The sequence below is a fragment of the Sphingobium sp. JAI105 genome (assembly GCF_015752145.1).
Lineage (GTDB): Bacteria > Pseudomonadota > Alphaproteobacteria > Sphingomonadales > Sphingomonadaceae > Sphingobium > Sphingobium xenophagum.
Map to the genome: position 1 here is coordinate 3431972 of NZ_JADOUC010000001.1, position 111041 is coordinate 3543012.

Genomic DNA, 111041 nt, shown 5'->3' on the forward strand with positions numbered 1-111041 from the left:
GGTGACGCAGGCGGTGGGCGAATATAAGGCGAGCCATGCGCTGCCCCCGGCCGATCCGGGGCGGGAGGAACGGCAGGTCGCCCGGTTGCGGCAGCTGGCGCTGGACGCGAAGCTGGACCCTGACTTCACCGAAAAATTCCTGCGCTTCATCATCGACGAAGTGATCCGCCACCATGAAAGGTTGCGCGAAGGCTGATCAGGCCGGTTCGGTCAGGTCCGTTTGTCTGGCGGGCGCCGATCGACCGAGCAGCACCCCGCCCAGCGCCAGCGCAAAGCCGACAAGCTGGATCGGGCCAAGCCGTTCGCCAAAGAGCAGCCAAGCCTCGATCGCGGCCAGCGGCGGGACGAGCAGCAACAGCATCGACATGGCGGTCGACCCCTGATGGCGGACCAGCCAGACGAGCAGGCTGAGACCAGCCGCCGACAGGACAAGCACCGACCAGCCGAGCGCGGCCCAGAGCATGGGATCATTGTCCCAACGCCATTCGCCCACGATCAGCGTGGCGGCGATTGCGACCAGTGCGCCGCCGATATTCTGCACCCCGCCCGATACCAAAATCGGATCACCCGCCAGTCCGCCGCGCTGGATCAACGTGCCGCCGGTCATGGCGATGACCGCGACAAGGCCGGCGATCGCCAACCCGATGGAGATGGAGCCGGTGCCGCTGCGCATGATGGCGGGCAGCAGGACGCAGGTGACGCCCAGGATCGCGATGGCAAGCCCCACCCAGGTGCGGCGCGGTAGACGGTCGCCCAGCAGGACGACGCTGGCGACCGCGACCATCAGCGGCTGGAGCGCCCCCAGCAGCGACATGATCCCGGCGGGCATGCCACGGCTGATCGCCCACCAGCCGACCGTAAGATAGACGCCGTGCAACATGGCGCCGGCAAGCAGGTGGAGGGCCAGCCTGCGCCCGCGTGGAAAATCCTGCCGCGCGAACAGGGCGGCGCCGCACAATAGAATCGCAACCAGCGTCAGGCGGATCGCCAGCACCAGTTCGGGCGCGCCATGCGGCACCGTCGCGCGGGCGACGATGAATCCGGTGGACCAGATCAGGACGAACAGGATCGAGGCGGCAAGGGCAAGCATGGGGCGGCTGTGGCGCAGGCGAAGGGCGATGTCGAGAGGCGGAAGGAACAGGGCCGTGTCGGGCTTGTTCGCCTTCTACAGCCTCGCCATCAGCAGATGCCGAACTATTCCCGCCCCGCCCGTATCGCTGCGCCACCGGCAAATGGCGTGATCGCGACCAGCAGCAGCGAGGCGGCGGCGAGGAATTTGAGTGCTGCCCCACTGCCATCGCCCAGCGTGCCCGCGCCAAAGATCAGCAGCGGCACCGCCAGCGGCAGAGCGAGCAATCCCGCCAGCGCACCGCTGGATCGCAGGCCCGCCGTCAGCGTCGCGACCAGCAGGCCGAGCGCCGCCAGCGCGGGCGTGCCGATCAGCAGGCCAGCCTCCAGCATCCAGATCGTCCCGCCATCCAGCTTCAGCAAGGCGGCGGCGGGCAGGGTGGCGATCATCAGCGGCGGGCCGAAGCCCAGCCAGTGAGCGATCAACCGGGCCAGCACGACCATTTCATCGCCAATGCCGCGCAGCGCCATCTGGTCCAGCACCCCCGCGTCGCGATCCGGCGCGATCAGCCGGTCGACCGGCAGCAGGCTGGCCAGCAGCGCGGCGATCCACACCATCCCGCCCCCGGTGCGGCGCAGCAGGCCAAGGTCCGGGCCGACCGCAAAGGGATAGAGGCTGGCGACCAGCAGCAGGAAGGCAACCGGCAGCCACAGGCCCGACGAGCGCCAGGCGGTGCCCAGATCGCGCGAGGCGAGCAACCAGAGCATCCTCATGCGTCCCACTCCGCCGGATCGGGCAGATGGTCGGCCAGTGACAGCACAACCGGCGCGCCCAGCGGCAGCGGCTGGTGCGATGCTGTGACGACGATGCCGCCGGCCGCCAGATGCGCGGACACGGCCGATCCCAACAGGTCCAGCGAGGCGCTGTCCAGACCATTGCCCGGCTCGTCCAGCAGCCAGATCGGCGCGCCGCTGGCGATGACCCGCGCCAGCATCGCCCGCTTGCGCTGGCCGGTCGACAACATCCGAACCGGCACGTCGGAAAGCCGCGTAAGCGCCATCGCGTCAAGTGCCGCGGCGACGGCATTCGCGGCGCTGCCGTCCAGCCGCGCCCAGAAATGGAGTGCGCGCGCCAGCGGCAATTCACTGTCGAGCGCCAGCCGTTCATCGGCCAGCGCGACCGCGCCGTGGCGTTCCATCGTACCGGAAAAGGCGGGGAGAAGGCCCGCGCATAGCCGCAACAGGCTGGATTTGCCGACGCCATTGGGGCCGGTCAGCAACGCGCTGGCGCCTGCATCGAGCGTCAAGTTGACGCCGCGAAACAATATCCGTCCGCCGCGCAGGCAGGCGACGTCCGACAGGGCCAGCGCCGCACGGCTCATGGCGCGACCATATCCTCCAGCACATGCATGTCGATGTCCGACAGGCCGAAATGATGGCCGATTTCATGGACGACGACATGGGTGATCAGCGCGTCCAGCGGCACCCCGGTTTCAATCCATTCGTCCAGCAGGGGGCGGCGGAACAGATGGACGGTGGGCGGCGCATCCCCGGTCTGCGCCTCCTGCCCGACGGGGCGGCCGGTATAGAGGCCGGTCAGGCCGAACGGATCGTCAATGTCCATGTCCTTGAGCGTCTGCGCATCGGCAAATTCCTCAACGAACAGGACGACATTGTGCAGATGGTCGGTAAAGGGGGCGGGCAGGCGCGCGAGCGCTTCAAGCGCCAGCGCCTCAATATCCTGCGCAGTGGGAGCGAAGCGGTGCGGTTGACCTTCGTGCGACATGGCTGCCACATAGGCGAAACTATTTTCAGAGGATAGGGACATGATCGAGAAGCTGAGCGATGAGGCGCGCGCGCTGGCGCTGGCCGACTTGCCAGAATGGTCGGTGGTCGCGGAGCCGGACGGCATTTCGCGCCGTTTCACCTTTCCGGATTTCGTCGCCGCCTTCGGTTTCATGACGCAGGTGGCGATCTTGGCCGAGAAGGCGGATCATCATCCCGAATGGAGCAATGTCTATAACCGGGTGGACATGGTTTTGACCACGCATGACGCAGGCGGCCTGTCGCAGCGGGACATTGACCTGGCGCATCAGGTCGACGGGCTGTTGTAATATTGAACGGGTGAGGGAGCGCCTATTCTTCGTCGCGCCCCTCGATCCGGTCCTCATAGCCATGCAGTGCGGCGGTGACGGACGGATCGGCGGCGTAGCGGCGGCGGAGCGTCGCCAGCGTCGCGTCGGACCCGTGGCACAGTTCCGCGACATTTTCCTCGATATAGGCGCGCCGTTCCGCATCATAGGCTTCTTCGCCCCGGAAATGGTCGCAACTGTCGCGCTCCACCATGAACTGGGTCACTTCGCGCGGGAATGGGGCCGCGCTGGCGGCGACGTCCGACGGCGGCAGGTCGAGCGAATGCCATGGCGCGGGCTGGGCGCGAACGGTAACGACCGGCCCGGCTTTGGGCCGCGGCGGTGGGCTGACGACCGCTTTGGGCGGGGGTGGCGCGGCAGGCGCGGGAACGACCGGCGGGCTGGGGCTGGGATCGGCCTGCGCAACCTGCGGTGACGAATCTCCGCAGCCGGCGACGAGCGCCAGCGTCATGCCTATCGGAACCAGCCTTAAACGCCTGCTCACCCGATTTCCTCCCGCAAGCTGGCGATCAGGTCCGCGGCATGCGGTAGCCGCGACTCTTCTTCGTCCAGGATCGCCAGAAAAGCCGCCCGCCTATAGTCGCGCAGCGCGTCGGGGGAAAGGCGGCTTGCGGTGGGCATGGCTGAAATCACGATGTCCAGCAGCCGCTCAACCCCATGCAGGCGGCCCCAAAGATAGTCATTTTCCCGATAGACCCGGCTGAAGAAAGCGCCGAAATTATTGAATTCAATGCCTTTAAGTGTGGCGGCAGCGCCGCCGGGCCGGATCGCCGAGCAATCTTCGGGCGAAATCCGGTCGACCTTCACCGGATCATATTCGTCCATAGTGTCACCCTGAAGCAACGGTAGGGTGGCGATGTCGTAGAAGGGGAAGCCGAGATAGGCGAGCAGCATGGATCTGCGACCGGCCTTGGGCAGGGCGGCGAAGGCTTCGGCCAGGATCATGTCCGCACCCTCGTCCCGCGTCCGCAGGCCGCGTTCCTGCGCGACCGCTTCCAGTGCGGCGGCGGCATCGCCCGGCACGTCGCGCGCGGCGGCCAGCACGGCGGCCCCGTGAAAATCGCTCTCCTCGCATTCGGCATAGAGCGCCAGCGCGCGGTAGATGGCGTCATGCATTGCCAGCACCGCTTCATCCTCCGCCGCGCCCTCGCTTTCCAGCGTGTCGGCCAGATGCCGCGCCAGAAAGCGCAGGCGGCGAATGCGGAACGCCAGATCATGGGTGCGGAAGAAGGTGACCGGCCCGGAAGCCGACCCGCCGCTCCCGTCCAGTTGATCCGCGCCATCCTTGCGCACCTGTGCCCATATCGCCGCGCGATAGGTTTCGCGCAGCATCCGGCTGTCTTCCCCCGACAGGCGGAACAGCAAGGTCGCGAGCGATTCGACGATGCCTGACAATTTGAGGTGGCCATAGGCGGGAAAGGCGAAACCGGCGGAACTGGCCGCCCGCTGCTGCGCCTTGGCGCGCCAGGCCGACAGGCGCGACGGGGTTGGCCGGTCGAGGAACAGCATCCCGCCGATCGCCCCTTCCACCTCCGCCTCGATACCGGGGCGCAGCGCGTTCAATATGCGGCGCATCCGGCGAATGCGCGAGGAATGGCGGTCGATCGCCTCCAGATTGTCGCGAATCGGCTGTTCGCGCGGAATGTCGCTCAGCGCGCCGAAGATGGTGCGGAAAAAGCCGGGCAGCGGCGCATCCTCGCCCGTGGGCACCGCGACCTGATCGCCATGGCGGTTGAGCTGGATGGTGCGATGGCCGGGCTTTGGATCGATATAGACGAAGCGCCGGTCGACCTCCCGCCGCGACGGCCGATTGCGCAGCGCGCCGATGGCCTGCGCGAAGGGCGCATTGGCCAGCACCGATCCGTCGATCAGCACTGCATCCTCGGCCGTGCCGCGCGCCCAGTGGCGCGGCAGCGCGCGGGCCAGGAAGGCGTCGCGCGTCGGCCAATTGCGATGGCGGCGCTTGAGCACCCGGTCCAGTTCGCGCACGGTGAAGGGGGGGAAGGCGCCCGGAAAGCTGGCGGTGGCGCGCGCTGCGAACACCAGTTCGGCGGTATCGGCAAATTCGCGCGCTCCCCGACCCCGCGCCCGGAAGCCGATCGACAGGCGATGTTCGGTCTCGATCACCTGGGGCGGGCTGTTGAGGGTCAGGCTTTGCGGGTGCCCTTCAAAATCGGTGACGGTGACGAACAGGTCGAGCGGATGGCCGTCAGGCAACAGCACCGGCCCGCGCTCGCTGGCTGCCATCGCGTCGAAGGCGTCGAGGATCAGCGTCGTGAAAATCTCCCCGCCAAAGGGCGGTTCGAACCAGCGGGAGCGGATGAAGCGGGACAATTTCATCCGCACTTCCTCGCGCGTGTCCGGCGCGACCGTGCGCTCCACCGCATCGCCGGGCCGCCGCGCCGCCATCCAGACCAGCGGCGTCGCCCAGAATTTGGTGAGCGCGCGGGTCGGGCGGGCGTCGGGATCGAGCAGGCTGTCGACATCGGCATTGTCGAGCCACAGGTTGGTCAGCGGTTCCAGCGACTGGCCGGTCTCGATCGCCTGCGCCAGAAAGATGCCATTGATGCCGCCGGCGCTGGCCCCGGCGATAATGTCCGGTAGCACGCGCAGCCGCACCCCGCTGGCCTCCTCCATGTCGGCAAGCAGCTTGTGATAGATGGCCTCGCTGCCTGTCTCCGGCGGCATGCCGTCATGATAGGCGCGGCTGGCGCGCGCCAACCGCCATACCTCCTTGGTGATGCCATGCATGTAAATGGCCAGGCTGATGCCGCCATAGCAGACCAGCCCAAGCCTGAGTTCCCTCTCCTTCATGGCGTGAACGTCGCAGAGCGGAGACGGCTTGTCGAGGGGCTGTCAGGCGCGGAAATCGGCCCAGATCGGTAAATGGTCGGACGCCTTGCGCGACGAAGCGCTGTCATGGACGCCGCAGTCGGTCAGCGTCAGCCGGTTGCAATGCATGATCCGGTCGAGCCGCGCCACCGGACGGCGCGCATGGAAACTGCGTCCGCACGGCGCGAAACTATAATGATGCGCAAAGTCGGCCAGGCATCCGCGATTGGCGCTCCATTCGTTAAGATCGCCCATCAGCACGGTGGGCATGGGCGCGCCCTGTGCCGCCGCATTGATCACGGCTGCGGCCTGCCGCCGCCGCCACAGGCCCGACAGGTCCAGATGCATGCCGAACACGCGCAGCGACAGGCCGTTCAGCGTCACTTCCGCCATGGTCGCGCCGCGCGGTTCCAGATAGGGGAGATGCAGCACGTCGCTCAGGTCGATCTGCGCGGCCTTGCGCACCAGCAGGGCGTTGCCGTGCCAGCCCATCGAATCGACCTGCACGTCGAGCGGCACCGGCTTGTAATCGCTCAGGCGCTCCATCAGCATTGGCGGAATGGCCGCCGATCGCACGCCAAAGCGCCGGTCGGCTTCCTGTAGCGCGATGATGTCTGCGTCCACCTCGCCCAGCACCTCCAGCACCCGTTCGGGCATCCGCCGCCGGTCGGTGCCGATGGCCTTGCGGATATTGTAGCTGGCAACGCGGATTGTCTTCATTACCGCTTCAATGCCTGAGCCGCGATGATGTTTCCAGTCCATCACCGGATGTTCTTGCAATGTTCGCGCATGGTCGGCATATCTCCGCTATGGCCAAGGCAAAGCGGAAATTCGTCTGTCAGCAATGCGGCACAGTCTCGCCGCGGTGGCAGGGCCAGTGCGAGGATTGCGGCGAGTGGAACAGCATCGTCGAGGAAGCGCCGGAAACCGCGTTTTCGGCGCGGCACGACCTGCACGCTGGCGGACGGGCGATTACGCTGATCGGGCTGGACAGCAAGGTCGAGCTGCCGCCGCGCACCAGCACCGGCATTGCCGAGTTCGATCGGGCGTTGGGCGGCGGGATCGTGGCGGGATCGGCCACGCTGATCGGCGGCGATCCCGGCATCGGCAAATCGACCCTGTTGTTGCAGGCCGCGGCGCGGGTGGCGGCGCGCGGGCTGTCGGTCGTGTATATCAGTGGCGAGGAAGCGACCGATCAGGTGCGGCTGCGCGCGCAGCGGCTGGGCCTGGGCGGCGCGCCGGTGATGCTGGCGAGCGCCACGTCGGTGCGCGACATATTGACGACGCTGGGGGAGGGTGAGCCGCCCGCCTTGCTCATCATCGATTCGATCCAGACGATGCATAGCGACCTGATCGAGGGCGCGCCCGGCACGGTCAGCCAGGTGCGGGCATCGTCTCAGGAACTTATCCGCTTCGCCAAGCAGCGCAACAGTGCGCTCGTGCTGGTCGGCCATGTGACCAAGGATGGCAGCATCGCCGGGCCGCGCGTGCTGGAACATATGGTCGATACCGTGCTGGCGTTCGAGGGGGAGCGCAGCCACCAGTACCGCATCCTGCGCGCGATCAAGAACCGCTTTGGCGGCACGGACGAGATCGGCGTGTTCGCGATGGTGGCTGAGGGGCTGGAGGAAGTCGCCAACCCGTCCGCCTTGTTCCTGACCCATCGTGATGAAAGCGTGACCGGCGCGACCGTGTTCCCGGCGCTGGAAGGAACCCGGCCGGTGCTGGTGGAGATACAGGCGCTGGTCGTGCGCCTGTCGAGCGGGGCGACCCCGCGCCGCGCTGTGGTAGGCTGGGACAGCGGTCGGCTGGCGATGGTGCTGGCGGTGCTGGAATCACGCTGTGGCCTCAGCTTTTCGACCTGCGAAGTCTATCTGAACGTCGCGGGCGGCTATCGCCTGTCGGACCCGGCGGCGGACCTGGCCGTGGCGGCGGCGCTGGTCTCCGCCCTTTCGGAAAAGCCGGTTCCCGCCGACGTCGTGCTGTTCGGCGAAATCGCACTGTCGAGTGAAATCCGGCCCGTCGCGCATGCGCCGTTACGGCTGCGCGAATCGGCCAAGCTGGGGTTCAATCGCGCTTTCATCCCCGCTGCGGCGGCGGACGGGGTGAAGGGAATTGCGGTCAATGGCTTTCGCACCCTCGCGGGGCTGGTTGACCAGATGCTGGGCAGGGGATAGCCACGCTGGCGATGAACGCCGTTGATATTCTTGTCCTGCTCGCCATTGGCGGTTGCGCCATATTGGGCTTGCTGCGCGGTTTCGTGCTGGAAACCCTTTCGCTGATGGCGTGGGTGCTGGCGATCTTCGCCATTCGTCTGTTCCATGCCTCCGCCACCGAATTGCTCAGCGCCTTTGTCGGGACGACCAGCGGGGCCGCCGTGCTGGCGCTGGTACTGGTGTTCGGCGTCACCTTCGCAGCGGGCAAGATGGTCGCCCACGCCATTGGCCGCCGTACCCGCCAGTCCGTGCTGGGGCCGGTCGACCGGGTGCTGGGCGGCGGCTTTGGCGCGGTCAAGGGACTGATCGGTGCGACCCTGATCTTCCTGGCGTTCAGTCTGGTCTATGACACCATGTATGGCAGCGGCGCGCGCCGCCCGGACTGGCTGTCCGACGCGCGCACCTTTCCGCTGCTCAATGCCAGCGGGCAGGCGATCAGTGAATTTCTGGCGGAACAGCGAGCGAAGAAGCCCGTCGAATCATAACGGAGGAGGGTCAGGCGCGCGGACCTACACCCAGCCCTTGGCCCGATAAGCCTCCGCCGTCGCCTTCAACCCCGCCTCGGTCGGCACTTGCGGCATCCATAATTGCCGGGGAACATGCGCGCCGGTCGCGGCGACCCAGTCGGGATGGCAGAAATAATCGACCCGGTCGGGGGTCAGCTTCGCGCCCTTGCCCCGGATCATCCGGTCAGTCCGTGCCGCCACGCCCAGCAGCCATGCCGGGGTTGCCAGCGTCCGTACGGTGCGCCCCATCGCGCGGCCGATCGCTGCGCCAAAATCCTTGTGGTCCCACCCGCCGGCAGTGCCGTCGTCCGCCTCATAGATGTGCGTCAGGCTGATCTCCTGCTCGCCCGCCAGCGTCAGCAGCAGCCGGGCCAGATCGCCTACTTCGATCACCGACAGACGCCCGCCGGGCGGCAGCATCATGACGCCGCGCTTGGCCATGCGGAACAGTTCCAGCATCTCCCGATCATTGGGTCCATAAATTGCGGGCGGGCGCACGATAGTCCAGTCGAGGCCGCTGGCCTGTACGTGGCGTTCGGCCAGCGCCTTGGACCAGCCATAGTCGGACAGGTCCGGTTCGCGCGCCGCCAGTGAAGAAACGTGGATCAACCGCCGCACGCCACGTTTGCGCATCGCGTCGATCACGGCGATGGTCCCGCGTGCGTTGCCGACAGCGAAAGCCGCCCTGTCCGGCGCGTTCACCACGCCCGCGATATGCACCACGACATCGGCGTCGCGAACCAGCGTATCCAGCGCTGCCGCGTCCTCCAGCGATCCCGGTACCCATTTGAGCCGCGCGCGCGGCGGCTGTGCCTTGCGCGTCAGTGCGGTGACATGATGCCCCGCCGCCAACGCCTGATCCAACGTCTCCGTGCCGACGAAACCCGTCGCGCCGGTCATCGCAATCCGCAATGTCATGGCGTCAGACCATCGCCATATGGTCGCGATGGACCAGCACGGATCGTGGCAGATGGCCAAGCAGCACGGCAATATCCTCGCTGCGCTTGCCCGCGATCCGCGCCGCTTCCTCGCTGTCATATTCGCTCAGGCCGCGCGCGATCGTCCGGCCGTCCGGAGTCATGATATCGACCACGTCGCCGCGCGCAAACACGCCTTCGACACTGGCGACACCGGCCGGCAACAGGCTGTTGCCCTGGCCCAGCGCCCGTTCCGCGCCCGCATCCACGATGATCCGTCCGCGCACGGTCAACCGCCCGGCAAGCCAGCCCTTGCGCGCACGTTTCGCTGGCGCGGCGAGAAAGACCGACCCCTTGCCACCATTGGTCCAATGCGACAGGGGCGCATCGACCTTGCCCGAAATGATGGCCAGATGGGCGCCCGCGCCGGTCGCGATCCTGGCCGCCTCGATCTTTGAGGTCATTCCGCCCGATCCCATGCCGGACGCGGAACCGCCATCGGCCATGGCAGCGATTCGCGCATCGATGCGTTCTATTGTCTCTATCAGCATCGCGTCCGCATCGACGTGCGGGTTGGCGGTGTAAAGCCCGTCAACGTCCGACAGCAGGACAACTGCGTCAGCCCGTGCCGCCTGTCCGATACGCGCCGCCAGCCGGTCATTATCGCCAAAGCGGATTTCGGCGGTAGCGACGCTGTCATTCTCGTTCACCACCGGCACGACGCCCAGCGTCATCAGCCGTTCGAGCGTAGCGGACGCATTGAGATAGCGGCGGCGATTTTCCAGGTCGTCGAGCGTCACCAGCATCTGCGCGGCAGTGATGCCGCATTCGTCCAGCAGGCTGGCCCAGCATTGCGACAGGGCGATCTGCCCGGTTGCCGCCGCCGCCTGCGCATCCTCCAGGCTGCCGCGTCCGCCCTTGGGCAGTTTCAACCGGCGCGCGCCCAGCGCGATCGCGCCGGACGATACGATGATCACCTGCTGCCCCGCGCTTTTCCGCGCCGCGACGTCGGCGACCAGCGTACGCAACCAGTCCACCCGCACCTGACCCGCCGGATCGACCAGCAGGGCAGAGCCGATCTTGATGACCAGACGGCGAACGAGGGCGGGGGGAAAGCCGGAGAGGGGGGGCATGGACACAGCTATCATTCCGTTCGCCCTGAGCTTGTCGAAGGGCCGTTCTTTCTCGAAGAGACGTGCAGGGCTTCGACAGGCTCAGCCCGAACGGGGGTGGGTTGGTTGACGCCTAGAGCGGCGACCATGGGCCTTCGCCTTCTTCATCCGCGCTGCCTTCAGCCTTCGCATCGTCCAGCGCCTGTCCCACGATCGGCAGGATCGCGTCGAGCAACGCTTCCACGCCCTCGCCAGTGCCCGCCGAGATGATGAACACATCTTCCACGCCTTCCTCGCGCAGCTGGCCGGCAATATCCTCCATCAACTCCGGGCCAAGCAGGTCGCCCTTGTTGAGCGCGACGATCTGCGGCTTTTCGTCCAGCCCCTCGCCATAGGCGGCCAGTTCGTCCTGCACGATGTGGAAAGCCTCGATCGGATCGTCCCCGGTCGCGTCGATCAGATGGAGCAGCACGCGGCAGCGTTCGATATGGCCCAGAAAGCGGTCGCCAATCCCCACGCCCTCGGCCGCGCCCGCGATCAGGCCCGGAATATCCGCGAGCACGAATTCGCGATTCTTGTGCAGCACCACGCCCAGTTGCGGCTTGGTGGTCGTAAAGGCATAGGCGCCAACCTTCGCCTTGGTATTGGTGACCTGATTGATCAGCGTCGATTTGCCCGCATTGGGCATGCCGACAAGGCCGACATCGGCCAGCAGCTTGAGCCGCAGCCACACCCACATTTCCTGGCCCGGCCAGCCCGTGCCATGCTGGCGCGGCGCGCGGTTGGTGCTGGTCTTGTAGGACATGTTGCCCCGGCCGCCATCGCCGCCGCGCAGGAAGGTGATGCGCTGTCCCACTTCGGTGAAGTCGGCCAGCACTTCCTGATCCTCATAATCGGGAATGCCGTCCTCATCCTCGCTGCCCTCGATCGGCTTGGGATCGGACAATATCTGGGTACCGACCGGCACCTTGATCACCAGATCCTTGCCGCCCGCGCCATAGCGATTCTTGCCCATGCCGGGCGTGCCGCGCTGCGCCTTGAAATGCTGGGTGTAGCGAAAGTCTATGAGGGTGTTGAGGCCCTGCACCGCTTCAAAGATGATGTCGCCGCCCTTGCCACCATTGCCGCCGTCCGGGCCGCCATATTCTTCATATTTTTCGCGCCGGAAACTGACCGCGCCGGGGCCGCCCCAGCCGGATTTGATAAAGATTTTTGCTTGATCGAGAAAATGCATGGGGCGCCCATAGAGCATTCTGAACCCTGCTGGAACAGCCGAGCGCTCGCGGAATGCGGAAAATGAGAAATAGCGTGCAATCGCACAAGGTTAAACCTTGGCCTGCGCCGCTTCGGTCGCGGCAAAGGCGGCAGCTTCGGCCATCAGTGCAGCGACCAGGCTGCGCGTGGCGATCTCGCGCGCCTTTTCGCGCGGCAGGCCCAGCGACGCCGCCATCGGCCCGCCCATCTGCGAATCGCCCAGCGCCAGCAGAACCAGCATCAGCGTATTGTCGCGGATTACATCGCCCAGGTCCGGGGTCAGCGCGGTGGCGACCAGCTTGTCGACCAGCCGGTGGATCGCCTCCACCACAGGGTCGAGCGCATCCTCATTGCCCGACGCCAGCATCCAACTGGCCAGCGCGCCCGCGCCGCCCGCGTCGAACGCATCGAACGTCATGTCGACGATCAGGCGGGGGGCGACTTCGCCGCGCCGCATGGCGTCCACCGCTTTGCCGATCGTCGCGGTGATCGTTTCGCCCAGATGCGCCGCCAGCGCCTTTTGCAAGCCCGCGGCCGACCCGAAATGATGGAGAAGATTGGCATGGGTCCGCCCGATCCGCGCCGCCACGGCCTTGAGCGTTACGGCTTGCGGTCCGGCCTCGATCAGCAGCATGCGCGCCGCTTCCACGGCCGCGTGACGGCTTTCATCGGGGCTAAGGCGGGCACGTTTTATTGACATTAGTGTAAGCAACTCATATTTACATTCATGTAAGTAGTGAGGAGATGTCCCCATGACCCCGACTGACTTGACCATCACGCCGCGCGACCGCCGTTTCGGGCGCGGGCAAGGGTCCGCCCGACATTGGCTGAATGGCGATCCGATCGCCACGGCTTTCTTCAACGCCCTGTCGATCACCTTTCCGCGCGGCGAAGCCTATTTCATCGACAGTGTGCGGGCTTTTCGCGAAGGCGTGCCTGATCGGCTGGCGCAGGAGATCGCGGCCTTCACCAGGCAGGAAGTGGTCCATAGCCGCGAGCATTTGGCCTTCAACCGGCAAGTGACGGACAATGGCTATGACGTGTCGCTGCTCGACGCCGACGTGGTTCGGTTGCTGGACCTTGCCCGGCAGCGCCCGCCGATCATCAGCCTGGCCGCGACCATGGCGCTGGAACATTTTACCGCTATCCTGGTCCATGAACTGCTGCGCGATCCGCGCTACCTGGTCGGGGCAGAGCCGGAAGCGGCGGCGATGTGGCGCTGGCACGCGATCGAGGAGATAGAGCATAAGGGGGTGGCGCATGACACATGGATGCATGCAACCCGCAACTGGAGCAGGGCGAAACGCTGGCGCGTCAAGACGCTGATGATGCTGATCGTGACCAAGCATTTCCTGCACCATCGTGCGCGCGGGATGATGGAGTTGTTGCGGCAGGACGGGATTACACATGTGCGCGCATGGGGCGGGTTGCTGCACTATGCTCTGGTGCGGCCCGGCATATTGCGGCGCGTGGCCCGACCCTGGATGAGCTACTTCCTGCCGGGCTTTCATCCGTGGCGCGTGGACGACCGGGCATTGATCGCGCTGGCCGACAGCGCCTATGCCGATGCGCGGATGGCGGCGCCCGCCACGGCTTGACCGGCGGGGCGGGGTGCGGTCTTATCGCGGCCATGCTCCATCCCCCGACGCTCCAAACCGACCGGCTGATCCTGCGTCCGCACGGCGTTGCGGACTATCCCGCCTGTTGCGCGCTGTGGGCCGACGCCGATGTCGTGCGCCATATCGGCGGATCGCCGCAGGATGCGCAGGCGGTGTGGTTCCGCCTGCTGCGCTATGCGGGCATGTGGTCGCTGCTGGGCTATGGCATGTGGGTGATGGAGGACCGGGCGACCGGCACGCTTATCGGGGAGGCGGGATTGCTGAGCGCCGCGCGCGGTTTGCCCGAACTGGAGGGCGTACCCGAAGCCGGCTGGGTGCTGGGACCGCAGGCCTGGGGGCGGGGATTGGCGACCGAGGCGATGGCGGCAGTGCTGGGCTGGGCCGACGCTCATCTGGACGCGGGCACGATCCGCTGCATCATCGAACCCGATAATGGCGCGTCAATCAAGGTCGCGGGAAAGCTGGGCTTTGCCGAATTTGGCGATGCGATGCTGGCGGGCAAGGCGATCAGGCTGTTCGATCGTTCGCCATCTTCCCAGGCACGGGAAGGGGGACCGGCGTAGCGGGTGGAGGGGATTTAGCTGCCTGACACAAATTTCATGTCCGGGCACTGACCCCCTCCGTCACGTCATCGCTCCGTTAACGGGAAAGGATCAAGCCGCCATAGCAGGCATGGCGTCAGCGTACAGATCCATCGCCGGGTCATCGCCCCGTCGGGCCACGCCGCCTTCTTCCAGGATCAGGCAGGGCGCTGTGTCGCCGCGTGCCGGGCTGAAACGGGGCTCGACGCGGCCAGTCTGGCGAAAGCCCAGCTTGCGCAGGACATTGCCCGACGCGCCATTGTCGGCGAAATGGATGGCACGGATGCCACTGACGCCATTGGCGCGCGCCATGCGCAGCACGGCCTGTGCGGCTTCCGTCGCGAAACCCAGTCCCCAATAGGGACGGGCGATCCAGTAACCCAGCTCATGGCCGCCATCTTCGGCGCGGGTGATGCCGCAGCCGCCGACCAGGCGCGGCGCGCCGTGGGTGCGGGTAAAGGCAAGCAGGCTGGGCAGATGCACGTCCTGCGGCCTTTCCAGAAAAGCCAGCGCGTCTTCCAGGCCATAGGGGCTGGGCGCGCGTGTCAGGTTGCGCAGGACGGCAGGGTCGCCAATGGCCTGGGCCAGGGCGGGGGCATCTTCCATCCAGCCCGGACGCAGGAGCAGGCGGGGGGTACGGGCGAACATTCTCGTCTCTCCTCTTTGTCGGCGCCGATAGCCGCCAATGATGACGGCTTGACGACGGCGTGGGTTCATGGACTGGCCCCGCCCGCATGACGCGCGAGAAGGGCTTAAGTTCCAAGGACTTGAGGGAAAGTGGAGGGGAGGCCCGCAACAATGAAAAAGGGGCGCTCCTTGTGGAAGGAGCGCCCCTTTTTCCCTCGAAAACCGACAGTGCCTATTGGCCCTGTCGGGAGGATCGCCCCTTTGCGGAGGGACGATCCGTCATCGATCGTCCGTTATTCAGCGGCCTGTGCGACGGCGTCTACCGACACATATTTGCGGCCCTGCTTGCCAGCGTGGAATACCACGCGGCCTTCGCCCAGTGCGAACAGCGTGTGGTCCTTACCCATGCCGACGTTGCGGCCGGGATAGACGCGGGTGCCGCGCTGGCGAATGATGATGTTGCCGCCGATCACTTCCTGACCGCCGAACTTCTTGACGCCAAGGCGCTTCGATTCCGAATCACGACCGTTGCGCGACGAACCGCCAGCTTTCTTATGTGCCATTGTCTAAACTCCTAATTCTAGTCGCGAAGCGATCAGGCTTCGGCAGCGGCAGGGGCCGCGTCTTCGGTCTTGGCAGCGGCCTTCTTGGCCTTCTTCGCTTCGCTGCCGATCGAAACGATCCGCAGGATCGTGTGACGCTGACGGTGGCCGTTCTTGCGGCGATAATTGTGGCGGCGGCGCTTCTTGAAGACGATGACCTTCTCGCCCTTCGCCTGCGCGATGATCTCGGCTGCGACGGTCAGACCGGCCACATCCTTCAGATCGCCGCCTTCACCGGCCAGCAGGACGTCGTCCAGCGTGATCTTGTCGCCGGCCTCACCGGCCATCTTTTCGACGACGATCTTGTCTCCGGCGGCGACGCGATATTGCTTGCCGCCCGTGCGCACGATAGCGAACATGGCTTGTCTCTTCTCGTTCAAATCTGCTTTACGCAGATCACCAAAGACATGAAGCCTTAGCCGACCCGCGCGGGAATGTGGCCCGGTAGTGGAATGACTCGGACCTGTCAACCACGATAGGCTGGTTCGAGGGGTGGTTTTCGACCTGCCTTGCCCTATCTATAGCAGGATAAAGGGATAGTGACACACATGAAGCGCATCGCAACAGACAGTCGAGCATCGGCGGGCCAGCGCCTGTCGGTCATCGCTGCTGTGTGGACGCTGATTGTAGTGATCCTGCTCTCCGCGCTTGCGCCGCTTGGGCCTCCGCTCAGCCGGGTAGCGGGTTCCGCCTTCAATCCCGCGACGATCGATGTCGTGATCAAGGCGCGCGCGCCGCTGGCCCCGCAGGCGGTGCAGGCTACGCAACCGGACGGCGAAGGTCCGTCGGTCCCGCTGCTGTTGCTGGCGGCGTTTGCCGCCGCTTTGGTGATCCTGTGGCGGCAATCTGCTGCCTCCGCCTTCGCCCCTGTCGGGGAAAGAGCGCGATCGGGCTTCCACTCCAACGATAGACGCGCCCGCGCTCCGCCCGCCAGTTCCTGACGAATCGAGTCCCGGCCCGCCTGTGCGGGCCTTCGTTCGGAACAAGGAGCTTCGCTCATGCCCCGCAAACGCCCGCCCTGGTGGTTCATGCCGGCCGTCATGGTCGCGCTGGCCATTGCCGCTGCCGCGCTGTCGCTCGCCATGCTGCCCATCGCCCAGGGATAGGTCGCCCGGCTGGCCGCGCCTGTCATGCGCGTGGCCGCCGTGCAGAATAGAAAGCCTGCTATGCCCCATCACACGCCCCTGATCGGCACGATTGTCGCCGGTCTCGTTGTTGCCTTCATCATGGGGGCGATCGCGCATCGCCTCAAACTCTCGCCGCTCGTCGGTTATCTTGTCGCCGGGATCATGGTTGGTCCCTTCACCCCCGGTTTCGTCGCCGACACTGCGCTGGCCAACGAACTGGCCGAAATCGGGGTCATCCTGCTGATGTTCGGGGTGGGGCTGCATTTTTCGCTGAAAGACCTGCTGTCGGTCAAGAATATCGCCATCCCCGGCGCACTGGTGCAGATTGCGGTCGCGACCGGCCTTGGCATGGCGTTGGCGCATGTCATGGGCTGGCCGCTGATGGGGGGCATCGTCTTTGGCCTTGCCTTGTCGGTCGCCAGCACCGTCGTGCTGCTGCGGGCGTTACAGGGCGCCGATCTGGTCGAGACGCGGCGGGGCCGCATCGCGATCGGCTGGCTGATCGTCGAGGATCTGGTGATGGTCCTGGCGCTGGTCCTGCTGCCCGCACTCGCCACCGTCATCAACGACGCCAATGCAGGGGCGGGGGCAAGCGCCCTGATCGCGCCGCTGGTCGGTACCCTGCTCAAGGTTGCGGGCTTCGTCGCCCTGATGCTGGTGGTGGGGCGACGGGTGATCCCCTGGGCGCTGCACTGGGTGGTGCATACCGGATCGCGCGAACTGTTCCGGCTTGCGGTCCTGGCCATCGCGCTGGGCGTGGCGTTCGGCGCGGCCTATGCGTTCGACGTCTCCTTCGCGCTCGGCGCATTCTTCGCGGGCATGATTTTGGGCGAAACGCCGCTCAGCCGCCGCGCGACCGAGGAGACGCTGCCCCTGCGCGACGCATTTGCGGTGCTGTTCTTCGTGTCGGTCGGCATGTTGTTCAATCCGGCGGTGCTGGTGGAACAGCCGCTGCCGCTGCTGGCCACCGTGGCGATCATCATCGTGGGCAAATCGATCGCCGCCTATGCCATTGTCCGGCTCTTCGGCAAGCCAGCCGACACCGCCATGACCATCGCGATCAGCCTGGCGCAGATCGGCGAATTTTCCTTCATCCTCGCCACGCTGGGGACGGGACTTGGCGTCCTGCCTGCCGATGCGCGCGATTTGATCCTGGCGGGCGCCATCGTCTCGATCTTCCTCAACCCCATCCTCTTCTCGCTGGCCGTGCGTGGCCGCAAGCAGGACGAGGTGGATGCAGAAGCCGCCCGCGTCGCGGCGGAGCGCCCGCCGGTGGGGCATGTCGTGCTGGTAGGCTATGGCCGCGTCGGCAAGCTGATCGCCACCCGCCTGACCGAGCGATCGGTGCCGTTCGTCGTGATCGAGGGCGATGGCGCGAAAGCCGAAGATGCCCAATCCGCCGGCCTGTCCGTGGTACGCGGCAGCGCGCTGGAGGACCGGCACCTTACAAAGGCGGGGGTTAAAAAGGCGCATCATCTGCTGATTGCCGTGCCGGAAGGTTTCGAGGGCGGGGCGATTTTTGAACATGCGATCCGCTTGAACCCCAACCTGGCCGTCGTCGCCCGCGCGCACAGCGACGCGGAGGTCGACTATCTGGAGAAGCTGGGCGTGCCGCAAATCGTGATGGGGGAACGGGAACTGGCGGGCCGCATGCTCAGCCTGTGCGGAGCCAACTAATCGAGAGACGTCAGAAACCGCGCGGCCTGATCCCGGATCGCCGCGCGGTCGGGCTGCGCCATCTTCGCCCAGTTGCGATAGGGCATGGCCAGCCGCATATTGCCCCCCAGCAGCTTTTCATTGCGGGCCAGGAAATCCCAATAAAGGGCGTTGAACGGACACGCATCCTCGCCCACCCGCTGCTTCACGTCATAGCGGCAGGATTTGCAGTAATCCGACATGCGGTTGATATAGGCGCCGCTCGCGGCATAGGGCTTTGACCCCAGCAGCCCGCCATCGGCAAACTGGCTCATCCCCAGCGTGTTGGGCAGTTCGACCCATTCATAGGCGTCCGCATAGACTTCCAGATACCAGACATGAACCTGGTGCGGATCGATCCCGGCCAGCAGCGCGAAATTGCCGGTGATCATCAGTCGCTGGATATGGTGGGCATAGGCATGGTCGATGGTCTGGCCGATGGCCTGCGCCATACAATGCATGTCGGTTTCGCCGGTCCAGTAGAAACCGGGCAGGGGCCGCGTCGCGCCCAGCGCGTTGCGCTGCGCATAGTCCGGCCCTTCATGCCAGTAGATACCGCGCACATATTCGCGCCAGCCGATGATCTGGCGGATGAAGCCCTCCGCTGCGTTCAACGGCACCTTGCCCACCCGATAGCGCGCCTCGACCGCCTGGCAGAGTGCCAGCGGATCGAGCAGCCCGGCGTTGATATAGGGCGAGAGGATCGAGTGCCACAGGAACGGCTCGTCCGTCAGCATCGCGTCCTGATAGTCGCCAAAGCGCGGCAATGCCTCGTCCAGAAAGCGGCGCTGCTGGCGCATCGCTTCCTCATGCGTCACAGCGAAATGGAAATGGTCAAGGCTGCCGATATGGTCGGCAAAGCGATCCGCAACCAGCGCCAGCACATCTTGCGTCATCGCGTCAGGCCGGAACCGGACGGGCTGCGGCATCAACAGGTCGCGCCCCGGCGGTGGCTTGCGATTTTCCGCATCATAATTCCATTCGCCACCCTCCGGATTGCCCGCGCTCGTCATCAACAGTCCGGTTTTGCGCCGCATGTCGCGATAGAAAAACTCCATCCGCAACTGCTTGCGCGCCGCCGCCCAGCTGTCGAATTCCGCATGGGAACAGAGGAAGCGGTCATCCTCATGGATCGTGACCGGCAGACCGAAAACCAGTTCCCAATCTTCCAGCATCGCGCGCACCCGCCATTCACCTGCCTCCGTCACGTAAATGGCGGCGGGATGATGCCGCGCGATGGCGCGCGCGACCTCGGCAGTGAAGCTGCCGCTATTGGCCGGATCGTCCAGTTTCACATAATCGACCGTCCACCCCAGCGCGCGCAGCCGATCGGCATGGTGGCGCATGGCGGACAGGATGAAGGCGATCTTCGCCTTGTGATGGCGGACATAGCGGGTCTCATCCGCCACCTCCATCATCAGCACGACGCTGCGTGCCTTGTCAGCGTGCCGCAGTGCGGCGACGTCGGGCGTCAACTGGTCGCCCAGCACCGGAATGAGAAAGGGGCCGTCGGTCATGCTTCATAGCAATGACCGACGGCCCCTTTGGCTCCTAGCTGTTCTAAAGGGTGTTATCCCCGGCTGCGCGGCGGACCCTTGCGCGGGCCGCCCGCGCCAGCGCCCTTGAACGGGCGTGGGCTATGCGGCGCTGCGCCGCCACGCGAAAAATTGCCGGGACCGCCGCGGGGCGGACCGCTGCGGTTGGGACGGTCGCCATTGGCAGGGCGCAACTGCTTGCGCTTTTCGCGCGCTTCCTCGCGCGGCGCACCATCGACCGGATCGAACAGCACGTCCGCGCCCTCGTCACCCGCTTCGCCGGTGCGACGAACGGCGGCCAGGAATTTGGACGCGATCGCCTTGGGAATTTCGAACATGGTGTCGTTGGTGGTGATGCGGATTGCGCCGATGTCACCGCGCGACACATGGCCGCGACGGCAGATCAGCGGCAGGATCCAGCGCGGATCGGCATTCTGGCGGCGACCGATATTGATGCGGAACCACTGCGTATCCTCGAAACCGGGGCGTTGCCCGTCGCGGCGGGCGGGCGCTTCGCTGCCGTCCAGCAACTCTTCGGGCGCAGGCAGGGCGGCGCGGGCAGACCGCACCAGCATGGCCGCGATTTCCTTGGCGCTCTTGGCTTCCAGCAGTTCGCTGCCCAGCGCCCAGTCGGACTCTTCCAGTTCCATCGGCTCCAGCAGGCGGGCGCGCAGCCGTTCGGCATCCTGCGCGGCGATCGCTTCCTTGGTGGGGGCGGACGTCCATTCGACGGGAATTTTCGCGCCCTTCAGCATCCCTTCCACCCGGCGACGGCGCGGATAGGGGACGATCAGGACGGCGGTGCCCTTCTTGCCCGCGCGGCCGGTACGACCGGAGCGATGCTGCATGGTTTCGACGTCACGCGGGATTTCGACATGCACCACCAGCGTCAGCGTGGGCAGATCGATGCCGCGCGCGGCCACGTCGGTCGCCACGCACACGCGCGCCCGCTTGTCGCGCAGCGCTTGCAGCGCATGGTTGCGCTCATTCTGGCTATGTTCGCCCGACAGCGCGACGGCGGCAAAGCCACGCTCGGTCAGGCTGGCGTGGAGATGACGGACATTGTCGCGCGTGGCGCAGAACAGGATCGCCGTCTCCGCTTCATGGAAGCGCAGCAGGTTGACCACGGCATTTTCAATGTCGGCTGGCGCGACGGTCATCGCCTGATAGCTGATGTCGCCATGGCCACGATCATTGCCGGCGGACTGGATCTGGAACGCATCCTTCTGATAGCGGCGGGCCAGCGCCACGATCGGCTTGGGCATGGTCGCCGAAAACAAAAGGGTGCGGCGGCCATCAGGGGTGGCGTCGAGAATGCCCTCCAGATCTTCGCGAAAGCCCATGTCGAGCATTTCGTCGGCTTCGTCCAGCACGGCGGTTTTCAGCGCCGACAGGTCTAGCGCGCCGCGTTCCAGATGGTCGCGCAGGCGGCCCGGCGTGCCGACGACAATATGCGCGCCCTGCGCCAGCGCCTTGCGCTCGCGAGCAGCGTCCATGCCGCCAACGCAGGTGGCGATGCGCGCCCGCGCTCCGGCGTAGAGCCATTCCAGTTCGCGGCTGACCTGCAATGCCAGTTCGCGCGTCGGCGCGATGACCAGCGCCAGCGGCCAGGCGGGCGGGGGCAGGCGGCCTTCCTCGTTCAGCAATTCGCCCGCCATGGCCAGGCCAAAGGCGACGGTCTTGCCCGACCCGGTCTTGGCCGACACGATCATGTCGCGGCCAATCGCTTCGGGTTCGATGACCGACGCCTGCACTTCGGTCAGGTTTTCATACCCCTTGGTCGTGAGCGCCTGCGCCAGGATGGGGGGGAGAGTTTCAAATGCCATATTGTTGTATTCCATCGGATAATAGCGACCCGCCATATACCGACGGATACCAAAAGACCTGTTCCTTCCGCCCGTTCAATCGGACGCCCGAAGCGCAAGGTCGCACGCTTCGGTTTCATACCATCCTCCCCTGCAAGGGGAGGTGGCAGGGCGAAGCCCTGACGGAGGGGTGTCCCCCCTCTCGATAGGGTGATACCCCTCCACCACCGCTATGCGGCGGTCCCCCTCCCCTTGCAGGGGAGGATGAACTTAAAAACAGGAAAGCCTCCTTCCCCATTTCGCGAGGAAGGAGGCTTGCCTGATTGTCTATAACGCAAAAATCAGACTGCGGCGACTTCCGCCACATCGACCTTCACGCCCGGACCCATCGAGGAGGACAGGGCGATCTTGCGCACATATTTGCCCTTCGAACCGGTCGGCTTCGCCTTGACGATCGCATCGACGAACGCGTCGAAATTCTTGCGCAGGTCTTCAGCGGTGAAGCTCGACTTGCCCAGGCCCGCATGGATGATACCGGCCTTTTCGACGCGGAATTCGATCTGACCACCCTTGGCGGCCTTCACGGCTTCGGCGACGTTCGGGGTCACGGTGCCGAGCTTAGGGTTGGGCATCAGGCCCTTGGGGCCCAGAACCTTACCCAGGCGACCGACCAGGCCCATCATGTCCGGCGTCGCGATGACGCGCTGGAAGTCGATGTTGCCGGCCTGGATCGATTCCAGCAGGTCTTCTGCACCCACGATGTCGGCGCCGGCGTCGAGCGCCTGCTGAGCCTTGTCGTTACGGGCGAACACGGCGACGCGAACGTCCTTGCCGGTGCCGGCGGGCAGGGTGACGACGCCACGGACCATCTGGTCGGCATGACGGGGATCGACGCCCAGATTGATCGCGATTTCGACGCTTTCGTCGAACTTGGCGGTCGCGTGGGTCTTGATCAGGCCCAGCGCTTCGTCAACGCCGTGCAGCTTGTTCTTGTCGATCGCGGCGGCGAGAGCCTTCGCCTTCTTGGTCTGCTTTGCCATGGTCTTAGCCCTCCACCACGTCGAGGCCCATCGCGCGCGCGGAGCCTTCGATAATCTTCGTTGCTGCGTCGATGTCGTTCGCGTTCAGGTCAACCATCTTGGCCTGGGCGATTTCGGCGAGCTGGGCGCGGGTGATCTTGCCAGCGACGACCTTGCCCGGTTCCTTGGAACCCGACTTCAGGTTGATCGCCTTCTTGATCAGGAAGGTCGCAGGCGGCTGCTTCGTGGTGAAGGTGAAGCTGCGGTCGGCATAGACGGTGATGATCGTCGGCAGGGGCGTGCCCTTGTCGACATTGGCCGTCTGCGCGTTGAACGCCTTGCAGAATTCCATGATGTTCACGCCGCGTTGACCCAGGGCCGGGCCGATCGGCGGTGCAGGCTTGGCGTCTCCAGCGGGCACCTGGAGCTTGATATAGCCCGTAATTTTCTTGGCCATTATGACTCACTCTGTTGCTGGGCGGACCCGAAAGCCACGCCCGGTTCAAGTTTAGCGGTACTAACGAAGGCGAAGCCTCCTCCCGCGCTTATTCCCGGTCGCCCGGAAATTCTGTTTGCCCCGTCATGCCGGACTTGATCCGGCACCCAGGGCGAAATCATGCGACGTCACGCCCAGACGCCCTGGATCCCGGCCTTCGCCGGGACACGAGCTTTCCTTATTTGGAAAGCTCTACCTGCTCGAAATCCAGTTCCACAGGCGTGGCGCGACCAAAGATCGACACCGACACCTTGACCCGGTTCTTTTCGAAATCCAGTTCCTCGACCGTGCCGTTGAAGCTGGCGAAGGGACCATCCAATACCTTGACCGCATCGCCGATTTCGTAATCGACGCTGACCTTGTGCTTGGGCGCGGCCTCAGCTTCCTTGCGGGCGCCGAAATAGCGTGCGGCTTCCGATTCGCTGATCGGCTGCGGCTTGCCCATCGAACCCAGGAAGCCCGTCACCTTCGGCGTGTTCTTGATCAGGTGATAGATGTCGTCGTTCATCGCCAGCTTGGCCAGAACATAGCCGGGCATGAACTTGCGCTCGACCTGCACCTTCTTGCCGCGCTTCACTTCGGTCACGGTTTCGACAGGCACTTCGACCTGTTCGACCAGCTGGGAAAGGCCCATGCGCTCGGCTTCGGACAGGATCGATTCCTTGACCTTGTTCTCGAAGCCCGAATAGGCGTGGATGATGTACCAGCGCGCCATGTTACCGTTTCAAACTCCCAAAAACCAAGGCGGTCATGCTCAGGCCCGACCCGCCGCGAGGCTCAGCAGCCACTGGACGATCGCGCCGAAAAAAGTGTCGATGCCAAAGAAGAACAGGCCCAGCATCGTCGTCATGATGACGACCATCACGCCGGTCATGATCGTTTCGCGACCCGTGGGCCACACGATCTTCGACGCTTCGGTCCGCACCTGATTGACGAATTCGCCGGGGGAAACCTTCGCCATCGCCTGCCTCAAACCCTTTGCACAAACACCAAAACGCGAAGCAATAGTCCGCCCTCCCGATCCCGCCCATATCGGCGTCCGGGGGATGCGGCCGCATAGCTTCGCGACACAATTTCGACGGCGCGTCTAGCGGCAAACCTCATGCAAGACAAGGATGCTGCTGGAACGCCTGGCAGGAGTGGAGGGACTCGAACCCCCGGCATTCGGTTTTGGAGACCGACGCTCTACCAACTGAGCTACACTCCTGTGCCGGCGAAGGAGGGCGCTTTAGCGTGGCATGACGGGCAGGGCAAGCGCGATTATGCAGCTTTTTCCTGGCGGTCCGCGATGCTCGTTTCGGCACTGGTCTGCCGCTCTGCCTCCGCATTGATCTGCGCGCCCAGCAGCACGACATAGGCCGACACGAAAAGCCATAATTGCAACACGACGACCGCGCCCAGCGACCCGTATGTCTCGTTATAATTGCCAAATGTCGCGACATAGAAGGACACGCCCAGCGTGACCACCAGCCAGAACAGGGTGGCTGTGACCGACCCGACCGTCAGCCATTGCCACTGCGCCTGTCGCCGGTGCGGCCCGAAACGGTAGATCAGCCCGAATATCAGGCTGGCAAACAAGCCGGCGCAAATCCATGTCACGGCCTTGATCGCGAACAGTACGCCCGGTCCCCAGTTGACCAGCAGCTTTTGCAGCAGGCCGATGACCGTGGCCGTAAAAACGCCTGCCACCATCACCAGCACGGCGGAACAGGTAATGCCCATCGACACGCGGGTGAACGCGATGATGCCGCGCCCTTCCTTCTGCCCATAGACGATGTTCAGCGCCTCCATGATGGCCGATGCCGCGCGCGTCGCGCCATAGATCGCAATGCCGAGCGCGGCGGCCAGGCCAAAGCCGATCGCCGGTTTGGCGGTACTGACGACGCCCAGCAACTGGTCGTTGATCAGCTTGGCCGCATCGGCCGGCACGACCGCGATGATCGCCTGCATATGTCGTCCGACCATCGCCGGATCGCCAAACAGGCCATAGGTCAGCACGACGGCCGCCATCATCGGCGCGATCGAGAGAAACGCATAATAAGCGACGCCTGCCGCGAGCAAACCGACATGGTTGGCCGACAGCGCGCCATAAACCCGCTTCAAAATCTCCCACCAGGCCCGCGGCGGAATTTTCCACGGCGCATCGACATGCACCTGCTGCGCGACTGGCTGCTTCATCGGTTTCCCCTGTTGCTACACCAGGCAAGCGCATGAAAGGGGAGGGCGGTTCCCGCCCTTGGGTATTACAAAAACACGCCGCCCTTCATGATCCGCCGCGCGCGGCCCTGTACCGGCACCCGGTCGAACGGTGTGTTGCCTGCCGCCGCCGCCATTTTTCCGCTGTCGACGATCCACGGCGCATCGGGGTCGACAAAGATCAGGTCCGCCGCGCTGCCGCTTGCAAAGCTGCCCGCATTGACGCCCAAAATCCTGGCCGGATTGGCGCTCAGCAGGGTCATCAGCCGGTTGAGCGACACATGCCCCTCCCGCACCAGATTGAGCGAGAGCGCCAGCAGCGTCTCCGCCCCGGCCATGCCGGGCGATGCATCGGCGAAGGGCAGGCGCTTGTCCTCCGCCCCGCGCGGATCATGGCTGGACGTGATGACGTCGACCGTGCCATCCGCGACTGCCGCGATGCTCGCCTTGCGATCATCCTCCGACCGGAGCGGGGGCGACAGACGGGCGAAGGTGCGGAAATCGGTCACCGCATTGTCGGCCAGGAACAGATAGGCGGGGCTGATGCCGCAACTGACCCGCAGCCCTTCCGCCTTGGCCGCGCGAATGAGGTCGAAGCCAGCCCTCGTCGTCACCAGCCGGAAATGGATCGCCGCGCCTGCCTGCCGCGCCAGCATGATGTCCCGCGCGATCGCCATGGCTTCGGCGCAGGCGGGCGCGTGCGGCAGGCCCAGCCGCGTCGCCGTCTCACCGCTCGTCGCCACCGCCTTGCCCGCCAGCCCGCCATCCTCGGCATGGGCGATCACCGTCAACCCCAGCCCGGCCGCATAGGATAATACCCGCAGCATCACGCCCGAATCCGCGATCCACTGCCGCCCGGTGCCGACCGCCTTCGCGCCGGCCGCCTGCATCATGCCGATCTCGGCCAGTTCCGTCCCCTTGAGGCCGCGCGTCGCCGCCGCGATCGGGTGGACCCAGAAATCGGGCTTCCCCGCCCGCGTCGCCTGCCGGATCAGCGCCGCATCGTCCAGCAGCGACGACTGGTCGGGCATCAGCGCCGCGCGCGTGATCCCGCCAAAATGAAAGGCGGGCTTGTCCGTCGCAAAGACGCCCAGGTCGACAAGGCCCGGCGCGACCACCTGTCCCTGCGCATCGATCCGCTCCGCGTCCGCAGGCACGGCGATGTCCCCGGCCGCGACGATCCGATCGCCTTCGATCAGGATGGAGCCGGAGAGCAGCGCATCCCCCGCCGGATCGGCCAGGCGACCGTTGATGATGGCGAGTTTAGTCACCGAGAAACACCCCTAAACCGTTCGCCCTGAGCCTGTCGAAGGGCCGTTCTTTCTTTTGCGTCAAGGAAAAGGTCAGGGCTTCGACAGGCTCAGCCCGAACGGAGGTTGTGGAATTCATCACGCCCATCCCTCCACACCCCGCGCGCCGCGCGTCAGTACGTCCAGGCACGCCATGCGGATCGCCACGCCCATTTCCACCTGTTCGGTGATCGCGGAGCGCGTGGGATCATCCGCCACCACGCTGGCAATCTCCACGCCCCGGTTCATCGGGCCGGGATGCATCACCAGCGCGTCCGGCTTGGCCAGCGCCAGCCGCTCAGGCGTCAGGCCGTAGAGCATGTGATATTCGCGCGCCGACGGGATGAACGCCCCGTCCATCCGCTCATTCTGAAGCCGCAGCATCATCACCACGTCCGCGCCGTCCAGCCCCTGCGCCATGTTGGTGAAGGGCGTCGCGCCCAGCATCTCCACTTCCGGTGGCATCAGCGTGGGGGGCGCGACCGCCCGGACCTGCGCGCCCAGAGCGGCCAAACACAGCATGTTGGAGCGCGCGACCCGGCTGTGCAGCACATCGCCGCAGATCGCGACGACCAGCCCTTCGAAACCGCCCTTGCGCCGCCGGATGGTCAGCGCGTCGAGCAGCGCTTGCGTGGGATGCTGGTGCCAGCCATCGCCCGCGTTCAGCACCGGGCAGTCCACCTTGTCCGCGATCAGCGCGACTGCGCCGGAACTGGCATGGCGGATCACGATGACGTCGGCGGCCATGGCGTTCAATGTCATCGCCGTGTCGATCAGCGTCTCGCCCTTCTTCACGCTCGACTGGCCCGCATGCATATTGACCACGTCGGCGCCCAGCCGCTTGCCCGCAATCTCGAACGACAGCAATGTCCGCGTGCTATTTTCGAAAAAGGCGTTGATCTGCGTCATCCCGGCCAGCCGGTCATCATGCTTGCGCGCGCCGCTGCGGTTCGCCCGCGCCCAATGCTCCGCCTCATCCAGCAAAAAACGGATTTCCCAGGGCATCAGGTCCGCAATGGACAGCAAATGCCTGTGCGGAAACAGCGCCCGACCGGTCAGGTCGGACGAAGCGGGCGCGGCGGTCGTTTCGGGCATGGGATGCGCTTTAGGCGAGGGGAGGAGAGAGGGCAAGGGAGCGGTGATGAAGTTGAACGCAAACCCGACATCAGTCCGCGCAGAGCTTGTCGAAGCCTTGTTCTTTCCGTGGGATCGCAGTCACCTTCGGCCCAGAAGCCGCCCCAGCAGCGCCCCGTCCCGCAACACCTCCCGCGCGGCGTTATGTCCCGGTGCGCCGGTCACGCCGCCGCCGGGATGCGTGCCCGCGCCGCACATATACAGGCCCTTCACCGGCCCGCGATAGGCGCCATGGCCCAGCACCGGGCGTGCGGCCCACATCTGGTCCAGCGACAGATGGCCGTGCATGATGTCGCCGCCGACCAGCCCGAATTTGCGCTCCAGGTCCAGCGGCGAGTGGATCTGCCGCGCGATCACGCTTTGCGCAAAGCCGGGCGCAGCCGCCTCCACCGTCGCGATGATGCAGTCCGCCGCCGCATCCCGCTCATCGTCCCAGCTACGGCCATCCGGCAGGTCCGGCGCGAATTGCTGGCAGAAGAGGCTGGCGACATGGCATCCTTCCGGCGCCAGAGAGGCGTCGATGGTGGACGGGATCAGCATCTCGACGATCGGCGCTTTCGACCAGCCATCGCGCTTGGCGTCCATGAACGCCCGATCCATATAATCCAGCGTCGGAGCGAGGATGATGCCCGACTGGTGATGCTCCCCCACGCCGGGCAGGCAGGGGAAATCGGGCAGGGCGCTCAGCGCCACATTCATGCGGAACGTGCCGGACCCGGCCTTGAACGCCTTGATCCGCCTGGCGAAATCGGCGGGCAGATCGGCCGGGGCCATCATCCGCTCATACAATAGTTTCGGCCCGACATTGGCGATTACCGCCTTGCCCATCACCTCTTCGCCACTCTCCAGCCGCACGCCCACGGCCTGCGCGCCGTCCACCAGCACGCGCTCGACCGGCGCTTCTAGGCTGATCTCCACCCCCATGGCGGTCACGACCCGTGCCATGATCTGGGTGATCATCCCCATGCCGCCGACGCTATGGCCCCAGGCGCCCTTCTTCCCGTTCACTTCGCCAAAGACATGGTGCAGCAGCACATAGGCACTGCCCGGCGTGTCGGGCGACGCATAATTGCCCACCACGGCGTCGAACCCGAACGCGGCCTTCACCGCGTCACTCTCGAACCAGCCGTCCAGGAAACTGCGCGCCGATTTGGTGAACAGGTCGAGCGTGTCGCGCTGCTGTTCGATGGTCAGTCCCGCAATGCGCCGCCCCTGTTTCAGCGCGTCGATGATCATCGACAGGCCGTCGCCGACATTGGGCGGACTTTTCAGCACCAGGTCGCGCAATATGTCGGCCACCACCTCCAGCGCATCATAATAAGCGGGCAGGGCAGCGGCGTCCCTGGCGCTGAACCGGGCGAATTCCGCCTGCGTCCGTTCCAGTCCGCCGCCCAGTTTCAGATAGCCGCCATCGGGCTGGGGCAGGAAATTGCTGATGGGCCGTTCGATGACGCGATAGCCGTGATCGGCCAGCCTCATATCGGCAATGACCTTGGGATTGAGCAGGCTGACCGTGTAGCTGGCGGTCGAGTTGCGGAAACCGGGGTGAAATTCCTCCGTCACCGCCGCACCACCAACGACGTCGCGGCGCTCCAGGATACGCACCTTGTAGCCAGCCCGCGCCAGATAGAAGGCGCAGACCAGCCCGTTATGCCCCCCGCCGATGATGACGGCGTCGTAGCTTTTGGTCATGCGTTCGCGCTCCATCCCGCCGCGGGGGCGCGGTGCTGCCGCGCCTGTGGAATAATCGTCCGCATCCGCGCGCAAAAATGGCGCAGCGCCACTTCATCCTGATGCAGCGGTCCGACAGTGAAACTGTGCGACGCCATGCCCGCCTGCACCCGCGCCACCAGCGTCGTATCCTCTGCATTGACCTGCCGGTTGATCCGCCAGTTGAGATAGCGCGCCGCCTTCATCTCCCTGCGGTCATCCGGCACCGCATAGCTGATCTCGCGGATCAGCGTCTGCGTCGGCGACACGGGCAGCCATGCCATGAAATCGACCTGATCGGGATAGATGTCGAACGCGAAATTGGGCCACAGCTTGAAATAGGTCCATAGCCGCTGCCGCTCCGGCGGCAGATGCGGCACGGCGGGCAGGAAGTGCTGATAGGCGCGCTCCGACCAGTTGGCTGATGGCCGTTCGACGATCGGCCCCCACATCTTGTCGACATGGGCGCTGGCCTCCACGCCATAGCCGTCGCCCATCAGCCGTTTAAGCCCCGGATGCGCGACGCCGATGTGCAGCCCGTCGGAATAATTGTCGCCGATATTCTTCCAGTTCACGCTGCGTGGCCGCAACGTCACCCGCCCCAGCGCGCGCAGGTCGGCAAAGCGATAGGGCGCGATTTCCTCGACATAGGGGGCCATCATCTGCGCGACCGAAGGGCCACCATCATCGGTCAGGCGGACGAACAGGAATCCGTGAAAATCCTCGACCTGCACGGGCGTCAGGCCATGGTCGGCCAGGTCCATGGCATAGCCCGCCTTCATCGGCACGCCGGTCAGCCGTCCGTCGCTCTCATAGGTCCAGCCATGATAGGGGCAGACCAGCTTTCTGGCGCAGCCCGACACCCCGTCGACGATCCGCGCGCCGCGATGGCGGCAGACATTGGTAAAGGCGCGCACCGCGCCATCCTCGCCCCGGATGACGATGACGCTTTCACCGATATAGTCGAGCGTCTGGAAATCGCCCGGCTGGGCTATGTCGCTGATGTGGCAGACGATCTGCCAACCGGGGCGAAAGATGCGTTCGACTTCGGCGGCGAAAAATTCCGGGTCGCTATAGGTCCAGGCCGGCAGGCTCCAGCCCGCATCCGGGTCTGCCCCGCTTCCTGCCTGCTCCACCATTTCCGCGCATCCCCCGACGCTGCCGATCAATTTTACGAACGTATAATATAACCCGCGTTCATGCCAGCTATATGTCCAGCTCAGTGTCGGCTTTGTCGACCTGCGCGCCATAACGCCGCGCCAGCACGGCGCAGGCCATCAACTGGATCTGGTGGAACAGCATCACCGGCAGCAGGATAGCGCCGACGCTACTCGCCGGGAATAGCAGCCCCGCCATCGGCACCCCGGTCGCCAGGCTCTTCTTCGACCCGCAAAAAACCAGCACGATCCGCTCCGCCCGCGCCAGGCCCATCATCCGGCCAAGCCCCCAGGTGAAGCACAGGACCACCGCCAGCAGGGCAACGCAAAGACCCGCCAGCAGCGCCATTTCCCCCGCAGACACCGTCTGCCACAGCCCCTCGACCACTGCCGCGCTGAAGGCGGCATAGACGACCAGCAATATCGATCCGCGATCGACCCGTCCGATCATCGCCTTGTGCCGCGCCACGAACCCGCCAATCCAAGGTCGCGCCAGATGCCCGATCAGGAAGGGGAGCAGCAATTGCAGCACGATCCCCTCGACCGAGGCCAGCGAGATCAGACTGCCGCTGCCCGTCCTCTGCATCAGCAGCGCGACCAGCAAAGGCGTCAGGACAATGCCCAGCAGATTGGAGAAGGAGGCGCTGACGACCGCAGCGGCGACATTCCCCCGCGCGATAGCGGTAAAGGCGATGGACGATTGCACGGTCGATGGCAGCAGCGTCAGGAACAGCAGGCCGGCCCGCATCCCGTCGGGCACCGCGCCGATCTGCTGGCTTGCCAGCCCCAGCAGCGGAAAGACGGCGAAGGTCGTCGCCAGTACCGCCAGATGCAGCCGCCAGGCCTTGGCCCCGTCCCAGATCGCGGCGCGCGACAATTTTGCGCCATGCAGAAAAAACAGCAGGACGATGCCCGCATCCGCCACGGCATCCGCGATCCGTGCTCCGTCACCATGCGCGGGCAGCAATGACGCTAGCGCAACCGTGCCCAGCAGCAGCAACAGGAATGGATCGATCAGTTCACGAAGGCGGGTCATGGGTCAGCCTTGGGCAGGGAAGGGCGCAAAATCGGGGATAGACGCCGCCTCTTCATTGAGCCAACAGATTCGCACAAGCAGGCAAGGAGCGGATGATGAGCGAACATATTGCGGTGATCGAGCAGGCTGGCGTGCTGGAAATCCACATCGACCGACCCGACAAGAAAAATGCGCTGACCGCCGCCATGTATCGCGCCATGACCGCCGCGCTCGCCGATGCGTCTGCCCGTGCGGACATTGGCGCCGTGCTGTTCGCGGGGCGTGGCGACGCCTTTTGCGCGGGCAATGACCTGAAGGATTTTCTGGCCGGGCCGGAAGGGGGCGCTGCCGCCTTCGCTTTCATCCGCGCGATCGCCGCGTTCGACAAACCGCTGGTCGCGGCGGTGCAGGGGCTAGCCGTTGGCGTCGGCACGACCATGTTGTTCCATTGCGACCTGATCTACGCCGCGCCCGATGCGCGCTTCGTCATGCCGTTCGTCAATCTGGGGATCGTGCCGGAAGCCGGGTCCAGCCTGCTCGCGCCAGCGTTGATGGGTCATGCGAAGGCCGCTGCGATGCTGATGCTGGGCGAACCTATGGATGCAGAAGGGGCCGACCGCTTCGGCCTCGTCACCGCCATCGTTCCGGCCGACCAGTTGCTCGACCATACCCGCGCCAAGGCCGCCGCACTGATGGCGAAGCCGCCCCAGGCTCTCGCCGTCACCCGCCGCTTGATGAAGGGCGATCCCGCCACGCTCACTGCCCGGATCGACGAGGAGGCGCGGCTGTTCCGCGAATCGCTGACATCACCCGAAGCACAGGAAGCCTTCACCGCCTTCTTCGAAAAGCGCGCGCCCGTATTCAGGCGGGGCTAGGGCCATCGGCTTGCTTGCCCAGCCGTAATTCGCTCACGATCACCGCTGCGACGATCATCGCCCCGCCCAGCAGCGCCATGGGCGGCAGCCGGTCGCCAGCGATCCGCCCGATGATCCCGGCCCAGACCGGCTCGCCTGCATAGATCAGGGTCGCCCGCGTCGGCGACACGGTGCGCTGCGCCCAGTTCATGACCAATTGGATGATCGCCGTCATCGCGCCCAGGCCGCAGGCGGCGATCACCACCGCCCAGGAAAAGGGCGGGATCGCCTCGCCAGCGGGCACCATGCAGGCGAAGGCCAGCAGCGACGTTACCGCAAGCTGCACCACCGTCACCCGCAATATGTTGACGCTGCCTGCAAACAGGCTGATGAAAATAATCTCCAGCGCGATCGGCACTGTGCTGACCAGCGTGATCAACTCGCCCTTGCCCATCTTCACCCCGTCTTGCGGCGCGGCGACGAGCAGCAGGCCGATAAAGGCCAGAACCACCCCGATCCAGCTCGCAAGACGCGGGCGGCGGCGCAGGATGATCCATTGCAACACCGGCACCAGCGGGACGTAGGCCGCCGTGATGAAGGCCGAAGAACTGCTCGAAATCGTCTGAAGGCCCCAGGTCTGGAGCGTATAGCCCGCGAATATGCCCAGCCCGATCACCAGCCCGGCCCACAATTCGCGCAACGTCATGCCCCGCAGCAGCGGAGCCGCCAGCGGCAGGGTGAGCAAGGCCGCCGTACCGAAGCGCAGCCCGACGAAATATAGCGGGCCAGAATGCGTAACCGCGCCATGCACGATCAGAAATGTGCCGCCCCACAGGATCGTTATGCCGATCAGGGCAAGCTCCGCGCGGCCGATCAGCCAGCGGCTTGGGACGGGCTTACGGTCTAGGACGGCGGCATGGGTCATGACCGACCGCTATGGACCGCGCAGGGCGCGGTCAAGCCAGGGGTGCGCGGGATGCGCCCGCGCACCCGGACGGATTATTCGTTCTTCAAATCCTTGCCCGCTTCTTCCAGCGACGCGCCAACATCGCGCTTGGCAGCGTCCGCCTTGCGTTCCGCGTCTGCGGCGGCATCGCTCGTCGCGGCGCCGATCTTGTCCGTGCCCTCGTCGATCGTCCGTCCGGCCTCATCCAGGCCATTGTCGATCTTGTCGCCAGCCCGATCAACCGACTGGCTGATGTCATTGCCGATCGAAGCGCCAGCATTTTCGACGCTATCCTGGGTCTTTTCCGAGCAAGCCGACAGGCTGGCGATAGACAGGACCGCAAGGGCGGCCAGAACTGAAGTGCGCATGATGTCTCCTTTTCCCCATGGCATGGAAGGAGATAAGCGCAGCAGGCGCGATAAGGTTGCGTAGATGCGCCTATCCGCCGCGAAGGCCGAACACCATCGACCGGTCCTGATCGGGGATCAGCCCTTCCAGCACCCGCCAGAAGCCGGTGACCGATCCTTGCCCCGCCTGCGCATAGGCAGCCGCCATCTTCTCTCGCAGGGCGCGGAACAGTTCCGCCTCCAGCGCTGCGCCCGCTTCGCTCAGCCGCAGCAATTTCTGGCGGCGATCGCTGGCGCCGGGCCGCGTTTCGATATAGCCGCGCTCGATCAGGTCATTAAGAACCCGACCCAGTGACTGTTTGGTAATGGCCAGCAGCCGCAGCAGATCCTTGACGGTCAGGTCGGGCTGGCGCGAAATGAAATAAAGCGCGCGATGATGCGCCCGGCCCAGCCCGATCGCGGCCAACCCCTCGTCGATGGACCGGGTCAGCGCCGAATAGCCGAAATAGAGCATTTCGATCCCGCGCCGTATCTCATCCTCACGCAGGAACAGCGGGGAAGCGGGGGACATCTGGGCCGAGGAAGGCGATGAACTGGTAACGGTCATGGCTGTGATGATCCAGCGCGGGAGGAAAATATCTTATTGCCGTCCCAAAAGGATGATGACTAGTGGTCCGATTCTGACATTTGCTACCTTATGGGGTAAGGCCTGTTCAAATGTCAGAATCTTTTCGGACCACTAGCCCGCTTTTATCCTGGTGGATTTTGCGATTTTGACATTTGCAGGCCCATCCCAGCCGCCAGGGGGATGCAAATGTCAAAATCAATCCACCGGGCTTTCCTTTCGCCAATCACACGCTATATGCCTGACCGCGTCGACGATAGTCGGCCCTGCTGGGGCGTCGCCAAGCGGTAAGGCAGCGGCTTTTGATGCCGCCATGCGCAGGTTCGAATCCTGCCGCCCCAGCCAGTTTTCCTGAACATCATCGAATCATGTGAGAAGCGGAGACGGCGATGGCCGCCTCCTTCGTCCCTCAGCGGTGCTGGTTACCGGCCCAGCAGTCCGCGCGCTTGACCGGCAATTTCGGCCAGCATCGCCACATTGGGCGTCGCCGCGGCCTTGGCGCGTTGTACCAGGGTGCGGAACTGGCGGATGCGGGGGCCGCGCTGGATCAGCCATTGCTCGACATGGTCCGATATGTCCTTGCCTTTGCCATGGGCCAGGAAATCAAGCCGGACCTGCTGCATGTCGCGGGCGACGCCCGAAATCAGCAGCCGCTCCCACGGGTCGCTCGGCTCCATGCGCGCGGCGGCGGACTGGACCCAGTCGATTCCGACTGCTTCGCCCAGATGGGTGAAGGCGCGGGTCAGCGCGACTTCATCCACGCCCATCTTTCCGGCCAGGGCCGCGATTCCGACTGCGCCGTCCAGCTTGAACAGACCCGCCGCACGCCGCGCCAGAGCCTCCGGCGCGCCGAGGGCCAGCAGCCTGTCCGTCACCGCATTGGTGCGGCGCTGCGCTTCGCTCGTCAGCAGATCGTCGACCTGCGCCGCCAATGTGCCGACTCCCTGCTTAAGGGCAGCCAGTCCGGCGCTGGGCAATGTTCCGGCCGGTTGGCTGCGCAAGATATCGGCAATCTGCGCCCGCATCCCGCTCGCAATGTCGCCGAACAGGGCAAGGCGCGCGCTTTCCGCCATCTCGGCGGCGTCAATATCCGCCCATAGCGCGTCGATGTCATAGAGGCGCTCGGCAATCAGGAAGGCGCTGGCCATGTCGCCCAGCGAACAGCCTTCCTCCTCCACCATTTCGAACGGATGGATCAGGCCCAGCCGGTTCACGATGCGATTGGCGACCTTGGTGGCGATGATTTCCCTGCGCAGCGCATGGGCGGCGATCGCATCGGCCTCCTTTTCCTGCATCGCAGGGGGGAAGGCGGCCATCAATTCGCCAGTCATGCTGTCGTCGCTGGCGATGTCGCTTTGTTCGATCGCATCCTGCAAGGACAGCTTGGCGGTCGAAAGCAGCACAGCCAGTTCTGGTCGGGTCAGCCCCTGGCCGTCCTGCCCACGCCGCAGCAACTGGTCATTGGCGGCCAGTCCTTCAACCTGCCGGTCAAGTCGCCCGCTTTCCTCGAATGTCTCGATCAGGCGGACATAGCTTGCCAGATCCGCCGCGCCGCCATTTTCAGCGATCGACAGTCCCAGCGCCTGAAGGCGATTATCCTCCAGCACGATCGCGCCGACGGCATCGGTCATGCTTTCCAGCAGCGCATTGCGCTCCTCGAACGGCAGGCGACCCTCGGCCATCTCCTTGTTGAGCGCGATCTTGATATTGACCTCATTATCCGAACAATCGACGCCCGCGCTATTGTCGATGAAATCGGTGTTGATCCGTCCGCCATGCAGCGAAAAGGCGATGCGCCCAGCCTGCGTCGTGCCCAGATTGGCACCTTCGCCGATCACCTTGACGCGCAGTTGCTCTGCATTCACGCGCAACCGGTCATTGGCGGGATCGCCGACATCGCTGTGGCTTTGTGCGGCCGCCTTTACATAGGTGCCGATGCCGCCGAACCAGAGCAGGTCGGCCGGGGCCTTGAGGATCGCGGAAATCAGCGCGGTCGGCTCCATCTCGGTATCGGTGACGCCCAGTATCGCCTGGATTTCCGGTGTCAGCGTTATGCTCTTGAGCGCGCGGGAAAATACGCCGCCACCCTTCGAAATCAGCGCCTTGTCATATTCGTCCCAGCTTGAGCGGGGCAGCTGGAACATGCGGTTGCGCTCCTCCCAGCTTCTGGCGGGATCGGGCGCAGGATCGAAGAAGATGTGACGATGATCGAAGGCGGCGACCAGCTTGATCGCTTTGCTGAGCAACATGCCGTTGCCGAACACATCGCCCGACATATCGCCGCAGCCCACGACGCTGATCGGTTCGCTCTGCACGTCGACGCCCATTTCGGCAAAGTGGCGCTGGACGGAGATCCATGCTCCGCGCGCGGTGATACCCATCGCCTTATGGTCGTAACCGTTAGACCCGCCGCTGGCAAAGGCATCGCCGAGCCAGAATTTGCGGTCGAGCGCAATGGCATTGGCCACGTCGCTGAAGGTCGCCGTCCCCTTGTCGGCGGCGACCACGAAATAGGGGTCGTCGCCATCGCGCACAACGACCTGGGCGGGGTGCTTCACATGATCGTTGACGATATTGTCGGTGACCGACAGCAGCGCGCGGATAAAGATGCGGTAGCTTTCCGTACCCTCTGCCAACCAGGCATCGCGATCGGCCTGTGGATTGGGCAATTGCTTGGGATAGAAGCCGCCCTTGGCCCCGGTCGGCACGATCACGGCGTTCTTCACCCGCTGCGCCTTCATCAGGCCCAATATCTCGGTGCGGAAATCGTCGCGCCGGTCGGACCAGCGCAACCCGCCACGTGCCACTGGCCCGGCACGCAAATGGATGCCCTCTACCCTGGGGGAATAGACCCAGATTTCGCGCCATGGCAGCGGCGCGGGCAGGCCGGGAACCTGCGCGCTGTCCAGCTTGAACGCCAGCGCCTCGACTGCGGCCTTGCTGAAGAAATTGGTGCGCAGCGTCGCGGTGATGACCGCGCGCAACAGGCGCAGCACCCGATCCTCGTCAATCGCGGTCACGGCTTCCAGCCCGGCGTCGATCGCCGCCTGCGCCTGCGTCACGCGCGCGTCCGCGCCATCGCGCGTGGCGGGATCATGCAGCGCCTCGAACAGGGCGACCAGATTGACCGCAACCCCCTGCGCACGGCGCAGCGTTTCGGCAAAGGTCGCCATGCCATAGGCCATGCCGGTCTGGCGCAGATAGCGGAACAGCGCCCGGAACAGCACGACCGATCGCGGCGTCAGCCCGGCGGTGACGATCAGTTCGTTGAAGCGGTCATTTTCCGCCCGGCCTTCCAGCACCTGGGCGATCGCTTCGGTGACGATGTCGGCGCGGTCGACCACGCCCTGCGCATCGCCGCCAGCGGGCAGTTCCAGCACGAAACGCTGGACATGGCCCAGCGCACCCTTCTGACCATTGGCGTCGATGGCCGTCGTCATCTCCTCGATCACGCGAAAACCGAAATTCTCGAACGCCGGGACGACTTCGGACAAGGCGATCGTCATATGGCTGTAGAGTTTGAGCCGCAGCCGTTCCGCGCTATCCTCAGGGTTGCGATAGATGCGGATCGATTTGTCGTCCGCTCCGGACAGACCATGGATCAGGCGGATGTCGATAGCCGCTTCGGCTGGCCCGGCGCCGTTGCGATAGACCGCAGGGAAACCCCCGGCGTAGCGTTGCGCCAGCGCGGCGGCGCGGCCCGGCTCCTCGGTCTGGGCCAGCGCTTCCTCGACGGCGGGCAGCCAGCCGCGCACCATCTGCTTGAGTTGATGGTCCAGTTCCGCGTCATCCGGCACCACGCCGCCTTCGCGCAGGTCGAGCGTGATGCGCAGCAGCGCCAGTCCGCCTTCCTCCAGCGCGATCGACCAGCTGAGAACCGGCCCGTTCGACGCCTGCGCCAGCATGTCCTGCACCGCCATCCGGCGCGCGGTCGACAATTCGTCGCGCGGCAGCCAGACAAAGGCATAAAGATGGCGCGCCAGTGCGCTGGTCGCGAGCGCCAGCTTCGGCCGCGGCCGGTCCGTCAGCGACATGAAAGTCAGTGCTAGTCGCTCCAGCGTCTCGCGATCAAAGCCGATCGTGATGTCATGGGGCAGGGCGGTGAGCGCGTGGGCCAGCGTCTTGCCCGCATGGCCCGCCGGATCGAAGCCGAACTTGTCCATCAGGTTCGACAGCGTCGATCGCAGCAAAGGCACCTTGTCCGGGGTCGCCGACAGGCCCGAACTGGTCCACATGCCCGCATGGATCGACAGCGCCTTGACCTCGCGCCCTTCGCGCACGGGGATGATGATCAGGTCGAGCAGCACATGGCGATGAATGCGCGAAAGGCGGCTGGACTTGATGATCAGCGGCGTGCGCTTGCCTTCCTCGAACCACACGAAGGCGGCTTCCAGCGAAGCCGGGGCGATCAGCGTCTTGTCGCGCAGGGTGCAGATGCCGAGCTGCGACTGGGTAGTGCCGTCGCGGTTGCACAGTTCGTGCCCGGTCTGGGTGAAATGGCGCGCCAGGAACCAGCGCAGCAGCGCCGCGCCTTCCTCATCCGGCACAGCATCGGCGTCCGCCGACATCGCAGCCTGCATCGGCGCCCAGTCCGCCACCGCCGCCCGCACGTCGGCCAGCGTATCGCGCATCGCCTTTTCCAGCGCCCGTCGCGCCTTGGCGTCTGCCCGGTCCGCTTCCATGTAAATCATCGATTCGCGCCGCGCGCCCGGCGCGTCATCGTCCAGAATCGCGGCGATCGATCCGTCGGCATGCCGGGTTACCGACAGGACAGGGTGCAGCAGGCGGTGGATGGTGATGTCGGCAGCCGCGAGCGCGTTGGCGATACTGTCGACCAGAAACGGCATGTCGTCGTTGACGATCGCGATCCGCATGTAGCGGCCATTGGCGCCTTCGCCCAATGTTTCGACCATGATGGCGGCTTCGCCCGGCTTGCGGCCGTTGGCGGTGCGGCCCAGAAAGGCGGCGGCGGCGGCAATGCCATGCTCGTCCAGCCCTTCGCGTTCGCCGGGCAGCGCACCACGCTCCAGCGCTGCCTCCAGCGCCTCCCGAATGAACTTGTCGACTTCCTTGATGTTCGCGTCCGCCAGCGCCGTCATTCGCCTAACCTCTCATGCGGGTTCGTCCCGCTTGGAATTGAACGGAGGAGGCACTGGATCGCCGCCATGCGTCTCCTCGGCTTTCGAGCGTCTATATGCCTCCGCCCATCGGGAGGCTCAAGTCTGATTGCGAAATAAAGTGTCTTAACATTGAAATAATATGATGCACCGCAACATGCCCCGAACAGGCTGGCGGGGCAGGTCGTGACGTGACTATCGGCCAGCCCGCGCCGCATGTCGAGCGGGGATCAAGGCGCTTTCGGCGCATTTTGCCGCGATCCGCCCAAGTCAGGCGGCGCGTCGTGCCGCACCATGCTGATGCAGGCAAGATTATGCAGCTTTGGAGATCGCTCCGTTCATGAGCGTCACTGTCACTCCGCCGCCACACTCTCCAGCCCCAGCAACGGCGCGAGATAATGCCCCGTAAATGACCGCGGCTCCTTCGCGACCTTTTCCGGCGTGCCTTCCGCGACGACTTCGCCGCCCTTGACGCCGCCTTCCGGTCCCATGTCGATGATCCAGTCGGCGGTCTTGATGACGTCCAGATTATGTTCGATCACGACGACGCTGTTGCCCTGGTCGACCAGCGCGTGGAGGACTTCCAAGAGTTTGCGGACATCCTCGAAATGCAGGCCCGTGGTCGGTTCATCCAGAATGTAGAGGGTGTTGCCGGTGGCGCGGCGGGAAAGTTCCTTGGCGAGCTTGACCCGCTGGGCTTCGCCGCCGGACAAGGTCGTGGCCTGCTGGCCGACCTTGATATAGCCAAGGCCCACTTCGGCGAGCATCGCCATCTTGTCGCGGATAGGGGGGACGGCCTTGAAGAATTCGACCGCGTCCTCGACCGTCATGTCCAGCACGTCAGCGATCGACTTGCCCTTGAACTTCACCTCCAGCGTTTCGCGATTGTAGCGCGCGCCGTGGCATACGTCGCATGTCACATAGACGTCGGGCAGGAAGTGCATCTCGATCTTGAGCACGCCGTCGCCCTGGCACGCTTCACAGCGGCCGCCCTTGACGTTGAAGCTGAAACGGCCGGGCTTGTAGCCGCGCGCCTGGGCTTCGGGGAGGCCCGCGAACCAGTCGCGGATGTTGGTGAAGGCGCCGGTATAGGTGGCGGGGTTGGAACGTGGGGTGCGGCCGATCGGTGACTGGTCGATGTCGATCACCTTGTCGCAATGTTCCAGGCCCGTCACCTTGTCATGCGCGCCGGCCAGAATGCGGGCGCCGTTCAGGGCGCGGGCGGAGGCGGCGTAGAGCGTGTCGATGGTGAAGCTGGACTTGCCGGAGCCGGAGACGCCGGTGATGCAGGTGAAGGTGCCAAGCGGGATCGATGCAGTGACGCCGCGCAGATTGTTGGCGCGGGCATTGTGGACGGTGATCTTCTTGCCCGATCCCTTGCGGCGCTTCTTGGGCACGTCGATGCGGCGGGTGCCGTTTAGATAATCGGCGGTCAGCGACCCTTTGGCGGCGAGGATGTCGGACAGCGTGCCCTGGGTCACGATCTGTCCGCCATGGATGCCCGCGCCCGGCCCCATGTCGACGATATAGTCGGCGTGGCGGATCGCATCCTCGTCATGCTCGACGACGATCACGCTGTTGCCCAGGTCGCGCAGGCGCTTCAAGGTCACGAGCAACCGGTCATTGTCGCGCTGGTGCAGGCCGATCGAGGGTTCATCGAGGACGTAGAGTACGCCGGACAGCCCGCTACCGATCTGGGACGCCAAGCGGATGCGCTGGGATTCGCCGCCGGACAGCGTGCCGCTGGTGCGGTCGAGGTTCAGATAATCGAGGCCGACATTGTTGAGGAAGCCGAGGCGCTCGACAATTTCCTTGAGAATGGCCTTGGCGATCTGGTTCTGCTGATCGTTTAGCTTGTCCGGCATCGCGGTGAAGAAATTGAGCGCGTCCACGACCGAGCGGCGGGTGGAGAGGGAAATATCCTCGCCCGCAATCTTGACGGCCAGCGCTTCGGGTTTGAGGCGCGCACCGTGGCAGGTTTCGCAGGGCTGGGCGCGCTGATATTTGCTCAGTTCCTCACGCATCCAGGCGGATTCGGTTTGCAACAGACGGCGGTTGAGGTTGCCGATGACGCCTTCAAACGCCTTCTTCACCTCATAGCTTTTGCGGCCATCCATGAATTTCAGGGTGACCGGCTTGCCGCCGGTGCCGTGCAGGATGATGAGCTTCACTTCGCCCGGCAGGTCCGACCAGGGCGTGTCGAGGCTGAAGCCGAATTCCTTGGCCAATGAGCCGAGCACTTGCATATAATAGGGACTGGGCGGGTTGGATTTTGCCCAGGGGACGACCGCGCCCTTTTTGAGGCTCAGGGCTTCGTTGGGGACGACCAGTTCGGGGTCGAACTCCAGCCGTTCGCCAAGACCGTCGCACGCCGGGCAGGCGCCCATGGGCGCGTTAAAGGAAAAGAGGCGCGGCTCGATCTCCGCGATGGTGAAACCGCTGACGGGACAAGCGAATTTTTCACTGAACACGATGCGGTTGGCGGGGATGCCGGACCCCTTCATCTTCTTGTCGGCGGCGGGGGCTTCATCCTCGCGGCCCGGCACGACGCCATCGGCCAGATCGACATAGGCCAGGCCGTCGGCAAGTTTGAGCGCCTGCTCGAAACTGTCGGCGAGGCGGGTGCCCATGTCGTTTTCCACGGCCAGGCGGTCGACCACGACTTCGATGTCATGCTTATATTTCTTGTCGAGCGCGGGAGCGTCCTCGATCAGCATCATTTCGCCGTCGATGCGGACGCGGGTATAGCCCGCCTTCTGCCATTCGGCCAATTCCTTGCGATATTCGCCCTTCCGCCCGCGCACAACGGGCGCAAGGAGGTAAAAGCGCGTGCCCTGCGGCAGCAGCATCACGCGATCGACCATCTGGCTGACGGTCTGGGCGCTGATCGGCAGGCCGGTGGCGGGGCTGTAGGGGATGCCGACCCGCGCCCATAGCAGGCGCATATAATCGTAGATTTCGGTAACGGTCGCGACGGTCGAGCGCGGATTCTTGGATGTGGTCTTCTGCTCGATGCTGATTGCGGGGCTCAAACCCTCGATATGCTCCACATCGGGCTTCTGCATCATCTCCAGAAACTGGCGCGCATAGGCGGAAAGCGATTCCACATAGCGCCGCTGTCCTTCGGCATAGATGGTGTCGAAGGCGAGCGAGCTTTTGCCCGATCCCGACAGGCCAGTAATGACGATGAGGGAATCGCGGGGCAGATCGACATCGACGCCCTTGAGGTTATGCTCGCGCGCGCCGCGCACACTTATGTGGGTCAGACTCATGGGGCGTGTTGTTCCAGATTTGTTCTGTTCGGGCAAGTCCATCTGCCGATCGTCCCGACAGATGGGGCGAGGGCAGGGATTTGAGAAGGGAAAATCCGCACCGTGGAGCGCAAAGCTAGCCGCCCTGTACCAAAGACATGGAGGTTGATTTGCGCATCATTGCCGATTTTGTCGGCCATGACGTAGCGTCCTGTCGACCGATTCAGCCTGTCCCGGCCAACGCAGGAACGCTGCCAACGGCGCGTCCCATGTCGTTGGTGGATGTCGGTCGGCGGTTTGTCGCCGGAGAATGCCGCCGGGCGTATTGCCGGGGCAGGTTGTCGAACGGGGCATTCGCGCAGCGGCATTGCAGCTATGATGAGCGCCATGCAGAAAACGGCTGTGCCCATGTCGCGCCGTCTTTTCCGCAACAGTTCATCCTGATCCCGGTGCCCGACAGCATCCTGGATACGCCCCCGGCCATCCCTTGCGCCGGGGGCGTTTTCGCGTTTGGCTGGCGCGGACCGATGCGCTGACCCGGCCATTGCAGGCGCGCGAATTCCGCATCCGCCATTCGTTGCGATTCCCACTTTCCGTTACGGCAAATGTCGTTTGGCGGCCCGTTCATGTCGTTCGTCGCGCTGTTTGTCCGAGCCGTGCGGCGCTTTGTCGATGGGAGCGTCGTTGGCCGATGCGGAGTGCCGCCGGTCGAACCAGGCAGGCGTCATCATCGGCCCGCGCCTAAACAGGGTGGGCGAACGGGAGACGGCGCCGACCCCAAATGACCCCCAGGCCCGCCCCGTTCGCACCCGGACCGTCGCCCGCCCCTAACAGGCGGTGGTCGATAAGTGGCGATTGAGCCACAGCAGATTTGAGGAGATAAGCCCATGTTCCGTTCGACCCTTTTCGCCGCGCTCGGTTCCTTCGCGCTGATCGCCACCGCCGGTTCGGCTTCGGCTGGTGAATTTATATCCAATGGCCGCACGAGCGAAGTGCGCCATGGCGACCTGAACCTGTCCAAGGCGTCCGACCAGCGGGAATTGCGTCAGCGCATTTCCCGCGCGGCAAACCAGGTTTGCAAGTCGACCGACCATGCCACCAAGCAGGCGTGCAAGACGCAGGCGATCGCGCATGTCGAAGCGCCGGTGAACGCCGCCATCGCTCGCGCCGAAACCAGTGAACGCTATGCCGATGCAGGCGCGAAGGGCATGCAGAACTGATTGCCGGCGTATCCGCAAAATCGTGAAGAAGCCCGGCCAATGCCGGGCTTTTTTGCGTGAGGGCAGGGCGTCGCGCCGCTGTTTCGCCTCAGCGTCCCGTCATGGCGCGGGCATTGGCCAGGAAGGTGCGGCCAATGCGGATTTCGTTACCGTCGACGAGCGCGGCGAACCAGACGCCGCTGCCGTCATGACGCAGGCGGGCGATATGGTCGCGCCGGACGATGTGGGAGCGATGGAGGCGGACGAACTGCTGCGGATCGAGCCGCTCCTCCAGGCTGCTGATCGTCTGGTGCAGCAGATAGCTGTGGCTGCCGACATGCAGGCGCATATAGTCGCGTTCGGCTTCGATCCGGTCGATCTGGTCAGTGGCGATGCGGATCAGTTCGGAACGATGGGGCACCCAGAATTCTTCGGCCCAGTCGGGTTGTGGTTCGGCGGGTGCAGGGATGCCTTCGGGCGCGCGATTGCGCAACACTGCCTCGACCCGGTCGATGGCGCGGGTCAGGCGATCGTGCGCCACGGGCTTGAGCATATAATCGATGGCGGCCAGATCGAAGGCTTCGACCGCGAACCCTTCAAAGGCGGTGACGAAGATGACGGCCGGGCGGATGCCCATGCGTCCGACCGCGCGGGCAACGCCGATGCCGTCGAGCAACGGCATGGCGATGTCGAGCATGACAAGGTCGGGCTTCAATCCTTCGATCAGGCGTAGCGCAGCTTCGCCATCGGTGGCGGTGCCCACAAGCGCGATGCGCTGTTCACGCGCGCACAGCATCTGGAGCCGCTCGACGGCAAGCGGTTCATCGTCAACGATCATGGTGCGGATGGACATGGGCGTCAGCAACCCCGGCGGATGATGGGTAGGGTGAGGAGGACGGAAAATCCCTTCTCCTCGCGCGGACCATAGGCGATCTGGCCCTGATCGCCAAAGCGCGCCGACAGCCTGTCCCGCACATTGGCAAGGCCAATGCCGCTGCCGCTGTCCGACAGGCTGGGCGGATTGTCGCCATCGTCGGTGACGGCGATGTGCATCAATCCGCCATCTTCCCTCGCGGTGATACGGATCTCGACCGGGCTGGAGGTACGCGAGACGCCATATTTGATGGCATTTTCGACGAGCGGCTGGAGGATCAGGCCGGGGACGCAAGCGCTCATCAGGCCGGGAGGAATATCGATCACCGTATTCAGCCGGTCGGGAAAGCGAACCCCTTCAATATCGAGATAGAGTTTCTGGAGATGGACTTCCTCCTCCAACGGCACGTCGTCCAGCGGATCGCCGGTCAGGCTGGTGCGGTAGAAGTTGGAGAGTGACATGATCATCTGCTCCGCCTCGTCCCGCCGGTCCTTCATGACGAGGGAGGAGAGGGAGTTGAGCGTGTTGAACAGGAAATGCGGGTTCACCTGATAGCGCAGCGATCGCAGTTCGGCTTGCTGGGCTGCGCGCTCCAGCCGGGCAGCGCGGCGTTCCGTACGATGGGCTTCGCTGGCGTAGGACAAGGCGAGATAGAGGCCAGCCCAGGCGGCGAGGAAGAAATAGCGGCTGATCGCATCTTCAACGATCTGGATCAGGGCAAAAGCCTCTTCGCTGGCATATTTGCCCCGATCGCCGTCGGTGAAGATATTCACCGGGTCATAGACGTTGAACATGTAGAAATTGGCAGACGCCATGGCGAGCGCGAAGGGGGCGGCGAGCGAGAAGGCGGCGACGATGCGGACGCTTAAAGGTTTGGCGTCAAAGCGGCGCAGCACTAGGTAGAGAACCCATGTGACGACTATGCCGATCACCGTGACAACGGCGCGGCGAATACCCAGTTCGCCCTGCGATTCAAAGCCCATCACGGCTGCGCGCAGGGTTACGAGTATGGCGTAGAAGAGCCAGAAACCAAGAATGGAATAAAGCGCGACCGCGGGGGATACGCCGCGTTCGCCGTCGTCGGGAAGGCTTGTCATCTTCACCTTTTACGCGCTGGCGGGGGAAATGTCGCCCCATGGCACGGTAGCTGGTCGAACTGCCCCGCCCGTTGGTCGAACATGGGAACCGCCGCCCGTCGCCGCCCGTTGAAACAGGCAAGAAGGAGAGTGTGATGAACGATCAGGATGATGTCCGCCCCAACAGTCGCGAGGAAGTGGGCGATGCGCGCGAATCTGACGCACAGGATCATGTGCTGAGCGAGGAAGAGAAGCTGGACGAAGGGTTGAAGGATTCGATGGATGCGTCCGATCCGCCAGCCGCCACCCGTCCGGGCGACAAGGGCGATCCAGTGCCTTCGTCGGGCTTCAAGGAAGGGCAGGATTGATGGTTCTTTGCCGCAAATCATGCTAGTTTTGCTTCGCGGGACTGCGAATACGCACCTGCGTTTTTGAGAGGAGCGATCATCCATGCCGACATCTGCCACCCCCGCGATCGAACGCATAGCCCGCGTTCTTGCCGGCCGTCAGCTTAGCCTGAATGGCGGCGGCAGCGATCCCCATGCGGCAGGCGCGGTGGATGCGGCGTGGCCCAGTCACGTCGATGATGCCTATGCAATATTGCACACCCTCCGCGAACCGGACGCGCAGATGGCGCAGGCGGGCGACGTGGCGGTTTGGCGCAGCATGATCGGCGCAGTGCTGGAGCGACAGACGGGCGCGTGAAAGATTGCACAAGCGAGGCCAAATTTTCATGTTGCGCCGCACAACAAAATCTGGTCCGTTGTGAATGGCCGTGGAACAGGCGCTTAAGCCTTTAGCAACCATAAGAGGCGCATGTTCCTACGATCGACTTGGAGTCGGAGGGCATGACAATGGGTACGAGTGCAAGACCTGCGGACGGGGCCGTAACCTTGGCGGAGTTGCGTGAATTCGCCAGCTTCCCGTCTGCCACGCAACGCTATATTCGTCGGTCGCTGGATATTGGGCTGCATCGTCGCGATGCGATGAAGCTGTGGTCGCGCGACATGGTTGAGGAAGCCTCCATCCGCGCGCAGGCCCGGATCTATGGCCGGATCGAGGAGATCAAGGCGCGCGTGCCCGATGACAGCGGGCTGGACCAGGTCGAGCCATTCATGGCGCCGCTGGTGACCATCTCCGCCTTCGATCTGGGGCAGGACCGGCTGGCAAGTTTTTCGGCCTATCGTTTTCTCTATGAGCGGCTGCTGGGTGCGGGGGCACGGCCCTGGCTTCCAGGCGCCTTCTGCGCGGCGGCCAGTCTGCCGCATCTGCATCCCGAAAAGCGTCGTACGCTGCTTCAGTCGATCAGCGAAGCGGCGGCGACGGCGGCTGGCTGGTCCAACCGCGAGCCCACCTTCTACCCCGAATGGGTTGAGAAGGTGGATATGAGCAAAGCCAACTAAGGCTGGCAGGACGCCGCTTCCGGGGGAGGCGGCGTTTTGTCGTTAATCCTCGCCTGCCACGGGAAGCCTTTTCAGGCGCTGATCCAGACCTCCACCGGCGTCTGTGCCTGAAGCAGGGCAAGGCGGACAGGCAGTTTTTCGACCGGGCCATCCTCCAGCGCTTGGGCATAGACCGCCTTTTTGGCGTCGCCGCTGATTTGCAGAAAGATGTGGCGCGCGGCCAATATGGCGCTGGCCGTCAGTGAGAGGCGCTGGTGCGGCGCTGCGGGGGGCGTGACCGCGATGGTGCGGGCGGTGCTCGATAGGCCATCGGCCAGTTCCGCCGCAGCGGGAAAAAGCGAGGCGGTGTGGCCATCCTCGCCCATGCCCAGCAGCACTATGTCGAGCGGCCAGGGAATGGCGGCAAAGGCTGCTTCAACGGCGGGCTGGCCTGCATAAGCATCTGCCGCGTCATTTTTCATCGGCACGAATTGCGCGGCGGCGGCCGGGCCGGTCAGCAGGGTATCGCGCAGCAGCCGTTCATTGCTGTCGGGCGCATCGGGCGCCACCCATCGTTCGTCGACCAAAGTCACGACAATCTTGCTCCAGTCGAGCGGGGTGCGGGCGAGTGCCTCCAGCACGGGCTTTGGCGACCGGCCACCGGACAAAGCGAGGCTGGCTGTGCCGCGCGCTGCGATCGCTTCGCTCAGCAGGCTCGCGATGCGGGTGGCGAGGTCGGCGGCGGCTGCACCACCGTCGGTGAAATGATACTCTGTCGGCATGTGATTATTCCACGGTTTCAGGCAGGGTGCAGATGTCGATCCATGTAGCGTCAGTCAGTAGCGCGAGGCGGGCGGGCGTGAGTTCGACCGAACTGGTGCGTGAACCGGCGGCTGGAAAGACGGTGGCGAAGGCTTTGAGCGAGACGTCGCAATAGACCGGAAGCGGCGCAGCGAGGCCGAAAGGGCAGACTCCGCCGACCGGGTGGCCGGTGACGGCCTCGACTTCGTCAGCTCCAAGCATGCGGGGTTTGGCGCCGAGCGCGGCTTTCGCCTTGGCGTTATGCAGGCGGGCATCGCCACGGGTGCAGACCAGGGCGACGGTGTCGCCGACGCGCAGCGACAGCGTCTTGGCGATGCGGGCAGGCTCGACGCCCAGCGCCTGCGCCGCCTCCAGCACGGTAGCTGTGCTGACGCCCTGGTCGATGATCGCGATGTCCGGCGCATTTGCAGCGAACCAGGCGCGTACGGAGGCTTCGCTCATCAGGCGCGTTCGCTCAGGCTGCGCTCCCATGCCAGGGCGTGCCGGACGATCAGGTCGAGATCGGCGTAGCGCGGTTCCCATGGGAAGGTGGACAGAATGGCGCGATTGTCGGAGATCAGCGCATCGGGATCGCCCGCGCGGCGCGGTCCCAAGGTGCGGTTGATGGTCATGTTGGTGACACGATCCACCGCGTCGAGCACTTCAAGGACGGAGAAGCCCCGGCCATAGCCGCAATTGAGCAGATGGCTGCGTGCGGGATCGGCCATCAGCGCTTCGAGGGCGAGGACATGGGCGGCGGCAAGGTCCGTCACATGGATATAGTCGCGCACCCCGGTGCCGTCAGGGGTGTCGAAGTCCGTGCCGAAAACCGAAACGCCCGCGCGCTTGCCGAGTGCCGCTTCAACCGCGACCTTGATGAGGTGGGTGGCGCCTGCGGTCGACTGGCCGCTGCGTCCCTGCGGATCTGCCCCCGCGACGTTGAAATAGCGCAGGGCGCAAAAGTTCATCGGATGGGCCGCCGCGACGTCGCGCAGCATATATTCGGTCATGAGCTTCGACATGCCGTACGGGTTGATCGGCCGTTGCGGCGTCGTTTCCTTGACCGGGCTTTCTTCGGGAATGCCATAGGTGGCGGCCGTCGAAGAGAAGATGAAATGGTTGACGCCGACGCGAACCGCGCTCTCTATCAGGTCGCGGGTCTTGGCGCTGTTATTGTGGTAATATTTGAGCGGGTTTTCGACGGATTCTGGCACGACGACCGATCCTGCAAAATGCATGATCGCGCGGATTTCATGCTTGCGCAGCGTGGCTTCGACCAAATGCTGATCGGCAATGTCACCACGCACCAGCGGCACCCCATCGGGCACCGCCCAGTCGAACCCGGTGACAAGATTGTCGATGACGACGACGCCATAGCCGGCGTCCTTGAGAGCCAATACGGCGTGGCTGCCGATATAGCCTGCGCCGCCTGTTACCAGGATCGTCGGTTTGTCGCTCATAAAGAATAGGTCTCCCCAGATGTCATGGGGAGACCTAAACGAGCGACGCTACGATTTACAGTCTTTTCATGCCGCAGCGCGGGATGGCGCGGGGCGGTAGAATGTGCTGCCGGTGGACGCCATCTCGCGCAGTTGCGCGGTGGGCGCGAAGCGATTCCCATGGGTCGCGGCCAGCCGGTCCAGCACCGCAACGACATGGGCGATGCCGACCGTGTCCATATGAGCGAAGGGACCGCCGGTGTAAGGGGCAAAGCCCCAGCCGAAGATCGCGCCAATGTCGCCATCTTCAGGCGTTTCCAGCACGCCTTCCTCGAAACAGCGGGCGCATTCGACCAGTTGGCGATAGAGAAGGCGCTCCTTGACCGCCTCGACATCCGGCTGATCGTCGGCACGGGGGAACAGGTCGGCGATACCGGGCCAGAGTGCTTTCTTGCCATTTTCGGGATAGTCATACCATCCCTTGGCATTTTTGCGGCCCAGGCGATCCAGTTCCACCATCTGCGTCATGACATCGTCGGAACGTTGCGCGACATAGGCGTCGCCCAGTTCCTTCTTGGCCGCCGTCATCACCTTATAACCCAGTTCGATCGACACTTCGTCGCTGACCGCGAGCGGGCCAACGGGCATGCCCAATTGCTTGCCCGCATTTTCGATCAGCGCGGGATTGATCCCTTCGGCCACCAGTTCCGCACCTTCCTGCACATAGGTGCCGAAGCAGCGCGAGGTATAGAAACCGCGCGAGTCATTGACGACGATCGGCGTTTTCTTGATCTGGGCGACGAAATCGAGCGCCTTGGCAATGGCGGCGGGGCCAGTCTGCTTGCCCAGGATGATTTCGACCAGCGGCATTTTTTCGACCGGCGAGAAGAAATGGACGCCGATGAAATTTTCCGGCTTGGACCATGCGCCCGCCAGCTTGGTGATCGGCAGGGTGGAGGTGTTGGACCCGAAGATGACGTCTGGGCCAAGCACAGCCTCAACCTGCTTCGTGACTTCAGCCTTGATCGCAACATCCTCGAACACCGCCTCGATCACAAAGTCCGCGCCTGCCAGGTCGGCATAGGTTGCGGTCGGCGTGACGCGGGCCAGAGTGGCGGCCAGCTTTTCCGGCGTCATCCCCTTGCCAAGCCGTTTGGACAGGACGGATTCGACATGCGCCTTGCCCTTTTGCGCATAGGCGATGTCGCGGTCGAACAGGATGACCTCCATCCCTGCCTGCGCGGCGACGGTGGCAATCCCTGCACCCATCATGCCCGCGCCCAGCATGGCGAGCTTCATTGTCGGGGCCTTGGGCTGGTCCTTGGGGCGGCGCGCGCCGCGTTCGGCGGCCTGCTTGTTGACGAACAGGCTGCGGATCATGTTGCCGGCCTGCGGATCGGCTGCGACCCTGGCGAAATATTTGCTTTCGACGCGGATCGCGCGGTCGAAGGGCAGGATCGCCCCTTCATAGACCGCCGACAGCAAGGCGATGGGCGCATTCATGTTACGCTGGGTCTGCTTGAGCGTCATCGGCAGCGCGCCCACCATGGTCTGCACGAAGGCGGGGTTGAACCCGCCCGCACCGCCGGGAAATTTGAAACCCTTGACGTCCCATGGCTGGCTCGCGGCGTTGGGGTTGGCCTTGACCCATTCGCGCGCGGTTTCCAGCGCCGTGCCCTGCGGCACGACCTGATCTACGGCTTTCAGCATCGCCGCTTCGGCGGGGCGGAACAGCTTGCCTTGCAGCATGTACATGAGCGCAGCCTGCACGCCGATGAGGCGTGGCAAACGCTGCGACCCGCCGCCGCCGGGGAACAGGCCGATCAGGATTTCAGGCAGGCCAAGCTGGGTCTTGGGACTGTCGCCGACGATCCGGCGGTGGCAGGCGAGGGCGAGTTCAAAGCCGCCGCCCACGCAGGTGCCTTCAATCGCGCAGGCAATGGGCTTGCCACAGGTTTCGAGGCGGCGGAACAACTGGTTGAGAACGAACACCTGATCGAAGATCGCAGCGGGCTGCGGGCGGCTGCCATCGCTGGTGGCAAGCATCGAGCCGAAATATTTAAGGTCCATGCCGGCCATGAAGCCGCTATCCTTGCCCGACGCGATCACGGCGCCCTTGATCGCGTCGTCCGACGCGATGCGGGTGATCGCGGCGTCCAGATCGGCGATGAAATCCGGGCCGATGACGTTCATCGACTGGTCGGGCACGTCGATCATCAAGGTGGCGATGCCGTCGGCGTCGGTGCTGATAGTGATGCTGTTCATTTTGATCTCCTCTCCCCCGTTCGCCCTGAGCCGGTCTAAGGGCTCGCCTGAGCGGAGCGAAGGCATCTCACTGCGTTCGATGGTGGGCTTCGACGTCGCTCAGCCCGAACGGAAATAGCTAGATACGTTCGATGATGATGCCGGTGCCCATGCCTGCGCCAACGCACAGGTTGATGAGCGCGGTGCCCTTGCCCGACCGTTCCAGTTCGTCGAGCGCGGTCCCCAGTACCATGGCGCCAGTCGCACCGAGCGGATGACCCATGGCGATCGCGCCGCCATTGACGTTGATCTGGTCATGGTCGAGCTTCATCGCCTGCATGTAGCGCAGCACGACGCTGGCAAAGGCTTCGTTGAGTTCCCACAGGTCGATGTCGGCGGCAGTCATGCCCGCGCGCGACAGCAGCTTGCCTGCGACAAATTCCGGCCCTGTCAGCATGATGAGCGGTTCCGAACCGATCGAGGCCATGGCGCGGATGCGGGCGCGGGGCTTCAGGCCATATTTGTCGCCAATATCCTTGCCACCGACCAGGACGGCGGCGGCGCCATCGACGATGCCGCTGCTGTTGCCGGCATGGTGAATATGGTTGACCCGTTCCAGTTCGGGATAGCGCAGCAGGGCGACGGTGTCGAAGCCGGGCATCTCCTCCCCAAGCGCCGTGAAGCTGGGTTTCAGCGCGCCCAGGGACTGCATCGTGGCGTCGGGGCGCATATGTTCGTCATGGTCGAGCACGATCTGGCCGATCACGTCGCGTACGGGGACGATCGATTTGGCAAAGCGGCCTTCGTCCCACGCCATCTTGGCGCGCTTCTGGCTTTCCACGGCATAGGCGTCGGCATCGTCGCGGCTGATGCCGAACTTGGTGGCTATGACGTCCGCGCCGATGCCTTGGGGCGCGAAATAGGTCTTGTAGGCGACTGCGGGGTCCATCGCGATTGCGCCGCCGTCAGATGCCATCGGCACGCGGCTCATCGATTCGACGCCACCGCCGATGGCGAAGAGCGCTTCGCCCGACATGACCTTGGCCGCCGCGATGTTCACGGCCTCAAGGCCCGACGCGCAGAATCGGTTGACCTGCACGCCCGGCGTTGTCTGCGCATAGTCGGCGTTCAGCACGGCGGTGCGCGCAATGTCCGCGCCCTGTTCGCCCACTGGCGTCACGCAGCCCAGAATCACATCGTCGACATCGGCGGTATCGATGGAGTTGCGGTCACGGATCGCTTCCAGCGTCTGCGTCGCCAACTGGATCGGGGTGATTTCGTGCAGCGACCCGTCGGGCTTGCCTCGACCACGGGGCGTCCTGACGGCGTCATAAATATAGGCTTCCATAAGATTTTCCCTCTCCGTGGGTCACCCTTGCCGGGGGCATCGGATACGCACCTGAATGTATTTACGTTTACGTAAAGTGCAAGCAAGAAATGCAGTTTTTGCGTGGCGTGGCTCTGACGTAGGGGCAGGGGCCAAAGACTGACGGGTTTGACCGCTGGACGATATTCCGCTTCATGGGCATGTGCCCGATGTTGATTCCCCCAAAGCCCCGTCGCCGCTTTCCATTCCCATTTTTCGTGCGATCTGGACGGCCAGTCTGGTGTCGAATTTTGGCGGGTTGATCCAGTCTGTCGGCGCGGCATGGATGATGACGTCGCTTTCGGCTTCCCCGTTGCTGATCGCGCTGGTTCCGGCGGCGACGACACTGCCGATCATGCTGCTGTCGCTATGGGCGGGGGCGGTTGCGGACAATCTGGACCGGCGCATGGTGATGATCGGTTGCCAATTGGCGATGCTGATCGTGTCGGCTGCGCTGGCAATCACGGCCTGGGCGGGGATGATTACGCCATGGCTGCTGCTGGCCTTCACCTTTGCGCTGGGCTGCGCCACAGCGATCAACGGCCCGGCCTGGCAGGCATCGGTGGGCGATATGGTCCCGCGCGCAATCCTGCCGAGCGCGGTGGCGATGAACAGCATGGGGTTCAACCTGGCGCGCAGCGTCGGCCCGGCGCTGGGCGGGGTCATCGTCGCGACCGCAGGCGCCGCAGCCGCATTCCTGACCAATGCGCTGACCTATATCGCGCTGCTGGCGGTGCTGTTCCGCTGGCGGCCGGACCTGCCAGCCAAGCTGTTGCCGCGCGAGCGGCTGGGCGTCGCGATGCGCGCAGGCGTGCGCTATGTGGCGATGTCGCCCAAAATCCAGCTGGTGCTGCTGCGCGCGGGCGTGTTCGGCATCGGCGCGAGTGCGGTGTCGGCGCTGATGCCGCTGGTCGCGCGCAACATATTGGGCGGCGGGGCGCTGACATTCGGCGTGACGAGCGGCGCTTTCGGCATCGGCGCCGTGATTGGCGCGCTGTCGACGCGCCGACTGCGGACGCGCTATTCCGTCGAAACCATCGTGCGAACAGCGGCGCTGACGCTGGCGCTTGGAACCGCGATCACCGGCGCGAGCGGCTGGCTGGCGCTGGCCTTGCTGGGCTATCTCCTCGCCGGGTTCGGCTGGGTGACGGCGCTGGCGACGTTCAACGTGTCGGTGCAGATGTCCGCGCCGCGCTGGGTGGTGGCGCGCGCGGTGTCGCTCTATCAGATGACCGCCTTTGGCGGCATGGCGATCGGCGCCTGGCTGTTTGGCTGGCTCGCCGAGTCTCATGGCGTGGTCGAAGCGCTCTATGCGTCGGCGGCGGCCCAGTTTGTCGCGGCGATGCTGGGCCTTGTCTGGCGCTTGCCACAGACGGGCGATGACAATCTGGACCTGCAAAACAGCTGGCGTGAACCCGATACCGCCGTGCCGGTCGAACCGCGTAGCGGGCCAGTGGTCGTGACGATCGAATATCGCATTCCGGCGGGGTCGATCGTCCCCTTTCTGGCGGCGATGAGCGAGCGGCGACGGATCAGGCGGCGTGACGGCGCGCATGGCTGGTCGCTGATGCGCGATCTTGGCGATCCGGAACTATGGCTGGAACGCTATCATGTGTCGACCTGGCTGGACTATGTGCGCCATAACCAGCGGCGCACCGTGGCCGATATTGCCAATAGCGACGCGATCTGGGCGCTGCACACCGGCCCGATCCCGCCAGTGGTTCACCGGATGCTGGAACGGCAGACCGGATCGCTGCCGATCAGCCGCGCGCCCGATCCGCGCGAAATGGGCGATGCGATGACGGACCCGACGCGATCGAGCTGATCAATCGGAGGGTGCCGGTCGCCAGCCGGGCAAGTCGTCCGGCGTGTCGATGTCATGCAGCACATTGCCGGTGGTTTCGATCTGAAGCCCGTGGCTGAGCAGCGCCCGCGCCCCTTGATCGCCCTTGAGCGCCAGCAATTCGGGGAAATGCTTGCGGCCTATGAAAGCGGGCGGGGAGGAGGAGAAGCCGTCGGTGCTGGCGACGACCGATCTTATGTCCTCCGCTGCCAGGCAGATGCGGTTATAGTGGGTCTGGGGCACTTCGGGCATATCGGCCAGGCAGATAAGGATGCCGCGAATGCGGTTCACCGGCATGACATGCTCGACCGCGCGCACGATGCTGCCCGAAATGCCGTCTTCGGGACGATCGTTGACGATGATGGTGTAGCCGCGCCGGTCAAGCTTGCGATGCAGGACGGGGGCGACCTCTATCGGACGGACGACGGCGATCAGTTCGGCAAACGCCATCGAAGCTACGGTTTCAAGCGTGTGGGCGGCGAGCGGCTTGCCGCGCAGCTCCGCCATCAGCTTGTCCTCCTCACCAAAACGCGATGATGTGCCGGCCGCCAACAGGACAGCTGCGATCCGTTCAGTACGCATGAGACGAAACAATGATTGGCATATTATGTGTGGCGACCTTCTGTTTTTGTCCGATTTGCCACCGCCGCGATCTTGTGTCCACCACCGTCAAAGGGTCTGGTCATCGGCGGGGCTAGTCGCCATATGCGGGGCCGATACGATAAGGAGTGGCCCTGTTCATGGCATGTGATCCCGATGCGGAGATGGTTGGCGAAGGCAAGGAGCCGGTTCCGGCAGAGGTTTCGGAAGCGATCCGCACGCTGATCCGCTGGTCGGGCGATGCGCCCGAACGCGAAGGGTTGATCGAGACGCCTGAACGTGTGGCGCGGGCCTGGCGCGAATATTGCCGGGGCTATCATGACGATCCCGCCTATCATCTCTCGCGCATTTTCCATGAGGTGGGCGGATATGACGATGTCGTGTTGTTGAAGGACATTCCGTTTCAGTCGCATTGCGAACATCATATGGCGCCGATCGTGGGGAAGGCGCATATCGCCTATCTGCCGGGCGACTATGTGGTCGGCATTTCCAAGCTGGCCCGCGTGCTGCATGCCTTTGCCAATCGCTTGCAGGTGCAGGAGCGGCTGACGTCCGAAGTGGCCAATTGCATCTGGGAGCATCTGAAGCCCCAGGGCGTGGCCGTCGTGATCGAGGCGACCCATGGTTGCATGACCGGTCGCGGGGTCAGGACGCCCAATGTCATCATGAAAACCAGTCGGATGCTGGGCATATTCCGCGATGATGAAAAGTCGCGCGAGGAAGTGCTGAAACTCATCTCGTCATGATCGAGGAGGACGTCCCCTATCGCCCATTGGGCAGCGCGCGCGGTCAGGGCGAGGCGGGTGCCCTGCCGATCGCGAACAAAAGGCTGGCGCTGGTGACCGGCGGCCATCGGCGTCTGGGCGGGATCATTGCCGGGGCGCTGGCCAGGGCGGGCCATTCGCTGGCGATCCATGGCAGCCATGATACGCGGCTCGATTCGCATCTGGCGCTGACGCTGGAGGAGGAGGGGACGCAGTGGGAAGGCTTTGTCGTCGATTTCGCCGACCCTGAAAATGCCGAGGAACTGATCGCACAGGTCGCGGCGCGCTTTGGCCGCCCGCCCGACATCCTCGTCAATAGCGCTGCGCTGTTCGGGCAGGACCGGCTGGACGATGTGACGGCCGAGGATCTGATGCGCCATTATGCGGTCAATTGCGCCGCGCCGGCCATGCTGACAAAGGCATTCGCAACCGTCCCGGCCGGATCGGGCGACAGGTGCATCATCAATATATTGGATCAGCGGATCGACCATCCCCATGGCGACCAGCTGGCCTATACATTGTCCAAACTGGCGCTGGCGGGTCTGACCCGGACGACCGCTAGCAGTCTGGCCCCGCAGGTGCGGGTCAATGCGGTGGCGCCGGGGCTGACGATCGCGACGCCCGACTATGATGCGGATCAGATGGCGCGGCTGGAGCATATGATGCCGCTGGGTCGCCTGCCGCAGGCGGAGCAGATCGCGCAGGCGGTCCTCTATCTGGTCGACGCCAGTGCGGTGACGGGGCAGACGCTATATGTCGATGGCGGCGCGCATATGCGCAGCTACGACCGGGACTTCATGCATCTGTGCCGATAGGTGCGGCGCAAATGCGGCGGAGTAGGGGCTGGCGGTCGACGCGCGTCGACCATAGAGCCTGTCCAAAGGCATAAGGGAGACGGCGATGACCTATGAGACGATTTTGGTGGAACAGCGCGACGCGGTAACGCTGATCACGCTCAACCGCCCGCAGGCACTGAATGCGCTGAACGGACAGGTGTTGACGGACCTGAGCGCCGCCTTTGCCGCCTATGACGCTGACCCGACCCAGCATTGTGCGGTCCTGACCGGCAGCGAAAAGGCGTTTGCGGCGGGCGCGGACATCAAGGAAATGGTCGAAAAGGAGGCGGCCGATTTCTTCCTGCAGGATTTCTTTTCCGGCTGGCAGACCGGCGTGGTTGCGACGCGCAAGCCGTGGATCGCGGCTGTGGCCGGTTTCGCGCTGGGTGGCGGATGCGAACTGGCGATGATGGCGGACTTCATCATTGCGGCGGACACGGCGAAATTCGGCCAGCCCGAAATCAAGCTGGGCGTCGCGCCGGGCATGGGCGGGTCGCAGCGCCTGACCCGCGCGGTTGGCAAGGCCAAGGCGATGGAAATGTGCCTGACCGGGCGCATGATGGGCGCGGAAGAAGCCGAGCGGTCCGGGCTTGTCAGCCGTGTTGTGGCCGCCGCTGATCTGCTGGACGATGCGCTCAAGACGGCCGCTGCGATTGCCGCGATGCCGCCGATGGCCGCGATGGTGAACAAGGAAATGGTCAATATCGCGTTCGAAACCGGCCTTGCCCAGGGGCTGCTGACCGAACGGCGCATGTTCCAGATATTGACGGCGACGCAGGACAAGAAGGAAGGCATGACCGCCTTTGTCGAAAAGCGGCCGGGCGTCTGGAAAGGGCGCTAAGCGTTCCGGGTACGGCGGTCTCCTGCGAAGGCGGGAGACCAGTCGGCCCGCTCAACTGGGTTCCGCCTGCAGGGGACCATGGCGGTTCATAGTCTGCTGACAAATTCGCATCGGCCCATGGAGGGGTTTTCCGGCATTCTCGTTTCACTTGGAAACGGAACAACAGACATGGAGAGGTGTGGCGCGGCGCGCCGCCCTGAAAGGCTCATAATATGCAGGGAGCCTCTTCATGTCCGACCTATTTTCCGCCCGCCTGTCCATTCGCGCGCTGCTGCTCGCCTGCGCGGCGGGCACACTGACGCCGGTGGCCTTCGCGCAGGAACCGGCCGCCGACGACGAAATGAACATCACCGTCACTGGCCGCCGCATTTCGCAATCGTCCGAAGCGATTGGCGAAGATAAGGTCAGCAATGTCGTGGCGGTGACGCGGGAGGCGCTGCTGTCGGCCCCTTCGGGCATTTCGGGCCTCAAAATGCTGGAGCAGTTGCCCGGTTTCAACGTCCAGACCGACGGCGCTCTGGGCCTGTATGAATTTGGTAACAGCGTGCAGACCCGCGCCTTCAACCTCGACCAGATCGGCTTTGTGGTCGATGGCATTCCGACCGGGCGCAGCGACGCCTTTGGCGGCAGCCCGGTATTCCGGTACGTCGACAATGAAAATCTGGGCGTGGTGGAAGCCGCGATCGGCGCGGGCGATGTCAGCCTGCCCAGCTATTCGACGCTGGGCCCGGTCATCCAGTATAACAGCATCGCGCCACAGGAAGAGATGGGCCTGTTCGTGTCGCAAAGCTTTGGCGATCAGGATCTGCGCCGCACCTTCATTCGCGCGAGCACAGGGCGGGTCGGGCCGTTTACGGCCTATGTCAGCCGCACCAAGCTGGACACGGAATTGTGGCGCGGTCCCGGCACGGTCGATCGCGAGCATTGGGAAGGGCAGATTCACGCGGACCTGGGGGGCGACAGCTGGGCGCGGTTCAAATTCGTGTCGAACGACTTTTTCGATTATGACTCGCCCACGATCAGCCGGGCGCAATATAATTGCACGGTCCGGAATGCGCTGGGCCAGTGCGGCCGGAATTTTGCGCTGATCGAAAATGTGCCCAACACAACGCCCGGCTTTGCGCCATTGGCGACCGCGCCCGGCGTCTATTATTCGAACGCCGCCTATACCGCTGTCTATAATCTGGCGATCAACGTACGGAAGGACAAGCTGTATGGCGCGACCTTCCATGCCGGGATTGCCGAGGGCGTCTGGGCGGAATCCACCCTCTATTGGGAGGATAAGGACGGCTATGGCGTGTCGCCCGACGGCTATGCCAACTCGCTGGGCCGCTACACGCCGCAGGCGCAGGCGGGGCTGCCCGTGGTCGCGCCCAAGGGCGTGCAATATGGCCTGTCGGGCGTGGGCGGCGACCGGTACGGCATTACCAGCAAGCTGCATTGGGAGATGGGCGCCAACACGGTCGAGGCGGGCGTGTGGGCCGAAGTCGATAAATATCACCGGACGCAGGCACGGTATAACACGGTTGGCGGCGCGCCCGATGGCGCACCCAATCTGGATGAACTGGTCTATCTGCGCCGCGATTATCGGACCAAGCGCGATACGCTTCAGATCTTCCTGAAGGATACGCTCAAGCTGGCGGATGATCGTTTCATCATCGATGTCGGCTTCAAGGGGCTGAACCTGGACTATGTCCATAACGGCTATCGCGAATTTGACGATTTTTATCGCGTCGTCGGCGGGGTTGGCGTGCCGGGCTATGGTCCGCAGATCAACACGGCGCACTATAGCGATTTCTTCCTGCCGATGGCGGGGCTGCTCTACAAATTTGACGAGCGCACGCAGCTCTTTGCCTCCTACGCTGAAAATATGGCGCTGCCCAAGGGGCTGGACGACATCTATTCGGTCATCCGCCCCGGCGGCGGGCTGGTGCCGCAGCCTGCGCCCGAACGATCCAAGAATATGGAACTGGGCATCCGCACCAACCAGGGACAGCTTTATGCGTCGCTGGCGGCATTCTACACCAAATTTGACAATCGCATCCAGTCGATCACCAGCCTGATACCGGGCGGTGGGCTGGCGACCGAAACCTTCTTCCAGAATGTCGGCCGGGTCCGTTCCTATGGCGTGGAATTTGCCGGAACCTACAAGCCGTCCTTCCTGAACGGACTGGCCTATGGCAATCTGAACGTCACCTATAACAATGCCAAGTTCAAGGATGACGTGCCCGCGGCGACGCCGATCCTGATCGCCGACAAATATATCCCCGACAGCGCCAAATGGATCGTCAGCGGCGGCGTGACAGTGGAGCCGGCGAGCTGGCTGGTGGCCAATATTTCGGGAAAATATACGTCCAGGCGCTGGTCGACCTTCACCAACTCGCCCGGTTCCAGCGTGCCGGGGTTCACCGTGTTCAGCGCTTATGTCGATATTGGCGACGGCATCAGCTTCGGTCCGGTCAAGGGGATAAAGGTGCGCGCCAATGTCGACAATCTGTTCGACAAGGATACGCTGTCCTATATTTCGCCGGTGGTGACGGGCGACGGCTTCTTCCGACCGCTGTCGCCGCGCACGTTCCAGCTGACCATTTCGGGTGAAATCTGATGCGGAGGACTTTGGTGATGGGGGCAGCGCTGGCGGCGCTGCTTGCAGGTCCGGCGTCGGCGCAGGCGGTGCCCAAGAAGGTCCAGCAATTGCACCAGAAATTACTGACGCTCGACAGTCATATGGACACGCCTGCCTCTCTGGACCTGCCGGGTTGGTCGATCGAAGAGGAGCATGATGTTCATCTGGATTATACCCAGGTCGATCTGCCGCGCATGAAGAAGGGCGGGCTGGATGGCGGTTTCTGGGCGATCTATACGAGCCAGGGACCGCTGACGGTCGAGGGCTTCCACAAGGCCCGCGATTTTGCGATCCTGCGGGGCATGTCGATCCGCCAGATGGTGGCGGCGGACCCGGCCAATTTTGCGCTGGCGCTGGAAGCCAAGGACGCAGCGCCGATCGCGGCTGCGGGCAAGCGGGTCGTCTATATGTCGATCGAAAACGCCTATCCGCTGGGCGAGGATGTGTCGCTGCTTCAGACATTTTACGACATGGGCGTGCGGGTGGTGGGCTTTGCCCATTTCGCGCACAACCAGTTTGCCGACAGTTCGACCGACCCGTCGAAAAAGCCGCGTTATGGCGGGCTTAGTCCGCTGGGCAAGGAATTGCTCAAGGAGATGAACCGGCTGGGCGTGGTGCCCGATGCGTCGCATAGCTCAGACCAGGTATTGGACGATCTGCTGGCGCTATCGACCACGCCGGTGCTGCTCACCCATTCGGGGTGCAAGGCGATTTATGACCATCCGCGCAATATTGACGATGATCATCTCAAGGCGCTGGCGGCGAAGGGCGGCGTCATTCAGATGAACGCCTATGGAAGCTATCTGAAAGCATCCAAACCCGACCCGGAGCGGCAGAAGGCGATGGGCGCGCTATTCGCGTCGCTGCGCGAGGGTGGGACGATAACGGCCGAGAAGCGCGCCGAACTGCTGGCCAGGCGGCAGGAGATCGACCGGCTCTACCCGGAGACCGACCGGGCGACCTTCGACGATTTCATGACGCATATGCTGCACGCGCTGAAGGTCGTGGGGCCGGACCATGTCGGGATCGGCGCGGACTGGGACGGCGGTGGCGGCGTGGTCGGGATGGAGGATGTGGTCGACCTGCCCAAGATCACTGACGCGCTGCTGAAGGCGGGCTATAGCGAGGCGGACGTCCAGAAAATCTGGTCGGGCAATGTGCTTCGCGTGCTGGCGGCGGCGGAGGCCGGGAAGGAGAAGTAGATACTGCCCCGTCATCCTGACGAAAGTCAGGATCCAGGGCGCAAGACTCAGCGCGTGCCGCCCTGGATCCCGGCATTCGCCGGGATGACGGGGAGAGTTATTTCCCCTCCAGCATCTCGATCATCAGTGAGAAGTCGCGGCCCGCTTCGCCCCGATTGGCGAGCAACTGATAGAGGGCTTCGGCGGCATTGCCCATCGGTACCGACGCGCCGACCAGCGCGGCGGCTTCGGTGGCGAGTTTCAAATCCTTGAGCATCAGGCCGACGGCGAAGCCGCCCTGATAGCCATTGTCGGACGGGCTTTGCGGGCCGACGCCGGGGACGGGGCAATAGCTGGTCATCGACCAGCTCTGGCCCGACGAGACGCTGCTGATGTCGTAGAAGGTCTGGGGATCGAGGCCCAGTTTCTTTGCCATGGCGAAGGTTTCGCAGGTCGCGACCATGGTGGCGCCCAGCAGCATGTTGTTGCAGATTTTCGCCGCCTGGCCATTGCCTGCGCCGCCCGCATGGATCACTGCCTTGCCCATGGCGGATAGGATGGGCTTGGCCTTGGCAAAGGCGGCATCGGTGCCGCCGACCATGAAGGTTAGCGTGCCGCCATTGGCCGCCGCGATGCCGCCGGAAACAGGGGCGTCGACCATGTCGAAGCCGCGATCCGTCGCTGCATCAATGACGCGGCGGGCGGTCGCGACGTCGATGGTCGAACAGTCGAGGAACAGGGCGCCCGGATTGGCCGCGCCATAGACTTCACCGGCATAGACGCTTTCGACATGCTTGCCGGCAGGCAGCATGGTGACGACGGCGTCAGCGCCGGTGGCGGCGTCGGCGGCGCTGCTGGCGCGGATCGCGCCATGGGCCTGCGCCTTGGCCAGTGCATCTTCTGACAGGTCGAAGGCGCGGACGGCATAGCCGTTCTTGATCAGATTGGCGGCCATGCCGCCGCCCATATTGCCAAGGCCGATGAAGGCGATCGTCTGGGTCATGATGGCATTTCTCCTGCTTAACTTCGCATATTTCCCGGTAAATCGGACATATTCTTGCGTGGCCCTGATCCTATCGGAAAGCGGCCGGTACTGGGCAGGCAAGGCGCGCCGGGATCATAACGGGCGTCTGCCATGTAGGACAGCTTACCCCCCTTTAGGTCGCGACGTCGGGCAGCGGCGTCCATTGCCGGTCGGCGGGCAGGGGCGTGAAAATCGCGTCGATCATCGCGTCGCTCACCTGCTCCAGCGTTGCCGGGTTCCATTGCGGCTTGTTGTCCTTGTCAAAGATCAGCGCGCGCACGCCTTCGACAAAATCGGGGCGGCGGATGATCGCACAGGCCAGGCCATATTCCATCGCCATATTGGCGGCGAAATCGGGCTGGGCCGCGCCCTCGATCAACTGGCGCAGCGCGACCTTGATCGTCTGGGGGGATTTGGTGGCGAGGGTGGCGCGCTGCTTGGCGGCCCATTCGCCACCATCGGCGTCGAGCGCAGCGACGATCTCCTCCGCCTTGTTCGAGGCGAAGAGTCGGTCGATGTCGGGACGGGCAGCGTCGAGCTTGGATGGCGGCGGTGTCTGCGCGGCAGCGTCCAGAATGGCGGTCAGGCTGGCGGGATCGGCCAGGATGCGCGCCTTCACATCGTCCAGCGTGTCGGACGGCATATAATGGGTGGCGATGCCGATGGCGGCGCAATCCGCCCCGTCGATCCGCGCGCCGGTGGCAGCCAGCCATGCGCCGACCCGGCCGGGCAGGCGGGGCAGATACCAGCCGCCGCCGACGTCGGGGAACAGGCCGATGCCGGTTTCGGGCATGGCGAAGGTCGTCCGTTCGGTCGCGACCCGGTAGCGGGCGGGGAGGGAGATGCCCACGCCGCCACCCATGACGATGCCGTCGATGAAGGCGACGATCGGCTTTTCATAGACGAACAGCAAATGGTTCATGCGATATTCGAGATGGAAGAAGCGTTCGGCCTCGACGCAATCGGCCTTCGCGCTGTTGGCGATAAGGGCGATGTCGCCGCCCGCGCAGAAACCCCGCCCTTCGGTATGATCGATCATCACCGCGGTGACGCTGTCATCGGTGCGCCAGGCCAGCAAGGCGGTGTTGATCGCGTCGCACATATCGGGCGTCAGCGCGTGGATCGCCTTCGGGCGGTTGAGGCGGATGCGGCCGATATTGTTTTCGATGAAGGTCAGGACTTGGTCGGTCATGTCTCTCTCCTGCCTCTCCCCGGCGGGGAGAGGAGACGAAGCCTTGGCGCGGCACGCGCCCAGGCAAAGTTGGAGAGGGGGTGCGCCGCGTTGGCCCTGTCCCCCTCTCCCAGCTACGGCTAGGCAGCACGCTGCCAAGCCTTCGCAACCCTCTCCCCCACGGGGAGAGGGGGTTAATCCCGCAACATATCCCGCGCGACGATCATCCGCATGACCTGGTTGGTGCCTTCCAGGATGGAATGGACGCGCAGGTCGCGCCAGAAGCGTTCGATGGGATAATCCATCAGATAGCCGTAGCCGCCATGCAGTTGCAGCGCGCGGTCGACAACCGACGATCCGGTGTCGGTGGCGAAGCGCTTGGCCATGGCGGCAAAGCGCGTCTTGTCGGGCGCGTTTTCGCTCACCTTGACAGCAGCGGCGTAGAGCAGGGTGCGGGCGGCCTCCAGCTCGGTCTGCATGTCGGCCAGGGTGAATTGCGTGTTCTGGAAATCCGCGATGGATTGGCCGAACTGCTTGCGGTCCTTGGTATATTGGACAGCCTCGTCGATGCAGCGCTGCGCGCCGCCCAGCGAACAGGCGCCGATGTTGAGGCGGCCGCCGTCCAGTCCCGCCATGGCGATGGCAAAGCCCTGACCCTCGCTGCCGACAAGGTTGGCGACGGGGACGCGGACGCCATCGAAATTCACCTGCGCTGTGGGTTGGCTGTGCCAGCCAAGCTTGCGTTCCTGCGCGCCGAAGCTGACGCCGGGCATATCCTTGTCGATGACAAGGCAGCTGATGCCTTTCGGCCCATCCTGACCTGTACGGACCATGACGACATAGACTTCATTTTCGCCGCCGCCGGAGATGAATTGCTTGGAGCCGGTGACGACATAATGGTCGCCATCGCGCACCGCCTTGGTCTTGAGGCTGGCGGCGTCGGACCCCGCGCCTGCCTCTGTCAGGCAGTAGCTTGCCATGCGGTTCATGGGGATGAGATCGGGAAGATAGGCGTCCTTGACCGCCTGCCCGCCAAATGTGTCGATCATCCAGGCGGCCATATTATGGATCGAGATGAACGCGCTGGTGGACGGGCAGCCATAGGCCATGGCTTCCATGATCAGCGCGGATTCGAGCCGGCCAAGGCCAATGCCGCCGGACGCTTCGGAGACATAGATGCCGCCAAAGCCCAGTTCCGCCGCCGCGCGGATCGTGTCGCGGGGGAAAATATGCTTCTCGTCCCACTCCGCCGCATGAGGCGTGATCGCGTCGGCGGTGAAGCGGCGGGCGAGATCCTGGATTTCGCGCTGGTCGTCGGTCAGGTCGAACTGATTGGTCATTGCCTTACCCTAAATTGCCGTCATGCCGGACTTGATCCGGCATCCAGAGCGTCATGGGTCGCGCCTGGAACCCTGGATCCTGACTTTCGTCAGGATGACGATGATTGGCTTGATTCGTCATCCGGAGCATCGCAGCATTGCCCTATGGATCGTCAACCTGCCGCTTATATCATGGCCAGTGATCGCAACGGGACGCTTTATATCGGCGTCACGTCCAACCTGATGGCGCGCATCCATCAGCATCGCACGAAAGCCATGGACGGATTCACCGCGCGATATGATGTGAACCGGTTGGTCTGGTTCGAGATGTGCGACACCATGGAAGTGGCCATTGTCCGAGAGAAACAGTTGAAGAACTGGAAGCGGAAATGGAAGCTCGATCTGATCGAGGCCGGCAATCCCCGCTGGCGCGATCTTGCCGAGGATCTGGGGTTCGATCCACTTTCACCGTCATCCTGACTTTCGTCAGGATGACGGTGAAATAGGGCTTACCCCATCGTCGGGATGACGAAGGCGCTGTCGGCCGATGCGCCGCCGTCGGGCCAGCGCTGGGTGACGGTTTTCACCTTGGTCCAGAACTTCACGCCTTCCATGCCGTGCTGGTTGGTGTCGCCAAAGGCCGAGCGTTTCCAGCCGCCGAAGGTGTGATAGGCGACCGGGACCGGGATCGGCACGTTGATGCCGACCATGCCGACATCGACGCGGGCGGCGAATTCGCGGGCGGCGTGGCCGTTGCGGGTGAAGAGGGCGACGCCGTTGCCATATTGATGCTTGCTGGGGAGCGAGACTGCTTCCTCGAAGCTTTCGGCGCGCACCATTTGCAGCACGGGGCCGAAAATCTCTTCCTTGTACGCGCTCATGTCCGTGGTGACATGGTCGAACAGGGTGGGGCCGACGAAGAAGCCGTCCTCATGCCCCTGAAGCTTGAAGCCGCGCCCGTCGATCACCAGTTCCGCGCCTTCATCGACGCCGGTCTGAATCCAGTTTTCGATCTTCTGCTTGTGCGCGGCGGTGACGACCGGGCCATAATGGGCTTCGGCATCGGTAGAGACGCCGACGCGCAGCGCCTCGATCGCCGGGATCAGCTTTTCGCGGAGCGCAATCGCGGTCTTTTCACCCACCGGGACGACCACGGGGAGCGCCATGCAGCGTTCGCCAGCCGAGCCGAAGGCAGCACCCGACAGGTCGTTGACGACCTGGTCGAGATCCGCGTCGGGCATGACGATGCCGTGATTCTTCGCGCCGCCCATCGCCTGGACGCGCTTTCCGGCGGCGACACCGCGATTATAGACATAATGGGCGATGTCGGACGAGCCGACGAAGCTGACGCCCTTGATGTCCGGATGGTCGAGGATGGCGTCGACCATTTCCTTGTCGCCCTGAACAACCTGCAAAATGCCTTCGGGCAGGCCCGCTTCCAGGAAGAGTTCGGCCAGGCGGACGGGCACCGACGGATCGCGTTCGGAGGGTTTCAGGATGAAAGCATTGCCGGTCGCGATCGCGACGCCCGACATCCATAGCGGGATCATGCCGGGGAAGTTGAACGGGGTGATGCCAGCGCCGATGCCGATCGGCTGGCGGAAGCTGTAGACGTCGATGCCCGGCCCGGCGCCCTGGGTATATTCGCCCTTCAGAACATGGGGGATGCCGCAGCAGAATTCGATGACTTCCAGACCGCGCTGAATGTCGCCCTTCGAATCCGCGATCACCTTGCCATGTTCGGAGCTGAGCAGGTGCGCCAGTTCGTCCATATTGGCTTCGACCAGCGCCTTGAAATTGAACATGACGCGGGCGCGGCGCTGCGGGTTGACGGCGGCCCAGGCGGGCTGCGCCTTCTTGGCGGCCGCGACGGCAAGGTCGAGCAGTGCAGCGTCGCCCAGCGTGACACGGGCCTGAACCCCGCCATTATTGGGATCGAACACGTCGCTGTAGCGCGTGGGCTGTGTGTCGTGGGCGAAGGCGAGCTTGTGCGAAATCTCACGCATGGGGAGGCATCCTCTCGGTTAATGGCGGCCTTCTAGTCTGGTTGCGTTATTGCAAGCAATGGGGAAGTCTTGCATAGCCGCGCTGCAAATATGCAGGTGGTGGCGGCAATGTTCGATTGGGATGATCTGCGCGTATTTCTGGCGGTGGCGCGGGCGCGCAAGGTCGCCCCGGCGGCGCGTTCGCTGGGGATCGACGCGACGACCATCGCCCGGCGGCTGGCGCGGCTGGAAAAGGCGCTGGGGGCCGAACTGTTCGAGCTTGGCGTTGGCGAACGGACGCTGACGGCGCGGGGGCAGGAATTGCTGGGCCATGCCGAAGCGGCGGAAAGCGCGGCGCTGGCGGCGATGGAGGATGCGCAGGGGCAGGAGCATCGGCTGGCGGGGCAGGTGCGTTTGTCGGTGGCGGAAGGGTTCGGCACCTGGGTGCTGGCGCCGGGCATGGGCGATTTCAACCGGCGGCATCCGGGCATAAGGCTGGACCTGATCACCGCGTCGGGCTTTCTCAATCCGTCCAAGCGAGAGGCGGACATGGCGGTGATGCTGGCGCGGCCGCAGCGCGGGCGGTTGCTGGTACGGCGGCTGGGGGATTATCGGCTGCACCTCTATGCATCGCCCGATTATCTGGCGCGGGCGGGGCGTCCGGGCCGGGCGGCGCAGCTGCGGGACCATACGCTGATCGGCTATGTGCCCGAATTCATCTTCTCGCCCGAACTGGATTATCTGGACGAGGTGGAGGCGGGGCTGGAGGCGACATTGCGATCGACCAGCATCATCATGCAGCAGCGGATGATCGCGGAAGGGGCGGGGATCGGCGTTTTGCCCGACTTTATCGGACGGCGCGACCCTGCGCTGGTGCAGTTGATGCCCGATCAGGTGGAGATCGTCCGCAGTTTCTGGCTGGTCATGCATGGCGACCTGCGCAAGCTGGCGCGGATCGCGGCGGTGGCGCAATGGCTGCAGGAGCGCATCGACACATTGTCCGGCCATCGCGCTGGACATTCGCTGGCCTGAAGGCTCCCGCCCGTCGGGTGACACCACCGGACGGAAATCGCTCATAAAGCCAATCGACGGGGCGGCTCTGGCTCGTTAAGGGAGTCGGGATGGATAGAGAGCGGTCGCATTTCGCCCATGCAGCATAAGCCCAAGCGGAGCCGGGCAATCGCTTTGCCGCGCGCGGAGTTTCGCGCCCGCGCCACCGAATATCTCGATTTTCTGGCGGCCTGGGTGCAAAAGCCGCGCCAGACCGCTTCGGTCGTGCCGAGCAGCCGCTATCTGGCGCGCTTGATGGTGGCGCAGATCGACCCGACCGATGGCCGGGTGCTGGAGCTGGGCGGGGGCACGGGCGTGTTCACGCGCGCGATATTGGGGACCGGCCTGCCGCCCGAAAAGCTGGAGGTGGTCGAGATCAACCCGGCCTTCGCGCGCGGGTTGCGGCGGCATTTTCCCAATGTTTCGGTGCTGGAAACCCCCGCGCAGATCGTGTCGACGGCGGCAGCGGGAGAGCCGGGCACCTATCAGACGGTGGTGAGCGGCCTGCCGCTGCTGGCGATGGACCGGCACGTGCATTATGATATTTTGTCCGAATCCTTCCGCATGTTGCAGCCGGGCGGCAGTTTCGTGCAATTTACCTATTCGATGCGCCCGCCGGTGAGCCGCGACGTGATCGACGCGCTGGACCTGGATGTCGAGCGCGCCGGACAGACGGTACGCAACTTTCCGCCCGCAACGGTATTCCGGTTCACGCGCCGCGACGCATAGAGGGTGGTAGATAGGTTGCGTTTGGCAATCGGCTTCCTATCTTTGCCGCAACGCAAAAGGGGCAAAGCCACCCATGGCATCCATCATTGAAATTGAAGGCCTGACCAAATCCTATGCGTCGGGCTTCAAGGCGCTCAATGGCGTCGACCTGACCATCGAGGAAGGCGAGATTTTCGCGCTGCTGGGGCCGAACGGCGCGGGCAAGACGACGATGATCTCCATCATCTGCGGCATTGCGCGGGCGAGCAGCGGCAGCGTGAAGGTGGCCGGGCATGACATCGTGCGCGACTATCGCGGCGCGCGCGCGGCCATCGGGCTGGTGCCGCAGGAATTGTCCACCGACCAGTTCGAACGGGTGATCGACACGGTGACGTTCAGCCGGGGCTTGTTCGGCAAGCCGCGCAATCCGGCCCATGTCGAGAAAATATTGCGCGACCTGTCGCTGTGGGACAAGCGCAACGCCAAGATATTGGAACTGTCGGGCGGCATGAAGCGCCGGGTGATGATCGCCAAGGCGCTGAGCCATGAGCCGCGCGTGCTGTTTCTGGACGAGCCGACCGCTGGCGTGGACGTGGAGTTGCGCCGCGACATGTGGAAGCTGATCGGCCAGTTGCGCGAAACCGGCGTCACCATCATCCTGACCACCCACTATATCGAGGAGGCCGAGGAAATGGCCGACCGGGTGGGGGTGATCAACCGGGGCGAGTTGATGCTGGTCGAGGACAAGACCGCGCTGATGAAGAAGCTGGGCAAGAAAACGTTGACCGTCGTGCTGGCCGAGCGGCTGGATGCGGTGCCGGCCGAACTGGCGGAGTGGGACGTGACGTTGAAAGGCGACGGCCAGGAGATCGAATATATTTTCGATACGCAGGCGGAGCGGACCGGCGTGTCGTCGCTGCTGCGGCGGCTGGGCGACCTTGGCATCGGGTACAAGGATCTGAACACGGCGCAGAGCAGCCTGGAGGATATATTCGTGGCGTTGGTGCATCAGGAGAAAGCGGCATGAGCCTGTCCAACCTGCGTGCCATTGCCGCCATCTACAAATTCGAACTGCACCGTTTCCGCCGGACGCTGCTGACCGGGTTGCTGGTGCCGGTGATCACGACGACGCTCTATTTCGTGGTGTTCGGCGGGGCGATTGGGTCGCGGATGACGGAGGTGGACGGTATCCCCTATGCCGCCTTCATCGTGCCCGGCCTGATCATGATGGCGATGTTCACCGAAAGCATCTTCAACGCCAGTTTCGGCATCTACATGCCCAAATTCACCGGCACCATCTATGAATTGCTGTCCGCACCCGTGTCCGCGACTGAGACGATCATCGCCTATGTGGGGGCCGCGGCGACCAAGTCGCTGATCATCGGCACCATCATCTTCCTGACGGCCCATCTGTTCGTCGACGTGCCGGTGGCGCACCCGTTGGCGATGGTGGGTTTCATGATCCTGATCGCCGTCAGCTTCTGCCTGTTCGGCTTCATATTGGGCATATGGGCGCAGAGTTTCGAGCAGTTGCAGGTGATCCCGATGCTGCTGATCATGCCGATGACGTTTCTGGGCGGCGCCTTTTATTCCGTGCAGATGCTGGCCGAGCCGTGGCGCACCATCACCCTGTTCAACCCGATCGTCTATCTGATCTCAGGTTTCCGCTGGACCTTTTTTGGCAAGGGCGATGTGGGCATCGAGTTCAGCCTGATCTTCGTCGCGGGGATGCTGGCCATCTGCCTGGGGATCATCGGCTGGATGTTCAGGACGGGCTATCGGTTGAAGAAGTGAGGCGTTGTCACGTCTTATTCCGTTCGGGCTGAGCGAAGTCGAAGCCTTGTGCTGAGCGGAGCGAAGCAGCTTCGCCTGCGGCTCAGCAGAGCCCTTCGACTTCGCTCAGGGCGAACGGGTAATGTGTGATGGGCAACCGCCCGCCAATCAGGCGGCGGCGCTCTCCGGCGCGACGGCGAACAGGGTGACGCCCCGATATTTGTCGTCATTCTGGTCGTAGAGGCCGTGCATCGCCTCAAACGGTTCGTCCAGCACCTTGATGTCGGACAGACCCACCAGCTTGAAGGTGCCGAGTTTGAGTTCGCGCGGTGGCCTGCCGTCGCGGTCCACGGTCACGGCGTCGATGAACATTTCATCATGGCGCGTATAGAGGATGTGCGGGGCCAGGGTGACGACCATCTTGTTGTAGGTCACCAGCAGGCACTTCTGGAGCGCGATCGCTTCGAAAATCTCGGTCGGGGCTTGCATAATGACGCATATCTGACCGATTTGTCCGATTCGATCAATTGCTTTGTGCGCTGCACCATTGTCCTGCAACGCAATCCTGTCGGCGTTACACCAGCCCCAGCCGCTCGCGCAGGCTCCAGCGTGTGACCAGCAGGATGGCGACGGACCCCAGGCCGGCGGCCAGGCCCAGCCAGATGCCCAGCCCAGCCATCCGCAGCGGAAAGGCAAGGATAGCGCCAACGCCAATGCCGACGAGCCAATAGCCGATCATCGCGAAGATCATCGGCACTCTGGTGTCCTGCACCCCGCGCAACACGCCAGCGCCCACCGCCTGCGCCGCGTCGACCAGTTGGAATAATGCGGCGACTGCGAGGAAGCTGACAGCGAGCTGGACAGTGCGGGCATTGGCGGGATCGTGCAGGTCGAGAAAGGCCGAGACGAGCGTGCGCGGCATGAGGATGAGGGCAAGCGCGGCGCAGCAGGCAAAGCCGGTGCCAAGGAAGAGGGCGAGCCAGCCCGCACGGCCGACGCCCGCGCGATCGTGGCGGCCATAGGCAAGGCCGACGCGGATCGTCGCTGCCTGGCCGATGCCCATGGGGACCATGAACACCAGCGCCGCGATCTGGATCGCGACGGCATGGGCGGCGAGCGAATCGCGGTCGATCAGGCCCATGAGCAGGGCCGATGCATTGAACACGGTGGTTTCAAAGCCCAGGGTAATGGCAATGGGCAGGCCCAGCGCCCAGACCTGCCGGTGGCGTTCGCGGTCGCGCGTCCAGAAGCGGCCGACCAGCCAGTAGCGGCGAAAGCGGCGGTCGATCAGGATGACCGCGAGCAAGCCGAAGAAGAGAAAGCAGGAGGAGGCAGTGCTGGCCAGCCCGGCGCCGAACAGGCCGAGCGGGGGAAAGCCCAGATGACCGAAGATGAGCGCCCAGCCCGCCAGGATATTGAACGGGACGGCGGCCAGCATGATCAGCAGACCCCAGACCGGGCGCTCCAGCGCGGCGATGAAGGTGCGCAGCGTGGTAAAGCCCAGGAAAGGCAGCAGCGCCCATTGCAGGCCGCGCATCAGCCGGCCCGCGCCATGGGCAAGATCCGCGTCCTGCCCCATGGCGAGCAGGATCGCCTCGCTCTGCCACAATATCGCCCAGGCGGGGATGACGAACAGCGTGGCGGCGCGCAGCGTTTGATGAACGGTGCGGCGCACGTCGCGCACCGAATGGCGGCGGCGGCCCCGTTCGCTGGCGATCAATGGCGATGCGGCAGTGACCAGCCCCATGCCGAACAGCAGCAGCGCATGAAACAGGTTGATGGCGAGCGCGCCCGCCGCGACAGCCTCCGCCCCCAGGCGGCCCAGCAGCAACAGATCCGTCGCGGCAATCGCCGACCAGGCGATATTGCCCGCGATCATCGGCAGCGCGAGGGCGACAAGCGCGGCGGCTTCGATACGCCAGGGGGAGGGGTGGATAAGTGCCATGTTTTTGCGCCGGGAGGATATGGGCTCCGTTCGCCCTGAGCCTGTCGAAGGGGCGTCCTCCTTCTCAGGAAAGACAGGGCTTCGACAGGCTCAGCGCGAACGGAATTGTCAAAGGGCCGATCGCGTGAGACCCTTGCGAAACGTCAATGCTTCTTGAACAGGTGCAGCGCGGCGACGATGATGCCGCCGACGATCAGCCCGACAATCGCGCCGCCAATCGCGTTCACGGTCCAGTCGACCAGCGGGCCGACAGTGGGCAGGGCGCTGGCGGCGGCCTGCGCTGCGTGGTGGATCGTGCCGGGGATCGCATCCCAGTGGAATTCGTGCAGGCCATGGACGATCAGGCCGCCGCCGACCCACAGCATCGCGGCGGTGCCCACGACCGCCAATATGCGCATCAGCACCGGCATCGCCTTGACCAGGCCGCGCCCGATCGCACGGGACATGGCTGAGGCGCGGGTGGCCAGATGGAGGCCGATATCGTCCATCTTCACGATGAAGCCGACAACGCCATAGACGCCCGCGGTAATCAGGATGGCGACGACGACGAGGATGAGCGCCTGTTCCCAGATCGGTTCGGATGCGACGGTGCCGAGCGAAATGGCCATGATCTCGCCCGACAGGATGAAGTCGGTGCGGATCGCGCTCGACACTTTCTGGTTTTCAAGTTCGGTCGAGTTGAGGGTTTCCAGCGCTTCCTTGGCGACATCATGGCCGCCCTGCACAGCCTCCAGCAGCTTTTCTGCCGCTTCATAACACAAGAATGCGCCGCCCAGCATGAGGAGAGGGGGCAGCAGCCAGGGCGCGACCGCACTGATCAGCAGCGCGGCGGGCAGCAGGAAGAGCAGCTTGTTGCGCAGCGATCCCTTGGCGATTTTCCAGATGATCGGCAGTTCGCGATCCGGGGTCAGGCCCATGACATAGCGCGGGGCGACGGCGGTATCGTCGATCACCACGCCCGCGGCCTTGGTGCCCGCCTTGCCAGCGGCGGCGGCGACATCGTCCAGCGAGGTCGCGGTCAGCTTAACAATGCCCGCCACATCATCGAGCAGCGCGATCAGACCCGAAGGCATAGACAGTGATTCCCCTGTTTGGGCCGGTGCATCGACCGCCCGTCATGCCGCCTCAATAGGGGGCAGGCGGGGCAGGGGCAAGCAAGGGCGAGCGGCAGTATTTCAGCTTTTTCAATAGTTGCCCGGAGGGTCGCTGGCGGGGAAGGATTCGTCGGACTGTTCGTCGACCATGTCCCAGTCGCGCGCTGCCGTTTCCCCCTGCGGCCCGGCGTCGCGGACGACGCCCGACGAACCCACCGGCCCGCGATCGTCAAGCGGCTGCGCGGTGCCCATCCAGTCGCGCCATCCCTTTACCGCAAATGCGCCAAGCCCGGTGACGATGGCGAGTTTGAGCAGACCCTTCATGGCGCTCTCTCCTTTGGTTCTTGCAGATGGACCCAGTCGGCCCGGTTGCCGCCGACCGCATCGGGGGGCAGGCGGAACTCGCCTTCCTCGTCAGCGCCGGCGGGGGGGTGATCGTCGGCGGCTGGCTGGGTGACCGTCCAGCGTTCGCGCAGCGCCGCATCGATCATGCTTTCCCACATGCCAGCGTCCCCGGCCGCGCGCATGGCGTCGTCGGGCTGTTTCAGGATCGCCAATAGGCTGGCGGCATCCTCGACATGGGAGGGCCAGTCGTCAGGCGTGGCGGCGAGATGGCGGGCCAGGCGTTCGATGAGGGGACGGTGTTCCATGACGGGGCAACGCGCCTTGTCAGGCTGCGTTCCGCGCCGTCATGACGCCAGCGCAATTATTCGCCCAGTCCGTCGAGCGCGGTGAAGCGTTGCGACCAGAGCGCGCCATAGACGGCCATCCATTGCACCACCGGGGCCAGCCCCTTTGCCCTGGCGCTATACCAGGTTTCGCGGCCCGTGCGGCGGGCGGTCACGAGCGCGGCGCCCTTGAGCTTGGCCATGTGGCGCGACACCATCGGCTGGGATACGCCGGAAATGGCGGTCAGGGCGTGGACACTCTGTTCGCCTTCGCGCACCAGATATTCCAGCAGGGCGCGGCGGGTACCGTCCGACAGAGCCTTGAACTGGGCGTCGATGGTGGCGGGGGTATTGGCGCTGTTTGTCATCATCGTAGCATAACCATAAGGTTATGAATTGGTCAAGCGGGAGGGCATTTTTGCCCATGCCGCACGCGTTAACCAAAAAAAGTCTGGCGGGCGATCGGCTGAGTCTTTTGAGTCACACTGGCCGATATTGAGTCCGATTCGTCCGCCGCGACTCAACATATAGTGGCTACCCGCTTCGTTCCGACCCATGTTAACCATTTTTAGAAAGGTTAACGCTAAGTCGCTGATCTTGACGGGAGTCTGCCGAGGACTCATCGCTGGGCCTCAGTACGAACGGGGGTTGCATTATGGGTGTCATGGAACGGGTCGCGCCGCGACGGAAAAAGGCGGTTGCGCTCGCACCAGTCACGATCGAGGCGGATCGCCTGCTGCGCGGCGACTGCATCGCCGAAATGGCCAAGCTGCCCGATGGCTGCATCGACATGATCTTTGCCGATCCGCCCTATAACCTCCAACTGGGTGGCGATCTGTTCCGGCCCGAAGGCGGGCGGGTGGACGCGGTCGATAATGACTGGGACAAGTTTGACACGCTGGGTGCCTATGACCGTTTCACCAAGGCATGGCTGGCCCAGGCACGGCGCATATTGAAGCCCAACGGCACGATCTGGGTGATCGGCAGCTATCATAATATCTTCCGCGTCGGCACGGCGTTGCAGGATGAGGGCTTCTGGATCCTGAACGACATCATCTGGCGCAAGGCCAACCCGATGCCCAATTTCAAGGGCACGCGCTTTACCAATGCGCATGAGACGCTGATCTGGGCCAGTCAGGGCGAGGACGCCAAATATACGTTCAATTACAAAGCGATGAAAACGCTGAACGATGAATTGCAGATGCGGTCCGACTGGGTATTGCCGATCTGTGGCGGACAGGAGCGACTGAAGCGCAACGGGACCAAGGCGCACCCGACGCAGAAGCCGGAATCGCTGCTCTACCGGGTGATGCTGTCCTGCACGAAGCCGGGCGATGTGGTGCTCGATCCCTTTTTCGGCACGGGCACCACGGGCGCCGTGGCCAAGCGGCTGGGGCGCAAATGGATCGGCATCGAGCGTGAGGAGAGCTATATCGAAGTCGCGCTGGAGCGGATCGAGGCGGCGCTGCCGCTCGATGAATCATCGCTCACCATCATGCAGACCGCGCGGCAGCAGCCCAAGGTGGCGTTCGGTACGCTGGTCGAGACCGGCTATCTGAGCCCCGGCACGACGCTGAGCGACGTCAAGCGTCGCTGGACCGCCGTGGTCAGGGCCGACGGGTCGTTGAGCGTGGGCAGCGACACAGGATCGATCCACAAGATGGGCGCGACCTTGCAGGGGGCGCCAAGCTGCAATGGCTGGACCTTCTGGCATGTGGAGGTTGAGGGCAAGTTGCAGCCGATCGACACGCTGCGGCAGACCTATTTGCTGGCGAACGAGCCTTAAGATGACGGGGTGCTCCCGCGAAGGCGGGAGCCCAGTCCTGCCGACAGTTCTACCCTGAAGGGTCGGAACTGGGCTCCTGCCTTCGCAGGAGCACGGGATTGCGTTAAGGGCAGGCCGCCGGACCTGTCAGAAGGATAGTTGATGCTGCCCACCATTCCCGCCGACGCCCGGCTGTACCTGCGCCCGGTCTGGTTCGTGCCGTCGCCCTTTGGCCTGCCCGATGGCGCGGCGGCGCGGATGGGCAATGGGTTGCTGTGGTTCCAGGGTTATGAACTGACCGCCCTGCGTGGTCGGGAGCGGGTGGCGCGGGTCACTGTTCCGGTCGCGGGGTTTGACGATGCCATCGCGGCCCTGCCCGAACCGCTGGCGCAGCGGGCGCGGATGCTGGCCGTCAATATCTCGGCGCAGCGCGCCCCGCTGGTGCTGGGGGAGCGGACGATCCGTTTCGACGGGCCGCAGGTGATGGCGATATTGAACATCACGCCCGACAGTTTTTCCGATGGCGGCAAGCATGTCGGCGACCCGCAGGCAGCGGCGGACGCGGGCTTTGCCATGGCGGCGGCGGGGGCGGCGCTGGTCGATGTGGGCGGAGAATCCACCCGGCCGCGCGCGGAAAAATTATGGGAGGGCGACGAGATCGCCCGTGTCGTGCCGGTCATCGAGCGGCTGGCCGCGTCTGGCGTGCCGGTGTCGATCGACACGCGCAAGGCGGCCGTGATGGAGGCGGCGCTGGGCGCAGGCGCGAAGATCGTCAATGATGTGAGCGCCCTGCAACATGATCCGCGCGCGATGGAGGTGGTCGTGGCGGCGGGCTGTCCCGTCATCCTGATGCACGCGCCATCGGCAGGCGATGATCCGCACGACAATCCTGATGGCTATGGCGATGTGGTGGCGGATGTGTTCGACCATCTGGAGGCGCGCGTTGCCGCCGCACTAGCCGCCGGGATTGCCCGCGACAGGATCATGGTTGATCCGGGGCTGGGCTTTGGCAAGGGGCTGGCGGACAATCTGGCGCTGGTCAACCGCCTTGCGACCTTTCAGGGGCTGGGCGTGCCGCTGCTGTTCGCGGGCAGTCGCAAGCGGCTGATCGGCGCGCTGTCGAACGAAGCGCCGGCGTCCGATCGGCTGGGCGGTTCGATCGCGCTGGCGTTCCGCGCGGCGGAGCAGGGCGCGCAGATGGTGCGGGTGCATGATGTGCGCGAAAGCGTGCAGGCGCTGCACCTGTGGCGCGGGCTGGCTGACGCGGGGTTGAGCGCGATTTAAGTCACAGGTGGGATTTAAGGCGCGGTCGGCTTGGCGGCTGCGCTGTTGGCCGCTTCCGCTGGAGCCGCTGCCGCTTCGTCCTTGGGCGGGAAGATGCGCATGCTGTCCAGCGTCTTGTCGACGATCGGCAGATATTGTTCGCTCAGCATTTCGGGATAGACGAAGGTGGCGGTCACGATCGAACCGTTGGGCTGCTTGAGCAGGCGGACGGCAACATTATTGCCTTCGCCGTCATTGGCGGTCCCGCGATATTCATTTTCGCCGATATAATCGCCATCGACGCCTTCGGCCCCGCTGCTGACCGCTTCGACGATCTGCTTGAGCGTTTCGTCATTGTCATTCTTTTGCCAGAATACGCGCACGTCCGCGCCCGCACCCTTATCTTCATAGATTGCGCCGTCGGCGGTGCTGCCCTCCGCATTTTTCGTCCAGCCTTCAGGGAAGCTGATCGAAAAACCGCGTTCCAGATTGACGTAATTGCGCGGCTCCGCCTCGTCAGCGGCCTGTTGGCTGGCCAGCGCGCTGGCAGCGGCGGCATTGGCGGCGGCGGCCAGTTCCTCCTGGCTTGGCATGTCGGCCACCGGTTCGGTGCGGCCGCAGGCGGCGAGGAGCAGGATGGGCAGGCAGGCGGTGAGGGCGGCGTGTTTCATGCGCCGATCCAAAGCATAGGCAGCATGAGAATACAACGGTCGAGCGATGGGGAGCAGGCGATGGCGCGTCGGTTTACGCCGCGCTGTCGATGCCCAGTTCGGCAAGCTTGCGGTAGAGGGTCGATCGCCCGATGCCGAGGCGACGGGCCACTTCGGTCATGCGGCCGCGATAATGACCGATGGCGAGGCGAATGACGTCGGCTTCGATCTCGGCGAGCTGGCGCACATGGCCGTCGCCTTCGAACAGGGTGATGCCTGCGCCGTCGCGGTGCGGCTGGCTGGCGGCGCGCGGGCGGATGGTGAGGCGGTCGATCGGCTCGCCGGTCCTGATCTGGGCCGCGATCTGCGGAAAATCCTGCGGCGTCAGCGCGTCGCCATCGCACAGGACGGCGGCGCGGAAGAGCGCGTTCTGCAACTGGCGGACATTGCCCGGCCAGCCATGCTGCATCAGCAGCGCCAGCGCATCGTCGGTCAGGCCCAGGCTGCGCAGACCCGGCTGGGTCGCGATTCGCGCCAGCAGATGGCGGCAGAGCGCGGGAATATCCCCCATCCGTTCGCGCAGCGGCGGGATGGTCAGCTGGACGACGTTCAGGCGGTAATAGAGATCCTCGCGGAAGCGACCGGCCTCTATTTCCTCGATCAGGCGCTTGTTGGTGGCGGCGATGACGCGGACGTCGACATGGATCGGGCGGCGCGCGCCGATCGGCTGCATTTCGCCATCCTGTAGCACCCGCAACAGCTTGACCTGTGCGTCGAGCGGCATTTCGCTGACTTCATCCAGGAAGATGGCGCCGGTGTCGGCGCTGGCGAATTTGCCGACATGGCGGTCGAACGCGCCTGTGAAGGCGCCGCGTTCATGGCCGAACAGTTCGGATTCGACCAGATTGGCGGGGATCGCGCCGCAATTGACCGTGACCATCGCCTGTTTGTGGCGGGGGGATGCCGCATGGATGGCGCGCGCGATCACATCCTTGCCGACGCCGCTTTCGCCCTCGATCAGGACCGGCACGCGGGCGCGCGCCGCCTTGGCCGCGATGGCGAGCGCGGCGCGGAATTGCGGGGCGGAGCCGACCACATCCTCGAAAGAGAGGGGAGCGGTGATCTTTTCGGTGAGCGGGCGCAACTCGCCATGGGACGCCCCTTCGCTGATCGTCGCGTTGAGCGCCGCGAGCAGTCGTTCGGGCGCGATCGGCTTCGACAGATAATCGGTCGCGCCCGCGCGCATCGCCTCTACGGCAACGGCGACATTATTGTGGGCGGTGAGAATCAGGATGGGCAAGGCAGGGCGACGTTCGCGAATCTCGCGGATCAGACCCGCGGGTTCATAGTCGGGGCTCCACTGGTCAAGAATGATTGCATCTAGCTGCATCCCGTCCTGGGTGCCCAATGTGGCTATCGCGGTTTCGCCGTCGCCCGCAAAGATCGTCCGCCATCCGGCACGCGCGGCCAGCGCCGAAACCAGCCGTCTTTGCGCCGGTTCGTCGTCGATCAGCATCAGCATCGGTATGCCGTCGCGCGCCATCTATACCCCTCAATAGAAACAGGTGACCTATGGTAAGGACGGGGGGTAAAGGCGGCCTTAACCGCGAAAGATTTTCTTGTGCCCGTGCGGGTTGAGGGGGTGCGCGGGACAGGATAAGAGGTTCGCCACAACCGCCACAGAAGGGGACCGGACATGGCGTCTGACGGAAATATCAAGAAAGCGACCGAAACCTATGCCGGATTTGTCGGCGTGATGAAGTGGGGCACGATCGCATCGATCGCGGTGGCCGCGCTCGTGGTGCTGCTGATCTCCAGCTAGGCCGATCACGCACGAACAGGAGGGGATGCCATAATAATGAAGATAGCGGTACTGAAGGAGCAAGCATCGGGCGAGCAGCGCGTTGCGGCGACACCGGAGACGGTGAAGAAATTTATTGGTCTTGGCGCGCAGGTCGCGGTGGAGGCAGGGGCTGGCGTGACGGCGTCTGTGGCCGATGCGGACTATGCCGCTGCCGGGGCAAGCGTTGGGGATCGGGCCGCGACGGTGGCGGGCGCGGACATTGTGCTGGGCGTGCAGGGGCCGGACGTGGCCAGCATTGCCGGCGCTGGTCCGGGTGCCTGGATCGTGGCGGGGCTCAACCCCTTTGGCGAGCGGGCGCGGGTCGATGCCTATGCGGCGGCGGGCTATGAAGCGCTGGCGATGGAATTCATGCCGCGCATCACCCGCGCGCAGTCGATGGACATATTGTCGTCCCAGTCGAACCTGTCGGGCTATAAGGCGGTGCTGGATGCCGCCAGCGAATATGGCAAGGCCTTCCCGATGATGATGACGGCGGCTGGCACGGTGTCTGCCGCACGCGCCTTCATCATGGGCGTGGGCGTGGCGGGCCTTCAGGCGATCGCCACGGCGCGCCGCCTGGGCGCGCAGGTGAGCGCGACCGACGTGCGGGCAGCCACCAAGGAGCAGATCGAATCGCTGGGTGCCAAGGCGATCTTCGTGGAGAAGGTTGCGGGCATCGAGGGCGAAGGGTCCGGCGGCTATGCGACGGAAATGTCGGATGAATATAAGGCGGCGCAGGCCGAGCTCATATCCTCGCACATCGCCAAGCAGGACATCGTCATCACCACCGCGCTGATTCCGGGCCGCCCCGCGCCGCGCCTGATCACCGACGCGCAGATCGCGTCGATGAAGCCGGGCAGCGTGATCGTCGATCTGGCGGTCGAGCAGGGCGGCAATGTCGAGGGCGCAGTGGCGGGCGAAGTGGTCGTGCGCCACGGCGTCAAGATTGTCGGCCATCGCAACGTGCCTTCGCGGCTGGCCACCGATGCCTCGGCCCTCTTCTCGCGCAACCTGTTCAACTTTCTGTCCGCCTTCTGGGACAAGGACAAGGGTGCGCCGGTGCTGGACGAGGAAATCGGCAACGCCATCCGCCTGACGCAGGGCGGCAAGGTCGTGAACGAGCGGCTGCTCGGATAGGGGAATCGCCTGTTCGCGCGGCGCGCGTCCAGGCCAGCGTCCCGCAGCCAAATCGGGACGAACGGGGAGTAGGATGATGGACTTTATTTCCATCCTGTCGGTTTTCGTGCTGGCATGTTTTGTCGGCTATTATGTGGTGTGGTCGGTGACGCCGGCGCTCCATACGCCGTTGATGGCGGTTACCAACGCCATTTCGTCGGTCATCATCGTGGGCGCGCTGGTCGCGTCGGCGGAGGCAGGGAGCGCTGCGGCCAAATATCTGGGCCTGCTGGCGGTCGTCTTTGCATCGGTCAACATCTTCGGCGGCTTTGCGGTCACCGAGCGGATGCTGGCGATGTACAAGAAGAAGGAGCGCAAGTGATGCATGAGATCGCACAGATCCCATGGGGCGTGAGCCTGGCTTATCTGGCCGCGGGCGTCCTGTTCATCCTGGCGCTGCGCGGGCTGTCCAGCCCGGCGACGAGCCGTCGTGGCAATCGCATGGGCATGATCGGCATGGCGATTGCGGTCGCCACCACGCTCTACACCCATGATGTGGTGAGCCTGCCTGAAATCATCGGTGCCATCGTCATCGGTGGCGGCATCGGCTTCATCATCGCGCGGCGGATCGCGATGACGGACATGCCGCAGTTGGTGGCGGCGTTCCATAGCCTCGTCGGCATGGCCGCCGTTCTGGTCGGCGCAGCCGCCTTCCTCAATCCCGGTGCCTTCGGGATTTTGGACGTAGTGACCGGCGAAATCCACAATGCCAGCCGCATCGAAATGGGGCTGGGCGTGGCGATCGGCGCGATCACCTTCTCCGGCTCGGTCATCGCCTTCCTCAAGCTCAACGGCAATATGTCGGGCAAGCCGATCATGCTGCCCGCCCGCCACCTCATCAACCTTGGCACGCTGGCCGCGATCCTGGGGCTGATCGGCTATTTCGTGACCGACCAGAGCCCGTGGATATTCTGGACGGTGACGGCGCTCAGCTTCATCATCGGCTTCCTGCTGATCATCCCGATCGGCGGGGCGGACATGCCGGTCGTTGTGTCGATGCTCAACAGCTATTCGGGCTGGGCCGCCGCGGCGATGGGCTTTACGCTGGGCAACAGCGCGATGATCATTACCGGCGCGCTGGTGGGCTCGTCGGGTGCTATCCTGTCCTACATCATGTGCAAGGCGATGAACCGCAGCTTCATCAGCGTCATCGCGGGCGGCTTTGGCGCCGATGCGGGACCGGCAGGCGCAGGCGGGCCAGTGATCGACCGCGCCTACAAGCGCGGATCGGCCGAGGACGCCGCGTTCCTGATGAAGCAGGCCGACAGCGTCATCATCGTGCCGGGTTACGGCATGGCGGTGAGCCAGGCGCAGCATGCGCTGCGCGAGATGGGCGACCTGCTGAAGGCCGAAGGGGTGAAGGTCAAATATGCGATCCACCCCGTCGCGGGCCGTATGCCGGGTCATATGAACGTGCTGCTGGCCGAAGCGAATGTCTCCTATGACGAGGTATTCGAACTGGAGGACATCAACAGCGAGTTCGCCCAGGCCGACGTCGCCTTCGTCATCGGCGCGAACGACGTCACCAACCCGGCGGCCAAGACCGACAAATCGTCGCCCATCTACGGCATGCCCATTCTGGACGTCGCCAACGCCAAGTCGGTGCTGTTCGTCAAGCGATCCATGGGCGGGGCTGGCTATGCCGGCGTCGACAATGAAGTCTTCTACATGGACAACACCATGATGCTGCTCGCCGACGCCAAGAAAATGGTCGAGGAAATCGTCAAGGGACTCGCGCACTGATAGCGACCTTGTTTCCCGTCATTCCAGCGAAGGCTGGAATCTCACCTTTCTTTCGCTATCAGGCAGAAGAGAATTGAGATCCCGGCTTTCGCCGGGATGACGGGATAGGGGTGACAATGCACAAACTTGGCCTGATCGGCGGTCTTAGCTGGACGTCAACCGCCCGCTATTATGAGATCATCAACCAGGCGGTGCATCGTGCGCGTGGCGGGCAGCATAGCGCGCCGCTGCTGATCGAGAGCCTGGACTTTGCGACCGTTGCGGCCTGCACCAGCGATGAGGAGTGGGACAGCGCGGCGGACGTGCTGATCGCGGCGGCGCGGCGGCTGGAGACGGCAGGCGCGGGCGCGTTGCTGATCTGCGCGAATTCGATGCACCGCGTCTATGACCGGGTGCAGGGCGCGGTGCATGTGCCCATCCTGCATATCGCCGAGCGCGTCGGCAAGAAGATGCAGGCCGACGGCGTCGAAAAAGCCGCGCTGATCGGTACGCGCAATGTGATGACCGAGAAATTCTACCGCCAGCGGCTGGTTGCGCATGGCGTGTCGCTGCTGCCCCCCGACATGGAACTGGCCGACCGGATCGACCGCATCGTCTATGACGAACTGACTGTCGGCAAGATCAGCCGCGAATCCGAACGCTATATGAAGTCGGAAATGACCGACATCGCCAAGCAGGATGTGCAGGCGGTTGTTCTGGCCTGCACCGAGCTGGAACTGATCGTCGACGTAAAGGCCAATGTGCTGCCGATCTACGACTGCACGTCGATCCATGCCATGGCCGGGGTCGAGTTCATCCTGGGCTAGAGGGACAGCCTTCAGTCAGGCTGCCATCCTCCAACAGTCAGATCATCGCGCCGTCGGGATCGGTAAAGACCTGGACATGAGGGTGTAGCAAGGCACTCCCTGTTGCCAGGGCGGCGCGCCAGCACTGCCCTAGCGAACGGCCGTCCATGTCTGCGTCTTGCAGAAGAAGGCGATGCAGCCCTGGACTTTCAGGGTGCCATCGGCGTTGCGGCTGATTTTGGACGTGTAGCTTTTGCCGCTTTCCGGGTCGTAGATCGTGCCTTTCCAATGACTGCCGGCGTCGCCAAAGCCGGTCAGCAGGGGCAGGCCCACCAGTGGGCGGGAGCGCAGCGCCGGGTCGGCATTTTCGACATCGGTATTCGGGCGGCCCGGCGTGGGTTTTAGGATTTTTTCGATTTTGCCGCAGAGACTTTTGCCGCACTGGGCGATGTTGACGATGGCTTTGGCCTCGACAGTGGCCCAGCGACCTATGACGGGCTGCGCGGCATAAGCGGGCAGGGTGATGGCCGTGGTCAGGGCGGCAACGGCGATGGTGGCAGCTTTCATGCGATCCGTTTCTCCATATCTTTTGCCCGAAGATATGCCGCAAATTGCGACGCCCGCCACCGCCTTTTTTTGGCGGAAGCGGGCGTTTTGGTTGGGAACGCTACGGCAGCGGGCCGCGGCGCGCCGGAATTTTCAGAAGGCCGTGCTGATCGAGCAGGCCGCCGGACCCAGGATGACGACGAACAGGGTCGGCAGAATGAAGAGAATCAGCGGCACGGTCATGATCGCGGGCAGGCGCGCGGCCTTTTCTTCGGCGCGCATCATGCGCTCATGACGGAATTCGGCGGACAGCACGCGCAGCGCCGAAGCGAGCGGGGTGCCGTATTTTTCTGTCTGGATCATGGTGGTCACCACGCCCTTGACCGCGTCCAGCTTGACGCGGGTGGCGAGATTTTCGAACGCCATGCGCCGTTCGGTCAGGAAGCTGAGTTCAATCGCGGTCAACTGAAACTCGTCGCCAAGCTCAGGATAGGCCTTGCCCAGTTCGCGCGCCACGCGGTTGAAGGAGGCATCGACGGTCAGACCGGCTTCGGCGCAGATGACCAGCAGGTCGAGCGCGTCGGGCAACCCCTTGCGGATCGCGGCGGAGCGCTTCTGCACCTTGTTGTCGATGAAGATGTCAGGGGCTTTGTAGGAAAGCAGCAGCGCGATCGCGAAGGCGAAGAAGCGCTTCACCGGCCCCCATTCCGGCTGGATGCCGACGCCATAGAGCAGCAAGGCCGCTGCGCCGCCGATGACGATCGGCATGATCATGCGGCCAAAGATGACGGCGACGGCCATGTCCTTTGACCGGATACCGGCCTGCGCCAGGCGAATTTGCGCGTCCTTGAGCTGGTCGTCCTGCAGAACCTTCAGGCTCGACAGGAAGGAGCGCATATGGTCCGTCGTCTGGTTGCGCTGGACAAGCTTTGCGCGACGCTTGGCGGTCGATGCGGTGATGCCCGCCTTCAACTGTTCGCGACGATCGTTAAGCGCCTTGACCCGCTTGGCCATCGGATCGCGCACGGTCATGATCGCATAAAGGGCGAACAGCATGGCAAGCGTCGCCAGCGCGGCGAGCAAGGTGCCAAAATCGGTGGCGGTCATGCCGAAAAGTGTGCCGGCAGGGGTAGGGGCGTCCATGTCTCTTATCCCTGATCAGATTTCAAAATTGACCATCTGGGCCATGATGAAGGCGCCAATCGCCATCCAGCACATGCCCCCGATGCCGATCACCTGCATCAGCGAAAGCCCGAAAATGCCCGCCGGATCGGGCGTGAAGAAGGGGCTCATATAGTTGAAGTTGATGTAGCAGATCATGAAGAATACGAGGAAGGGCAGGCAGCCGATAATGTAGGCGGACGCCTTTGATTCCGACGACATGGCGCGGATCTTGAGCTTCATCTGCGCGCGCTGGCGCAGCACAGTGGCAAGGTTCGACAGGGTTTCAGCCAGGTTGCCGCCGGTTTCCCGCTGGATCGCGAGCGTGATGACGAAGAACTGGAATTCGGGCGTGCCGAGGCGATCGGCGGTTTCCTGAAGCGCCTGCTCCATCGTCTTGCCGATCTTGATCCGTTCCGTGATGAGCTTGAATTCCTCGCCCACTGGCCCTGGAATTTCGCTCGACACGATGCCCAGCGTTTCGGCGATGGGGAGGCCGGAGCGCAGGCCGCGCGTCAGCAGTTCAAGCGCGTCGGGGAATTTGGCGTTGAAGCGGTTGATCCGCTGCTTGATCAGGCGGCTGACCCACCAGTGCGGCAGGAACAGAGCGGCGGCCATGCCGACCATGACAGCCATGAGGAACGGAAAGCCGCGCACCATAAGGAACGCCGACAGTAGCAGGAATATGCCCGCGCTGGCGGTCATATACTGGCTGAGCGTCCATTTCTTGCCGGTCATCCTGATCCGCTTGGTCAGATTTTCCGGATTGGGGATCAGCGACACCAGCATCTTGGCTTCCACGCCGGTCGACCGGTTCGTGATCGCCTTGCGCATCCGCGCTTCCAGCAGCGCTTCTGCCGAATCGCTGTGACGGCCGCGGATCATCGCGACCCGGCGCTTGCGCGCCTTTTCCGGCGACGGACCGGCGAACGCTATGATGGCCATGCCCAACATGGTTGCCACCAAAACCGTTATCAGGATGAAATTGCCGTCCATCTGTTCGCCTATTCCCCAGTCAGCGCCGCCGCCCGGTCAGGCGGCGGACGCGATCAATCTTCCAGTGCGGCCGTCTTGGCCTTGCGGCGTGAGGGCATCATGTTGCGGAAGTCGCCGATCTTGCCGAGCAGGGAGTCGCCCTTCTTGCGCGGTGCCGCAGCGCCGGTGGCGCCCTCGCCCGCATCGGCCGCGCCAAGCACCTGGTCGAGCAGGGCGGTGCAGGCTGCGCCGACCTTGCTGCCCTTGGCGGCTTCGGCCAATGTCTTGCCGAGCTTTGCCGCCTGCGCGCCAATCCGCAGGTCGAACGGGATGAGGACGTCGACCTTGCGTTCGATCGAGGTTTCGAAATCCTTGCGGCTGATTTCGGGCGAGCCGGGATGGACGCGGTTGGCGACCACCAGCACACGCGATTGCGGTGCGTTGCTCTTGAGCCAGGACAGGATGCGGATCGTGTCGCGTGCCGCCGCCAGCGTCAGTTCGGTCACGACCAGCGTGACTTGCGCGTCGGTCATGAGATGCGGATGCTGGATCAGCATGTTGCGCGGCAGATCGACGACGCTGCATTCAAACACCTGCCGGAATTCTTCCAGCAGTTGATAGAAGGCGCCGCCATCGGTCATCATCGGCTGGCTGATGGGCGCTTCGGCAGACAGGATCGCCAGCGTGTCGCTCGCCCGCACCATGGCGCGTTCGATGAACAGGCCGTCGATGCGGCTGGGATTGTCGATCGCGTCGGTCAGGCCACGCCCCGGTTCCAGGTCCATCGCCAGCGCATTGGTGCCGAAATGGACGTCGAGGTCGAGCAAGGCGGTCGGACGCTTCTTCTTGTCCGACAGCATCCATGCCAGCGAGGTGGCGATGCTGGACGCGCCCACGCCGCCGCGCGTGCCGATGACCGCAACGGTCATGTGCGGGCGTTCGGGCGCAGCGTCGCGCGGGGCCATGAACACGGCCTGCGCATTGGCCAGCGCGTCGCGCAACTGGTCGGCGCCAAATGGCTTGAGCAGATAATCCTGAATGCCGCTGGCCACCAGATCGCGATAGAGGCGCACGTCATTGACCTGGCCCGCCGCGATCACGACGGTGCCGGGTTCGCACACTTCCGCCAGACTGTTGATGTCGTTGAGCGGATCGCCGCTTTCGGACATATCGACGAACAGGATTTGCGGCGATGCAGTGATCGACAGGCTCTGGACTGCGTTGCGCATCCCGCCCTTGTTCACCTTTTCCGGTGCCCAGCCCAGTTCGGCGCACACCGAACGGATCAGATCATAGCTGTGATCGTCGCAGACGAAGGCGTGAAACGGATCACGCTGACCAGTGAAACCGGGTTTCCATGGGGCGTTCATGTTACTGGCCTCCTGCTGACATCTGCTTGAGATCGCCAGCGCCCGTTGGCGGTTTGTCGCGATAGGTGGAAATGGCGCGGTTCGACGTGGCCGTACGCAGATTGCTGTCGGTGCCCTGACCCCGGACGAGGTCTTCGGGATTGGCGACCATCGCGGCCAGATTGCTGTTGGTGCCGCAGCCGAAATTGGACGTGGTGCCCAGATTCATGTCGGTTTCCTGCTTGCTGCTCCAGTCGGGGCAGCCAGGGACGCTGGCGGTGGCGCGGCGCACGATCAGGCGGACGCTGCCCTGGGGCGCATCGCCAGCGGCGGCGGAACTATCCTCTGCGACCAGCAGGCCGTGACGGGCGACGACATCCGCGATGCCCTCGCGAATGCCGGGGCTGTAATAGCCAGCATCCGTGACGATCGCGACCTGATCGCCATAGCCAAGCCCGATCGAGGCGAACCAGTCGTTGAGACGGCCTGCTTCATAGGCGGACAGCGAGTCGCCGCTGGCCTGCACGTCGAACGTGTAGGCGGCATAGCTGACAACCGGCTGATGCACCGATTCGACGCTGCGATTGGGGCTGTCAGTGACACAGCCAGCGAGCGGCAGCGCCAATATGGCGAGGGCGGTGAGAGTCTTGGCGGACAGATAGGTCATGTCTTTGGTCCTTCCGTCAGAAGCTGAAACCGGGGGCAGCTTTGCCGGGCTTGCCCGGCTTTGCGACCGGCGCGGCGGCGGACGCCTGCGGGCCGGGGGTAACCGGCGTGGGCGATCCGGGCGCGCGGCGCGGCATTTCGCCGCGCTTGCCACTGATCCCGTCATTGCCCTGCTCAAGCAGCAACCCCTGACCGATATTGGCGTTGCGGAAGCCGTCGGTCGGCAGGCGCACGTCCGATGCGTTCATCGGCTTCACCAGATAGGGGGTGACGACGATGACCAGTTCGGTTTCGCTGCGCTGGAACTGGCGCGACTTGAACAGGCTGCCCAGGATTGGCAGGTTGCCGATGCCCGGCACCTTGTTGATGCCGTTGCTGGTTTCATTGTTGAGCAGGCCCGCAATCATGAAGGCCTGACCCGAACCCAGCTCCACCGTGGTTTCGGCGGTGCGGCTCTTCAGCGCAGGGACGTTGGCGTTCAGCGTGAAATCGAGGCTGGAAACGGTCGGACGGACGCGCAGCGAAATGCGGCCATCGGCCAGCACCGTCGGCGTGAAGGCCAGCTGCACGCCATATTGCTTGAATTCGATGCTGTTGCCCTGCGTTCCATTGCTGACCGTGTAGGGATATTCGCCGCCCGCCAGGAAGCTGGCGGTTTCACCCGACAGCGCGGTCAGGTTGGGCTGCGCCAGCGTGGTGGCAAGGCCGCTCGATTCGGCGAGGTCCAGCGCACCGGCAATGTCCATGCCCAATATGCGGGCAACGCCGCCAAGGCTGTAGCTGCCGTCCGTCACATTGTTGAATGTCCAGTAGCCAGGCGTCGTTGCGGTGCCACGAGTATAATCGGCAAAGTTTCGCGTGCCGCCACCAATGTTGCCGGCAACCTTCCCGCCGCTGCCATCGACGCTGGCGAAATTCGTGCCGATCTTATGACCGACATCCTTGGCGACTTCGGAAATCTTGACCTGGAGCATCACCTGCAACGGCGTAGCCATGCGCAGGCGGCTGACCACGGTGGTTTCCTTGCCGACGAAGGCCTGCGTCAGCCGTTCGGCTTCGGCGGCATCTTCGGGCGCCTGAATGGTGCCGGTCAGCAGGACCATGCCGTTCATCTTGTTGACCGCGATGTTCGCGCCGGGCATCGCCAGGCGGAGCATGTCATCGATGCTGGTCAGGTTGTTGCCGACACGAACCGTGCCGGAAAACAGCACCTTGCCGTTGGGGGCGGTGGCGAACACGGTGGTTTCGCCTGCCTTCTTGGCAATCAGGTAAAGCTGGTTCTGCGAGCGGACATGGACGTCGACCACTTCGGGATCGCCGATCACCACGTCGGACATCTTGGCGCCCAGGTTGACGACACGGCTGCCGCCGACCGACATGAGGATCGCATTGTCCTGTGCGCTGGACGGCGCGGCGTTGACGGCCGTTCCGGGCACGGCCGTCATGGCGACGGCAAGGCCGAGCGCGATCGCGGGTCCGGCGACCTTGCGCCCGGACATCTGGAGCATCGACTTCATCTTACTTCCCCCCGACCGGAACTTCGGTCACGTTGGTGCCGCGGGCGACGCGGATGACCGGGCCTCTGACGGCAGCCGGTGCGGTAATCTGGGCGCCGGTGCCAGCCATCGCCGCGCCGTTTTCGGCCTTGGCCGGGACCGAGCTGCGCTGGTAGCGCGACACGTCGGCGCCGGTCGAATAGGTGGAGCCGCGATCAATGGGGCGCGACGCGATCTTGGCGATGATCGCCTTTTCCGCGTTCGGGCTGGCGCCATCGGGCAGATCGACATCGGCACCGGCAATGGCAGCGTCCAGATCAGACGCGGTATCGGCGATCGAGCGCAGCGACATCGACAGGGAGCCGATGGTCTGGGCAACCGCGATCTTTTCCGCGATCTTGGGCGTCACTTCGATCGTGACGTTGGAATAGGTACGTACTTCCGGCTTGCCGTCCGCGCCCATCGCGTCCATCCGCTGGTCAGTGGCAAGGACGCGCAGGTTGCGCAGGATGGTTTCGGAGACTTTGAGCGCTTCGCCATCGCCACCGCCCGCAACGCTTTGCGTCAGGACCAGGTCGATGCGGTCGCCAGGAAACACGAAGCCCGCGACCGAGCTTTGCGCCGAGACGGGAACGGTGACCGCGCGCATCCCTGCGCCAAGCGCTGCGGCCAGGAAGCCGCGATCGCCGGGCTTGACCAGGCCACCCTGGGTCAGCGGCTGTCCGGCGGAAATGGCGGTGCGTACTACGCTGCCTGCCAGTTTCGCCGGATCGGCCTGACCCTTGAGATAATAGGCCTGTTCGATCAGATCCTTGGGCCAGGGCTGGAAGCGGAAGCTTTCAGCATCCAAGATGGTGCCAACCGGCAAAGCCTTGGTCGCGACCAGCACATGGGGCTGATCGGCCTCCACGGGCATCGACGCAGCATTGACCTGCGGTGCGCTGGAGGAGCTCAACATGCTGCGGGCAAGCAAGGCCGTAGTGACCGCTATGATAAGCGCTCCTACCAGCAGCACGATTTTCTTGGCATCCATGACGAAATTCGCCTCCCTGTAATGGGAGCACTGCCCCCAGTGCTTCACTCATCACGTAAATTGGTTAAAATATCGTTGGCCACGGCAGCAGCCACAGCGCCGCGAGGGAAATCGCCACGCCATAGGGAATTTCAGGTTGTCCCAGCCTGTGGGTCATCTTGTGGTGGATGACGGTGACCAGCGTGACCACGCCGCCCAGCAGCGCCATCAGCACGACCAGCGACAATATCGCCTGCCACGGGAACCACAGCGCCAGCGCGGTCAGCAGCTTCACGTCGCCGCCACCCATCATGCCGAGCGCGAACAGCGCGGCGAACAGGGTGAAGATGGCGGCGCCGACCAGCAGTTGCACCGCCATGTCGGGCCAGAGCGCATAGCCGTTAGCCAGCCACCAGAGCGGCGCGAGGGCCGCGACCGCCAGATTGAGCCGGTTGGAGATGATGCGCGCACGCAAATCGGTGACCGCTGCCGCGATCAGCAGTGCGCCAAGGGCGCAGAGCAATATGATTTTGAAATATTCCCCCGTCATGGGATTTGACCCTAGACCCGATGGCTTACCAAACCGTAACCATGGCCCGCATGGATTCGCCCCGCTTCACCACGCCATCCTTTGACCGCCGCGCCTGGCCGATGGGCGGGCGGCTGGACTATTGGAGCGCCCCCGACGGCTGGCCGATCCGCCGCTATCAACTGGGCGATGGAACGCGGGGCCGGATGCTGGTGCTGGGCGGGCGCGGCGACATGATCGAAAAATATCTGGAGGTGGTCCACCATTGGGCCGAACGCGGATGGGCGGTCACCACATTCGACTGGCGCGGGCAGGGTGGGTCGGGTCGGCTGACCGACGATCCGATGACTGGCCATATCGGCGATTTTGCCGACTGGATCACGGACCTGAAGGCGCTGGCGGCCGACTGGCGCGCGGAAGGAGACGGGCCATATGCGATGGTGGCGCACAGCATGGGCGGGCATTTGCTGCTGCGCGCGCTGGCCGAAGGGATGCCAGCGCCCGATGCCGCGGTGACGGTCGCGCCGATGCTGGACGTGCATAGCGCGCCCTTGCCGCGATGGCTGGCCGTGGCCGTGGCGCGGGCGATGCTGTGTCTGGGCCAAGGCGCGCGGCAGGCGTGGACGCAGAAGGAAGGGTCCGAACGGCAGCGACGCATACGGCAGAAGCGGCTGACCCATGACCCGGACCGCTATGCCGACGAACTATGGTGGCGCGACCATAGCCGCGACATTGCGCTGGGGCCACCAAGCTGGACCTGGGTCAGTCAGGCGCTGGAATCGACGCGGGCGCTGGCGGAGAGTGATGCATTGGCGCGGCTTGCCGTGCCGCTGCTGATATTGGCGACTCGCGCTGACCAACTGGTGTCCACCCCGGCGATCCGCCGCGTCGCCGCGCGGATTCCCGGTGCGCGACTGCATGTCTATGGGCGAGAGGCCGCGCATGAGATATTGCGCGAACTCGATCCTGTCCGGCTGGATGCGCTGCGGCGGATCGACGCCTTTCTGGACGAGATGGCGGCGTGAGCCATCCCGATATCGTTATTGTGGGCGGTGGCATGGCCGGGGCCAGCCTGGGCGCGGAACTGGCGGGAGAGGCGCGTGTCCTGCTGCTGGAGATGGAGGATCGGGCCGGCTATCACGCCACTGGCCGATCCGTGGCGTTCTGGGAAGAAACCTATGGCGGCGCGGCGGTACAGCCTTTGACGACCGCTTCGGGGCCGTTGCTGAGCGTTCCGGACCCTGACTTTCATGACGGCAGCTTCCTGTCGCCGCGGCGCACATTGCATGTCGGACGGACCGGTGATGAAGGGCATCGCGATGCGCTGATGGCGGAATTTGCGGGCAAGGTGGTGCTGGAGCCTGTCGATCCTGCCGCGCTGGTGCCGGGGTTACGGCCGGACTGGACCATGGGCGTCATGGAGGCGAGTTGTCAGGATATTGACGTGGCTGCGCTGCATCAGGCCTATTTGCGCCAGTTCCGGCGGCGCGGCGGCGAAGTGCGGCTGGCGACGCGGCTATGTGCGGCGCGCGCCGTGGGTGGTGGCTGGCAGGTGGAGACGCCGGACGGGGTGATCGCCTGCGCGATCCTGATCAATGCGGCGGGGGCATGGGCAGACGATGTGGCGCGCGCCAGCCGCGTCGCGCCGATCGGCTTGACCCCGTTGCGGCGGACGGTGGTGCAATTGGGCGTGCCATCCATGCCATCGCCCGACCTGCCGCTGATCATGGATCTGGCCGGGCAATTCTATTTCAAGCCGGAAGGGCAGGGGCGCGTCTGGCTGACCCCGCATGACGAAGCGCCATCGCCCCCGTGCGACGCTGCGCCTGAAGAACTGGCGGTGGCGGAAGCGATCGCGCGGTTCGAAAAGGCGGTCGACTGGCCGATCGCGCGGGTCGAGCATGTCTGGGCGGGCCTGCGCAGCTTCGCGCCCGACCGTGCCCCGGTATATGGGTTCGACCCCGATAGGCCGGGCTTTTTCTGGTTCGCCGGGCAGGGCGGTTTCGGCATCCAGACCGCGCCCGCCGCCGCGTTGCTGGCGGCCGCCCGGCTGCGCGGGGAAGCCCCGCCGGAAAGCGTTGCAGGCATTGATGCGGATGCCTATTCTCCGACCCGGTTTCGCTGACGAAACGAATCTGGAGAACGGTACATGGCGCACAAGTTCGTGATCGAGAAGAACAAGGCCGGCGAGTTTGTCGCCAAGTTCAAATATAATAGCGAAACGATCTTCTGGACCGAAGGCTATAGCAGCAAGGCCGGCGCGAAAAACGCGATCGAGTCCGTGCTGAAGAACGGGCCGGGCGCGCCGGTCGAAGAGGCGGAATAAGGCGGCTGTAAATCCGGCATCAAAAATTCTCCCCTGCAAGGGGAGGCGAATTGCACATGACCTTTCGCGGCATCTCTCCGTCATGCTGAATTTATTTCAGCATCCATTTCTCGTCTCAAGCGGCGGTTTTTGGGCACGATGGATCCTGAAATAAATTCAGGATGACGTCGGGGTATAACGAAAAGTCATATGCAGTTTCCCGCCCCTGCAAGGGGAGGATAAGATTCGGTCATCGCGCCAATATCCGGTCTGCAACTGGCACGACCGCAACAAAAAAGCCGCCCGTTACGGGGCGGCTTTTCTGTTTGATCTCTGACGAAAGCTCAGGCTTCTTCTTCGGCCGGGGCTTCTTCGGTGAGCGCGGCGAGATCGCCGGGTTCAGCGTTGGGATCATAATCTTCGGTGAAGCCGGCTTCGTCCTTTTCGAACAGGTCGGCCATGACGTCGACGCCCTGGCTTTGCAGGTCGGCCTCTTCAGGCGAACGCGCCACGTTCACCTTGATGGTGACGGCGACTTCGGGGTGCAGCGCGACCTTGACGTCGAACACGCCGAGCGTCTTGATCGGGCGTTCCAGAACGACCATCGCCTTGGTGACGTTGGTGATGCCCTGTGCCTGCAGCGCTTCAATGATGTCGCGAACCGCAACCGAACCATAGAGCGCGCCAGCGTTGGACGACTGGCGGATCAGGATGATCTGCGTGCCATCGACGTTGCCGGCGGCTGCTTCGGCGTCCGAACGGCGAGCGGCGTTGTCGGCCTCGATCTTGGCGCGGTTGGCTTCGAACAGCTTCTTGTTGGCGCTGTTGGAACGCAGCGCCTTCTTGTTGGGCAGCAGGAAGTTGCGGGCGTAGCCGTCCTTGACGGTTACGACGTCGCCGATGGCGCCGAGCTTCTCGACACGTTCGAGCAGAATGATTTCCATGGGGCTTACTCCCTTACTTCACGATGTAGGGCAGCAGGCCCAGATGACGGGCGCGCTTGATGGCCTGGGACAGTTCGCGCTGCTTCTTGGCCGAAACGGCCGTGATGCGGCTGGGGACGATCTTGCCGCGTTCGGACACGAAGCCCTGGAGCAGACGGACGTCCTTATAGTCAATCTTCGGCGCATCCTTCGCAGCGAAGGGGCAGCTCTTGCGGCGGCGGAAAAATGGGCGTGCCATGATCTAGATCTCCTTATTCGCCAGCGGCTTCTTCGCGGCGCGGGCCACGGTCGCCACGATCTTCGCGCGGACCACGATCGCCGCGGTCACCACGGGGGCCGCGATCGCCACGGTCGGGGCGGTCCTGCTTGCGCATCATGACCGACTGGCCAGCTTCCAGCTCATCGACCTTGACGGTCATGTAGCGGATGATGTCTTCGTTGATCTGCGTCTGGCGCTCCAGTTCCGCGATCACGCCGCCGGGGGCGTCGATGTTCAGCATCACATAGTGAGCCTTGCGGTTCTTGGCGATCTTGTAGGCGAGCGAACGCAGGCCCCAAGTTTCGATCTTGGTAACCTTGCCGTTATTTTCTTCCACGATCTTGGTGGCGTTTTCCGCCAGAGCGTCCACCTGCGCCTGTGCCAGATCCTGGCGCGCAAGGAACACATGCTCGTAAAGAGCCATGATGCTACCTTCTTCTGTTGGCCGATTGCTGACGCCCACCCCATGTGGAACGCCCCTCCGGCTATCGTCTTTCATGCTTCGCAAGCGGGCCGAGTCACCTCTGGTCCGATGCGAAGGCGCGCCTATGGGGCAAAGGCGGGGGAAAGGCAAGGGGGGCGTTGCGAAACCATCGTTCGGCACAGAGCGTTCGGGCGAAGCTTGTCGAAGCCCTTGCCTGCGCGTAGCGAGGGCGCTTCACTGCGTACAGCGGAGCGCTTCGACTTCACTCGGCGCGAACGGATTTGGAGGGTAGGCCGTGGCGGTCGGAATTGCAGCACTATCATTGATCCTGCTGATGATCGCCGCCTATCGGGGGATGAGCGTCATCATCATGGCGCCATTGCTGGCGATGCTGGCGGTGTTGCTGACCGATCCCGCGGCTGTCCCCGCCGCCTTTTCCGGGCTGTTCATGGAAAAGGTGGCGAGTTTCCTCAAACTCTATTTTCCCGTGTTCCTGCTGGGCGCCTTGTTCGGCAAGCTGGTCGAGATTTCCGGCTTTTCCCGCGCGATCGTGACGGCGGTGATCGGCATTGTCGGGGCAGGGCGGGCGATTCCGGCGATCATGGCGGTCACCGCGCTGCTGACCTATGGCGGGGTGTCGGTGTTCGTGGCGGTGTTCGCCGTCTATCCCTTCGCCGCCGAAATGTTCCGCCGCGCCGACATCCCCAAGCGGCTGGTCCCGGCGACGATCGGGCTGGGGGCGATCACCTTTACCATGGATGCGCTGCCCGGCACGCCGCAGATCCAGAATATCATTCCGACCAGCTTTTTTGGCACAACGTCCTGGGCCGCGCCGGTGCTGGGGCTGATCGGGTCGGCCTGTATCGCGGCGATGGGGCTGACATATCTGGGCTGGCGGCGGCGCGCGATGATGGCGGCGGGGGAGGGCTATGGCGCGCCGGAAACGCTGGTGAACGAGCCGGAGCCGGTGGACGCTTCGGTCACGGTGCATCCGCTGGTGGCGCTGCTCCCGTTGCTGATCGTGGGGGTCGGCAATCTGCTGCTGACCATGGCGATCCCGCGCTGGGTGAGCGGTGATGTCATCACCCTGTCGCTGGTCGGCATGGCCGAGCCGGTCGAGGTCAAGGTGGCGCAGGTGTCGGCGCTCTGGGCCGTCGAGGGCGCGTTGCTGATGGGCATCGCAACGATATTAGCGTTTGCCTATCGGACGGTGGCGAAGCGTTTTGCCGAAGGATCGAAGGCGGCGGTCGGCGGCGCCCTGCTGGCGGGGATGAACACGGCGGTCGAATATGGTTTTGGCGCAGTGATCGCGGCGCTGCCCGGTTTCCTGATCGTCAAGGAAGCCTTGCGCGCCATCCCCGATCCCCTGATCAACGAAGCGATTACCGTCACGTCGCTGGCGGGGATTACCGGGTCGGCATCCGGCGGGCTGTCGATCGCGCTGGCGGCGATGGCGGACCAGTTCATCGCTGCGGGCGATGCCGCGGGCATATCACGCGAAGTGCTGCACAGGGTCGCGTCGATGGCTTCGGGGGGCATGGACAGCCTGCCGCACAATGGCGCTGTCATCACCTTGCTGGCGGTGACGGGCCTGACCCATAGGCAGGCCTATAAGGATATTTTCGCGCTGACGCTGATCAAGACTGTGACGGTGTTCATCGTCATTGCGGTCTATTATCTGACCGGACTGGTCTGAAAGGACTGGTCTGGCCGGATCAGGCGGCCGGGCGATGCAGTTCGGCCGATCCCAGGAAATGGGCGCTGGTCGATGGTCCGGCGCTGATCAGCAAGGCGGCGACCATATCCTTCAGACTGTCGGACGGGCGACAAGGGTCGTCATAGGCCATGGCCCATTGCCCAAATTCGCGCGCCACGATCGCGCCCTCGCGCAGCTTGACCACGCCGCGATGACGGCTGTCGTCATAGATACGGGCAAAAATGCGCTCTACCGCGTCCTTTGGACCTTCCAGTACCTGGAGGAAGCGGCGCGAGTTGAACAATAGCAGGCCGGTCACATCGTCCCGCCGATTGCGGACGGCGGCTTCGCGCGCGATGGTGGCGCAGTCGTCGGGCGTTACCGTCCCGGTGACGGTGCTGATATACATGATCTGATATAATGACATGGCCGTTCCCGATCCGCACCCCACCCTAGGACTTGTGCCGGGCAAGCCGTTAATTTCGGGTATTTAACCTGTGTCAGGGAAAGCGGGCACGCAAAAATGCCCCAGGGGAGGAGAGATCCCTGGGGCATGAAGAGGATGGACTGGCTTAGCGGATCGCGTTGCCGATGACCGCGCCGATCAGGCCGCTGGTGATGGCGATCAGCACCGCGTCGTTACCCGACTGGACCCACTGATAGCCGCGCGGCGGGGCGTTCAGGCGATAGCCGCGATAATTGTTGATAACGCGATAGTTGGTCGCCTGGCGCCGGTCGAAACGCTGGCCCTTCGCCCAGCGATGGTGCGAGGCAGCGTAGCGGTTGTTGCGCACATCCTTGCGAACCACCGTCCGCTGCTTGACCACGGTGCGGCCATTGGGCTTTTGCTTGACGACCGTGCGGGTCTGTTCCTGACGATGCGGCTGGCCATAGGCCTGCGCCTGTGCCTGGCTGCTGATGATCGGGCTGGCGACCAGGGTGGTGGTGGCCAGCGTCATGAGGATCTTCTTGAACATGTCTTGCTCCTTTGCCGTGTTCGGGCGCCCTCTGCGGCGTCGAGAACAGAGATAGGCGGCGCTTGTCGCAGACATGTGTCGCGGAAGGGCAAAGAGTGTCGGAAATTGTAACAGATTGAGATTAAAGATGAATGTCCGTTCATCTGTGCAGCCTGCGGCGCCCCTTTTTCAGGTGGGCGCCGGTCGGGCCGCTCAGCGCTATTCGTGGCGCAGCGCGTCGATGGGGTTGAGCGCGGCGGCGCGGCGGGCAGGGAAATAGCCGAACACCACGCCAATGACGGCGGAAAAGATGAAGGCGATCAGATTGACCTTCACATCGAACATGAAGGGCACCTGCATCAGCGGCGCTATGGACCAGGAGGCGATGAGGGCGAGGAAGAGGCCGATCACCCCGCCAAGGCAGGACAGCACGATCGCTTCGACCAGAAACTGCATCAGCACTTCGCCCGCGACCGCCCCGATGGCGAGGCGGATGCCGATTTCGCGGGTGCGTTCGGTTACGGAGACCAGCATGATGTTCATGATGCCGATACCGCCGACCAGCAGGGATATGGCCGCCACAGCGCCAACAATTTGCGTCAGGATGGTGGTGGTGCCGGTCAGCGTGTCGCTGATCTGCTTGGTGTCGAATACGTTGAAATTATCCTCGCTGCCTGCCTTGATCTGGCGTCGTTCGCGCATCAGGTCTTCCAGGCTGTTCTGTACGGTGGATGTGTCATAGGCATCGTCCACCGCGATCATGATCTGGCTGATGTCGCGATTGCCGGTGAATCGGCGCTGGACGAATTTGATCGGCATGACGACGACGTCGTCCTGATCGCCAAAGCCGCCCTGGCCCCGCGTCGCGAGTGCGCCGATCACCTGGCAAGACACGCCCTTGATCCGCATCCGCTGGCCAATCGGATCGGCATTCTGGAACAGGTTGGTGCGTACCGTATTGCCAATGATGCAGACCGGGCGCCCGGCTTGTTCCTCTTCCGGCATGAACAGCCGACCGCTGGTCAGCTTCCAGCTTTGCACCTCGAAATAGGCGGCAGTGGTGCCATAGATGGTGGTGGACCAGTTATTGCCTTCATAAATGGCGGTGCCGCTCGACTGGGCCATGGGCGCAACCGCGCGAACGCCGGTCAGCTGGTTTTCGATCGCGGTCAGATCGGCGGGCTTGAAGTCAGGCGGGCGCGGCCCGCCGCCGCCGCGGCCAAAGCCCTGGCCGGGCCGCAGTTGCAGCACATTGGCGCCCAGCGAACTAATCTGTTCGCGCACGGCCGCCGTCGCGCCATTGCCCAGAGTCACCATGGTGACGACGGCGGCGACACCGATGATGATGCCCAGCGTCGTCAGGAAGCTGCGCAGCTTGTGCCGGTTGATCGCCCGGAAGGCGAGGATGACGGTGGTGCCTAGCATGATGATCCTTTCCTCTCCCCAGCGGGGAGAGGGATGCGGAGACTTGGCAGCTTGCTGCCTAGTCGTAGCTGGGAGAGGGGAAGAGCCAAAGGCTGCGTCCGGCCCCCTCTTCCAACTTCGCCTAGCCCGCTGCGCGGGCAAGGCTGTGTATCCTTCTCCCCCCGGGGAGAAGGTTTGAACTGTACGCAACTCACGCCGCCAGCCCCTTTTCGATCCGTTCGACCAGCCCGTCGCGAAAATGCACGATGGTGCGGGCAAAGGCCGCCATGTCGGGTTCGTGGGTCACCATCAGCACGGTGATGCCGCTGTTCCGGTTGAGGTCGGTCAGCAATTCCATGATTTCGACCGATCGTTCGGAATCGAGATTGCCGGTCGGTTCGTCGGCCAGCAGCACGTCGGGACTGGTGACGATGGCACGGGCGATGGCGACGCGCTGTTGCTGGCCGCCGGACAGTTCGGCGGGTGTATGATCCCACCATTGTTTGAGGCCGACCTTGTCGAGCGCGGCCATCCCCAGTTCGTAACGGGTCTTTTTGTCTTCGCCACGATAGAGCAGGGGCAGTTCGACATTTTCGAGCGCGCTGGTGCGGGACAGCAGGTTGAACCCCTGAAACACGAAGCCGAGATAGCGGCGGCGGAGCAGCGCGCGCTGGTCGCGGTCGAGCCGTTCGACATGATGGCCCTTGAACAGGAATTCGCCGCCCGATGGCACGTCGAGGCAGCCAAGAATGTTCATCGTCGTCGATTTGCCGGAACCGGACGGCCCCATGACCGCGACGAAATCGCCCTGCGCGATGTCGAGGTCTATGCCCTTCAACGCCTGAAATTCGGTCGCACCGCTACCGTAGATTTTGGTGACGCCGCGCAGGGTGATGATGGGGTCCGCAGGCATGGCGATCAGGGCTTGGCCGTCACGGGGGCGGTTTGCGGCGCGGCGTCGCCCGAATTGCCTAGCTTGCCCACGGTCGCGGGCGTGCCGTCGGTCGCCGGGTTGCGCGGCACGCTGTCCTTGCGTGGCGCGCGCTGGTCCGCGCCGGTGCGCGCCTGATCTTCGGCTGGCGGTTCCTGGCCCGCCGCCAATTGCCCGGTGATGACGCGCATGCCCGGTTTCAGGTCGCCCCCGGTGATGACAGTACGCGACCCGTCGCTGGCGCCGACGACGACCTGTATCGCCTTGGGCTTGCCGTCTTCGCCCACGACATAGACAGTCTGGCTGCTGCCCGCGCCGAAGCTGACTTCGCGGGTGGGGCGATTGCCGCGGCGGCGGGGAATGAGCGTGCTGGTGATGCCGCCACCCCGGCCGGCGCCCGCGCTTGGCTTAAAACGCAATGCGGCGTTGGGGACGAGCAGCACGTTGCGCAATTCCTGCGTCACGATGTCGGCGGTTGCCGTCATGCCGGGGCGCAGCGTTTCATCGCTGTTGTTGACGCTCAGCACGGCAGTGTAGGCGACGACGGTGCCGGACGAGCTGCTGGCCGTGCTGGTCGTGGATGACGACGCGGTGCTGGCGCTGTTCGACCCGACATTGACCCGCGTGACCTTCGCCGGGAAATTGCGGCCGGGAAAAGCGTCGACCGCGAAGGTCGCGCTCTGGCCTTCCTTCACCTGACCCACATCAGCCTCATCGACCGAAACTTCGACCTCCATCTGGGTCAGGTCTTCGGCCAGGGTGAAGAGGACCGGGGCGTTGAGCGAGGCGGCGACGGTCTGGCCCGGTTCGATGTCGCGCGACAGGACGACGCCGTTCACTGGCGACACGATCTGGGCGATGGTCAGGTTGGTCTGCGCCGACGACAGCTGCGCGCGGGAGACATCCACCTGCGCCAGCGTCGATCGCAGCGTGGCCAGCGCGCCCTCATAATTGGCGCGGGCCGAATCGATTTCGGTTTTCGCCGGTACCTTGCCGCCCGACAGCTGGAACACGTTAAGCTGACGGTCCAGCGTCGCCTTGGCCAGCGCGACCTGCGCCTGCGCCTGCGAGACCTGCGCCTGCGCCGCCGCGACTTGTGCCCGGTTCTGGTTCACTGCGTCCACCAGACGCCGCGTATCGAGTTCGGCGAGACGCTGGCCCTTCACGACCCGGTCATTCACATCGACATAGACGGCGGTGATCTTTCCCGATTGTTCCGACCCGACATCGACCTGATTGACGGGACGCAGATTGCCGGTGGCCGAAACGCTGACGGTCAGGTCGCCCTGGCGCACTTCGCGCGTCGCATAACTGGGCTGATCCTCGCCCGCGAAACAACGGCTGACAAGCAGCACGAGCAGCAGCAGGCCGCCGCCGATTGCACCGCGCACGGCCCATTTGCGCCATGGCCTGGCAGGCTTTGCCCCCAGAAATTCGTCCAGCGCCGGATCGGTGGTGGTGTCATTGCTCATCAGGGGCGGCTTTCCATGCTCTGCCAGCCGCCGCCCAGCGCATTGTAGAGCTGGGCGAGGGCAAGGATTTCGTCCGATTGCGCGCCAGCCAGGCTGTTGCGCGCATTCAAAAGGGTGGATTCGCTGTTGGACAAGGTCTGGAAGTCGGTGAGGCCCGCCTGATACTGGCTGCGCGCCAGGATCGCGGCGTTGTTCGACGCGTCATAGGCGGTGGCGAACTCCGCCTTGCGCAGCCGTGCGCTGCTGAGCGCCGCCATCGCATTTTCGACATCCTCCAGCGCGCCAAGCACGCTTTGCTTGTATGCCGCGAACGCGCCATCGGTCACCGCCTTCTGCGCTCGTACCTGGGAGGCGAGGCGGCCCCCGTCGAAAATGGTCTGCGCGACATTGGCGAACACGCCGCCCGTGATCAGGCTGAACAGATCTTTGAATGCGTTGGAGGTGGTGCCGATATTGCCGTTGATGCCAAGCGAGGGATACAGCCGCGCCTGCGCCACGCCGATCCGCGCGGTGGCGGCGGCGAGCGTGCGTTCGGCGCTGCGCACGTCGGGCCGCTGGCGCAGCGTGTCGGCGGGAATGCCGGTGGCGATGTCGATCGCGGCGGTCGGAATAGGCGCGGGCGTTTCAAGCGCACGGGTGGCGGCGCCCGGCGCCTGCCCGGTCAGCACCGCGATGCGATTGAGGCTGCCGCGCAGGCTGGCTTCGATCTGCGGGATCGACGCGCTGGTCTGCGCCAGTTGCGCGCGCGCCTGCTGCTCGTCGAGCGAGGAGACGAGGCCCGCCTGCAAGCGCCAGCGGGCAATGTCATAATTGTCCTGCTGCACCTGCCGACTGTCGCGGGCGATGCGCAGCTGTTCCTGCGCCAGCCGCGCCTGCACATAGTTCGTCACCAGTTCGGAGATGATCGTCATCCGCACCGTTGCCAGATCATAGCCCGATGCCGCCAGGTCCGCGCGCGCCGCTTGCGCGCTGCGCGGCAGTTCGCCGAACAGGTCGATCTGCCAACTGGCGTTCGCGCCTGCCGAATAGCTGCTCGACCAGTTGCTGGACCCGAGGCTGATGACATTGCCGCTGCTGTCGGTGCGGGTGCCGCCAGCCTGACTGCGGTAATTCTTGCCGCCGCTGGCCGATCCGCTGAGTTGAGGCAGGAAGGACGCATTGGCCTGGACCAGCGATTCCCGCGCCTGCCGCAACCGGGCCTGCGCCTGCACTATGTCGAGATTGGCGGTGACGGCGGTATCGATCAGCGTGGACAAGGCGGGATCGTTCAGGCGTGTCCACCATTGGGCGAGGTCCGCGTCGCTGACGGGAGCGCCGCTGCCCTGATCATAGGTGGCGGGGATGCCGAGCGCGGCAGGTTGCGGCGCGCGATAGCCCGGTCCCGCCGCGCAGGCGGAGAGGGCAAGCGCCGTTCCCGTGATCCAGACAATGCGATATCGCACCTTTTCCTAGCACTCCGTCATCGTTAAAGGGGCCGTCGTCAGTCCCCCGTGAAGGGGGCATGGTGTCGTATGCCTGCCTGCCGCAGACATGTGTATGCCTCAATGCTATTTATGTCACAAAGTGTAACACCATTGGAATTACGCGCTTTTTTACAGCGCTTGGGTCAGGGGATGATGAATGCGGGCTTTTCTATTTCCAGGGCAGGGCAGCCAGTCGGTCGGCATGGGCAAGGCGCTGGCCGATGCCAGCCCTGCCGCGCTTGAGCTGTTTCAGGAAGTCGATGACGCGCTGTCGCAGCATTTGTTCCACATCATGGTCGAAGGTCCGGAAAGCGACCTGACCCTTACCGAAAACGCCCAGCCCGCGATCATGGCCAACGCGCTTGCGACGCTGCGGGTGATGCAGCGGGAGGGCGGCTTTTCGCTGAGCGACAAGGGCGATTATGTCGCGGGGCACAGTCTGGGCGAATATAGCGCGCTGTGCGCGGCGGAGGCGTTCGACATCGGCACCACCGCGCGGCTGCTCAAGCTGCGCGGTCAGGCCATGCAGGCGGCCGTGCCGGTGGGCGAAGGCGCGATGGCCGCGCTGCTGGGGGCGGATATGGAAAAGGCGCAGGCGCTGGCCGACGCCGCGGCGCAGGATGAGGTCTGCACCGTCGCCAATGACAATGATCCCTCGCAAGTGGTCATTTCCGGTCATCGCGGCGCGATCGAGCGGGCGGTGGCGATGGTCAAGGATCATGGCATCAAGCGCGGTGTGCTGTTGCCGGTATCCGCGCCCTTCCATTGCCCGCTGATGCAGCCGGCGGCCGACGCCATGCAGGAAGCGCTGGCCGGGGCGGTGATCAACGCGCCGCTGCTGCCGGTCTATGCCAATGTGCTGGCCGCGCCGATCGCCGACCCGGACGAGATTCGCGCGCGGCTGGTCGAGCAGGTGACGGGCCGGGTGCGCTGGCGCGAATCCGTTGCCGCCATGTGGGAAGCGGGCGTCACCGAATTTGTCGAACTGGGCGGCAAGGTGCTGGGACCGATGGTCAAGCGCATCGCACCGGACGCCACCGTACGCAGCGTCGTGACGATGGATGACATAGAGGCCGCGCTGGCATCGCTATGAGCGCGGTCCTCACCCAGCGTGATGGGCCGGTGCTGACGGTCACGCTGAACCAGCCCGACCGGCGCAACCCGATTTCCGACCCGACGATGGTCGACGCGCTGTGCGATCTGTTCGAAGCGGCGGATCGCGACATTTCCATCCATGTCGCGATCCTGACCGGGGCGGGCAGTGCCTTTTCGTCGGGCGGAGACCTGAACGCGATGCGGCCTGACGCTGGCGGACTGCGTGCCGGATTGCCCGCGCAGACACGGCGCAACTATCGCGCGGGTATCCAGCGCCTGCCCCTCCTGTTTCAGGCGATCGAACTGCCGGTGATCGCGGCGGTCAACGGCCCTGCGATCGGTGCTGGACTGGACCTGGCCTGCATGTGCGACGTGCGGATTGCTGGCCAGTCGGCGCGTTTTGCCGAAAGTTTCGTCAAGCTGGGACTGGTGTCCGGCGATGGCGGCGCATGGTTGCTGCCGCGCATTGTGGGCATTTCCAAGGCATCGCAATTGTCGTTGACGGGCGAGATGATCGACGCCGCCGAAGCATTGCGCATCGGCCTGGTGAGCGAAGTCGTGCCGGACGAGGATTTGATGGCGACCGCGCGCCGACAGGCCGACGCCATCGCCGCCAACCCGCCCCATGCGACCCGCATGACCAAGCGCCTGCTGCGCGCGGCGCAGACGGCGGAGCTTTCACATATATTGGAAATGGCAGGCGCTATGCAGGCGCTGGCCCATGCGACGGCGGATCATGACGAGGCAATCGACGCCTTTTTCGACCGCCGCCCGCCGACATTCAAGGGAGACTGACATGTTCGATCTGACAGGCATGACCGCGCTGGTGACCGGCGCTTCTGGGGGGATTGGCTCTTCCATTGCCACGGCGCTCGCCGCGCAGGGGGCGACGCTCGCGCTTTCGGGCAGCAATGAGGATAAGCTCAAGGCGTTTGCGGCGGAACTGGGCGGCGATCACAAGACGATCGTCTGCAACCTCAGCGACCCGGCATCGGTCGATGCGCTGGTGCCGCAGGCAGTGGAAGCGTTGGGCGGCAAGATCGACATTCTGGTCAACAATGCCGGTGTCACCCGCGACAACCTCATCCTGCGCATGAAGGATGAGGAATGGTCGAGCGTGATCGCGATCAATCTGGAGGCCGCTTTCCGCCTCTGCCGCGCGGCGGCCAAGCCGATGATGAAGGCGCGCTTTGGCCGCATCATTTCGATCACGTCGGTCGTCGGCGTCACCGGCAATCCGGGCCAGTCCAACTATTGCGCGTCGAAGGCGGGCATTATCGGCATGTCCAAGTCGCTGGGTCAGGAACTGGCCAGCCGCGGCATCACCGTCAACTGCGTCGCGCCGGGCTTCATCCGGTCAGCGATGACCGACGCGCTCAATGATGCGCAGAAGGGCGCCATCCTCCAGAAGATACCGGCGGGCGATCTGGGCGATGGCGACGATATTGGCGCGGCGGTGGTCTATCTGGCTAGCCGTGAGGCGGGCTACGTTAATGGACAAACTCTTCACGTGAACGGCGGAATGGCCATGATCTGACGTTTGCGAGCGCGCCGTCCAGCAGGATGGCGCGCCGCGTTGCCAGAGCCAGCACGGCGATGGCGGCGATCAGGTCGACCGGGATCAGCGTCATTTCAGAGACGGCCCGGCCAAACAGCGGTGCGATCCAGGCATAGGCCAGCCATGTCGGCTCCCAGCGCAGCGGGCCGCGCTTGGCCATGTCCGCCATCATGAAGGCGATGGCCACGCCCAGCAGCACGAAATCATAATCCAGCACATAAGGCGTGCAGAGCAGAGCCGCGCTCAAGGCCGCAGCGCCGCGCACCGCCATAGAGCCGCGTCGGGCCACCAGCGCAGCCGACGCGATGGCGATGGCGGAGACGATCGCCTGCGCGCCATAGGCGGCCGGGATCGACCCGCCCCATTGGCGCACGGCGGCGAAGGGGCTCTGGATCTTTTCCCAGCCCGTAGCGCCTGCCTCTATGATGATGTGGCGCGTCAGCGGCAGGGACTCGATGAAGGCATGCCATACGGGCCATCCCCATATTGCCAGCGTCAGCAGGCACAGGGCCGTCGTGGTCAATCCCGCCGACACGAAGGCGCGCAGATTGCCGCGCGCCAGGATCAGCACGGGGATCAGCACGGCAAATTGCGGCTTGTAGACCAGCGCGCCGAGCAGCATCCCCGCGATCCATGGCCGCCGATCCAGCAGCAGCATCCCGGCGCCAAGCAGGCTGGCGGTCAGAAAAGCGTTCTGCCCATGGCCCAGGCACACCAGCACCACCGGCGCGCCCAGCGCGACCAGCACCGCGTCGCGATCATCGGGCAGGATGCGCCGCACCAGCGCCAGGCACAAGGTCAGGCTCAATCCCTGCCAGATCAGCAGCGCCGCAACATAGGGAAATTGCGCGAGCAGCGTGGCGATGATCAGGAAGGGCGGGGGATAGTGCCAGCCGTAAAAGGGGATGGCGTCATCATGATGCACCTTTTTTTGTACCGCGTGCTGGGTTGGCCAGTCCCACGCCTCTGGCGCGCGACCCTGATCGGCCATCTGCCCGGCGGTCCAGACGTTCGAAAAGTCGGTCCCCAGCGGTCGCCCCAGCGAATCCACCGTGCCATGGGCGGTCGCAAACAGGGTGCAAAGGCCGATGATCGTGGCGGCCAGAACCAGTGCCGCCGTCAGCCGGACGCGCGCGCGCGTAATGAAATGGTCGGGAGCTGACGGCATGATCATGGCCCAATCCCTCCCACAAGCCGCTGAAATTTTGGTAAATGAAGCGTTGCCAGGGCGCGATGAGCGCGAATTTATTGCGGAATCATGGCCAAGCGCGAATGTGGGGGCTTGGCGGCCTTGCCTCTTGCCTGTATCGGCGCTTGGCACTAGGGCTGCCTTAACAGTTATTCAGACCCACTAACGATACCAGTCAAGAAGGACCACTCATGAGTGAGACCGCGGATCGCGTAAAGAAAATCGTCGTCGAGCATCTGGGCGTTGAAGCCGAAAAGGTGACCGAGGATGCCAGCTTCATCGACGATCTGGGCGCTGACAGCCTCGACATCGTTGAGCTGGTCATGGCGTTCGAAGAAGAATTCGGCGTCGAAATCCCGGACGATGCGGCTGAGAAGATCGGCACCGTCAAGGATGCGATCGACTATATCGACAGCAAGCAGTAAGGCGTCTTGCGGCTTGCCCCCATGGGGCGGTGGGCCGGTAATGCGTTGAGAGAAATGGCTCCTCCTGTCCGGTGATGCCGGGGTGCGGGGAGCCTTTTCGTATCTGGCGCGTCGTTCACAACTGTCGCAATTGCCGCTACAGGAACGTCAGGCGCCAACAAGGAATTTCGGAGCTAGCATATGCGTCGTGTCGTCGTAACCGGTCTTGGCATGGTGACTCCGCTTGGCGGAAATGTCGAAACCACCTGGAAGAACATCATCGCGTCCAAATCCGGCGCGGCGACGATAACCCGGTTCGACCCGACCGATTATAAGTGCCGCATCGCGTGCGAAGTGAAGCCCAAGGACCATGAATATGGCTTCGACGCCAATCTGGACGTGGACCACAAGGTCCAGCGCCAGGTCGACCTGTTCATCGTGTTCGGCATCGCGGCGGCCAGCGAGGCGCTGCGGGATGCCGGCCTGCTCGACATGAGCGAGGAAGAAAGGCTGCGCGCGGGGTGTTCGATCGGATCGGGCATTGGCGGCCTGCCGGGCATCGAAAGCGAATCGCTGGTGTTGGCGAACAAGGGACCGGGCCGGGTCAGCCCGCATTTCGTCCATGGCCGCCTGATCAACCTGATCTCCGGCCAGGTCAGCATCAAATATGGCCTGATGGGGCCGAACCATGCCGTCGTCACCGCCTGTTCGACCGGCGCCCATTCGATCGGCGACGCGGCGCGGATGATCGCGATGGACGACGCAGACGTCATGCTGGCGGGCGGCGCGGAAAGCGCGATCTGCCCGATCGGCATCGCCGGCTTCTCGCAGGCGCGCGCGCTCAGCACCGGCTTCAACGACGATCCGACCCGCGCCAGCCGCCCCTATGACGTCAACCGCGACGGTTTCGTCATGGGCGAAGGCGCTGGCGTGGTCGTGCTGGAGGAATATGAGCGGGCCAAGGCGCGCGGCGCGAAAATCTATGCCGAAGTGGTAGGCTATGGCCTGTCGGGCGACGCCTATCACGTCACCGCGCCCCATCCCGAAGGGTCCGGCGCGTTCCGCTCCATGGCGATGGCGCTCAAAAAGTCGGGCCTCAGCCTTGAAGATATCGACTATGTGAATGCCCATGGCACATCGACGCCGCTGGGTGACGAGCTGGAACTGGGGGCGGTCCGTCGTCTGTTTGGCGACCAGATCAGTGCCATGTCGATGAGTTCGACCAAATCGGCGATCGGCCATTTGCTGGGCGGCGCGGGCGCGGTGGAAAGCATTTTCTGCATCCTGGCGATGCGCGATGGCATCGTGCCGCCGACGCTGAACCTGGATGAGCCGAGCGAGAGCTGCAAGGGCGTGGATCTGGTTCCCCATGTCGCCAAGCAGCGCAAGGTGCGCGCGGTGCTGAACAATTCGTTCGGCTTTGGCGGCACCAATGCCTCGCTCATCATGAAGGCGCTCTGAGGCGGTTTTGAAATCTTCCCCTTGCAGGCAGGGGAATTGCATCTGACTTTGCGTTATCTCTTCAACGTCATCCTGAACTTGCTTCAGGATCCATCGCGCCCCAAGAGCCGCCGCTCGTGACGAGAAATGGATGCTGAAACAAGTTCAGCATGACGAAGTAGAATGAGGTGCGTTCCATATGCGATAGTTCTCTTCTCGCAGGAGAGGATTTGGCGGTAATGGATATTCTCTTGCTGCGGATTGGGCGGTTGTAATGATGGCGAGACGATCCGGCGCAAATCCGATGCAGAAGTTCGGCTGTATCATTCTGCTGATCGGCCTGGCCGTCGCTGCCTTTATCGCCTTCCGCTTCGTCGCGGGCTGGACCGAGCAAGGCCCGGCGAAACAGGATATCAGCATCGTGGTGCCGGAGGGGGCGACGCTGTCGGACGCGGCAGTGCTGCTCAAGCGGTCTGGCGCGGTGCTGTCGGCAGACGCCTTTCTGACGCGGGCCAAGATATTTGGCGGCAGCAAGTCGATCAAGGCGGGCGAATTCGTCATCCCCGCCGGTGCCAGCAACAGCGACATTTTATCGATCCTGCAAGGCGGCAAGACGCTGACCCGCCTGATCACCATCCCCGAAGGGATGCCGTCCATCCTGGTGCATGAGCGGCTGATGGCCAACGACCAGCTGACCGGCGACATAAATGTGCCGGAGGAAGGCAGCGTGCTGCCCGACAGCTATGCCTTCGACAAGGGCGAAAGCCGCGCGGCGGTGCTGGCGCGGATGCAGGCGGCGATGGACAAGGAACTGGCGAAGCTATGGGCCGAACGGGCGCCGAACACGGTCGCCAAAAGCCCGCGAGAGGCCATCATCCTGGCCAGCATCGTCGAAAAGGAAACCGCCCTGCCGTCCGAACGGCAGATGGTGGCGGGCGTCTACAGCAACCGGCTGCGCACCAACATGATGTTGCAGGCCGACCCCACCATCATCTACCCGATCACGCGCGGCAAGCCGCTGGGCCGCCGCATCCGCAAATCGGAGATTGCGGCAGTCAACGATTATAATACCTATGCGATGGTTGGCCTGCCCAAGGGACCGATCGCCAATCCGGGGCGCCTGTCGATCGCCGCCGTGCTGCATCCTGCGGAGACCAAGGCGCTCTATTTCGTCGCGGATGGCAAGGGCGGGCATATCTTCGCCGACACCTATCAGCAGCATAATGAGAATGTGCGCAAATGGTTCGAGATCAGGCGGTCCAGAGGCGAATTATGACCCTATCCGCATCCCGGATCGTGACCGGGATGCGGTTGGCATGTCCATAATCTTTATCGCCGTGCGTGGAATCCGGCGCTGCTGATCAGCGCAGCACGCCCTTGCCCACCAGATTGCGGGCATAGAGCAGCTGGATGATGGCCATCACCACGATGAACGCTGGAAATGCGATGACCGATGGTCCCTTCAATGCCAGCAGATCGGTGCCAAGGAAGGTGTAGCCGAACTGGACGACGACAGCGATCAGCGAGAGCAGGAACAGGCTCGCGGCGGCCGCCTTCTTCATCAGCAGCAGAATAGCCCCCAGCGTGCCTGCACCCACGGCGATGGCATAGGCGATCCAAACCCAGGCCGGCATGGCGGCGAACGCCTGCGCAGTAACCGGATCGGACTTGGCCAATTCGGTTAGGTCAGCGGTATATTGCATGGCAAAGGCAGCCAGTCCCATCAGGTTCCACAACAAAAGGACGATGGCGATGACGATAAAATATCGCGGCATATTCATGATCCAATCCCCTCCCTCTATGACGTGTCCCGTTGCAGGGGCGTCATGGACTGATCATATACGTGTGAAGGGCCGCGCGGAAGCGGCGAGACATGGAAGGACATGAACCATGCTGGGACGATCCGTACCGAATGTAACCCTCAAGAC

The 111041-nt window shown here is 64.2% G+C and carries 113 protein-coding genes, 2 tRNA genes and 1 pseudogene (2 of these 116 running past the window's edge); 44 read left to right on the plus strand and 72 right to left on the minus strand.

Annotated elements, in window-relative coordinates:
* Positions 1-196, plus strand: the 3' portion of a protein-coding gene (locus IWY39_RS16685) for a chorismate mutase (RefSeq protein WP_017183138.1). It extends 89 nt beyond the left edge of the window; 196 of the gene's 285 nt are visible here — the last part of the coding sequence; the start codon falls outside the window, past its left edge; the stop codon is at positions 194-196.
* Here IWY39_RS16685 and IWY39_RS16690 read toward each other — a convergent pair whose 3' ends face one another.
* The 4 genes from IWY39_RS16690 to IWY39_RS16705 all read right to left on the minus strand — a co-directional run bounded on the left by IWY39_RS16690 (position 197) and on the right by IWY39_RS16705 (position 2896).
* Positions 197-1090 (minus strand): DMT family transporter, encoded by an 894-nt coding sequence (locus tag IWY39_RS16690; protein ID WP_107123697.1) that lies wholly within the window; start codon positions 1088-1090, stop codon positions 197-199.
* Between the two features lie 104 nt (positions 1091-1194).
* Positions 1195-1842, minus strand: a complete 648-nt coding sequence (locus tag IWY39_RS16695; protein WP_026149380.1) for a heme exporter protein CcmB — start codon at positions 1840-1842, stop codon at positions 1195-1197.
* On the minus strand, positions 1839-2450 hold the full coding sequence (ccmA, locus tag IWY39_RS16700; protein WP_107123696.1) for a heme ABC exporter ATP-binding protein CcmA: 612 nt from the start codon (positions 2448-2450) through the stop codon (positions 1839-1841). The genes IWY39_RS16695 and ccmA overlap by 4 nt, the downstream gene beginning before the upstream one ends.
* Positions 2447-2896: a metallopeptidase family protein gene (locus IWY39_RS16705; protein ID WP_017183134.1), complete on the minus strand. Its 450-nt coding sequence runs from the start codon at positions 2894-2896 to the stop codon at positions 2447-2449. The genes ccmA and IWY39_RS16705 overlap by 4 nt, the downstream gene beginning before the upstream one ends.
* Between IWY39_RS16705 and IWY39_RS16710 the strand changes: the two genes are divergently transcribed.
* Positions 2895-3182 carry a 4a-hydroxytetrahydrobiopterin dehydratase gene (locus IWY39_RS16710; protein WP_107123695.1) on the plus strand — a complete coding sequence of 96 codons (288 nt, stop codon included), beginning with the start codon at positions 2895-2897 and terminating at the stop codon, positions 3180-3182. The genes IWY39_RS16705 and IWY39_RS16710 overlap by 2 nt on opposite strands.
* Before the next feature lie 22 nt (positions 3183-3204).
* Here the strand turns inward: IWY39_RS16710 and IWY39_RS16715 are convergent, their stop codons facing one another.
* Genes IWY39_RS16715 through IWY39_RS16725 form a run of 3 tightly spaced genes read right to left on the minus strand, consistent with a single transcriptional unit; the run spans position 3205 to position 6773 of the window.
* Positions 3205-3672, minus strand: coding sequence for a hypothetical protein (locus tag IWY39_RS16715; protein WP_107123694.1), 468 nt, complete (start codon positions 3670-3672; stop codon positions 3205-3207).
* 29 nt (positions 3673-3701) lie between these two features.
* Complete coding sequence (locus IWY39_RS16720; protein WP_107123693.1) at positions 3702-6035, minus strand: patatin-like protein; 2334 nt, start codon at positions 6033-6035, stop codon at positions 3702-3704.
* A 42-nt stretch (positions 6036-6077) separates the two neighbouring features.
* Positions 6078-6773: an endonuclease/exonuclease/phosphatase family protein gene (locus IWY39_RS16725; protein WP_107123774.1), complete on the minus strand. Its 696-nt coding sequence runs from the start codon at positions 6771-6773 to the stop codon at positions 6078-6080.
* An 89-nt stretch (positions 6774-6862) separates the two neighbouring features.
* Here IWY39_RS16725 and radA point away from each other — a divergent pair, with 89 nt between their 5' ends.
* Together radA and IWY39_RS16735 are read left to right on the plus strand one after the other, a co-directional pair.
* Positions 6863-8230: a DNA repair protein RadA gene (gene radA / locus IWY39_RS16730; protein ID WP_026002382.1), complete on the plus strand. Its 1368-nt coding sequence runs from the start codon at positions 6863-6865 to the stop codon at positions 8228-8230.
* Between the two features lie 11 nt (positions 8231-8241).
* Positions 8242-8754: a CvpA family protein gene (locus IWY39_RS16735; protein WP_017183128.1), complete on the plus strand. Its 513-nt coding sequence runs from the start codon at positions 8242-8244 to the stop codon at positions 8752-8754.
* 24 nt (positions 8755-8778) lie between these two features.
* Here the strand turns inward: IWY39_RS16735 and IWY39_RS16740 are convergent, their stop codons facing one another.
* From IWY39_RS16740 to IWY39_RS16755, 4 genes are all read right to left on the minus strand, one after another.
* The gene (locus IWY39_RS16740) at positions 8779-9693 is read right to left on the minus strand and encodes an NAD-dependent epimerase/dehydratase family protein (RefSeq protein ID WP_107123692.1); all 915 of its coding nucleotides are present in this window, start codon (positions 9691-9693) and stop codon (positions 8779-8781) included.
* A 4-nt stretch (positions 9694-9697) separates the two neighbouring features.
* Positions 9698-10840 carry a glutamate 5-kinase gene (gene proB, locus IWY39_RS16745; protein ID WP_107123691.1) on the minus strand — a complete coding sequence of 381 codons (1143 nt, stop codon included), beginning with the start codon at positions 10838-10840 and terminating at the stop codon, positions 9698-9700.
* A 97-nt stretch (positions 10841-10937) separates the two neighbouring features.
* The gene (obgE, locus tag IWY39_RS16750) at positions 10938-12038 is read right to left on the minus strand and encodes a GTPase ObgE (RefSeq protein ID WP_107123773.1); all 1101 of its coding nucleotides are present in this window, start codon (positions 12036-12038) and stop codon (positions 10938-10940) included.
* A gap of 90 nt (positions 12039-12128) precedes the next feature.
* Positions 12129-12758, minus strand: a complete 630-nt coding sequence (locus tag IWY39_RS16755) for a TetR/AcrR family transcriptional regulator (RefSeq protein ID WP_026002381.1) — start codon at positions 12756-12758, stop codon at positions 12129-12131.
* A 52-nt stretch (positions 12759-12810) separates the two neighbouring features.
* Between IWY39_RS16755 and IWY39_RS16760 the strand changes: the two genes are divergently transcribed.
* Entirely contained in the window at positions 12811-13656 is an 846-nt protein-coding gene (locus IWY39_RS16760) for a metal-dependent hydrolase (protein ID WP_107123690.1), read from the plus strand.
* A 32-nt stretch (positions 13657-13688) separates the two neighbouring features.
* The gene (locus tag IWY39_RS16765; protein ID WP_107123689.1) at positions 13689-14240 is read left to right on the plus strand and encodes a GNAT family N-acetyltransferase; all 552 of its coding nucleotides are present in this window, start codon (positions 13689-13691) and stop codon (positions 14238-14240) included.
* Between the two features lie 90 nt (positions 14241-14330).
* On the opposite strand, the gene IWY39_RS16770 is transcribed toward IWY39_RS16765, so the two are convergent.
* From IWY39_RS16770 to rplU, 3 genes are all read right to left on the minus strand, one after another.
* Positions 14331-14906: a GNAT family N-acetyltransferase gene (locus tag IWY39_RS16770; RefSeq protein WP_107123688.1), complete on the minus strand. Its 576-nt coding sequence runs from the start codon at positions 14904-14906 to the stop codon at positions 14331-14333.
* A gap of 272 nt (positions 14907-15178) precedes the next feature.
* A complete protein-coding gene (gene rpmA, locus IWY39_RS16775; protein WP_017183119.1) occupies positions 15179-15448 on the minus strand; it encodes a 50S ribosomal protein L27 in 270 nt (89 codons plus the stop codon).
* A 32-nt stretch (positions 15449-15480) separates the two neighbouring features.
* Complete coding sequence (gene rplU / locus IWY39_RS16780) at positions 15481-15846, minus strand: 50S ribosomal protein L21 (protein ID WP_017183118.1); 366 nt, start codon at positions 15844-15846, stop codon at positions 15481-15483.
* A 189-nt stretch (positions 15847-16035) separates the two neighbouring features.
* Here rplU and IWY39_RS16785 point away from each other — a divergent pair, with 189 nt between their 5' ends.
* Together IWY39_RS16785 and ybaL are read left to right on the plus strand one after the other, a co-directional pair.
* Entirely contained in the window at positions 16036-16428 is a 393-nt protein-coding gene (locus IWY39_RS16785; RefSeq protein WP_107123687.1) for a hypothetical protein, read from the plus strand.
* 225 nt (positions 16429-16653) lie between these two features.
* Positions 16654-18291, plus strand: a complete 1638-nt coding sequence (gene ybaL, locus IWY39_RS16790; protein WP_107123686.1) for a YbaL family putative K(+) efflux transporter — start codon at positions 16654-16656, stop codon at positions 18289-18291.
* Here the strand turns inward: ybaL and IWY39_RS16795 are convergent.
* From IWY39_RS16795 to IWY39_RS16855, 13 genes are all read right to left on the minus strand, one after another.
* Positions 18288-19826 (minus strand): cryptochrome/photolyase family protein, encoded by a 1539-nt coding sequence (locus tag IWY39_RS16795; protein WP_107123685.1) that lies wholly within the window; start codon positions 19824-19826, stop codon positions 18288-18290. The genes ybaL and IWY39_RS16795 overlap by 4 nt on opposite strands.
* Positions 19827-19879: 53 nt before the next feature.
* Positions 19880-21670: a DEAD/DEAH box helicase gene (locus IWY39_RS16800; RefSeq protein WP_107123772.1), complete on the minus strand. Its 1791-nt coding sequence runs from the start codon at positions 21668-21670 to the stop codon at positions 19880-19882.
* A 320-nt stretch (positions 21671-21990) separates the two neighbouring features.
* A complete protein-coding gene (gene rplA / locus IWY39_RS16805; RefSeq protein ID WP_017183112.1) occupies positions 21991-22689 on the minus strand; it encodes a 50S ribosomal protein L1 in 699 nt (232 codons plus the stop codon).
* A 4-nt stretch (positions 22690-22693) separates the two neighbouring features.
* Entirely contained in the window at positions 22694-23125 is a 432-nt protein-coding gene (rplK, locus tag IWY39_RS16810) for a 50S ribosomal protein L11 (RefSeq protein WP_017183111.1), read from the minus strand.
* Between the two features lie 217 nt (positions 23126-23342).
* Entirely contained in the window at positions 23343-23879 is a 537-nt protein-coding gene (gene nusG, locus IWY39_RS16815; RefSeq protein ID WP_017183110.1) for a transcription termination/antitermination protein NusG, read from the minus strand.
* Positions 23880-23918: 39 nt separating this feature from the next.
* Positions 23919-24125, minus strand: coding sequence for a preprotein translocase subunit SecE (gene secE, locus IWY39_RS16820; RefSeq protein WP_017183109.1), 207 nt, complete (start codon positions 24123-24125; stop codon positions 23919-23921).
* Positions 24126-24295: 170 nt separating this feature from the next.
* Positions 24296-24371, minus strand: a tRNA-Trp gene (locus IWY39_RS16825).
* Between the two features lie 53 nt (positions 24372-24424).
* Entirely contained in the window at positions 24425-25342 is a 918-nt protein-coding gene (locus tag IWY39_RS16830) for a YihY/virulence factor BrkB family protein (RefSeq protein WP_017183108.1), read from the minus strand.
* A gap of 65 nt (positions 25343-25407) precedes the next feature.
* Entirely contained in the window at positions 25408-26631 is a 1224-nt protein-coding gene (locus tag IWY39_RS16835) for a dihydroorotase (RefSeq protein WP_130752171.1), read from the minus strand.
* Between the two features lie 117 nt (positions 26632-26748).
* Complete coding sequence (locus IWY39_RS16840) at positions 26749-27744, minus strand: aspartate carbamoyltransferase catalytic subunit (RefSeq protein ID WP_017183106.1); 996 nt, start codon at positions 27742-27744, stop codon at positions 26749-26751.
* 120 nt (positions 27745-27864) lie between these two features.
* Positions 27865-29475 (minus strand): phytoene desaturase family protein, encoded by a 1611-nt coding sequence (locus IWY39_RS16845; protein ID WP_107123770.1) that lies wholly within the window; start codon positions 29473-29475, stop codon positions 27865-27867.
* The gene (locus IWY39_RS16850; protein ID WP_181316587.1) at positions 29472-30632 is read right to left on the minus strand and encodes an aromatic ring-hydroxylating oxygenase subunit alpha; all 1161 of its coding nucleotides are present in this window, start codon (positions 30630-30632) and stop codon (positions 29472-29474) included. Before IWY39_RS16850 ends, IWY39_RS16845 begins: the two co-directional genes overlap by 4 nt.
* Before the next feature lie 67 nt (positions 30633-30699).
* Complete coding sequence (locus tag IWY39_RS16855; protein WP_107123683.1) at positions 30700-31686, minus strand: bile acid:sodium symporter family protein; 987 nt, start codon at positions 31684-31686, stop codon at positions 30700-30702.
* Between the two features lie 95 nt (positions 31687-31781).
* On the opposite strand from IWY39_RS16855, the gene IWY39_RS16860 reads away from it, so the two are divergent.
* Positions 31782-32540, plus strand: a complete 759-nt coding sequence (locus tag IWY39_RS16860; protein ID WP_107123769.1) for an enoyl-CoA hydratase-related protein — start codon at positions 31782-31784, stop codon at positions 32538-32540.
* Here the strand turns inward: IWY39_RS16860 and IWY39_RS16865 are convergent.
* From IWY39_RS16865 to IWY39_RS16875, 3 genes are all read right to left on the minus strand, one after another.
* Positions 32527-33444: a DMT family transporter gene (locus IWY39_RS16865; protein ID WP_107123682.1), complete on the minus strand. Its 918-nt coding sequence runs from the start codon at positions 33442-33444 to the stop codon at positions 32527-32529. The genes IWY39_RS16860 and IWY39_RS16865 overlap by 14 nt on opposite strands.
* 74 nt (positions 33445-33518) lie before the next feature.
* Complete coding sequence (locus IWY39_RS16870; RefSeq protein ID WP_019051477.1) at positions 33519-33833, minus strand: hypothetical protein; 315 nt, start codon at positions 33831-33833, stop codon at positions 33519-33521.
* 70 nt (positions 33834-33903) lie between these two features.
* Positions 33904-34383, minus strand: a complete 480-nt coding sequence (locus IWY39_RS16875; RefSeq protein WP_017183099.1) for a MarR family winged helix-turn-helix transcriptional regulator — start codon at positions 34381-34383, stop codon at positions 33904-33906.
* 324 nt (positions 34384-34707) lie between these two features.
* On the opposite strand from IWY39_RS16875, the gene IWY39_RS16880 reads away from it, so the two are divergent.
* Positions 34708-34782 (plus strand) — tRNA-Gln (locus IWY39_RS16880).
* 77 nt (positions 34783-34859) lie between these two features.
* Here IWY39_RS16880 and IWY39_RS16885 read toward each other — a convergent pair.
* Positions 34860-39536 (minus strand): NAD-glutamate dehydrogenase, encoded by a 4677-nt coding sequence (locus IWY39_RS16885; RefSeq protein ID WP_196871620.1) that lies wholly within the window; start codon positions 39534-39536, stop codon positions 34860-34862.
* Between the two features lie 371 nt (positions 39537-39907).
* A complete protein-coding gene (gene uvrA, locus IWY39_RS16890; protein ID WP_107123680.1) occupies positions 39908-42826 on the minus strand; it encodes an excinuclease ABC subunit UvrA in 2919 nt (972 codons plus the stop codon).
* A gap of 317 nt (positions 42827-43143) precedes the next feature.
* On the opposite strand from uvrA, the gene IWY39_RS24130 reads away from it, so the two are divergent.
* Positions 43144-43341 (plus strand): hypothetical protein, encoded by a 198-nt coding sequence (locus tag IWY39_RS24130; RefSeq protein ID WP_231377537.1) that lies wholly within the window; start codon positions 43144-43146, stop codon positions 43339-43341.
* Positions 43342-43401: 60 nt separating this feature from the next.
* On the opposite strand, the gene IWY39_RS24360 is transcribed toward IWY39_RS24130, so the two are convergent.
* Entirely contained in the window at positions 43402-43536 is a 135-nt protein-coding gene (locus IWY39_RS24360; RefSeq protein WP_261375966.1) for a hypothetical protein, read from the minus strand.
* Between the two features lie 156 nt (positions 43537-43692).
* Here IWY39_RS24360 and IWY39_RS16900 point away from each other — a divergent pair, with 156 nt between their 5' ends.
* Positions 43693-44025, plus strand: a complete 333-nt coding sequence (locus tag IWY39_RS16900) for a UrcA family protein (RefSeq protein WP_107123678.1) — start codon at positions 43693-43695, stop codon at positions 44023-44025.
* A gap of 88 nt (positions 44026-44113) precedes the next feature.
* Here IWY39_RS16900 and IWY39_RS16905 read toward each other — a convergent pair whose 3' ends face one another.
* Together IWY39_RS16905 and IWY39_RS16910 are read right to left on the minus strand one after the other, a co-directional pair.
* Entirely contained in the window at positions 44114-44857 is a 744-nt protein-coding gene (locus IWY39_RS16905; protein WP_107123768.1) for a LytR/AlgR family response regulator transcription factor, read from the minus strand.
* Positions 44858-44862: 5 nt separating this feature from the next.
* Complete coding sequence (locus IWY39_RS16910) at positions 44863-45975, minus strand: sensor histidine kinase (protein ID WP_017182020.1); 1113 nt, start codon at positions 45973-45975, stop codon at positions 44863-44865.
* 134 nt (positions 45976-46109) lie between these two features.
* Here IWY39_RS16910 and IWY39_RS16915 point away from each other — a divergent pair, with 134 nt between their 5' ends.
* The 3 genes from IWY39_RS16915 to IWY39_RS16925 all read left to right on the plus strand — a co-directional run bounded on the left by IWY39_RS16915 (position 46110) and on the right by IWY39_RS16925 (position 47357).
* Complete coding sequence (locus tag IWY39_RS16915; protein WP_229380575.1) at positions 46110-46322, plus strand: hypothetical protein; 213 nt, start codon at positions 46110-46112, stop codon at positions 46320-46322.
* Between the two features lie 82 nt (positions 46323-46404).
* Positions 46405-46659: a hypothetical protein gene (locus IWY39_RS16920; RefSeq protein ID WP_017182022.1), complete on the plus strand. Its 255-nt coding sequence runs from the start codon at positions 46405-46407 to the stop codon at positions 46657-46659.
* Between the two features lie 149 nt (positions 46660-46808).
* The gene (locus IWY39_RS16925) at positions 46809-47357 is read left to right on the plus strand and encodes a hypothetical protein (protein ID WP_026002204.1); all 549 of its coding nucleotides are present in this window, start codon (positions 46809-46811) and stop codon (positions 47355-47357) included.
* A 71-nt stretch (positions 47358-47428) separates the two neighbouring features.
* Here IWY39_RS16925 and pgl read toward each other — a convergent pair whose 3' ends face one another.
* From pgl to IWY39_RS16950, 5 genes are all read right to left on the minus strand, one after another.
* Complete coding sequence (gene pgl, locus IWY39_RS16930; protein ID WP_107123676.1) at positions 47429-48118, minus strand: 6-phosphogluconolactonase; 690 nt, start codon at positions 48116-48118, stop codon at positions 47429-47431.
* A gap of 4 nt (positions 48119-48122) precedes the next feature.
* On the minus strand, positions 48123-48599 hold the full coding sequence (locus tag IWY39_RS16935) for a YbaK/EbsC family protein (RefSeq protein WP_107123675.1): 477 nt from the start codon (positions 48597-48599) through the stop codon (positions 48123-48125).
* Positions 48599-49597: a UDP-glucose 4-epimerase GalE gene (gene galE, locus IWY39_RS16940; RefSeq protein ID WP_107123674.1), complete on the minus strand. Its 999-nt coding sequence runs from the start codon at positions 49595-49597 to the stop codon at positions 48599-48601. Before galE ends, IWY39_RS16935 begins: the two co-directional genes overlap by 1 nt.
* A gap of 66 nt (positions 49598-49663) precedes the next feature.
* Positions 49664-51841, minus strand: a complete 2178-nt coding sequence (locus IWY39_RS16945) for a 3-hydroxyacyl-CoA dehydrogenase NAD-binding domain-containing protein (RefSeq protein ID WP_107123673.1) — start codon at positions 51839-51841, stop codon at positions 49664-49666.
* Between the two features lie 118 nt (positions 51842-51959).
* On the minus strand, positions 51960-53168 hold the full coding sequence (locus IWY39_RS16950) for an acetyl-CoA C-acetyltransferase (protein WP_107123672.1): 1209 nt from the start codon (positions 53166-53168) through the stop codon (positions 51960-51962).
* 181 nt (positions 53169-53349) lie between these two features.
* Between IWY39_RS16950 and IWY39_RS16955 the strand changes: the two genes are divergently transcribed.
* Entirely contained in the window at positions 53350-55011 is a 1662-nt protein-coding gene (locus tag IWY39_RS16955) for an MFS transporter (protein WP_017182029.1), read from the plus strand.
* Here the strand turns inward: IWY39_RS16955 and IWY39_RS16960 are convergent, their stop codons facing one another.
* Positions 55012-55611, minus strand: coding sequence for a nucleotidyltransferase family protein (locus tag IWY39_RS16960; protein WP_107123671.1), 600 nt, complete (start codon positions 55609-55611; stop codon positions 55012-55014).
* A gap of 158 nt (positions 55612-55769) precedes the next feature.
* Between IWY39_RS16960 and folE the strand changes: the two genes are divergently transcribed.
* From folE to IWY39_RS16985, 5 genes are all read left to right on the plus strand, one after another.
* On the plus strand, positions 55770-56375 hold the full coding sequence (gene folE / locus IWY39_RS16965) for a GTP cyclohydrolase I FolE (protein ID WP_107123670.1): 606 nt from the start codon (positions 55770-55772) through the stop codon (positions 56373-56375).
* Positions 56372-57208 (plus strand): SDR family oxidoreductase, encoded by an 837-nt coding sequence (locus IWY39_RS16970; RefSeq protein WP_107123669.1) that lies wholly within the window; start codon positions 56372-56374, stop codon positions 57206-57208. Before folE ends, IWY39_RS16970 begins: the two co-directional genes overlap by 4 nt.
* A gap of 85 nt (positions 57209-57293) precedes the next feature.
* Positions 57294-58070, plus strand: a complete 777-nt coding sequence (locus IWY39_RS16975) for an enoyl-CoA hydratase-related protein (protein WP_017182033.1) — start codon at positions 57294-57296, stop codon at positions 58068-58070.
* Positions 58071-58299: 229 nt separating this feature from the next.
* Positions 58300-60675 carry a TonB-dependent receptor gene (locus IWY39_RS16980; protein WP_107123668.1) on the plus strand — a complete coding sequence of 792 codons (2376 nt, stop codon included), beginning with the start codon at positions 58300-58302 and terminating at the stop codon, positions 60673-60675.
* Positions 60675-61898, plus strand: coding sequence for a dipeptidase (locus tag IWY39_RS16985; RefSeq protein ID WP_107123667.1), 1224 nt, complete (start codon positions 60675-60677; stop codon positions 61896-61898). The genes IWY39_RS16980 and IWY39_RS16985 overlap by 1 nt, the downstream gene beginning before the upstream one ends.
* 97 nt (positions 61899-61995) lie before the next feature.
* On the opposite strand, the gene mmsB is transcribed toward IWY39_RS16985, so the two are convergent.
* From mmsB to IWY39_RS17000, 3 genes are all read right to left on the minus strand, one after another.
* Positions 61996-62982 carry a 3-hydroxyisobutyrate dehydrogenase gene (mmsB, locus tag IWY39_RS16990; protein ID WP_261375965.1) on the minus strand — a complete coding sequence of 329 codons (987 nt, stop codon included), beginning with the start codon at positions 62980-62982 and terminating at the stop codon, positions 61996-61998.
* A gap of 52 nt (positions 62983-63034) precedes the next feature.
* A complete protein-coding gene (locus IWY39_RS16995) occupies positions 63035-64093 on the minus strand; it encodes an enoyl-CoA hydratase/isomerase family protein (protein ID WP_017182037.1) in 1059 nt (352 codons plus the stop codon).
* A gap of 173 nt (positions 64094-64266) precedes the next feature.
* The gene (locus tag IWY39_RS17000; RefSeq protein WP_017182038.1) at positions 64267-65412 is read right to left on the minus strand and encodes an acyl-CoA dehydrogenase family protein; all 1146 of its coding nucleotides are present in this window, start codon (positions 65410-65412) and stop codon (positions 64267-64269) included.
* Between the two features lie 144 nt (positions 65413-65556).
* Here IWY39_RS17000 and IWY39_RS17005 point away from each other — a divergent pair, with 144 nt between their 5' ends.
* The gene (locus IWY39_RS17005) at positions 65557-65871 is read left to right on the plus strand and encodes a GIY-YIG nuclease family protein (RefSeq protein WP_107123666.1); all 315 of its coding nucleotides are present in this window, start codon (positions 65557-65559) and stop codon (positions 65869-65871) included.
* 29 nt (positions 65872-65900) lie between these two features.
* Here the strand turns inward: IWY39_RS17005 and IWY39_RS17010 are convergent, their stop codons facing one another.
* Positions 65901-67397, minus strand: a complete 1497-nt coding sequence (locus IWY39_RS17010; RefSeq protein ID WP_107123665.1) for a CoA-acylating methylmalonate-semialdehyde dehydrogenase — start codon at positions 67395-67397, stop codon at positions 65901-65903.
* Positions 67398-67505: 108 nt separating this feature from the next.
* Between IWY39_RS17010 and IWY39_RS17015 the strand changes: the two genes are divergently transcribed.
* From IWY39_RS17015 to IWY39_RS17030, 4 genes are all read left to right on the plus strand, one after another.
* Complete coding sequence (locus IWY39_RS17015; RefSeq protein ID WP_107123766.1) at positions 67506-68408, plus strand: LysR family transcriptional regulator; 903 nt, start codon at positions 67506-67508, stop codon at positions 68406-68408.
* A 117-nt stretch (positions 68409-68525) separates the two neighbouring features.
* Entirely contained in the window at positions 68526-69155 is a 630-nt protein-coding gene (locus IWY39_RS17020) for a class I SAM-dependent methyltransferase (protein WP_019051454.1), read from the plus strand.
* 73 nt (positions 69156-69228) lie between these two features.
* A complete protein-coding gene (locus tag IWY39_RS17025; RefSeq protein ID WP_107123664.1) occupies positions 69229-70161 on the plus strand; it encodes an ABC transporter ATP-binding protein in 933 nt (310 codons plus the stop codon).
* On the plus strand, positions 70158-70928 hold the full coding sequence (locus IWY39_RS17030) for an ABC transporter permease (RefSeq protein WP_017182044.1): 771 nt from the start codon (positions 70158-70160) through the stop codon (positions 70926-70928). Before IWY39_RS17025 ends, IWY39_RS17030 begins: the two co-directional genes overlap by 4 nt.
* A gap of 147 nt (positions 70929-71075) precedes the next feature.
* On the opposite strand, the gene IWY39_RS17035 is transcribed toward IWY39_RS17030, so the two are convergent.
* From IWY39_RS17035 to IWY39_RS17060, 6 genes are all read right to left on the minus strand, one after another.
* Complete coding sequence (locus IWY39_RS17035) at positions 71076-71396, minus strand: hypothetical protein (RefSeq protein ID WP_017182045.1); 321 nt, start codon at positions 71394-71396, stop codon at positions 71076-71078.
* Between the two features lie 85 nt (positions 71397-71481).
* Complete coding sequence (locus IWY39_RS17040; RefSeq protein WP_107123663.1) at positions 71482-72852, minus strand: MATE family efflux transporter; 1371 nt, start codon at positions 72850-72852, stop codon at positions 71482-71484.
* Positions 72853-72995: 143 nt separating this feature from the next.
* The gene (locus tag IWY39_RS17045) at positions 72996-73925 is read right to left on the minus strand and encodes a DUF808 domain-containing protein (protein WP_107123662.1); all 930 of its coding nucleotides are present in this window, start codon (positions 73923-73925) and stop codon (positions 72996-72998) included.
* Positions 73926-74036: 111 nt separating this feature from the next.
* On the minus strand, positions 74037-74270 hold the full coding sequence (locus IWY39_RS17050; RefSeq protein WP_017182048.1) for a hypothetical protein: 234 nt from the start codon (positions 74268-74270) through the stop codon (positions 74037-74039).
* Positions 74267-74596: a hypothetical protein gene (locus tag IWY39_RS17055; RefSeq protein ID WP_107123661.1), complete on the minus strand. Its 330-nt coding sequence runs from the start codon at positions 74594-74596 to the stop codon at positions 74267-74269. The genes IWY39_RS17050 and IWY39_RS17055 overlap by 4 nt, the downstream gene beginning before the upstream one ends.
* Positions 74597-74652: 56 nt before the next feature.
* Positions 74653-74985, minus strand: coding sequence for an ArsR/SmtB family transcription factor (locus IWY39_RS17060; RefSeq protein ID WP_107123660.1), 333 nt, complete (start codon positions 74983-74985; stop codon positions 74653-74655).
* Positions 74986-75269: 284 nt separating this feature from the next.
* On the opposite strand from IWY39_RS17060, the gene IWY39_RS17065 reads away from it, so the two are divergent.
* A complete protein-coding gene (locus tag IWY39_RS17065; RefSeq protein ID WP_017182051.1) occupies positions 75270-76400 on the plus strand; it encodes a site-specific DNA-methyltransferase in 1131 nt (376 codons plus the stop codon).
* Between the two features lie 141 nt (positions 76401-76541).
* Complete coding sequence (gene folP, locus IWY39_RS17070) at positions 76542-77663, plus strand: dihydropteroate synthase (protein ID WP_107123659.1); 1122 nt, start codon at positions 76542-76544, stop codon at positions 77661-77663.
* Between the two features lie 14 nt (positions 77664-77677).
* Here the strand turns inward: folP and IWY39_RS17075 are convergent, their stop codons facing one another.
* Both IWY39_RS17075 and IWY39_RS17080 read right to left on the minus strand, forming a co-directional pair.
* Entirely contained in the window at positions 77678-78313 is a 636-nt protein-coding gene (locus tag IWY39_RS17075; RefSeq protein WP_107123658.1) for a hypothetical protein, read from the minus strand.
* Between the two features lie 73 nt (positions 78314-78386).
* Complete coding sequence (locus IWY39_RS17080; protein WP_107123657.1) at positions 78387-79835, minus strand: sigma-54-dependent transcriptional regulator; 1449 nt, start codon at positions 79833-79835, stop codon at positions 78387-78389.
* Between the two features lie 153 nt (positions 79836-79988).
* On the opposite strand from IWY39_RS17080, the gene IWY39_RS17085 reads away from it, so the two are divergent.
* The 5 genes from IWY39_RS17085 to IWY39_RS17105 all read left to right on the plus strand — a co-directional run bounded on the left by IWY39_RS17085 (position 79989) and on the right by IWY39_RS17105 (position 83860).
* Entirely contained in the window at positions 79989-80114 is a 126-nt protein-coding gene (locus tag IWY39_RS17085) for an aa3-type cytochrome c oxidase subunit IV (RefSeq protein ID WP_017182055.1), read from the plus strand.
* Positions 80115-80150: 36 nt separating this feature from the next.
* Positions 80151-81272: an NAD(P) transhydrogenase subunit alpha gene (locus IWY39_RS17090; RefSeq protein ID WP_107123656.1), complete on the plus strand. Its 1122-nt coding sequence runs from the start codon at positions 80151-80153 to the stop codon at positions 81270-81272.
* Positions 81273-81348: 76 nt separating this feature from the next.
* On the plus strand, positions 81349-81633 hold the full coding sequence (locus IWY39_RS17095; RefSeq protein WP_006950157.1) for a proton-translocating transhydrogenase family protein: 285 nt from the start codon (positions 81349-81351) through the stop codon (positions 81631-81633).
* Complete coding sequence (locus IWY39_RS17100; RefSeq protein ID WP_107123655.1) at positions 81633-83054, plus strand: NAD(P)(+) transhydrogenase (Re/Si-specific) subunit beta; 1422 nt, start codon at positions 81633-81635, stop codon at positions 83052-83054. Before IWY39_RS17095 ends, IWY39_RS17100 begins: the two co-directional genes overlap by 1 nt.
* 116 nt (positions 83055-83170) lie before the next feature.
* On the plus strand, positions 83171-83860 hold the full coding sequence (locus IWY39_RS17105; protein WP_017182059.1) for an aspartate/glutamate racemase family protein: 690 nt from the start codon (positions 83171-83173) through the stop codon (positions 83858-83860).
* A 129-nt stretch (positions 83861-83989) separates the two neighbouring features.
* On the opposite strand, the gene IWY39_RS17110 is transcribed toward IWY39_RS17105, so the two are convergent.
* The 8 genes and pseudogenes from IWY39_RS17110 to IWY39_RS17145 form a co-directional block, all read right to left on the minus strand.
* A complete protein-coding gene (locus IWY39_RS17110; protein ID WP_107123654.1) occupies positions 83990-84406 on the minus strand; it encodes a DUF2147 domain-containing protein in 417 nt (138 codons plus the stop codon).
* Between the two features lie 132 nt (positions 84407-84538).
* The gene (locus IWY39_RS17115) at positions 84539-85528 is read right to left on the minus strand and encodes a type II secretion system F family protein (RefSeq protein ID WP_026002207.1); all 990 of its coding nucleotides are present in this window, start codon (positions 85526-85528) and stop codon (positions 84539-84541) included.
* 15 nt (positions 85529-85543) lie between these two features.
* The gene (locus tag IWY39_RS17120; protein ID WP_107123653.1) at positions 85544-86542 is read right to left on the minus strand and encodes a type II secretion system F family protein; all 999 of its coding nucleotides are present in this window, start codon (positions 86540-86542) and stop codon (positions 85544-85546) included.
* A 53-nt stretch (positions 86543-86595) separates the two neighbouring features.
* Complete coding sequence (locus IWY39_RS17125; RefSeq protein WP_107123652.1) at positions 86596-87891, minus strand: pilus assembly protein CpaE; 1296 nt, start codon at positions 87889-87891, stop codon at positions 86596-86598.
* A gap of 1 nt (position 87892) precedes the next feature.
* Positions 87893-88537 carry a CpaD family pilus assembly protein gene (locus tag IWY39_RS17130; protein ID WP_017182065.1) on the minus strand — a complete coding sequence of 215 codons (645 nt, stop codon included), beginning with the start codon at positions 88535-88537 and terminating at the stop codon, positions 87893-87895.
* A gap of 16 nt (positions 88538-88553) precedes the next feature.
* Positions 88554-90053 carry a type II and III secretion system protein family protein gene (locus IWY39_RS17135; protein ID WP_107123651.1) on the minus strand — a complete coding sequence of 500 codons (1500 nt, stop codon included), beginning with the start codon at positions 90051-90053 and terminating at the stop codon, positions 88554-88556.
* A gap of 1 nt (position 90054) precedes the next feature.
* Entirely contained in the window at positions 90055-91065 is a 1011-nt protein-coding gene (cpaB, locus tag IWY39_RS17140; RefSeq protein ID WP_107123650.1) for a Flp pilus assembly protein CpaB, read from the minus strand.
* 51 nt (positions 91066-91116) lie between these two features.
* Positions 91117-91594 (minus strand): annotated as a pseudogene (locus tag IWY39_RS17145) (A24 family peptidase).
* A 41-nt stretch (positions 91595-91635) separates the two neighbouring features.
* Here IWY39_RS17145 and IWY39_RS17150 point away from each other — a divergent pair.
* From IWY39_RS17150 to IWY39_RS17160, 3 genes are read left to right on the plus strand one after another with little or no spacing between them, the layout of a single operon-like run.
* On the plus strand, positions 91636-92598 hold the full coding sequence (locus IWY39_RS17150) for an alpha/beta fold hydrolase (RefSeq protein WP_181316581.1): 963 nt from the start codon (positions 91636-91638) through the stop codon (positions 92596-92598).
* Positions 92595-93698, plus strand: a complete 1104-nt coding sequence (locus tag IWY39_RS17155; RefSeq protein ID WP_107123648.1) for an NAD(P)/FAD-dependent oxidoreductase — start codon at positions 92595-92597, stop codon at positions 93696-93698. The genes IWY39_RS17150 and IWY39_RS17155 overlap by 4 nt, the downstream gene beginning before the upstream one ends.
* Before the next feature lie 24 nt (positions 93699-93722).
* Positions 93723-93899 (plus strand): YegP family protein, encoded by a 177-nt coding sequence (locus IWY39_RS17160; protein WP_017182070.1) that lies wholly within the window; start codon positions 93723-93725, stop codon positions 93897-93899.
* A gap of 323 nt (positions 93900-94222) precedes the next feature.
* On the opposite strand, the gene rplI is transcribed toward IWY39_RS17160, so the two are convergent.
* Genes rplI through rpsF form a run of 3 tightly spaced genes read right to left on the minus strand, consistent with a single transcriptional unit; the run spans position 94223 to position 95505 of the window.
* Positions 94223-94822: a 50S ribosomal protein L9 gene (rplI, locus tag IWY39_RS17165; RefSeq protein ID WP_017182071.1), complete on the minus strand. Its 600-nt coding sequence runs from the start codon at positions 94820-94822 to the stop codon at positions 94223-94225.
* Between the two features lie 13 nt (positions 94823-94835).
* Positions 94836-95060: a 30S ribosomal protein S18 gene (rpsR, locus tag IWY39_RS17170; protein WP_006950194.1), complete on the minus strand. Its 225-nt coding sequence runs from the start codon at positions 95058-95060 to the stop codon at positions 94836-94838.
* Positions 95061-95073: 13 nt separating this feature from the next.
* Positions 95074-95505, minus strand: coding sequence for a 30S ribosomal protein S6 (gene rpsF / locus IWY39_RS17175; RefSeq protein ID WP_017182072.1), 432 nt, complete (start codon positions 95503-95505; stop codon positions 95074-95076).
* Between the two features lie 295 nt (positions 95506-95800).
* Here rpsF and IWY39_RS17180 point away from each other — a divergent pair, with 295 nt between their 5' ends.
* Positions 95801-97201: a GntP family permease gene (locus IWY39_RS17180; protein ID WP_107123647.1), complete on the plus strand. Its 1401-nt coding sequence runs from the start codon at positions 95801-95803 to the stop codon at positions 97199-97201.
* Positions 97202-97220: 19 nt separating this feature from the next.
* On the opposite strand, the gene IWY39_RS17185 is transcribed toward IWY39_RS17180, so the two are convergent.
* The 6 genes from IWY39_RS17185 to IWY39_RS17210 all read right to left on the minus strand — a co-directional run bounded on the left by IWY39_RS17185 (position 97221) and on the right by IWY39_RS17210 (position 103406).
* Complete coding sequence (locus IWY39_RS17185) at positions 97221-97628, minus strand: BLUF domain-containing protein (RefSeq protein WP_229380574.1); 408 nt, start codon at positions 97626-97628, stop codon at positions 97221-97223.
* Between the two features lie 145 nt (positions 97629-97773).
* Positions 97774-98178, minus strand: coding sequence for an RcnB family protein (locus IWY39_RS17190; RefSeq protein WP_017182075.1), 405 nt, complete (start codon positions 98176-98178; stop codon positions 97774-97776).
* 198 nt (positions 98179-98376) lie between these two features.
* A complete protein-coding gene (locus IWY39_RS17195; RefSeq protein WP_107123645.1) occupies positions 98377-99582 on the minus strand; it encodes an ABC transporter permease in 1206 nt (401 codons plus the stop codon).
* Positions 99583-99772: 190 nt separating this feature from the next.
* Positions 99773-100474, minus strand: coding sequence for an ABC transporter ATP-binding protein (locus IWY39_RS17200; RefSeq protein WP_017182077.1), 702 nt, complete (start codon positions 100472-100474; stop codon positions 99773-99775).
* A 5-nt stretch (positions 100475-100479) separates the two neighbouring features.
* The gene (locus tag IWY39_RS17205) at positions 100480-101964 is read right to left on the minus strand and encodes an efflux RND transporter periplasmic adaptor subunit (protein WP_107123644.1); all 1485 of its coding nucleotides are present in this window, start codon (positions 101962-101964) and stop codon (positions 100480-100482) included.
* A complete protein-coding gene (locus IWY39_RS17210) occupies positions 101964-103406 on the minus strand; it encodes an efflux transporter outer membrane subunit (protein WP_107123643.1) in 1443 nt (480 codons plus the stop codon). The genes IWY39_RS17205 and IWY39_RS17210 overlap by 1 nt, the downstream gene beginning before the upstream one ends.
* Before the next feature lie 178 nt (positions 103407-103584).
* On the opposite strand from IWY39_RS17210, the gene fabD reads away from it, so the two are divergent.
* From fabD to fabG, 3 genes are read left to right on the plus strand one after another with little or no spacing between them, the layout of a single operon-like run.
* Positions 103585-104520 (plus strand): ACP S-malonyltransferase, encoded by a 936-nt coding sequence (gene fabD / locus IWY39_RS17215; protein WP_107123642.1) that lies wholly within the window; start codon positions 103585-103587, stop codon positions 104518-104520.
* Positions 104517-105317 carry a crotonase/enoyl-CoA hydratase family protein gene (locus tag IWY39_RS17220; protein ID WP_107123641.1) on the plus strand — a complete coding sequence of 267 codons (801 nt, stop codon included), beginning with the start codon at positions 104517-104519 and terminating at the stop codon, positions 105315-105317. The genes fabD and IWY39_RS17220 overlap by 4 nt, the downstream gene beginning before the upstream one ends.
* A 1-nt stretch (position 105318) precedes the next feature.
* Positions 105319-106059 carry a 3-oxoacyl-[acyl-carrier-protein] reductase gene (gene fabG / locus IWY39_RS17225; RefSeq protein WP_107123640.1) on the plus strand — a complete coding sequence of 247 codons (741 nt, stop codon included), beginning with the start codon at positions 105319-105321 and terminating at the stop codon, positions 106057-106059.
* Here fabG and IWY39_RS17230 read toward each other — a convergent pair.
* Positions 106013-107254, minus strand: coding sequence for a glycosyltransferase family 87 protein (locus tag IWY39_RS17230; protein ID WP_107123639.1), 1242 nt, complete (start codon positions 107252-107254; stop codon positions 106013-106015). The two genes, fabG and IWY39_RS17230, sit on opposite strands and share 47 nt — an antisense overlap.
* A gap of 206 nt (positions 107255-107460) precedes the next feature.
* Between IWY39_RS17230 and IWY39_RS17235 the strand changes: the two genes are divergently transcribed.
* The 3 genes from IWY39_RS17235 to mltG all read left to right on the plus strand — a co-directional run bounded on the left by IWY39_RS17235 (position 107461) and on the right by mltG (position 110389).
* Entirely contained in the window at positions 107461-107694 is a 234-nt protein-coding gene (locus tag IWY39_RS17235; RefSeq protein ID WP_006950224.1) for an acyl carrier protein, read from the plus strand.
* A 180-nt stretch (positions 107695-107874) separates the two neighbouring features.
* Positions 107875-109134 (plus strand): beta-ketoacyl-ACP synthase II, encoded by a 1260-nt coding sequence (gene fabF / locus IWY39_RS17240; RefSeq protein WP_017182084.1) that lies wholly within the window; start codon positions 107875-107877, stop codon positions 109132-109134.
* Between the two features lie 283 nt (positions 109135-109417).
* On the plus strand, positions 109418-110389 hold the full coding sequence (mltG, locus tag IWY39_RS17245; protein WP_107123764.1) for an endolytic transglycosylase MltG: 972 nt from the start codon (positions 109418-109420) through the stop codon (positions 110387-110389).
* Between the two features lie 85 nt (positions 110390-110474).
* Here mltG and IWY39_RS17250 read toward each other — a convergent pair whose 3' ends face one another.
* Complete coding sequence (locus IWY39_RS17250) at positions 110475-110894, minus strand: sugar transporter (RefSeq protein WP_107123638.1); 420 nt, start codon at positions 110892-110894, stop codon at positions 110475-110477.
* A gap of 109 nt (positions 110895-111003) precedes the next feature.
* On the opposite strand from IWY39_RS17250, the gene IWY39_RS17255 reads away from it, so the two are divergent.
* Positions 111004-111041, plus strand: the beginning of a protein-coding gene (locus tag IWY39_RS17255; protein ID WP_107123637.1) for a peroxiredoxin. Its footprint extends 502 nt past the window's final position; only the first 38 of its 540 coding nucleotides appear in the window; its start codon is at positions 111004-111006; its stop codon lies beyond the right edge, outside the window.

Bases quoted from the DNA above. Each gene is read 5' to 3' on its own strand.
- IWY39_RS16690 (WP_107123697.1), bottom strand. From the start codon at position 1,090: ATGCTTGCCCTTGCCGCCTCGATCCTGTTCGTCCTGATCTGGTCCACC.
- IWY39_RS16695 (WP_026149380.1), bottom strand. From the start codon at position 1,842: ATGAGGATGCTCTGGTTGCTCGCCTCGCGCGATCTGGGCACCGCCTGG.
- ccmA (WP_107123696.1), bottom strand. From the start codon at position 2,450: ATGAGCCGTGCGGCGCTGGCCCTGTCGGACGTCGCCTGCCTGCGCGGC.
- IWY39_RS16710 (WP_107123695.1), top strand. From the start codon at position 2,895: ATGATCGAGAAGCTGAGCGATGAGGCGCGCGCGCTGGCGCTGGCCGAC.
- IWY39_RS16705 (WP_017183134.1), bottom strand. From the start codon at position 2,896: ATGTCCCTATCCTCTGAAAATAGTTTCGCCTATGTGGCAGCCATGTCG.
- IWY39_RS16715 (WP_107123694.1), bottom strand. From the start codon at position 3,672: ATGACGCTGGCGCTCGTCGCCGGCTGCGGAGATTCGTCACCGCAGGTT.
- IWY39_RS16720 (WP_107123693.1), bottom strand. From the start codon at position 6,035: ATGAAGGAGAGGGAACTCAGGCTTGGGCTGGTCTGCTATGGCGGCATC.
- IWY39_RS16725 (WP_107123774.1), bottom strand. From the start codon at position 6,773: ATGAAGACAATCCGCGTTGCCAGCTACAATATCCGCAAGGCCATCGGC.
- radA (WP_026002382.1), top strand. From the start codon at position 6,863: ATGGCCAAGGCAAAGCGGAAATTCGTCTGTCAGCAATGCGGCACAGTC.
- IWY39_RS16735 (WP_017183128.1), top strand. From the start codon at position 8,242: ATGAACGCCGTTGATATTCTTGTCCTGCTCGCCATTGGCGGTTGCGCC.
- IWY39_RS16740 (WP_107123692.1), bottom strand. From the start codon at position 9,693: ATGACATTGCGGATTGCGATGACCGGCGCGACGGGTTTCGTCGGCACG.
- proB (WP_107123691.1), bottom strand. From the start codon at position 10,840: ATGATAGCTGTGTCCATGCCCCCCCTCTCCGGCTTTCCCCCCGCCCTC.
- obgE (WP_107123773.1), bottom strand. From the start codon at position 12,038: ATGCATTTTCTCGATCAAGCAAAAATCTTTATCAAATCCGGCTGGGGC.
- IWY39_RS16755 (WP_026002381.1), bottom strand. From the start codon at position 12,758: ATGTCAATAAAACGTGCCCGCCTTAGCCCCGATGAAAGCCGTCACGCG.
- IWY39_RS16760 (WP_107123690.1), top strand. From the start codon at position 12,811: ATGACCCCGACTGACTTGACCATCACGCCGCGCGACCGCCGTTTCGGG.
- IWY39_RS16765 (WP_107123689.1), top strand. From the start codon at position 13,689: ATGCTCCATCCCCCGACGCTCCAAACCGACCGGCTGATCCTGCGTCCG.
- IWY39_RS16770 (WP_107123688.1), bottom strand. From the start codon at position 14,906: ATGTTCGCCCGTACCCCCCGCCTGCTCCTGCGTCCGGGCTGGATGGAA.
- rpmA (WP_017183119.1), bottom strand. From the start codon at position 15,448: ATGGCACATAAGAAAGCTGGCGGTTCGTCGCGCAACGGTCGTGATTCG.
- rplU (WP_017183118.1), bottom strand. From the start codon at position 15,846: ATGTTCGCTATCGTGCGCACGGGCGGCAAGCAATATCGCGTCGCCGCC.
- IWY39_RS16785 (WP_107123687.1), top strand. From the start codon at position 16,036: ATGAAGCGCATCGCAACAGACAGTCGAGCATCGGCGGGCCAGCGCCTG.
- ybaL (WP_107123686.1), top strand. From the start codon at position 16,654: ATGCCCCATCACACGCCCCTGATCGGCACGATTGTCGCCGGTCTCGTT.
- IWY39_RS16795 (WP_107123685.1), bottom strand. From the start codon at position 19,826: ATGACCGACGGCCCCTTTCTCATTCCGGTGCTGGGCGACCAGTTGACG.
- IWY39_RS16800 (WP_107123772.1), bottom strand. From the start codon at position 21,670: ATGGCATTTGAAACTCTCCCCCCCATCCTGGCGCAGGCGCTCACGACC.
- rplA (WP_017183112.1), bottom strand. From the start codon at position 22,689: ATGGCAAAGCAGACCAAGAAGGCGAAGGCTCTCGCCGCCGCGATCGAC.
- rplK (WP_017183111.1), bottom strand. From the start codon at position 23,125: ATGGCCAAGAAAATTACGGGCTATATCAAGCTCCAGGTGCCCGCTGGA.
- nusG (WP_017183110.1), bottom strand. From the start codon at position 23,879: ATGGCGCGCTGGTACATCATCCACGCCTATTCGGGCTTCGAGAACAAG.
- secE (WP_017183109.1), bottom strand. From the start codon at position 24,125: ATGGCGAAGGTTTCCCCCGGCGAATTCGTCAATCAGGTGCGGACCGAA.
- IWY39_RS16830 (WP_017183108.1), bottom strand. From the start codon at position 25,342: ATGAAGCAGCCAGTCGCGCAGCAGGTGCATGTCGATGCGCCGTGGAAA.
- IWY39_RS16840 (WP_017183106.1), bottom strand. From the start codon at position 27,744: ATGCCCGAAACGACCGCCGCGCCCGCTTCGTCCGACCTGACCGGTCGG.
- IWY39_RS16845 (WP_107123770.1), bottom strand. From the start codon at position 29,475: ATGACCAAAAGCTACGACGCCGTCATCATCGGCGGGGGGCATAACGGG.
- IWY39_RS16850 (WP_181316587.1), bottom strand. From the start codon at position 30,632: ATGGTGGAGCAGGCAGGAAGCGGGGCAGACCCGGATGCGGGCTGGAGC.
- IWY39_RS16855 (WP_107123683.1), bottom strand. From the start codon at position 31,686: ATGACCCGCCTTCGTGAACTGATCGATCCATTCCTGTTGCTGCTGCTG.
- IWY39_RS16860 (WP_107123769.1), top strand. From the start codon at position 31,782: ATGAGCGAACATATTGCGGTGATCGAGCAGGCTGGCGTGCTGGAAATC.
- IWY39_RS16865 (WP_107123682.1), bottom strand. From the start codon at position 33,444: ATGACCCATGCCGCCGTCCTAGACCGTAAGCCCGTCCCAAGCCGCTGG.
- IWY39_RS16870 (WP_019051477.1), bottom strand. From the start codon at position 33,833: ATGCGCACTTCAGTTCTGGCCGCCCTTGCGGTCCTGTCTATCGCCAGC.
- IWY39_RS16875 (WP_017183099.1), bottom strand. From the start codon at position 34,383: ATGTCCCCCGCTTCCCCGCTGTTCCTGCGTGAGGATGAGATACGGCGC.
- IWY39_RS16885 (WP_196871620.1), bottom strand. From the start codon at position 39,536: ATGACGGCGCTGGCGGACGCGAACATCAAGGAAGTCGACAAGTTCATT.
- uvrA (WP_107123680.1), bottom strand. From the start codon at position 42,826: ATGAGTCTGACCCACATAAGTGTGCGCGGCGCGCGCGAGCATAACCTC.
- IWY39_RS24360 (WP_261375966.1), bottom strand. From the start codon at position 43,536: ATGATGACGCCTGCCTGGTTCGACCGGCGGCACTCCGCATCGGCCAAC.
- IWY39_RS16900 (WP_107123678.1), top strand. From the start codon at position 43,693: ATGTTCCGTTCGACCCTTTTCGCCGCGCTCGGTTCCTTCGCGCTGATC.
- IWY39_RS16905 (WP_107123768.1), bottom strand. From the start codon at position 44,857: ATGTCCATCCGCACCATGATCGTTGACGATGAACCGCTTGCCGTCGAG.
- IWY39_RS16910 (WP_017182020.1), bottom strand. From the start codon at position 45,975: ATGACAAGCCTTCCCGACGACGGCGAACGCGGCGTATCCCCCGCGGTC.
- IWY39_RS16915 (WP_229380575.1), top strand. From the start codon at position 46,110: ATGAACGATCAGGATGATGTCCGCCCCAACAGTCGCGAGGAAGTGGGC.
- IWY39_RS16920 (WP_017182022.1), top strand. From the start codon at position 46,405: ATGCCGACATCTGCCACCCCCGCGATCGAACGCATAGCCCGCGTTCTT.
- IWY39_RS16925 (WP_026002204.1), top strand. From the start codon at position 46,809: ATGGGTACGAGTGCAAGACCTGCGGACGGGGCCGTAACCTTGGCGGAG.
- pgl (WP_107123676.1), bottom strand. From the start codon at position 48,118: ATGCCGACAGAGTATCATTTCACCGACGGTGGTGCAGCCGCCGCCGAC.
- IWY39_RS16935 (WP_107123675.1), bottom strand. From the start codon at position 48,599: ATGAGCGAAGCCTCCGTACGCGCCTGGTTCGCTGCAAATGCGCCGGAC.
- galE (WP_107123674.1), bottom strand. From the start codon at position 49,597: ATGAGCGACAAACCGACGATCCTGGTAACAGGCGGCGCAGGCTATATC.
- IWY39_RS16945 (WP_107123673.1), bottom strand. From the start codon at position 51,841: ATGAACAGCATCACTATCAGCACCGACGCCGACGGCATCGCCACCTTG.
- IWY39_RS16950 (WP_107123672.1), bottom strand. From the start codon at position 53,168: ATGGAAGCCTATATTTATGACGCCGTCAGGACGCCCCGTGGTCGAGGC.
- IWY39_RS16960 (WP_107123671.1), bottom strand. From the start codon at position 55,611: ATGCGTACTGAACGGATCGCAGCTGTCCTGTTGGCGGCCGGCACATCA.
- folE (WP_107123670.1), top strand. From the start codon at position 55,770: ATGGCATGTGATCCCGATGCGGAGATGGTTGGCGAAGGCAAGGAGCCG.
- IWY39_RS16970 (WP_107123669.1), top strand. From the start codon at position 56,372: ATGATCGAGGAGGACGTCCCCTATCGCCCATTGGGCAGCGCGCGCGGT.
- IWY39_RS16975 (WP_017182033.1), top strand. From the start codon at position 57,294: ATGACCTATGAGACGATTTTGGTGGAACAGCGCGACGCGGTAACGCTG.
- IWY39_RS16980 (WP_107123668.1), top strand. From the start codon at position 58,300: ATGTCCGACCTATTTTCCGCCCGCCTGTCCATTCGCGCGCTGCTGCTC.
- IWY39_RS16985 (WP_107123667.1), top strand. From the start codon at position 60,675: ATGCGGAGGACTTTGGTGATGGGGGCAGCGCTGGCGGCGCTGCTTGCA.
- IWY39_RS16995 (WP_017182037.1), bottom strand. From the start codon at position 64,093: ATGACCGACCAAGTCCTGACCTTCATCGAAAACAATATCGGCCGCATC.
- IWY39_RS17000 (WP_017182038.1), bottom strand. From the start codon at position 65,412: ATGACCAATCAGTTCGACCTGACCGACGACCAGCGCGAAATCCAGGAT.
- IWY39_RS17005 (WP_107123666.1), top strand. From the start codon at position 65,557: ATGGATCGTCAACCTGCCGCTTATATCATGGCCAGTGATCGCAACGGG.
- IWY39_RS17010 (WP_107123665.1), bottom strand. From the start codon at position 67,397: ATGCGTGAGATTTCGCACAAGCTCGCCTTCGCCCACGACACACAGCCC.
- IWY39_RS17015 (WP_107123766.1), top strand. From the start codon at position 67,506: ATGTTCGATTGGGATGATCTGCGCGTATTTCTGGCGGTGGCGCGGGCG.
- IWY39_RS17020 (WP_019051454.1), top strand. From the start codon at position 68,526: ATGCAGCATAAGCCCAAGCGGAGCCGGGCAATCGCTTTGCCGCGCGCG.
- IWY39_RS17025 (WP_107123664.1), top strand. From the start codon at position 69,229: ATGGCATCCATCATTGAAATTGAAGGCCTGACCAAATCCTATGCGTCG.
- IWY39_RS17030 (WP_017182044.1), top strand. From the start codon at position 70,158: ATGAGCCTGTCCAACCTGCGTGCCATTGCCGCCATCTACAAATTCGAA.
- IWY39_RS17035 (WP_017182045.1), bottom strand. From the start codon at position 71,396: ATGCAAGCCCCGACCGAGATTTTCGAAGCGATCGCGCTCCAGAAGTGC.
- IWY39_RS17040 (WP_107123663.1), bottom strand. From the start codon at position 72,852: ATGGCACTTATCCACCCCTCCCCCTGGCGTATCGAAGCCGCCGCGCTT.
- IWY39_RS17045 (WP_107123662.1), bottom strand. From the start codon at position 73,925: ATGCCTTCGGGTCTGATCGCGCTGCTCGATGATGTGGCGGGCATTGTT.
- IWY39_RS17050 (WP_017182048.1), bottom strand. From the start codon at position 74,270: ATGAAGGGTCTGCTCAAACTCGCCATCGTCACCGGGCTTGGCGCATTT.
- IWY39_RS17055 (WP_107123661.1), bottom strand. From the start codon at position 74,596: ATGGAACACCGTCCCCTCATCGAACGCCTGGCCCGCCATCTCGCCGCC.
- IWY39_RS17060 (WP_107123660.1), bottom strand. From the start codon at position 74,985: ATGATGACAAACAGCGCCAATACCCCCGCCACCATCGACGCCCAGTTC.
- IWY39_RS17065 (WP_017182051.1), top strand. From the start codon at position 75,270: ATGGGTGTCATGGAACGGGTCGCGCCGCGACGGAAAAAGGCGGTTGCG.
- folP (WP_107123659.1), top strand. From the start codon at position 76,542: ATGCTGCCCACCATTCCCGCCGACGCCCGGCTGTACCTGCGCCCGGTC.
- IWY39_RS17075 (WP_107123658.1), bottom strand. From the start codon at position 78,313: ATGAAACACGCCGCCCTCACCGCCTGCCTGCCCATCCTGCTCCTCGCC.
- IWY39_RS17080 (WP_107123657.1), bottom strand. From the start codon at position 79,835: ATGGCGCGCGACGGCATACCGATGCTGATGCTGATCGACGACGAACCG.
- IWY39_RS17085 (WP_017182055.1), top strand. From the start codon at position 79,989: ATGGCGTCTGACGGAAATATCAAGAAAGCGACCGAAACCTATGCCGGA.
- IWY39_RS17090 (WP_107123656.1), top strand. From the start codon at position 80,151: ATGAAGATAGCGGTACTGAAGGAGCAAGCATCGGGCGAGCAGCGCGTT.
- IWY39_RS17095 (WP_006950157.1), top strand. From the start codon at position 81,349: ATGGACTTTATTTCCATCCTGTCGGTTTTCGTGCTGGCATGTTTTGTC.
- IWY39_RS17100 (WP_107123655.1), top strand. From the start codon at position 81,633: ATGCATGAGATCGCACAGATCCCATGGGGCGTGAGCCTGGCTTATCTG.
- IWY39_RS17105 (WP_017182059.1), top strand. From the start codon at position 83,171: ATGCACAAACTTGGCCTGATCGGCGGTCTTAGCTGGACGTCAACCGCC.
- IWY39_RS17110 (WP_107123654.1), bottom strand. From the start codon at position 84,406: ATGAAAGCTGCCACCATCGCCGTTGCCGCCCTGACCACGGCCATCACC.
- IWY39_RS17115 (WP_026002207.1), bottom strand. From the start codon at position 85,528: ATGGACGCCCCTACCCCTGCCGGCACACTTTTCGGCATGACCGCCACC.
- IWY39_RS17120 (WP_107123653.1), bottom strand. From the start codon at position 86,542: ATGGACGGCAATTTCATCCTGATAACGGTTTTGGTGGCAACCATGTTG.
- IWY39_RS17125 (WP_107123652.1), bottom strand. From the start codon at position 87,891: ATGAACGCCCCATGGAAACCCGGTTTCACTGGTCAGCGTGATCCGTTT.
- IWY39_RS17130 (WP_017182065.1), bottom strand. From the start codon at position 88,537: ATGACCTATCTGTCCGCCAAGACTCTCACCGCCCTCGCCATATTGGCG.
- IWY39_RS17135 (WP_107123651.1), bottom strand. From the start codon at position 90,053: ATGAAGTCGATGCTCCAGATGTCCGGGCGCAAGGTCGCCGGACCCGCG.
- cpaB (WP_107123650.1), bottom strand. From the start codon at position 91,065: ATGGATGCCAAGAAAATCGTGCTGCTGGTAGGAGCGCTTATCATAGCG.
- IWY39_RS17150 (WP_181316581.1), top strand. From the start codon at position 91,636: ATGGCCCGCATGGATTCGCCCCGCTTCACCACGCCATCCTTTGACCGC.
- IWY39_RS17160 (WP_017182070.1), top strand. From the start codon at position 93,723: ATGGCGCACAAGTTCGTGATCGAGAAGAACAAGGCCGGCGAGTTTGTC.
- rplI (WP_017182071.1), bottom strand. From the start codon at position 94,822: ATGGAAATCATTCTGCTCGAACGTGTCGAGAAGCTCGGCGCCATCGGC.
- rpsR (WP_006950194.1), bottom strand. From the start codon at position 95,060: ATGGCACGCCCATTTTTCCGCCGCCGCAAGAGCTGCCCCTTCGCTGCG.
- rpsF (WP_017182072.1), bottom strand. From the start codon at position 95,505: ATGGCTCTTTACGAGCATGTGTTCCTTGCGCGCCAGGATCTGGCACAG.
- IWY39_RS17185 (WP_229380574.1), bottom strand. From the start codon at position 97,628: ATGTCATTATATCAGATCATGTATATCAGCACCGTCACCGGGACGGTA.
- IWY39_RS17190 (WP_017182075.1), bottom strand. From the start codon at position 98,178: ATGTTCAAGAAGATCCTCATGACGCTGGCCACCACCACCCTGGTCGCC.
- IWY39_RS17195 (WP_107123645.1), bottom strand. From the start codon at position 99,582: ATGCTAGGCACCACCGTCATCCTCGCCTTCCGGGCGATCAACCGGCAC.
- IWY39_RS17200 (WP_017182077.1), bottom strand. From the start codon at position 100,474: ATGCCTGCGGACCCCATCATCACCCTGCGCGGCGTCACCAAAATCTAC.
- IWY39_RS17205 (WP_107123644.1), bottom strand. From the start codon at position 101,964: ATGAGCAATGACACCACCACCGATCCGGCGCTGGACGAATTTCTGGGG.
- fabD (WP_107123642.1), top strand. From the start codon at position 103,585: ATGCGGGCTTTTCTATTTCCAGGGCAGGGCAGCCAGTCGGTCGGCATG.
- IWY39_RS17220 (WP_107123641.1), top strand. From the start codon at position 104,517: ATGAGCGCGGTCCTCACCCAGCGTGATGGGCCGGTGCTGACGGTCACG.
- fabG (WP_107123640.1), top strand. From the start codon at position 105,319: ATGTTCGATCTGACAGGCATGACCGCGCTGGTGACCGGCGCTTCTGGG.
- IWY39_RS17230 (WP_107123639.1), bottom strand. From the start codon at position 107,254: ATGATCATGCCGTCAGCTCCCGACCATTTCATTACGCGCGCGCGCGTC.
- IWY39_RS17235 (WP_006950224.1), top strand. From the start codon at position 107,461: ATGAGTGAGACCGCGGATCGCGTAAAGAAAATCGTCGTCGAGCATCTG.
- fabF (WP_017182084.1), top strand. From the start codon at position 107,875: ATGCGTCGTGTCGTCGTAACCGGTCTTGGCATGGTGACTCCGCTTGGC.
- mltG (WP_107123764.1), top strand. From the start codon at position 109,418: ATGCAGAAGTTCGGCTGTATCATTCTGCTGATCGGCCTGGCCGTCGCT.
- IWY39_RS17250 (WP_107123638.1), bottom strand. From the start codon at position 110,894: ATGAATATGCCGCGATATTTTATCGTCATCGCCATCGTCCTTTTGTTG.